Source organism: Paraburkholderia sp. XV, assembly GCF_020177535.1.
GTDB lineage: Bacteria > Pseudomonadota > Gammaproteobacteria > Burkholderiales > Burkholderiaceae > Paraburkholderia > Paraburkholderia caribensis.
In genome coordinates this window covers 115343-216871 of sequence record NZ_JAGUUD010000002.1, presented here as the reverse complement: position 1 = coordinate 216871, position 101529 = coordinate 115343, and the positions used below count along the sequence as shown (strand labels likewise).

92 protein-coding genes, 2 tRNA genes and 2 pseudogenes (1 of these 96 running past the window's edge) are annotated in these 101529 nt (G+C 62.7%); 38 read left to right on the top strand and 58 right to left on the bottom strand.

Features of this window, described 5'->3' with window-relative positions:
* From KFO72_RS02210 to gatC, 4 genes and pseudogenes are all read right to left on the bottom strand, one after another.
* Positions 1-360 (bottom strand): annotated as a pseudogene (locus tag KFO72_RS02210) (polyphosphate kinase 2 family protein); the annotation flags it as partial.
* A gap of 138 nt (positions 361-498) precedes the next feature.
* A complete protein-coding gene (gatB, locus tag KFO72_RS02205; protein ID WP_054929408.1) occupies positions 499-1974 on the bottom strand; it encodes an Asp-tRNA(Asn)/Glu-tRNA(Gln) amidotransferase subunit GatB in 1476 nt (491 codons plus the stop codon).
* A gap of 2 nt (positions 1975-1976) precedes the next feature.
* Entirely contained in the window at positions 1977-3470 is a 1494-nt protein-coding gene (gene gatA / locus KFO72_RS02200) for an Asp-tRNA(Asn)/Glu-tRNA(Gln) amidotransferase subunit GatA (protein ID WP_060599447.1), read from the bottom strand.
* A 153-nt stretch (positions 3471-3623) separates the two neighbouring features.
* Positions 3624-3923 (bottom strand): Asp-tRNA(Asn)/Glu-tRNA(Gln) amidotransferase subunit GatC, encoded by a 300-nt coding sequence (gatC, locus tag KFO72_RS02195; RefSeq protein ID WP_060599448.1) that lies wholly within the window; start codon positions 3921-3923, stop codon positions 3624-3626.
* A gap of 378 nt (positions 3924-4301) precedes the next feature.
* Between gatC and KFO72_RS02190 the strand changes: the two genes are divergently transcribed.
* The 5 genes from KFO72_RS02190 to rodA all read left to right on the top strand — a co-directional run bounded on the left by KFO72_RS02190 (position 4302) and on the right by rodA (position 10819).
* The gene (locus KFO72_RS02190; RefSeq protein ID WP_004189550.1) at positions 4302-5345 is read left to right on the top strand and encodes a rod shape-determining protein; all 1044 of its coding nucleotides are present in this window, start codon (positions 4302-4304) and stop codon (positions 5343-5345) included.
* Between the two features lie 127 nt (positions 5346-5472).
* Entirely contained in the window at positions 5473-6594 is a 1122-nt protein-coding gene (mreC, locus tag KFO72_RS02185) for a rod shape-determining protein MreC (RefSeq protein WP_054929405.1), read from the top strand.
* A complete protein-coding gene (gene mreD, locus KFO72_RS02180; RefSeq protein WP_007581986.1) occupies positions 6591-7103 on the top strand; it encodes a rod shape-determining protein MreD in 513 nt (170 codons plus the stop codon). The genes mreC and mreD overlap by 4 nt, the downstream gene beginning before the upstream one ends.
* 154 nt (positions 7104-7257) lie before the next feature.
* Complete coding sequence (gene mrdA, locus KFO72_RS02175) at positions 7258-9660, top strand: penicillin-binding protein 2 (protein WP_054929404.1); 2403 nt, start codon at positions 7258-7260, stop codon at positions 9658-9660.
* A gap of 10 nt (positions 9661-9670) precedes the next feature.
* Entirely contained in the window at positions 9671-10819 is a 1149-nt protein-coding gene (rodA, locus tag KFO72_RS02170) for a rod shape-determining protein RodA (protein ID WP_007581982.1), read from the top strand.
* Between the two features lie 65 nt (positions 10820-10884).
* On the opposite strand, the gene KFO72_RS02165 is transcribed toward rodA, so the two are convergent.
* The 14 genes from KFO72_RS02165 to def form a co-directional block, all read right to left on the bottom strand.
* A complete protein-coding gene (locus KFO72_RS02165; protein ID WP_224101700.1) occupies positions 10885-11532 on the bottom strand; it encodes a tetratricopeptide repeat protein in 648 nt (215 codons plus the stop codon).
* Positions 11533-11591: 59 nt separating this feature from the next.
* Positions 11592-12374 (bottom strand): HpcH/HpaI aldolase family protein, encoded by a 783-nt coding sequence (locus KFO72_RS02160; protein ID WP_054929402.1) that lies wholly within the window; start codon positions 12372-12374, stop codon positions 11592-11594.
* Between the two features lie 184 nt (positions 12375-12558).
* On the bottom strand, positions 12559-13002 hold the full coding sequence (gene queD / locus KFO72_RS02155) for a 6-carboxytetrahydropterin synthase QueD (protein WP_085954608.1): 444 nt from the start codon (positions 13000-13002) through the stop codon (positions 12559-12561).
* A 9-nt stretch (positions 13003-13011) separates the two neighbouring features.
* Entirely contained in the window at positions 13012-13644 is a 633-nt protein-coding gene (gene queE, locus KFO72_RS02150) for a 7-carboxy-7-deazaguanine synthase (protein WP_042305021.1), read from the bottom strand.
* 76 nt (positions 13645-13720) lie between these two features.
* Complete coding sequence (gene queC, locus KFO72_RS02145) at positions 13721-14452, bottom strand: 7-cyano-7-deazaguanine synthase QueC (protein ID WP_225031282.1); 732 nt, start codon at positions 14450-14452, stop codon at positions 13721-13723.
* 387 nt (positions 14453-14839) lie between these two features.
* Positions 14840-14915 (bottom strand) — tRNA-Phe (locus KFO72_RS02140).
* Positions 14916-14987: 72 nt separating this feature from the next.
* Positions 14988-15677: a response regulator transcription factor EsaR gene (gene esaR, locus KFO72_RS02135; protein ID WP_054929400.1), complete on the bottom strand. Its 690-nt coding sequence runs from the start codon at positions 15675-15677 to the stop codon at positions 14988-14990.
* Positions 15678-18101: a sensor histidine kinase gene (locus tag KFO72_RS02130; RefSeq protein ID WP_224101685.1), complete on the bottom strand. Its 2424-nt coding sequence runs from the start codon at positions 18099-18101 to the stop codon at positions 15678-15680.
* Entirely contained in the window at positions 18091-18681 is a 591-nt protein-coding gene (locus KFO72_RS02125) for a DUF4390 domain-containing protein (RefSeq protein ID WP_054929436.1), read from the bottom strand. Before KFO72_RS02125 ends, KFO72_RS02130 begins: the two co-directional genes overlap by 11 nt.
* Positions 18678-20099: a 16S rRNA (cytosine(967)-C(5))-methyltransferase RsmB gene (gene rsmB / locus KFO72_RS02120; RefSeq protein WP_225031281.1), complete on the bottom strand. Its 1422-nt coding sequence runs from the start codon at positions 20097-20099 to the stop codon at positions 18678-18680. The genes KFO72_RS02125 and rsmB overlap by 4 nt, the downstream gene beginning before the upstream one ends.
* Positions 20100-20280: 181 nt before the next feature.
* Positions 20281-21138 (bottom strand): zinc metalloprotease HtpX, encoded by an 858-nt coding sequence (htpX, locus tag KFO72_RS02115; protein WP_060599452.1) that lies wholly within the window; start codon positions 21136-21138, stop codon positions 20281-20283.
* Between the two features lie 104 nt (positions 21139-21242).
* Positions 21243-21893: a LysE family translocator gene (locus KFO72_RS02110; protein ID WP_225031280.1), complete on the bottom strand. Its 651-nt coding sequence runs from the start codon at positions 21891-21893 to the stop codon at positions 21243-21245.
* A gap of 100 nt (positions 21894-21993) precedes the next feature.
* On the bottom strand, positions 21994-22977 hold the full coding sequence (gene fmt / locus KFO72_RS02105) for a methionyl-tRNA formyltransferase (RefSeq protein WP_225031279.1): 984 nt from the start codon (positions 22975-22977) through the stop codon (positions 21994-21996).
* A gap of 31 nt (positions 22978-23008) precedes the next feature.
* Positions 23009-23512: a peptide deformylase gene (gene def / locus KFO72_RS02100; RefSeq protein ID WP_054929395.1), complete on the bottom strand. Its 504-nt coding sequence runs from the start codon at positions 23510-23512 to the stop codon at positions 23009-23011.
* Positions 23513-23767: 255 nt separating this feature from the next.
* On the opposite strand from def, the gene dprA reads away from it, so the two are divergent.
* The 3 genes from dprA (at position 23768) to KFO72_RS02085 (ending at position 28342) form a co-directional block, all read left to right on the top strand.
* Complete coding sequence (gene dprA, locus KFO72_RS02095; RefSeq protein ID WP_224101680.1) at positions 23768-24946, top strand: DNA-processing protein DprA; 1179 nt, start codon at positions 23768-23770, stop codon at positions 24944-24946.
* Positions 24947-25000: 54 nt separating this feature from the next.
* Positions 25001-25378, top strand: a complete 378-nt coding sequence (locus KFO72_RS02090) for a thioredoxin family protein (RefSeq protein WP_054929394.1) — start codon at positions 25001-25003, stop codon at positions 25376-25378.
* Between the two features lie 306 nt (positions 25379-25684).
* On the top strand, positions 25685-28342 hold the full coding sequence (locus tag KFO72_RS02085; protein WP_225031278.1) for a DNA topoisomerase III: 2658 nt from the start codon (positions 25685-25687) through the stop codon (positions 28340-28342).
* 114 nt (positions 28343-28456) lie between these two features.
* Here KFO72_RS02085 and KFO72_RS02080 read toward each other — a convergent pair whose 3' ends face one another.
* On the bottom strand, positions 28457-29551 hold the full coding sequence (locus KFO72_RS02080) for a LysR family transcriptional regulator (RefSeq protein WP_054929392.1): 1095 nt from the start codon (positions 29549-29551) through the stop codon (positions 28457-28459).
* A gap of 332 nt (positions 29552-29883) precedes the next feature.
* Complete coding sequence (locus KFO72_RS02075) at positions 29884-31740, bottom strand: phosphoenolpyruvate carboxykinase (GTP) (protein WP_225031277.1); 1857 nt, start codon at positions 31738-31740, stop codon at positions 29884-29886.
* A gap of 349 nt (positions 31741-32089) precedes the next feature.
* Here KFO72_RS02075 and KFO72_RS02070 point away from each other — a divergent pair, with 349 nt between their 5' ends.
* Positions 32090-33103, top strand: coding sequence for a D-2-hydroxyacid dehydrogenase family protein (locus tag KFO72_RS02070; protein ID WP_225031276.1), 1014 nt, complete (start codon positions 32090-32092; stop codon positions 33101-33103).
* Between the two features lie 49 nt (positions 33104-33152).
* Here the strand turns inward: KFO72_RS02070 and KFO72_RS02065 are convergent, their stop codons facing one another.
* Together KFO72_RS02065 and KFO72_RS02060 are read right to left on the bottom strand one after the other, a co-directional pair.
* The gene (locus KFO72_RS02065) at positions 33153-34019 is read right to left on the bottom strand and encodes a patatin-like phospholipase family protein (protein ID WP_225031275.1); all 867 of its coding nucleotides are present in this window, start codon (positions 34017-34019) and stop codon (positions 33153-33155) included.
* A gap of 54 nt (positions 34020-34073) precedes the next feature.
* Positions 34074-34478 (bottom strand): PaaI family thioesterase, encoded by a 405-nt coding sequence (locus KFO72_RS02060; protein WP_035987232.1) that lies wholly within the window; start codon positions 34476-34478, stop codon positions 34074-34076.
* A gap of 212 nt (positions 34479-34690) precedes the next feature.
* Here KFO72_RS02060 and KFO72_RS02055 point away from each other — a divergent pair.
* A tRNA-Lys gene (locus KFO72_RS02055) sits at positions 34691-34766 on the top strand.
* Between the two features lie 75 nt (positions 34767-34841).
* Here KFO72_RS02055 and KFO72_RS02050 read toward each other — a convergent pair.
* The 10 genes from KFO72_RS02050 to KFO72_RS02005 form a co-directional block, all read right to left on the bottom strand.
* Positions 34842-35111: a DUF4148 domain-containing protein gene (locus KFO72_RS02050; RefSeq protein WP_225031274.1), complete on the bottom strand. Its 270-nt coding sequence runs from the start codon at positions 35109-35111 to the stop codon at positions 34842-34844.
* Positions 35112-35280: 169 nt separating this feature from the next.
* Positions 35281-36114, bottom strand: coding sequence for an anti-sigma factor family protein (locus tag KFO72_RS02045; RefSeq protein WP_060599457.1), 834 nt, complete (start codon positions 36112-36114; stop codon positions 35281-35283).
* Complete coding sequence (locus KFO72_RS02040) at positions 36111-36629, bottom strand: RNA polymerase sigma factor (protein WP_054929387.1); 519 nt, start codon at positions 36627-36629, stop codon at positions 36111-36113. The genes KFO72_RS02045 and KFO72_RS02040 overlap by 4 nt, the downstream gene beginning before the upstream one ends.
* Positions 36630-36773: 144 nt before the next feature.
* Positions 36774-37511, bottom strand: a complete 738-nt coding sequence (locus KFO72_RS02035) for an anti-sigma factor family protein (protein WP_063803349.1) — start codon at positions 37509-37511, stop codon at positions 36774-36776.
* 161 nt (positions 37512-37672) lie between these two features.
* Complete coding sequence (locus KFO72_RS02030) at positions 37673-38464, bottom strand: ABC transporter substrate-binding protein (protein ID WP_224101678.1); 792 nt, start codon at positions 38462-38464, stop codon at positions 37673-37675.
* A 32-nt stretch (positions 38465-38496) separates the two neighbouring features.
* Positions 38497-39339, bottom strand: coding sequence for a carbon-nitrogen hydrolase family protein (locus KFO72_RS02025; RefSeq protein WP_225031273.1), 843 nt, complete (start codon positions 39337-39339; stop codon positions 38497-38499).
* Between the two features lie 10 nt (positions 39340-39349).
* Positions 39350-40504 (bottom strand): pyridoxal phosphate-dependent aminotransferase, encoded by a 1155-nt coding sequence (locus tag KFO72_RS02020; protein ID WP_225031272.1) that lies wholly within the window; start codon positions 40502-40504, stop codon positions 39350-39352.
* Positions 40505-40816: 312 nt separating this feature from the next.
* Complete coding sequence (dbpA, locus tag KFO72_RS02015) at positions 40817-42208, bottom strand: ATP-dependent RNA helicase DbpA (RefSeq protein ID WP_225031271.1); 1392 nt, start codon at positions 42206-42208, stop codon at positions 40817-40819.
* 18 nt (positions 42209-42226) lie between these two features.
* The gene (locus KFO72_RS02010) at positions 42227-42412 is read right to left on the bottom strand and encodes a hypothetical protein (RefSeq protein WP_007581925.1); all 186 of its coding nucleotides are present in this window, start codon (positions 42410-42412) and stop codon (positions 42227-42229) included.
* 437 nt (positions 42413-42849) lie between these two features.
* Entirely contained in the window at positions 42850-43887 is a 1038-nt protein-coding gene (locus tag KFO72_RS02005) for a helix-turn-helix domain-containing protein (protein WP_054929381.1), read from the bottom strand.
* A gap of 356 nt (positions 43888-44243) precedes the next feature.
* Here KFO72_RS02005 and adh point away from each other — a divergent pair, with 356 nt between their 5' ends.
* Complete coding sequence (adh, locus tag KFO72_RS02000) at positions 44244-45764, top strand: aldehyde dehydrogenase (protein WP_060599462.1); 1521 nt, start codon at positions 44244-44246, stop codon at positions 45762-45764.
* Positions 45765-45844: 80 nt separating this feature from the next.
* Positions 45845-46240: a DUF779 domain-containing protein gene (locus tag KFO72_RS01995; protein ID WP_107201237.1), complete on the top strand. Its 396-nt coding sequence runs from the start codon at positions 45845-45847 to the stop codon at positions 46238-46240.
* Between the two features lie 47 nt (positions 46241-46287).
* On the opposite strand, the gene eutC is transcribed toward KFO72_RS01995, so the two are convergent.
* The 3 genes and pseudogenes from eutC to eat form a co-directional block, all read right to left on the bottom strand.
* The gene (gene eutC / locus KFO72_RS01990) at positions 46288-47079 is read right to left on the bottom strand and encodes an ethanolamine ammonia-lyase subunit EutC (RefSeq protein ID WP_225031270.1); all 792 of its coding nucleotides are present in this window, start codon (positions 47077-47079) and stop codon (positions 46288-46290) included.
* Entirely contained in the window at positions 47076-48470 is a 1395-nt protein-coding gene (locus tag KFO72_RS01985) for an ethanolamine ammonia-lyase subunit EutB (RefSeq protein WP_225031269.1), read from the bottom strand. The genes eutC and KFO72_RS01985 overlap by 4 nt, the downstream gene beginning before the upstream one ends.
* A 68-nt stretch (positions 48471-48538) precedes the next feature.
* Positions 48539-49941: pseudogene (eat, locus tag KFO72_RS01980) on the bottom strand (ethanolamine permease).
* A 285-nt stretch (positions 49942-50226) separates the two neighbouring features.
* Between eat and KFO72_RS01975 the strand changes: the two are divergent.
* Both KFO72_RS01975 and KFO72_RS01970 read left to right on the top strand, forming a co-directional pair.
* Positions 50227-51093: an AraC family transcriptional regulator gene (locus KFO72_RS01975; RefSeq protein ID WP_225031268.1), complete on the top strand. Its 867-nt coding sequence runs from the start codon at positions 50227-50229 to the stop codon at positions 51091-51093.
* Positions 51094-51105: 12 nt separating this feature from the next.
* Positions 51106-51378, top strand: a complete 273-nt coding sequence (locus tag KFO72_RS01970) for a hypothetical protein (RefSeq protein ID WP_107201280.1) — start codon at positions 51106-51108, stop codon at positions 51376-51378.
* An 80-nt stretch (positions 51379-51458) separates the two neighbouring features.
* Here the strand turns inward: KFO72_RS01970 and gyrB are convergent, their stop codons facing one another.
* From gyrB to dnaA, 3 genes are all read right to left on the bottom strand, one after another.
* On the bottom strand, positions 51459-53930 hold the full coding sequence (gene gyrB, locus KFO72_RS01965; protein WP_054929375.1) for a DNA topoisomerase (ATP-hydrolyzing) subunit B: 2472 nt from the start codon (positions 53928-53930) through the stop codon (positions 51459-51461).
* Positions 53931-54043: 113 nt separating this feature from the next.
* Complete coding sequence (dnaN, locus tag KFO72_RS01960) at positions 54044-55147, bottom strand: DNA polymerase III subunit beta (protein ID WP_007581912.1); 1104 nt, start codon at positions 55145-55147, stop codon at positions 54044-54046.
* A gap of 257 nt (positions 55148-55404) precedes the next feature.
* Complete coding sequence (gene dnaA / locus KFO72_RS01955) at positions 55405-56979, bottom strand: chromosomal replication initiator protein DnaA (protein ID WP_054929430.1); 1575 nt, start codon at positions 56977-56979, stop codon at positions 55405-55407.
* A 384-nt stretch (positions 56980-57363) separates the two neighbouring features.
* Between dnaA and rpmH the strand changes: the two genes are divergently transcribed.
* From rpmH to yidC, 4 genes are all read left to right on the top strand, one after another.
* Positions 57364-57498, top strand: coding sequence for a 50S ribosomal protein L34 (rpmH, locus tag KFO72_RS01950; RefSeq protein ID WP_004198824.1), 135 nt, complete (start codon positions 57364-57366; stop codon positions 57496-57498).
* A gap of 35 nt (positions 57499-57533) precedes the next feature.
* On the top strand, positions 57534-58034 hold the full coding sequence (gene rnpA / locus KFO72_RS01945) for a ribonuclease P protein component (protein ID WP_035987699.1): 501 nt from the start codon (positions 57534-57536) through the stop codon (positions 58032-58034).
* A 73-nt stretch (positions 58035-58107) separates the two neighbouring features.
* Positions 58108-58338 carry a membrane protein insertion efficiency factor YidD gene (gene yidD, locus KFO72_RS01940; RefSeq protein WP_007581797.1) on the top strand — a complete coding sequence of 77 codons (231 nt, stop codon included), beginning with the start codon at positions 58108-58110 and terminating at the stop codon, positions 58336-58338.
* Positions 58339-58368: 30 nt separating this feature from the next.
* Positions 58369-60021, top strand: a complete 1653-nt coding sequence (gene yidC, locus KFO72_RS01935; RefSeq protein ID WP_225031267.1) for a membrane protein insertase YidC — start codon at positions 58369-58371, stop codon at positions 60019-60021.
* 99 nt (positions 60022-60120) lie between these two features.
* On the opposite strand, the gene KFO72_RS01930 is transcribed toward yidC, so the two are convergent.
* Positions 60121-60543: a transcriptional regulator gene (locus KFO72_RS01930; RefSeq protein WP_035987266.1), complete on the bottom strand. Its 423-nt coding sequence runs from the start codon at positions 60541-60543 to the stop codon at positions 60121-60123.
* Positions 60544-60890: 347 nt separating this feature from the next.
* Here KFO72_RS01930 and mnmE point away from each other — a divergent pair, with 347 nt between their 5' ends.
* A complete protein-coding gene (mnmE, locus tag KFO72_RS01925) occupies positions 60891-62291 on the top strand; it encodes a tRNA uridine-5-carboxymethylaminomethyl(34) synthesis GTPase MnmE (RefSeq protein WP_225031266.1) in 1401 nt (466 codons plus the stop codon).
* 114 nt (positions 62292-62405) lie between these two features.
* Positions 62406-63587, top strand: a complete 1182-nt coding sequence (locus KFO72_RS01920; RefSeq protein WP_225031265.1) for a tyrosine-type recombinase/integrase — start codon at positions 62406-62408, stop codon at positions 63585-63587.
* A 230-nt stretch (positions 63588-63817) separates the two neighbouring features.
* On the opposite strand, the gene KFO72_RS01915 is transcribed toward KFO72_RS01920, so the two are convergent.
* The 4 genes from KFO72_RS01915 to KFO72_RS01905 all read right to left on the bottom strand — a co-directional run bounded on the left by KFO72_RS01915 (position 63818) and on the right by KFO72_RS01905 (position 65492).
* Complete coding sequence (locus KFO72_RS01915) at positions 63818-64099, bottom strand: hypothetical protein (protein ID WP_054929371.1); 282 nt, start codon at positions 64097-64099, stop codon at positions 63818-63820.
* A 281-nt stretch (positions 64100-64380) separates the two neighbouring features.
* Positions 64381-64512 carry a hypothetical protein gene (locus KFO72_RS41940; RefSeq protein WP_263626935.1) on the bottom strand — a complete coding sequence of 44 codons (132 nt, stop codon included), beginning with the start codon at positions 64510-64512 and terminating at the stop codon, positions 64381-64383.
* A 36-nt stretch (positions 64513-64548) separates the two neighbouring features.
* Positions 64549-64716 (bottom strand): hypothetical protein, encoded by a 168-nt coding sequence (locus KFO72_RS01910; RefSeq protein WP_167352339.1) that lies wholly within the window; start codon positions 64714-64716, stop codon positions 64549-64551.
* A gap of 149 nt (positions 64717-64865) precedes the next feature.
* Positions 64866-65492 carry a LysE family translocator gene (locus KFO72_RS01905; protein ID WP_054929370.1) on the bottom strand — a complete coding sequence of 209 codons (627 nt, stop codon included), beginning with the start codon at positions 65490-65492 and terminating at the stop codon, positions 64866-64868.
* 533 nt (positions 65493-66025) lie between these two features.
* On the opposite strand from KFO72_RS01905, the gene sap1 reads away from it, so the two are divergent.
* On the top strand, positions 66026-66367 hold the full coding sequence (gene sap1 / locus KFO72_RS01900; RefSeq protein ID WP_225031264.1) for a surface attachment protein Sap1: 342 nt from the start codon (positions 66026-66028) through the stop codon (positions 66365-66367).
* A gap of 508 nt (positions 66368-66875) precedes the next feature.
* Entirely contained in the window at positions 66876-67454 is a 579-nt protein-coding gene (locus tag KFO72_RS01895) for a YaeQ family protein (RefSeq protein ID WP_060599467.1), read from the top strand.
* 49 nt (positions 67455-67503) lie between these two features.
* Here KFO72_RS01895 and KFO72_RS01890 read toward each other — a convergent pair whose 3' ends face one another.
* Positions 67504-67917 carry a VOC family protein gene (locus KFO72_RS01890; protein WP_225031263.1) on the bottom strand — a complete coding sequence of 138 codons (414 nt, stop codon included), beginning with the start codon at positions 67915-67917 and terminating at the stop codon, positions 67504-67506.
* 365 nt (positions 67918-68282) lie between these two features.
* Between KFO72_RS01890 and ada the strand changes: the two genes are divergently transcribed.
* The 5 genes from ada to KFO72_RS01865 all read left to right on the top strand — a co-directional run bounded on the left by ada (position 68283) and on the right by KFO72_RS01865 (position 73751).
* Complete coding sequence (gene ada, locus KFO72_RS01885; RefSeq protein ID WP_225031285.1) at positions 68283-69413, top strand: bifunctional DNA-binding transcriptional regulator/O6-methylguanine-DNA methyltransferase Ada; 1131 nt, start codon at positions 68283-68285, stop codon at positions 69411-69413.
* Positions 69410-70333, top strand: coding sequence for a DNA-3-methyladenine glycosylase family protein (locus tag KFO72_RS01880; protein ID WP_225031262.1), 924 nt, complete (start codon positions 69410-69412; stop codon positions 70331-70333). Before ada ends, KFO72_RS01880 begins: the two co-directional genes overlap by 4 nt.
* Positions 70334-70581: 248 nt before the next feature.
* On the top strand, positions 70582-72195 hold the full coding sequence (gene gshA, locus KFO72_RS01875; protein WP_054929366.1) for a glutamate--cysteine ligase: 1614 nt from the start codon (positions 70582-70584) through the stop codon (positions 72193-72195).
* A gap of 230 nt (positions 72196-72425) precedes the next feature.
* Positions 72426-72914 (top strand): hypothetical protein, encoded by a 489-nt coding sequence (locus tag KFO72_RS01870; RefSeq protein ID WP_054929365.1) that lies wholly within the window; start codon positions 72426-72428, stop codon positions 72912-72914.
* A gap of 267 nt (positions 72915-73181) precedes the next feature.
* Positions 73182-73751, top strand: coding sequence for an OmpA family protein (locus KFO72_RS01865; protein WP_225031261.1), 570 nt, complete (start codon positions 73182-73184; stop codon positions 73749-73751).
* 52 nt (positions 73752-73803) lie between these two features.
* Here KFO72_RS01865 and KFO72_RS01860 read toward each other — a convergent pair whose 3' ends face one another.
* Entirely contained in the window at positions 73804-75414 is a 1611-nt protein-coding gene (locus KFO72_RS01860) for a DHA2 family efflux MFS transporter permease subunit (RefSeq protein ID WP_224101630.1), read from the bottom strand.
* Positions 75415-75553: 139 nt separating this feature from the next.
* Positions 75554-76090: a MarR family winged helix-turn-helix transcriptional regulator gene (locus KFO72_RS01855; RefSeq protein ID WP_225031260.1), complete on the bottom strand. Its 537-nt coding sequence runs from the start codon at positions 76088-76090 to the stop codon at positions 75554-75556.
* 273 nt (positions 76091-76363) lie between these two features.
* On the opposite strand from KFO72_RS01855, the gene KFO72_RS01850 reads away from it, so the two are divergent.
* Complete coding sequence (locus KFO72_RS01850) at positions 76364-76729, top strand: hypothetical protein (protein ID WP_225031259.1); 366 nt, start codon at positions 76364-76366, stop codon at positions 76727-76729.
* A gap of 289 nt (positions 76730-77018) precedes the next feature.
* Positions 77019-78611, top strand: coding sequence for an efflux transporter outer membrane subunit (locus KFO72_RS01845; RefSeq protein ID WP_054929360.1), 1593 nt, complete (start codon positions 77019-77021; stop codon positions 78609-78611).
* 88 nt (positions 78612-78699) lie between these two features.
* Here KFO72_RS01845 and KFO72_RS01840 read toward each other — a convergent pair whose 3' ends face one another.
* The 8 genes from KFO72_RS01840 to gspG all read right to left on the bottom strand — a co-directional run bounded on the left by KFO72_RS01840 (position 78700) and on the right by gspG (position 84683).
* A complete protein-coding gene (locus KFO72_RS01840) occupies positions 78700-79479 on the bottom strand; it encodes a type II secretion system protein N (RefSeq protein WP_225031258.1) in 780 nt (259 codons plus the stop codon).
* A 22-nt stretch (positions 79480-79501) separates the two neighbouring features.
* Positions 79502-80005, bottom strand: coding sequence for a type II secretion system protein GspM (gene gspM, locus KFO72_RS01835; RefSeq protein ID WP_035987703.1), 504 nt, complete (start codon positions 80003-80005; stop codon positions 79502-79504).
* On the bottom strand, positions 80002-81372 hold the full coding sequence (gspL, locus tag KFO72_RS01830) for a type II secretion system protein GspL (RefSeq protein WP_225031257.1): 1371 nt from the start codon (positions 81370-81372) through the stop codon (positions 80002-80004). The genes gspM and gspL overlap by 4 nt, the downstream gene beginning before the upstream one ends.
* 28 nt (positions 81373-81400) lie before the next feature.
* Complete coding sequence (gene gspK, locus KFO72_RS01825) at positions 81401-82498, bottom strand: type II secretion system minor pseudopilin GspK (RefSeq protein ID WP_224101626.1); 1098 nt, start codon at positions 82496-82498, stop codon at positions 81401-81403.
* A gap of 3 nt (positions 82499-82501) precedes the next feature.
* Positions 82502-83206: a type II secretion system protein J gene (locus tag KFO72_RS01820; RefSeq protein ID WP_054929346.1), complete on the bottom strand. Its 705-nt coding sequence runs from the start codon at positions 83204-83206 to the stop codon at positions 82502-82504.
* Positions 83184-83615: a type II secretion system minor pseudopilin GspI gene (gene gspI / locus KFO72_RS01815; protein ID WP_225031256.1), complete on the bottom strand. Its 432-nt coding sequence runs from the start codon at positions 83613-83615 to the stop codon at positions 83184-83186. Before gspI ends, KFO72_RS01820 begins: the two co-directional genes overlap by 23 nt.
* Positions 83615-84100, bottom strand: coding sequence for a GspH/FimT family pseudopilin (locus KFO72_RS01810; protein WP_224101697.1), 486 nt, complete (start codon positions 84098-84100; stop codon positions 83615-83617). The genes gspI and KFO72_RS01810 overlap by 1 nt, the downstream gene beginning before the upstream one ends.
* Positions 84101-84206: 106 nt before the next feature.
* Complete coding sequence (gene gspG, locus KFO72_RS01805) at positions 84207-84683, bottom strand: type II secretion system major pseudopilin GspG (RefSeq protein ID WP_054929345.1); 477 nt, start codon at positions 84681-84683, stop codon at positions 84207-84209.
* Between the two features lie 170 nt (positions 84684-84853).
* Here gspG and KFO72_RS01800 point away from each other — a divergent pair, with 170 nt between their 5' ends.
* The gene (locus KFO72_RS01800; RefSeq protein WP_035987328.1) at positions 84854-85267 is read left to right on the top strand and encodes a type II secretion system protein N; all 414 of its coding nucleotides are present in this window, start codon (positions 84854-84856) and stop codon (positions 85265-85267) included.
* A 75-nt stretch (positions 85268-85342) separates the two neighbouring features.
* Here the strand turns inward: KFO72_RS01800 and gspF are convergent, their stop codons facing one another.
* From gspF to gspD, 3 genes are read right to left on the bottom strand one after another with little or no spacing between them, the layout of a single operon-like run.
* On the bottom strand, positions 85343-86560 hold the full coding sequence (gene gspF, locus KFO72_RS01795) for a type II secretion system inner membrane protein GspF (RefSeq protein ID WP_225031255.1): 1218 nt from the start codon (positions 86558-86560) through the stop codon (positions 85343-85345).
* Positions 86561-86565: 5 nt separating this feature from the next.
* Complete coding sequence (gene gspE, locus KFO72_RS01790) at positions 86566-88083, bottom strand: type II secretion system ATPase GspE (protein ID WP_054929343.1); 1518 nt, start codon at positions 88081-88083, stop codon at positions 86566-86568.
* Complete coding sequence (gene gspD / locus KFO72_RS01785) at positions 88080-90455, bottom strand: type II secretion system secretin GspD (protein WP_225031254.1); 2376 nt, start codon at positions 90453-90455, stop codon at positions 88080-88082. Before gspD ends, gspE begins: the two co-directional genes overlap by 4 nt.
* A gap of 514 nt (positions 90456-90969) precedes the next feature.
* On the opposite strand from gspD, the gene KFO72_RS01780 reads away from it, so the two are divergent.
* Positions 90970-91413 (top strand): lytic transglycosylase domain-containing protein, encoded by a 444-nt coding sequence (locus KFO72_RS01780; RefSeq protein ID WP_054929341.1) that lies wholly within the window; start codon positions 90970-90972, stop codon positions 91411-91413.
* Positions 91414-91576: 163 nt separating this feature from the next.
* On the top strand, positions 91577-92857 hold the full coding sequence (locus tag KFO72_RS01775) for a GTP-binding protein (RefSeq protein WP_225031253.1): 1281 nt from the start codon (positions 91577-91579) through the stop codon (positions 92855-92857).
* A gap of 89 nt (positions 92858-92946) precedes the next feature.
* Here KFO72_RS01775 and KFO72_RS01770 read toward each other — a convergent pair whose 3' ends face one another.
* On the bottom strand, positions 92947-93225 hold the full coding sequence (locus tag KFO72_RS01770) for an HU family DNA-binding protein (RefSeq protein ID WP_007581741.1): 279 nt from the start codon (positions 93223-93225) through the stop codon (positions 92947-92949).
* A gap of 468 nt (positions 93226-93693) precedes the next feature.
* Here KFO72_RS01770 and mnmC point away from each other — a divergent pair, with 468 nt between their 5' ends.
* The 6 genes from mnmC to KFO72_RS01740 all read left to right on the top strand — a co-directional run.
* A complete protein-coding gene (mnmC, locus tag KFO72_RS01765; protein WP_225031252.1) occupies positions 93694-95658 on the top strand; it encodes a bifunctional tRNA (5-methylaminomethyl-2-thiouridine)(34)-methyltransferase MnmD/FAD-dependent 5-carboxymethylaminomethyl-2-thiouridine(34) oxidoreductase MnmC in 1965 nt (654 codons plus the stop codon).
* A gap of 905 nt (positions 95659-96563) precedes the next feature.
* Complete coding sequence (locus tag KFO72_RS01760; protein WP_060599482.1) at positions 96564-97766, top strand: cation:proton antiporter; 1203 nt, start codon at positions 96564-96566, stop codon at positions 97764-97766.
* Positions 97767-97887: 121 nt separating this feature from the next.
* A complete protein-coding gene (locus tag KFO72_RS01755; RefSeq protein WP_060599483.1) occupies positions 97888-99003 on the top strand; it encodes a YbdK family carboxylate-amine ligase in 1116 nt (371 codons plus the stop codon).
* A 671-nt stretch (positions 99004-99674) separates the two neighbouring features.
* The gene (locus KFO72_RS01750; protein ID WP_035987348.1) at positions 99675-100319 is read left to right on the top strand and encodes a MarR family winged helix-turn-helix transcriptional regulator; all 645 of its coding nucleotides are present in this window, start codon (positions 99675-99677) and stop codon (positions 100317-100319) included.
* Positions 100320-100464: 145 nt separating this feature from the next.
* The gene (locus KFO72_RS01745) at positions 100465-101178 is read left to right on the top strand and encodes a glutamine amidotransferase (RefSeq protein ID WP_060599484.1); all 714 of its coding nucleotides are present in this window, start codon (positions 100465-100467) and stop codon (positions 101176-101178) included.
* Positions 101179-101187: 9 nt separating this feature from the next.
* Positions 101188-101529, top strand: the beginning of a protein-coding gene (locus KFO72_RS01740; protein ID WP_225031251.1) for an MOSC domain-containing protein. 390 nt of this gene lie beyond the right edge of the window; only the first 342 of its 732 coding nucleotides appear in the window; its start codon is at positions 101188-101190; its stop codon lies off the right edge, out of view.

Sequence of the window (101529 nt, the reverse complement as noted above, 5' to 3'; positions counted from 1 at the left end):
CGAATGGACCCGCCACAGAAAGTCGTGCGCCAGCTCGGTGAGTGTCGGCGCCTTGAACGGCACGATGCGCAGGCCAAGCGGATCGACTTCATGAAACACCGCGCGGATCGTGCCGTCCTTGCCGCTCGTGTCCATGCCTTGCAGCACGAGCAGAACACGCTGCACGCGCTGCGCGTGCAGGCGTTCCTGCTGCGCATCCAACGCCGCGCCGACCTCGGCAAGCCGTTCGCGGTCGGTATCTTTCGATCCCGTCGAAAACGGCTTCGAGGACGGATCGATGCTGGCGAGTGAAAACTTCGCCTTGTCGTTCCCGTCGAAAAAAGGCACGCGGTAATCGTCGAGATTGTTCTTCTTAGCCATCGTGGTTCCTCCTGTGCGGCGGGCCGTCACGTCGAATGAAAAAGCAAACGGGCCGTTGCGCGACTTTCGATGCGACAACAGCCCGTCATGGCTTCGCATGCGACGTGCCGCACGCGAAGGCTCGTACCGCTACGACACTCAGCCCAGCTTCTTCTTCAACAGCTCGTTCACCTGCTGCGGATTCGCCTTGCCCTTGGTCGCCTTCATCGCCTGGCCGATCAGCGCGTTGAACGCCTTTTCCTTGCCGGCGCGGAATTCTTCGACCGACTTCTGGTTCGCGGCGAGCACTTCGTCGATGATCGCTTCGAGCGCGCCCGTATCCGAAATCTGCTTGAGACCCTTGGCTTCGATGATGCGGTCGGCAGCGGTGTCATCCGTGGCTTTCTCTTCCCAGATCGCGAGGAAAATTTCCTTCGCGATCTTGTTCGAGATCGTGCCGTCGGCGATACGTTGCAGAACGAGCGCGAGTTGCGCGGCCGATACCGGGCTGTTCGCGATGTCGAGGTCTTCACGGTTGAGTTGCGACGACACTTCGCCCATCAGCCAGTTTGCCGCGACCTTCGCCTGCGCTGCGCCGACCTTCGCGACGACGGCTTCGTAGTACGCGGCCATCGCCTTGCTCGACGTGACGACGCCTGCATCGTACGGCGTGAGGCCATATTGCTCGACGAAACGCTGCTGCATCGCCGCCGGCAGTTCGGGCAGTTCGCCCTTCACGCGCTCGACCCACGACGACTCGATCACGAGCGGCATCAGATCGGGATCGGGGAAATAGCGGTAATCGTGCGCGTCTTCCTTGCTGCGCATCGAACGCGTTTCGCGCTTGTCGGGGTCGTACAGACGCGTTTCCTGCACCACCGTGCCGCCGTCTTCGATCAGTTCGATCTGACGGCGCACTTCATACTGGATCGCTTCCTCGAGGAAGCGGAACGAGTTCAGGTTCTTGATCTCGGCGCGCGTGCCGAATTCCTTCTGGCCGACGGGGCGCACCGACACGTTCGCGTCGCAGCGGAACGAGCCTTCCTGCATGTTGCCGTCGCAAATGCCGAGCCACACGACGAGACCATGCAAAGCCTTCGCATACGCGACCGCTTCGGCGGCGCTGCGCATTTCAGGCTCGGTGACGATTTCGAGCAGCGGCGTGCCAGCGCGGTTCAGATCGATACCCGTCATGCCCGCGAAGTCTTCATGCAGCGACTTGCCCGCGTCTTCTTCGAGGTGGGCGCGCGTCAGGTTCACGGTCTTTTCGTACGCTTCTTTACCGGCCTTTTCGTTGGCGGGAACCTGAATCGTGATCTGGCCGCCTTGCACGACGGGGATTTCGTACTGGCTGATCTGATAGCCCTTCGGCAGATCAGGGTAGAAGTAGTTCTTGCGCGCGAAGATGCTGCGCGGCGCGATCGTCGCGTCGATGGCGAGACCGAACTGGATCGCGCGCTCGACGGCGCCCCGGTTCATCACGGGCAACACGCCCGGCAATGCCAGATCGACGGGGCACGCCTGCGTGTTCGGCGCGGCGCCGAACTGCGTGGCCGCGCCCGAGAAAATCTTCGAGACCGTCGACAGCTGCGCGTGGGTCTCGAGACCGATAACGACTTCCCATTGTGTTGCCATGCTTAAACTCCCGCCGGCGCCTTGCGATGCCAGTCCGTGACGCGCTGGAACGCGTCCGCTACCTGCAGCATGCGTGCTTCGTTGAAATAGTTGCCGATGATCTGCAAGCCGACCGGGCGCTGCGCATTCGCGCCCGCGCCGAAGCCGCACGGCACGCTCATGCCCGGCAAACCGGCGAGGCTCACCGACAGCGTGTAGATATCCGCGAGATACATCTGCACGGGATCGTCGCCCTTCGCGCCGATATCCCACGCAACCGACGGCGCCACCGGGCCCATGATCACGTCGCACTGCTTGAACGCTTCCTGGAAATCCTGCGCGATGATGCGGCGGATCTTCTGTGCCTGCAGGTAGTACGCGTCGTAGTAGCCGTGCGACAGCACATACGTGCCGACCAGAATGCGGCGTTTTACCTCGGGGCCGAAGCCTTCGGCGCGCGACTTCTTGTACATGTCGAGCAGATCGCGATACTCGGCCGCGCGATGGCCGTAACGCACGCCGTCGAAACGCGACAGGTTCGACGACGCTTCCGCCGGCGCGATCACGTAGTACACGGGAATCGACAGTTCCGTCTTCGGCAGCGACACTTTGACGAGCGTCGCGCCGAGCGCTTCGTATTGCTTCAGCGCGGCATCGATGGACGCGCGCACGTCTTCGGCGAGGCCCGCGCCGAAGTATTCCTTCGGCAAGCCGATGCGCAGGCCCGCAAGCGGCTTGTCGGCCGCGTTGCCCGCGCCGGACCACGTCTGGCCGAGATAGCGCGTGTAGTTTTCGTGATCGTGCGTGAGGCTGGTGGAGTCGCGCTCGTCGAAGCCGCCCATAGCGTTCAGCAGCAACGCGCAGTCGGCAGCCGACTGCGCCAGCGGGCCGCCCTGATCGAGCGACGATGCAAACGCGATCATCCCGTAACGCGACACGCGGCCATACGTCGGCTTGATGCCCGTGATGCCCGAGAACGACGCCGGCTGGCGGATCGAGCCGCCCGTGTCGGTGCCTGTCGCGGCGGGCGCGAGGCGCGCGGCGACCGCCGCCGCAGAGCCGCCCGACGAGCCGCCCGGCACGGCCTTTCGGTCCCACGGGTTCTGCACCGGGCCGAAGTACGAGTTCTCGTTCGACGAGCCCATTGCGAACTCGTCCATATTGGTCTTGCCGACGCACACCATGCCCGCGCGCGCGATACGCTCGACCACCGTTGCATCGAACGGGCTCGTATAGTTTTCGAGCATCTTCGAGCCGGCCGTGGAGCGCCAGTTGCGCGTGACGAACACGTCCTTGTGCGCGATGGGCAGGCCCGTCAGCGGACCAGCGTTGCCGGCGGCGATCTGCGCGTCGGCGGCTTGCGCCTGCGCGAGCGTCTGTTGCGCGTCGACGTGAACGAAGGCGTTCAGCGCCTTGTGATCGTCAATGCGCTTCAGATACAACTGCGCCAGTTCGACCGCGGAGCATTGCTTCGCGTCGAGCGCGGCGCGCAGTTCGGTCAAGCTTTTCTCATGCATTGCGTTTTTCCTGGAAAGCGCGACGGCGCGATGCGCCGCCGTAAAGGCATCCGGCCGCCCGCCGGCTGGCCGGGCCGAACAAAGCGGGTTGTGTTGCGCGCAGACGTTGGCACGCGTGACACACAACCCTTTGCTTGATCATTGACTCGGCGCTTACTCGATGACCTTGGGCACCAGATACAGGCCGTCCTGCACAGCGGGCGCCGGACGCTGGTTGTCCTCGCGATTCACGTTTTCGGTCACGGCGTCGTCGCGCAGACGCAGCGCCACATCTTCGATTTGCTCGATGGGATGCGCGAGCGGCGCGATGCCCGTCGTATCGACTGCCTGCATCTGTTCGACGAGGCCGAAGAAATCGTTGAGCTGGGTCAGCGTATGCTCGGCGTCGGCATCGGGCAATTCGAGCCGAGCGAGGTGGGCGATGCGTTTCACATCGGTCAGAGTCAGGGCCATGCAGTCACCGAAAAAGTGGCAGTCTGCCGCAACGATGAAAAAACGATGCTGCGACAGCGGGTTAGGTCATTGGAGCAGGCCCTCGAAATTGGGGCCAACGACGGCAAAAACTGCCATTCGTTTCCTTCAAATCAAGCAAAATTATAAGGTATCATTACGCGTTCGACCCAAACCCGGACCGTCTTACCAAGGGCTTTCTGACATTTTCGGATATGACTGAGCGACAGCTCGGCTACCTTGCTATAGCCTCCGGTACGTTCCCTCGCAGTTTCATGCTTCTTACGGCGCAATTGGCCGGACATGAGGCTGCTAATTTTTTTCCGCTGCCGCCCTACGCTTACGATGCGAGGCCCGGCCCCCAGCGAGACAGGATTTTGCATGTTCGGTTTTTTGCGCAGCTATTTCTCCAACGATCTGGCCATTGACCTCGGCACGGCCAACACGCTCATCTATATGCGTGGCAAAGGTATCGTTCTCGACGAGCCGTCCGTCGTTTCGATTCGCCAGGAAGGCGGCCCGAATGGCAAGAAGACCATTCAGGCAGTCGGCAAGGAAGCAAAGCAGATGCTCGGCAAGGTGCCGGGCAACATCGAGGCGATCCGCCCGATGAAGGACGGCGTGATCGCCGACTTCACCGTGACCGAACAGATGATCAAGCAGTTCATCAAGACGGCTCACGAATCGCGCATGTTCTCGCCGTCGCCGCGCATCATCATCTGCGTGCCGTGCGGTTCGACGCAGGTCGAGCGCCGCGCCATCAAGGAAGCGGCACACGGCGCGGGCGCGTCGCAGGTCTATCTGATCGAAGAGCCGATGGCAGCAGCAATCGGCGCGGGCCTGCCGGTTTCGGAAGCAACGGGCTCGATGGTCGTCGACATCGGCGGCGGCACGACGGAAGTCGGCGTGATCTCGCTGGGCGGCATCGTGTACAAGGGTTCGGTGCGGGTCGGCGGCGACAAGTTCGACGAAGCGATCGTCAATTACATCCGCCGCAACTACGGCATGCTGATCGGCGAACAGACGGCGGAAGCCATCAAGAAGGAAATCGGCTCCGCGTTCCCGGGCTCGGAAGTCAAGGAAATGGAAGTGAAGGGCCGTAACCTGTCGGAAGGCATTCCGCGCAGCTTCACTATTTCGAGCAACGAAATTCTCGAAGCATTGACCGACCCGCTGAACCAGATCGTGTCGTCGGTGAAGATCGCGCTGGAACAGACGCCGCCGGAACTCGGCGCCGACATCGCCGAGCGCGGCATGATGCTGACGGGCGGTGGCGCACTGCTGCGCGACCTCGACCGCCTGCTGGCGGAAGAAACGGGCCTGCCCGTGCTGGTCGCAGAAGATCCGCTGACTTGCGTCGTGCGTGGCTCGGGCATGGCGCTCGAACGCATGGACAAGCTCGGAAGCATCTTCTCGTACGAGTAAGGTTGCCAGTCTCCATGTCTGCAGCGCGCACTGAAAGGCTGGCTCCGCCAGCCTTTGTGCGCTTCGTGCATTGCGCGCGCGTCTAGCGCGCCGCCGTTTCACCCAACCGCTCACGCTCCCGGCGACCATGGAATACAGTCCGCCGCCCCTGTTCAAGCAAGGCCCCTCGGCACTCGCACGACTGATTTTCTTCGTGCTGGTCGCGCTCGCCCTGCTCATTTCCGACGCGCGCTTCCGCACCCTCGAGATCGTTCGCGGCGTGCTCGGCGCGGGCTTGTATCCGTTGCAGCGCGCGGCATTGGTGCCGCGCGACTTCTTCATGGGCGCCGCCGATCTCGCCGTGACCAGCGCGACGCTGCGCGGCGAGAACGAGAAGTTGCGCACGCGCAATCTGCAGTTGTCGCAGCAGGCCAATCAGGCGGCCCAGCTCGACGCGGAAAACGCGCATCTGCGTAATCTGCTGCAACTGTCGCAACGAATGACAACGCAGTCGATCCCCGCCGAAATCCAGTACGACACACGCGATCCGTTCACGCAAAAGGTCGTGATCGGGCGCGGTTCGCAACAAGGCATCAGAGACGGTTCGCCCGTCGTCAACGAAGACGGCGTGATCGGCCAGGTGACGCGCGTGTTCCCGATGCAATCCGAAGTGACGCTGCTCACCGACAAAGACCAGGCCGTCCCCGTGCAGATCGTCCGCACGGGTCTGCGCAGCGTGATCTACGGCACGCCGAAGGGCGACGCGCTCGACCTGCGTTTCGTGCCGATCAGTGCCGATGTGCTGGCCGGCGACGAACTCGTCACGAGTGGTCTCGACGGCATCTATCCGCCGGGGCTGCCTGTCGCCAAGGTGGTACGCGTCGACAAGCAGGCGGACACGGCGTTCGCGCGCGTGATCTGCCAGCCCGTCGCGCCGGTGCGCGGCGCGCGCGATCTGCTTGTCCTACACTACGAGAACAACGTGCCGCCGCGCCCCGCCGACGAACCCGATCCCGCCGCAGCCGCGAAAGAAGCGAAAAAGAAGAACGCGAAAACGCAGGACAAGGGCAAGCCAGGCGAAAAGGACGCGAAGTCTGCTCCGACGGCAGCCGCATCGGCGCCTGCGGCGGCTGCGGCAAAACCGGCCGCGCCGGCTGCCGCATCGTCGGCCAGGCCTGCTGGCAAGGTATCGACGGAGAAGAAGCCGGCCGCTGAAAAGAGCGCGAAGCCTCAAGCCGCTCAAGGGGCAAACCAGGGGGCCAAGCAATGAATCGCCCGCAGTACATCCTGCAGCCCGTCAATCCTTATTTCATCGCGTTCAGCCTCGCCGCCGCTTTCCTGCTGAACATGATGCCGTGGGGCCGTCTGGTCGGCGTGCCCGACTTCGTCGCGCTCGTGTTGCTGTTCTGGAACGTGCATCAGCCGCGCAAGGTCGGCATGGGCATCGCGTTCATGCTTGGCCTGTTGATGGATGTGCACAACGCCAGCCTGCTCGGCGAACACGCGCTCGCCTACACGCTGCTGTCGTACGGCGCGATCACGATCCACCGCCGTGTGCTGTGGATGTCGATCGGCGTGCAGGTTTTCGCAGTGATGCCGCTGCTCGTCGTCGCGCAACTCGTGCCGTTCGTGATCCGCCTGCTGACGGGCGCATCGTTTCCGGGCTGGGGTTATCTGATCGACGGGTTCGTCGAAGCGGCGCTCTGGCCCATCGCGAGCATTCTGCTTTTGATGCCGCAGCGCCGTCCGGCCGATCCGGACGATACGCGGCCCATCTGACCGCCCGCGCCGCCCGGCCGCTCATGAACACGCCATGCTGCCGCCCTCACGAGCGTTCGACGACACAAAGCGGCGGCGCAAAACCCGGCATCGCACCGGCGCCTTGCCGCCGAATTGATTCAAACCGCATAACCGGCAGTTCCTGCCCAACCGCATGACCGAATTCAAGGACACCCAGCAGCAGCTCACGAAATTCCGCCTGCGCGTCGCGGCGGCGGGGCTGTTCGTATTCGTCTGCTTCGGGCTGATCGCGTTCCGCTTCCTGTTCCTGCAGGTCTGGCACTACAGCAAATACTCGCTGCAAGCCGACGAAAACCGCATCTCAGTGGCGCCGATCGTGCCGAACCGCGGCATCATCACCGACCGCAACGGCGTCGTGCTGGCCAAGAACTACTCGGCCTATACGCTCGAAATCACGCCGTCGAAGCTGAACGACACGCTCGACAACGTGATCGACAATCTCGCGACCGTCATCAGTATCGACGCGCGTGACCGCCGGCGTTTCCGCAAGCTGCAGGAAGACTCGAAGAACTTCGAAAGCCTGCCGATCCGCACCCGCCTTACCGACGACGAAGTCGCGCGCTTCACCGCACAGCGTTTCCGCTTTCCGGGCGTCGAAGTGCGCGCGCGTCTGTTCCGCCAATATCCGCTCGGGCCGACGGCGGCACACGTGATCGGCTATATCGGGCGCATTTCGCAGCGCGACCAGGACAAGATCGACGACGCCAGCGACCAGAACGACAGCGATCCCGAGCACTACGACGCGCGCCTCGACGCGAACAACTACAAGGGCACCGACTACATCGGCAAGATCGGCGTCGAGCAGAGCTATGAGACGGAGCTGCACGGGCTGACGGGCTTCGAGGAAGTGGAAGTGACGGCGGGCGGCCGTCCGGTGCGCACGCTGTCGCGCACGCAGGCCACGCCGGGCAACAACCTCGTGCTGTCGCTCGATATCGGTTTGCAGCAGGTTGCCGAGCAGGCGTTCGCGGGCCGCCGCGGCGCGCTGGTCGCGATCGAGCCATCGACGGGCGACGTGCTCGCGTTCGTGTCCGCACCGAGCTTCGATCCGAATTCGTTTGTCGACGGCATCGACCAGCAGACCTGGGACGAACTGAACAACTCGCCCGATCACCCGCTGCTGAACCGTCCGCTGCATGGCACGTATCCGCCCGGCTCGACGTACAAGCCGTTCATGGCGCTCGCCGCGCTGACGCTGCACAAGCGCACGCCGCAGTGGGGCTTCCAGGACCCGGGTTCGTACACGTTCGGCGGCCACACGTTCCGCAACGACGTGCCGCAGGGTCAGGGCTGGATCGACATGAACCGCGCGATCATGGTGTCGAACGACACGTACTTCTACATGCTCGCGCACGATCTCGGCGTCAACGCGATCGCCGGCTTTATGAAGCCGTGGGGCTTCGGCCAGATCACGGGCATCGATATCGCCGGTGAAGCGCGCGGCATCCTGCCTTCGACCGACTGGAAGCGCAAGGCGTATCGCAAGCCCGAGCAGCAACGCTGGTACGAAGGCGAGACGATCAGCCTCGGCATTGGCCAGGGCTACAACTCGTACACGATTCTTCAGCTCGCGCATGCAACGGCGACGCTCGCGAACAACGGCACGGTGATGAAGCCGCACCTTGTGAAGGAGATCGAGAATCCGATCACCCGGGCACTGCGCGCTACCGTACCGAAAGACGACGGACGCATCGACGTGAAGCAGTCCGATATCGACGTCGTGAAGCGTGGCATGGAAAACGTGACGATGAACCCGTCGGGCACTGCCTATCAGGTGTTCCGCAATGCCGCCTATGTGTCGGCGGGCAAGACGGGGACGGCGCAGGTGTTCTCGCTGCAAGGCGCGAAGTACCACGGTCACGCACTCGCCGAACATCTGCGCGATCACGCGCTCTTCATTGCATTCGCCCCTGCCGACAACCCGAAAATCGCGATCGCGCTGATCGTCGAGAACGGTGGCTGGGGCGCGCAAGCGGCAGGCCCGATCGCGCGGCGCGTGCTCGACTATTACCTCGTCGACCGCCTGAAACCGGGCGTCGAACAGGCAGCCGTCGTGGCAGCGGCATCGGCGACGGAGGAAACCTCGGCGCCTGTGATCGGCAGCGCGCCGACAGCGCCGACCGGCGAGATCCAGCCTGTCGCCGTCGCGGCTGGCTTCAAGCCGCTGCCGATGCCAGCGGGCGCATCGACGCCGCATGCGGTGCCTGCATCGGATGCGTCTGGCGCCGTCGCGGCGTCGGGCGCGGCCTCGGCTTCGGCGCCTGTCGCTGCGTCAGCCGCAGTGCCGCGCGCCGCTTCCGCATCGAAGGCGGCCAAGGCGCCGCGCGTCGCGTCGGCCACAGTCGCGCCGTCGCCGGCTGCATCTGACGCGGCAGCCACCACGGCTGCGGCACCCGTCAAGGCGTCCGACGCCCGCAAGTCCCCACGCAAACCCCGTCCGGCCAGCGATTCGCGTCCGGTCGCTGCTGCGCCGTCGCGTAACGAGGAATCGCCGGCCGTGCCGCGCGGTCCCGTTTCCGGCGGCATCGACGAGTAAGGAGAAAGGCATGCAAATCGACAAGCGCGCCTGGCTCGAACGCTTCAAGAAGATGTTCGCGGGCTTCGATCGCCCGCTTGCACTGATCGTGTTTCTGCTGCTGTGCGTCGGCATCGTGACGCTGTACAGCGCGAGCCTCGACGTGCCCGGCCGCGTCGAAGACCAGCTGCGCAACATCATCCTGACGTTCGCACTGATGTGGGTGCTGGCCAACATCCCGCCGACCACGCTGATGCGCTTCGCCGTCCCGCTCTACACATTCGGAGTCGCGCTGCTGATTGCCGTGGCGCTATTCGGCCTCACACGCAAGGGCGCGAAACGCTGGATCAACGTCGGCGTGGTGATCCAGCCATCGGAGATTCTCAAGATCGCGACGCCGCTGATGCTCGCGTGGTACTACCAGCGTCGCGAAGGCAACATCCGCTGGTGGGACTACATCGTCGGCGTGCTGATTCTCGCGGTGCCCGTCGGGCTGATCGCGAAGCAGCCCGACCTCGGCACGGCCGTGCTCGTGTTCGCGGCGGGCTTCTTCGTCATCTATTTCGCGGGGCTGAGCTTCAAGCTGATCGTCCCTGTGCTGATCGCGGGGGTGATCGCCGTCGGCGCGATCGCAACGTTCCAGGACAAGATCTGTCAGCCCGAAGTGCAATGGCCGCTGATGCACGACTACCAGAAGCACCGCATCTGCACGCTGCTCGATCCGACATCCGACCCGTTGGGCAAAGGCTTCCACACCATTCAAGCCGTCATCGCGATCGGCTCGGGCGGCCCGCTCGGCAAGGGCTGGTTGAAGGGCACGCAGGCGCACCTCGAGTTCATTCCCGAGAAGCACACCGACTTCATCTTCGCAGTGTTCTCCGAGGAGTTCGGCCTGGCGGGCGGGATCGTGTTGCTGACGCTCTATATGGCGCTGATCGCGCGCGGCCTGTACATCGCGGCGAACGGCGCGACGCTATTCGGCCGATTACTGGCCGGCTCGCTGACGATGGCGTTCTTCACCTATGCGTTTGTGAACATCGGCATGGTGAGCGGCATTCTTCCCGTGGTCGGCGTGCCGTTGCCGTTCATGAGTTACGGCGGCACCGCGCTGACAACGCTCGGTTTCGCGATCGGGCTCATCATGAGCGTCGCGCGACAGAAGCGTCTGATGCAAAGCTGACCTGACAGCACCAGCAACACGGACGTGCAAAACAAAACGGCGCCTGAATTTTCAGGCGCCGTTTTTCATTGTGGCTTCGCTTCGTGCGATTCGCGTAACTGTGTGCTGAGCTGCTGATACTTGAGCCGCGCCGCCGGGTCGCCCTGCGCGGCGGCCGCAGCGTAATAGGCTCGCGCGACGTTCAGGTTCTGCGTGACGCCATCGCCGCCGCGCTCGTAGAACGAACCCGTGACGTACTGCGCGGTCATGTCTCCGCCCTCGGCCGCTTTTTTGTACCAGAAGAACGCCTGCTGGTTGTCGCGCGCGGTGCCGCGCCCGTCGAGAAACTGATTCGCCAGCGCCAGTTCGGCCTGGATATGCCCTTGCTGCGCTGCCTTCAGAAACCATTGATGCGCTTCGGCAGGATCGCGCCCGACGAATTCGCCATCGTCGTACATCTTGCCGTACACGTATTGCGCGTGCGACATGTTCGCGTCAGCGGCTTTGCGCAGCCACTTCTTGCCTTCTTCGACATTCGCAGGACCGCCCTCGCCGTTCAGCAGCATCATCGCGTAGTTGAACTCGGCGAGGCGGCTGCCACGCTGCGCGGCCTTGCGAAACTCGGCGAGCGCGGACGTGAAATTGCCTGCGTTGTAATCGGCGACGGCCGTTTGCGTTTCCATATCCGAGGCGGGCGGCGTCTTGCCCTGCGCATGCGCCGCCGCGCTCGCCATCAGGGCGCTCAGCACGACGGCACGGCTTGCAGTGCGCACCGCGCGTAACGACAACAGCTTCATGACCGTGCCTCCTGCAGTGCCTGTCGCGTGGTGCGCAACAGCCACATGACGTCGGCGGCCAGCGCGATGAAGCGAAAGCCTTCCGACCGGTATTGCCGCGCGCTCGCGACGTCCATCGCGAAGATGCCCGTCGCAACACGCGCACGATGCGCGACGTCCAGAATATGCTTCATCGCGTCCTGGACTTCAGGGTGTTTCGAATCGCCGAGATGACCGAGGCTCGCCGCGAGATCCGCCGGTCCGACGAACAGGCAATCGACGCCTTGCGTCGCCGCGATCTGCTCCAGATTTGCGAGCGCGTGTTGCGATTCGATCTGCACGATATTCGCGATCTGCGCATTCGCATTCTGCAGATAGTCGCGCCGCATGCCGTAAGCGGCAGCACGCACGGCGCCTGCGACGCCACGCAGACCGTCCGGCGCGTCGGCTGTGGCGTATTGCGTCAGGCGAACGGCGTGGGCGGCTTCGTCAGCCGTCTCGATGTTCGGAAACATCAGCGTGCGCGCGCCCGCGTCGAGCACGCGCTTGACAAGCCACGGCTCGACGGCGGGCAGACGCACGACGGGCTCGGTCGGCAGATGCGCCGCAGCAATCGCGCGCAACTGTCCGGTCACGTCGACGCTGTCGTTGGGCGCATGCTCCATGTCGATCAGCAGCCAGTCGAAGCCGGCGTGCGCGAGCGCTTCCGCCGCGCTATCGCTGCCCAGCGACAGCCACAGGCCGAACAGCGGGTCCGGGTCCTTGAGACGCAGCTTGAGGGGATTCGTGAAGGTGCTCATCGCGCGCCTCCGTCGATGTGAGGCACAGCCGCAATCAGGCTCGAGCAACAGACGACGCGGCCCGAAGGGCCGACGTCAACAACTAGTTGATGGTGGCGGGCATCGAGCCCGCAGCGCAGCGCGGTGACCGGCATGTCTCGCTCCGTGTGGTTATCGAAACGATCATACCGTGACAATAACCCGTTTAGTCGCGAACGACGTCGGCCCAGCAATTCGGCGTCTCATACAGACGCACTTTGTGCAGACGCAGATTGACGCCATAGTGCGCGTCGTAGACGTTCGCGAGAATGTCGAACGCAACGGCGGCGAGGTTTTCGACGGTCGGAATGCGGTCGAGCACGATCGTCTTGTGGCCGGCCATCGATTCGAGAAAGCCGCGCACCTGCGTATCGCCTTCATAGACGAGAAACGCGTGATCCCACTTGTCGACGAGGTGCTCGTTCGCGAGCGCCTTCACGTCGGCGAAATCCATCACCATGCCGCGATCCGGCGCGCCTTCCGTTTCGACGAGGTCGCCTTGCAGCGTAATTTCGAGCACGTAGCGATGACCGTGCAGATTGCGGCACTGGCTGCGGTGATCGGGAATGCGGTGGCCCGCGTCGAATTCGAGTTTTCGTGTAATCGTCAGCACGGCAAATCAGGGAATGTTCAGGTACTTGTGAGTCTGCATCGACAGCCGCCATTGCGGATGACGCTTGCACCAGTCGATGGCGAGCTTCGTGTTGATATCGCGCGACGGACCGTCCATCGGCTGGACGAGGAAATAGTCGAAGTCGAGCTTCGCATAGTCGGCGAGACGCTGGTTTTCTTGCGGCACGACCACTTTCAGTTCGTTGCCTTTAGTCTGCACGAGCGGCGCATCGGCCTTCGGGCTCACGCAGATCCAGTCGATCGTGTCGAGCACGGGCAACGAACCGTTCGTTTCGATCGCGATTTCAAAGCCTTGTGCGTGCAATGCATCGACGAGCGGCTGGTCGATCTGCAGCATCGGCTCGCCGCCCGTGCACACGACAAAGCGCTGGCCTTCGCCTTCGGGCCACAACGAAGCAATCTTCGCCGCGAGTTCTTCGGGCGTGCGGAATTTGCCGCCGTTCTCGCCGTCGGTGCCGACGAAGTCGGTATCGCAGAACTGGCAAACCGCGTCGGCACGATCTTCTTCGCGGCCCGACCACAGGTTGCATCCGGCGAACCGGCAAAACACGGCCGGACGTCCGGCGTTCGCGCCCTCGCCCTGCAACGTGTAGAAGATTTCCTTGACCGCGTACGTCATGCTGCTTTCTGCCCGATGCTCCGTGAAGCTCTGTTGATGTGCGCTTGTGCCGCGTGCTGTTGCTTGCCTGTGCCGTTCAAGCGGGTTCCGTGACCTGTTCGCCGTTCAGATACGCCTCGTAACCGCGCTTGCGCAAACGGCACGCAGGGCACTCGCCACAACCGAAGCCCCATGCATGCAGTTCCGCCCGCTCGCCGAGATAACACGTGTGCGTCTCGACGCGAATCAGCTCGACCAGTTCGTCGCCGCCCAGCTCATGCGCAAGGCGCCACGTGTCGGCCTTGTCGATCCACATCAGCGGCGTCTCCAGCACGAAGCGGCTGTCCATGCCGAGGTTCAGCGCGACTTGCAGCGCTTTCATCGTGTCGTCGCGGCAATCCGGGTAGCCGGAAAAATCCGTCTCGCACATGCCGCCGACCAGCACACGCAGTCCGCGCCGATACGCAATGGCCGCCGCGATCGTCATGAACATCAGATTGCGGCCGGGCACGAATGTATTCGGCAGACCGTTCGATGCTGCGTGGATCTCGATCTCGCGCGTCATCGCGGTATCGCTGATCGAGCCGAGCACTGACAGATCGATCATGTGATCGTCGCCGAGCCGCCCGCCCCACTCGGGGAACGTGCGCGCCACGGCGCTGCGAAATCCTTCGCGGCATTCGAGTTCGACGCGATGCCGCTGGCCATAGTCGAAACCCAGGGTTTCGACCGTTTCATATCGATCCAGCGCCCAGGCGAGACACGTGGCCGAATCCTGGCCACCGGAAAACAGCACGAGCGCGCTACTCTTGGCGTCTTTGCGGGTCACCGTGAAACTCCGTGTAGGTTGATTGCGTGCGCCAGCGGCCGCGCGCGGCGACTTGCGGCCGGCCTCGCGACCTGTTCGAGACCCTTCGGCGCTGGCCGGCGCGGACGTTGGCTCAAGCAGTATAGGCGGCGGCTTTCGCGCGCCAATCTGCCATGGCTTATACCGTTGATCGTCCGCCAGAGCGTTTCACGCTACACGATGCCTTGGACCTGAAACGAAAAAGGACTTGCGAAGAACATGCGGCAAGTCCTTGATACAGCGGGATTTTATCATGCGCAGCCGAGGCCTGCTCGCGGCCGCTGCGCCGCTCATCCCACGCCGCGAACGACATCTCGCCCGCAAATAGGAAAAGCCCCAGGAATCTTGCGATTTCCTGGGGCTGAATCCTGGTGGCCTGGGGCGGAATCGAACCACCGACACGCGGATTTTCAATCCGCTGCTCTACCAACTGAGCTACCGGGCCAACGAAGAAGCGAGAGTATAGCAAGCACTTTTGCCTTTCTCAAGCCCCTCCCGAAAAAAACTTGAAGCGCGCTTATTCGCCCTTGTTCTTGCCGAGATCGACGCCGAGCTGCTTGAGCTTGCGATACAAATGCGTCCGCTCCAGCCCCGTCTTTTCGGCGACGCGCGTCATGCTGCCGTTCTCGCGCGCGAGGTGATACTCGAAGTACGCGCGCTCGAATGCATCGCGGGCATCGCGCAGCGGAATGTCGAATGAAATCGATGCCGTCTGCGCGGACAGCACGCCGCCGCTCAGGCTGTCCGCCGACATGATGGGCAGCGCAGCCGCCGATGCCACCGCCGACGCATTCGTCGCCATCGCCGGCTTCGCTGCCATGCCGCCCGCCGCAGGCGCCGCGCTGCCGCGCGCGAGTCCCTGCTCGACGGCCTTCAGCAGCTTCTGCAGCGCGATCGGCTTTTCAAGAAAGTTGAGCGCGCCGATCTTGGTTGCTTCGACCGCCGTATCGATGGTCGCGTGACCCGACATCATGATGACGGGCATCGTGAGTAGCGCTTGCGCGGCCCACTCCTTGAGCAACGTCACGCCATCGGTATCGGGCATCCAGATGTCGAGCAGCACCAGATCGGGTGCCAGGCGTTGCCGGTAGTCGCGCGCCTCCTGCGCGTTCTCCGCGACCTCCACGACATGCCCTTCGTCGCTCAGGATCTCCGAGAGCAATTCCCGGATGCCCATTTCATCATCTACCACCAGGATGGTTGCCATTTAAGCTGCCCTTGTCTGCACTGTTGCTTTTGTCTTTCCCTGCGATGCACCGCCACTGCCGTGCACCGCCTGCGGCCCGCTTCCGGGCGCCGCAGCCTTGTTGTCTGCGAGTTGTAGGAAGAGGATCGAAATTTGCGCGCCTTCGATCACATCGCCCGCTTTCAGGCGATTGCGAATGTCGATTCGTGCGCCGTGTTCATCGACGATCTTCTTGACCATGGCAAGTCCAAGACCTGTTCCTTTGGCCTTGGTCGTCACGTAAGGTTCGAACGCACGCGTGAGGATGCGCGCGGGGAAGCCCGGACCGTTGTCCGACACGGTCAATCGCACCGCGACGCTCACTTTGCCCTCTGCGTCGGGATCGCCATATTCTACTGTCCTCGTCTCGAGCAACACACGCGGTTGCCCGATATCGGCGACAGCGTCCTGCGCGTTCTGCAGCAGGTTATGGATCACCTGACGCAATTGCGTCGCGTCACCGCGTATAACGGGCAAGTCCGCCAATTCGACGACAATCGGGCTCTTGCCTTCTTCGATTCCGTACAACGTCAGCACTTCGCTGACCAGTTCGTTCAGTTGCAGATTCGAAAGCACGGCAGGCGGCGTGCGCGCATAGTCGCGGAAATCGTCGACCATCTGCTTCATCGCGGCGACCTGATTCACGATTGTAGTGGCACCGCGTTTCAATACGTCTGCATCCGATGGCGAGAGCTTGTCAGTAAGCTTCATCTGCAAGCGTTCTGCCGAAAGTTGGATCGGCGTCAGCGGATTCTTGATCTCGTGCGCAAGACGCCGCGCGACTTCGCCCCATGCGATCGAACGTTGCGCGGAGATCACGTCGGAAATATCGTCGAACACGACGACGTACCCGGACGTCTCTTCATCGTCGCTCTCGTTGCCCGCCGCCGACACGAGCCGCGCGCCGCGCACCAGCAGCGTCAGCGGATCGGTTTCGCCCGGAATCTGCAGCGCCATCTGCTGCTGCCAGTGCCCTGTGTCACCCTGAGCGCCGCCGCCAGCCGCTTCGAGATCCGCGAACGCCTTGCGCACCATCGCGCCGAATTCGCTCAGCACGCTGATGCGATCCAGCGACGAACCGAACAGCGACGCGAACGGCTGACGGAAGATACGCTCCGCGCCGCGATTGGCCGTCGTCAAGCGGAACTGGCGGTCGAACACGAACACCCCCGCTGTCAGATTCGCAAGAATGCTTTCGAGGTACGCCTTCGAATGTTCGAGCGCAACGCGGTTCGCCTCGACGGCCGCGCGCGCCTCCGACAACTGCCGCGTCATCGCGTTGAACGACTGCGTGAGGAAGCCGAGTTCGTCGCGCGACTTGATTTCGCGCTTCGGCGTGTAGTCGCCTTCCGTCACTTCCTTCGTGCCTTGCGCGAGCAGGAACAATGGCCGCGCGAGCTGATTGCCGAGCGCGAGCGCAAGCATCATCGCGATGAAGGTCGCGAGAAACAGCGCGAGCGTGAGCGTGCCGATGTACATCTTGCGCAAGCCCGTGCGCCCGAGCGCTTTCTCCTGATACTCGCGATACGCGCGCTGCACGGCATCCGCGTTGCGCGCCAATGATTGCGACACGGGTTGCGTAAGTTGCAGGAAGCGCTCGGTTGGCTGCAACTGGGTGGCGTTGGCGTCCGGGATGCGCTGCACGATGCGCAGACGCAAGGCGCCCTTGGCGCCGCGTGCTTTCGGATCGCCATCCACTTCGCCTTCGATCGATGCAAAGCCGCGGCCACGAGCCTGCTCGATCATGATCGGTGTGGGCAGATCGCTGGGCACCAGCGACGCGTAATTGCCGGTCGCCTGCGCGACCACATGCATTTCCGGCGTCGGGCCCGACATACTGCGCGACGGCTCGACGATCGTCGCATCCTGCACGCCGAACTGATCGCGCAAACGCAGCAGCGTGAGCGTCGTGCCGGCGGAGTCCGCGCTCGCGAGCTGCTCGGCCATCAGGCGGCCTTTGGTTTGCAGATCGGACAGCGACGCGTCGAGCATGCCGCGCCCGAGATTCAGCCCGGAGGTCAACGCCGTTTCGACATTCACGTCGAACCACGACTCGATACTGCGCGACACGAACTGATACGACACGATGTAGATGATGCCGCCCGGCACCACGCCGACGAGCGCGAAGAAGAACGCGAGCTTCGCCAGCAGTCTCGTGCCGAACTTGCCCTTGCGTAATCGCGTGACGATGATGACGACGAGCACGGCGACGATCAACATGAAGATCAGCGCGACGGCGACGTTGGCCGCATAGAGCCAGCCGTAGTAGCGATCGAAGAACTCGGTATTCGCGCTCGCCGCTGCGAGCAGCACGAGCAGCAGGACAGCCGTGACAGCCACCGTCGATACCAGCAGCCGCAGGACGAGGCTGCCGACACTGGTGGCGCGGCGCACTTTATTTAGCACGTTCGGTCACCGTGAAGGTAAAGCGCTTCCAGTCGGAAGCAAGATTCCAGTCGCGGTTGTTGACCGCGTCGATCTGGAACGGCTTGGGCATCAATGCGATATCGAGCTGCATGCGCACCGATGCAGTGTACGTTTCTCCCGCATGGACCTGATTGCGATCGATCACATGCCACGACGTGACATGCTTGATGACGGCCAGCGCCTCGTTCAGCGAAGCGAAGCCGAGCTGCAAACCGCCCGTCGACACGCGGTACTCGCGCGTAAGCGGCTGGAAAGAAAGCCGGATGCTTTGCGAAACGCTCACCGGCTGTTCGTCGAACCAGTACCAGCGGGGCCGGCTCAGTTCGAAGTCCGTCGTGAAGTAAACCGGTATGCCTTTGTTGACGGCGTCTTCGAGATTGCTGTTCAGCTCGAACTCGAAACGCGCATCGAGGCTCCAGCCGCTGCCGTCGGATTGCAGGGACGCGCGCTGCACGGCGATCGTTTCGGCTCGCGCCGGCCCGGCTGCCGTCAGGCAAAGGGCCAGCGCAATCCAGAGCGCGGCCACGAGCCGTAGCGGAAGAAAGCGTTTGATGATCACCGTTTCTGAAAGCGCGCGTAGAAGAATCCGTCGTGGTCTAAGCTCGAACCAGTGCTTTGTCCGGCGCGGGAACCAGCCGATACGTCGGCGGGCGCGCGGGCGACTGCAGGGAGCAGTTGCCCCGGCGCGTCCAATCGTACCGCATCCACGTGCCGGTTTCCAAACCACTGAGCCTGCAACTCGCCTTCTTCGGGAAAGATCGAGCAGGTAACGTACAGCAACTCGCCACCCGTTTTGACGAGCGGCCACAGCGCTTCGAGAATGCGGCGCTGTTCTTCGACGAGCGCGGGAATGTCCGACGCGCGGCGCAGCCAGCGAATATCCGGATGCCGGCGCACGATGCCCGAAGCCGAGCAGGGCACGTCGGCGAGAATGCGATCGAAGGGCCGATCGGCGGGGTCGTGCCATTGCGCAGGATTGCCTGCATCGCCGACCCGCACATGCGCGTGCAGACCCAAACGCTGCAGGTTTTCGCCGATGCGTCGCGCGCGCGTCGCATCGCTTTCGAGCGCGATCAGATCGAGGTCGGCGAGTTCGAGCAGATGTCCCGTCTTGCCGCCGGGCGCCGCGCAGGCATCCAGCACGCGCATGCCGTCGCGCACGCCGAGCCACTGCGCGGCGAGTTGCGCGCCTGCGTCCTGCACCGAGACGACGCCTTCGCTGAAACCGGGAATGCGGTCGACGGGCATTGGCGTGTCGAGACGCACGGCATGGTCGCCCGCCTGCGTCGCGGCAATCTGATGCTCGCGCAACGTTTGCAGGTAGGCTTCGACCGTGGACTGGCGCGCGTTCACACGCAGCGTCAGCGGACCCTGGCTGTTGCCCGCGGCGAGCATCTCCTGCCATGTATCGGGCCATGCGGTGCGTACGGCGTCGATCCACCAGACAGGGTAATTCCAGCGAGCGACGGGATCGTTTTGCGCATCGGCTAGCAATGCTTCGCGCTCGCGCAAGAAGTTGCGCAGCACGGCGTTGACCAGACCCTTCGCAAACGCGACCTCGCGCCGCGCGCCAATCGCGTCCACGGCCTGATCGACGACCGTGAACGGCGCATAGGCTGCGTTGCTCTCTTCATCGGCCAGCAATGCGAGCGCGCACGCGAGCACATGCGCGATATGCGGGGGCGGTGCCTTGCGCACGAGTTTCGCGACCAGCCACTCGGCCGTGCCGAGCCGGCGCATCGTCCGGTACGCGATGTCCTGCACGGCCCCACGCGATGCCGTCGCGACGCTCTCTGGCAACGACACGAAGATCGCCTGCAACGCGGCCGGCAAGGCCGCGCCCTGGCGAACCGCGCCCACGGCTTGCGCCGCGCAGTCGAGCGCGAAGCCGAGGGATTCGGGCGCGAGATGCAGCGCCGGCGGACGGGAGTCGCGCGAACGCTGTGGCGCTGCAGACTTGAAAGGCTTTCGGGTCATGAAGAAGCGGAAAACGGGCGCGCACGGAAAGTGTCGCGCAAACGCCACATTGTAGCGTGACGCGCGTCGCGGCCCGGTGGCACAAGACCGTGCGATGCGAATCTGAAAGGAAAAAGGGGCGAGTCGAACTCGCCCCTTTGCGATGCTGCCGCGAAAGTCCGGCCGCTACCGGCCGGCGCGCTTAGTCGAAGCGTCCCGTACGCGCCATTTCCATCAGACGCGCAATGCGCTCCTCGGTGGCCGGGTGCGTCGAGAACAGGTTCGCGATGCCGCCGCCGGACAACGGATTCATGATCATCATCTGCGCTGTGGCCGGGTGCGCCTCGGCCGTCGGAAACGGGATGCCGTTCGCATAGCGGTGGATCTTGTCCAACGCCGACGCAAGTGCTTGCGGATCGCCCGAAATCTGCGCGCCGCCGCGGTCCGCTTCGAACTCACGCGCGCGGGAAATCGCCATCTGGATCAGCGCGCCCGCGATAGGCGCAAGCAACGCGACGGCGATACTCGCGATGGGATTCGACGGGCGGCCGTTCTCGTCGCGTCCGCCGAAGAACATCGCGAAATTGGCGAGCGCCGAGATCGCGCCAGCCATCGTGGCCGAAATGGTCGAGATCAGAATGTCGCGGTGCTTCACATGCGCCAGTTCGTGCGCCATCACGCCGCGCATTTCACGCTCGGACAGCACCCGCAGAATGCCCGTCGTCGCGGCGACGGCTGCGTGCTCCGGATTGCGGCCCGTCGCGAAGGCATTCGGCTGGTCTTCGTCGATCAGGTAGACGCGCGGCATCGGCAGGCCGGCGCGCGTCGAGAGTTCGCGCACCATCCGGTAGAACTGCGGCGCACTCGTTTCGTCGACTTCCTGCGCGTTGTACATACGCAGAACCATCTTGTCCGAAAACCAGTACGAGAAGAAATTCATCCCGAGCGCGATCAGCAACGCGAGCATCATGCCGCGCTGGCCGCCGATCATGCCGCCGATCACGATGAAGAGTGCCGTGATCGCGGCCATCAGCATCGCGGTTTTCACCCAGTTGAACATTTCAAAGACTCCTTGCCCGCCACGCGGTTCTATATCCGTGCCGCCTTTTCGCGGCGAATGATTGTAAGCAATCTGTTAGATAGGGGCGAGCGTGAAAAATTCAATCACCGCGTTGCTGTGGCAAGCCTGATTCCAAGCCCGACGAACGCACTGCCCACCGTGCGGTCCAGCCATTTCTTGACGCCGGGCTTGCCGGAGAAGCGGCGCGTGACGCTGCCCGCAACCCACGCAACAAAGCTGTTCCACGCCATGCTCATGACGACGAACACGACGCCGAGCGTGAGAAACGAAAGGATCTTGTGGTTGCTGTCGGCGCTCACGAATTGTGGAAAGAACGACACGAAGAACAGCACAACCTTCGGATTCAACACATTGGTCCAGAAACCTTGCATGAAAAGTTGGCGCAACGACTTCGGCGCGCCGGGCGCGCGCCTCATTCTGGTCAAGCCCGTGGCCTGGCTGGCTTCGGGCTTGACCAGGATGAGACGCACGCCCAGATACACGAGATAAATCGCGCCGACGAACTTGATCACCGTGAAGGCCGTGGCCGATGCAGCCAGCAGCGCGGTCAGCCCGAACGCGCACGCGAGCGAGTGCACGCAGCACCCGGCCGAAATGCCGAGCGCCGACATCAGCCCCGCGCCGCGCCCCTGCGCAACGCTTCGGCCGACGATGTAAGCCGTGTCGGGACCGGGCGTGACGTTGAGCAGAAAGACAGCAACGACGAAAAACTCGAAATGGGTGATGCCGAACATGAAATCCTCTTCAGGCGGAGTTGCACCGAAGATTCTAACGCGCCGCGCGAACGCGGCGCGCCCTGGCCGAACGGCAGATAGTGCGACGAGGCGAACGCCGTTATTGTGATTGTGCGAGGTCGAACCGCTGGCCCGTGGCCAGCGTCGAGCCGGCCAGGAAATCGCGTACCGGCAGGCGTTTGCCGCCCGGTTTCTGCAGTTGCGTGATGCGCAACGCGCCGTCGCCGCATGCCACGACAACGCCGTCGGGCGATACACCGACAACCGTGCCGGGTTCGGCCCGGCTCGGGGCGTCGATCGCCTCGGCGGACCAGATTTTGATCACCGTGCCGTCGAGCGTCGCCGCGCCGCCGGGGAACGGGTCGAACGCGCGAACCTGGCGCGCCAGTTCGGCCGCCGGGCGTCGCCAGTCGAGCGCCGCTTCCTGCTTGCCGATCTTCTCCGCGTAGGTTGCACCGTCGGCAGGCTGAGGCGTCGCGGCGAGCTTGCCGCTGCGCTCCAGTTCGATCAGCGCGTCGACGATCAGCTTTGCGCCCGCTTCGGCGAGGCGGTCGTGCAACGTAGCCGTCGTGTCGGTGTCGTGGATCGGCGTGCGAACCTCGGAAATCATCGCGCCCGTGTCGAGGCCCGCGTCCATCTGCATCAGCGTGATGCCCGTTTCGGTGTCGCCCGCTTCGATTGCGCGGTGAATCGGCGCCGCGCCGCGCCAGCGCGGCAGCAATGAAGCGTGAATGTTGATGCACCCATGCGGCGCAATGTCGAGCACTTCCTGCGGCAGCAGCAGGCCGTAGGCGGCCACCACCATCACGTCGTGCGGCGTGGCGCGTAGCTGGTCGATAGCGGCCGTGGCTTCGGCCGGGAAATTGCCGTTACGGCGCAGCGAAGGCGGCTGCGCGACCTCGATGCCGTGCTCCTGCGCGTAACGCTTGACCGGGCTTGCCTGCAATTTCATGCCGCGGCCTGCCGGACGGTCGGGCTGGGTCAGGACGAGCGGCACGGGAAAACCGGCCTCGTGGATCGCGGCGAGCGCCGCGGCGGCGAATTCCGGCGTGCCGGCGAAGATGACGCGCAACGAATGACTCATGTGCTGATGGCGGAAGCGGTCGGAAAGCGCGTCACATCGCGTGCGCGAGCTTTTTCATCTTGCTCTTGATGCGCGTTTGCTTGAGCGGCGACAGATACTCGACGAACACCTTGCCCATCAGGTGATCCATTTCGTGCTGGATGCAGACGGCGAGCAGCCCTTCGCAATCCAGCTCGAAGCTTTCGCCCTTCTCGTTCAGCGCACGCACGCGCACTTTCTCGGCCCGTTCGACGTTGTCGTAGATACCCGGCACCGAGAGACAACCCTCTTCGTGAATCTCTCGCTCGTCGCTCGACCAGATGATCTCCGGGTTGATGAACGCGCGCAGTTCGTCGTGCGCATCGGATACGTCGATCACGATCACGCGTTCGTGCACGTCCACCTGCGTCGCGGCGAGCCCTACGCCGGGCGCGGCGTACATCGTCTCGGCCATGTCGGCGACGAGCTTGCGGATACGGTCATCGACCTTGTCGACCGGCTTCGCGATCTTGTGCAGACGCTTGTCCGGGTAGTTGAGGATGTTGAGTAAAGCCATGGTCCTGAAATTGATTGGGCGCCGACGCAGTTGTACAAGTCGCGCGATTGGCCATTCGGCCAGGTTGTTCGCCAGGCGCGACACGCACAGGATAGATAGTGGCCGAACCGTGTTGATTCAACGCCAGTTCGATGTTCGAGCGCATGTCCGCAGGCTCGCGCGGGCGCGGCACAGCAGTGGTTTCGGAATATTTCGGATGATGAAAATTTTAGCATGGCGACTGAAAGGCTGGTTGCCGTGCGCGAGGACACAGCCATGCAGACGCTTCCCCTGACTGACCAGGAACTCGCCGCCTGGTTGCGGCTTTCGACGGCGCCGGGTCTGAACCCGGCCGCCCTGCGCCGCTTGCTCGCCGCCTTCGGGCTACCCGAAGCCGTGCTGTCCCAGACGTTCGCGGCGCTCGCCGAAGTCACCAATGAAGCCACCGCCCGGGCCGCGCTCGCGCCGCCGCCAGCGGACTTTCCCGCGCAGCTCGACGCGGTGCGGGCGTGGCGCGAGCCGCCCGGCAATGTGCTCGTCACGCTCGACGATCCCGCCTATCCGCCCCTGTTGCTGACCATGCCCGATCCACCGCCGCTGCTATATGTAAAGGGCCGGGTCGAACTGCTGCACGCGCGCAGCATCGCGGTAGTCGGCAGCCGCAGCGCGACGCCGCAAGGTATCGAAGACGCGACCCGTTTCGCTCGCGCCTTTTCGGACGCCGGGGTGACCGTGGTGTCGGGGCTTGCGTCCGGCGTCGATGGCGCGGCGCATCGCGGCGCGCTTCAAGGGCGCGGCAGCACGGTTGCCGTCATCGGCACGGGCGCGGATCTCGTCTATCCCGGCTCGCATCACGCTCTCGCGCACCAGATTGCCGGACACGGCGCGCTCGTGTCGGAATGGCCGCTTGGCACACCCGCCCGGTCCGCCAATTTCCCGCAGCGTAACCGGCTGATCGCGGGGCTCGTCGGCGGCGTACTGGTCGTCGAGGCGGCGATGCGCTCTGGCTCGCTGATTACGGCACGGTTCGCGAACGAGATGGGGCGCGACGTGTTCGCGATTCCGGGTTCCATCCATGCGCCGCTCGCGCGCGGCTGCCATCGGATGATCAAACAGGGCGCGAAACTCGTCGAAACGCCGGAAGATGTGCTGGAAGAACTCGGCTTTGCCACTCCGCCGCCGCCCGCACCCACGCAGGCACCCCGGCTGCGGGCAGTCGCGAAGCCGTCTCAGGCCGGGGACGGCACCCCGCCAGAAAGCGGCACGCCGGTGCCGCCGGAGGCCCGCCGCCTGCTCGATGCGCTCGGCCACGCGCCCGCCACGCTTGAAATCCTGGCCGAACGCACCGACATGGACGACACCTTGCTGCAAAGCACGCTGCTGCGGCTCGAACTGGCGGGAGAACTCTGTGCGCTACCCGGCGGCCGGTACGTCCGCGCGGCGCGCAACGGGTGACGCCTCGTGCTACATTCGCGCCAAATAACCCATGCAATACCGAAGGAAACCGCCATGCCCGCGCTGAACCTGGACACCGACGCGAAACGGATCGCCGAGCTCGTGACTGACAGCGAGACGCTTTTCGTTGCATGTTTGTGTGCGGAATGGTGCGGGACCTGTCGCGAGTACCGCACCGCGTTCGACACGCTTGCGGACAGGCATCCTGACATCTGCTTCGCATGGATCGATATCGAGACTCACGCCGACCGTTTCGACGACCTTGACGTTGAGAATTTCCCCACAATTCTTATAGAAGACGGCGTGACTACCCGTTTTTTCGGAACGGTCTTGCCTCAGGCGTCGATTGTCGAGCGGATGCTGGTCGATCTGACCGCGCTGCCCGGCGTCAAGGGCGCGCCGAAAATGCGCCCCGCTCTGCTCGAAGCCTGAGCTGGCCGTGAAACGCCGGGATTGTCCCGGCCCCGTTTTGCAGACTTGTCACGGGCGCGGAACGGCGCCTGCAAGGAATCGTTGCGCAAAACGGGAAAAGCGGCACGGGACGGACGCGAAACCGCCGTCAGGAGCGGCCGTCACACGCTTGCCCAATTGATCTGGGCGCAATTAAGTTCACCCGCTTTTTTGGGCCCACCGGTTGCCGTTGCGGCGGCGTGTGCTATAAAGCGGTCGTTAATGGGTGCCAAACCCGGGTTGGAAAACCCGAGGTCCCAACCCGAATCCACCAATTTATTTTCAGTCATGTCCAAAGCACTGATCATCGCCGAAAAGCCATCCGTCGCGAACGACATCGCGCGGGCTTTGGGCGGTTTTACCAAGCATGACGAGTACTTCGAAAGCGACGATTTCGTCCTTTCGTCGGCGGTCGGCCATCTCGTCGAGATCGCTGCGCCGGAAGAATATGAAGTCAAACGGGGCAAATGGAGTTTCGCCAATCTCCCCGTTATTCCGCCGCATTTCGATCTGCATCCAATCGCGAAAAGCGAGTCGCGGCTGAAAGTCCTGAACAGGCTGATCAAGCGCAAAGACGTCGATCGCCTGATCAACGCATGTGACGCGGGGCGCGAGGGCGAGCTTATTTTTCGCCTGATCGCGCAGCACGCAAAAGCGAAGCAGCCGGTACAGCGCCTGTGGCTGCAGTCGATGACGCCCGCCGCGATCCGCGACGGCTTCGCGCAACTGCGCAGCGACCACGACATGCAGCCGCTCGCGGATGCCGCACGCTGCCGCTCGGAAGCGGACTGGCTGGTGGGCATCAACGGCACGCGTGCGATGACCGCGTTCAACAGCAAGGGCGGCGGCTTCTTCCTGACCACCGTCGGCCGCGTCCAGACGCCGACGCTGTCGATCGTCGTCGAGCGCGAAGAGAAGATTCGCCGCTTCGTGCCGCGCGACTATTGGGAAGTGAAGGCGGAATTCGTCTGTGCGGCGGGCTTCTACGAAGGCCGCTGGTTCGACCCGAAGTTCAAGAAAGACGAGTTCGATCCGGAGAAGCGCGATTCGCGCCTCTGGAGCCTGCCGGCTGCCGAAACGATCGTCGCCGCCTGTCGCGGCCAGACGGGCATCGTGACGGAAGAATCGAAGCCGTCGACGCAACTGTCGCCCGCGCTCTTCGACCTCACCAGTCTGCAGCGCGAAGCCAACGGACGTTTCGGCTTTTCGGCCAAGAACACGCTCGGGCTCGCCCAGGCGCTGTACGAAAAGCACAAGGTGCTGACCTATCCCCGTACCGACGCGCGCGCGTTGCCGGAAGACTACCAGGAGACGGTCAAGCACACGCTGGAAATGCTCAAGGAGAGCAACAACTATCTTCCTTACGCGAAGCAGGTGCTCGACAAGGGCTGGGTGAAGCCGAACAAGCGCATCTTCGACAATTCGAAGATCAGTGATCACTTCGCTATCATCCCGACGCTGCAAGCGCCCAAGGCGCTCTCCGAACCCGAGCAGAAGCTGTACGACCTCGTCGTCAAGCGCTTCCTCGCGGTGTTCTTCCCGGCTGCCGAGTTCCGCGTGACCACGCGTATCACGGAAGTCGTCGGCCATCATTTCAAGACCGAAGGCAAGGTGCTCGTCGAGCCGGGCTGGCTGCAGATCTATGGCCGCGAGACGGCCGGCGAGGACGCGAATCTCGTCCCCGTTCAGAAGGGCGAGAAGGTCAAGACGGACAAGATCGCCGCGCAGCAACTCGTGACGAAACCGCCCGCACGCTACAACGAAGCAACGCTGCTGTCGGCGATGGAAGGCGCGGGCAAACTCGTCGAAGACGACGAACTGCGCGAGGCCATGGCGGCAAAGGGTCTCGGCACGCCGGCTACGCGCGCGGCCATCATCGAAGGTCTGCTCGGCGAAAAGTATCTGGTCCGCGAAGGGCGCGAACTGATTCCGACCGCAAAGGCTTTCCAGTTGATGACGCTGCTGCGCGGCCTCGACGTGAAGGAACTGACCGCGCCGGAACTGACGGGCGAATGGGAATACAAGCTGTCGCAAATGGAGCGCGGCAAGCTGCCGCGCGACGCGTTCATGCAGGAAATCGCCCGCATGACGCAGACCATCGTGAAGCGCGCGAAGGAGTACGACTCCGATACGATTCCCGGCGACTACGCGACGCTGCAAACGCCTTGCCCCAATTGCGGCGGCCAGGTGAAGGAAAACTACCGGCGCTTCGCCTGCACGAAGTGCGAGTTCTCGATCTCCAAGATTCCGGGCGGCCGGCAGTTCGAGATCGAGGAAGTCGAAGAGCTCTTGCAGAAGAAGCAAATCGGTCCGCTTTCCGGTTTTCGCAGCAAGATGGGCCGTCCGTTTTCGGCGATCCTCAAGCTCTCGTTCGACGACGAAACGAAGAACTACAAGCTCGAGTTCGACTTCGGCCAGGATCAGGGCGGCGAAGACGGCGAGGCGCCGGACTTCTCCGAGCAAACGCCCGTCGGCGCGTGTCCGAAGTGCGGCGGCAAGGTGTTCGAGCACGGCATGAGCTATGTCTGCGAGAACTCGGTTGCGAATCCCAAGACCTGCGACTTCCGTTCTGGCAAGGTGATCCTGCAGCAGGAAATCGCGCGCGAGCAGATGGCGAAACTGCTGGAGGACGGCCGAACCGACCTGCTGACGAACTTCAAGTCCTCGCGCACGGGCCGCAACTTCAAGGCATTCCTGGTGAAGCAGAGCGACGGCAAGATCGGCTTCGAGTTCGAAAAGAAGGAACCGAAGGAAGGCGCAGCGAAGAAGACGGCTGCGAAGTCCGCAGCCAAGGCGGCGCCCGAGTCCGAGAACGACGAAGCGGCGAACGAAGCACCGGCCAGAAAGGTCGCGGCGAAGACGGCTGCAGCCAAGAAAGCGCCTGCAAAGAAGGCCGCCACCAAGACGACGGCGGCGAAGACCGCCGCTCGCAAGACGGGTTCGTAAAGCTGCCTGCGCGCGTAGCTACAGACGCACGCAAGCAAGCGCATAGCAAAAAGCGCAGTCACCTAATGGTGACTGCGCTTTTTTATCGTCTATCCGGAACGCCGCCGGGTCGCGTCAATGCGTCGGCGAAACGATGCCGCGGGAACGGTTCAGCGTGCGCGTGGCCGGCTTGGCCGGAGGAATTTCGCCGTCCAGCAGGCTCGACAGCGGCTCGGCGCCGTCGAACGCCTCGGGTGGCATCGACATGGCCGTCGATTCGAGCATCGACGGCGCGCGCTCCACGCCGTCCTTCACCCATTGTTCGCCAAGCTTGCTGTTCGGCGTCTGGTTGAAATGCTCGACGAGGTGGTCGATGAACGTGCGGACCTTTGCGGGCAAATGCCGCCGGCTCGGATACGCGATGTTGATCTCGACCTGCGGCAGACGGTAGTCGCTCAGGAGCCGCACCAGCTTGCCGCGCGTCGTGTCGCGTCCGATCAGATAGCTCGGCAGGATGGCGATGCCCATGCCGAGCAACGCGAACTGACGCAGCATTTCCGTATTGTTGGCGACGATCACGTTCGTCGGCCGCACACGCACTTCACCGTCCGGGCCGGTAAACACCCGCTCGTCGCCCCAGTATTCGGACGGCAGCGACAGGCAAGGATGCTCCAGAAGCTGTTCAGGCCGCGTCGGCGTGCCGTGCTTCTCCAGATACGCCGGAGTCGCGCAGACGGTCATGCAGCCCGTCGTGAGCCGCCGCGTGACGATACTTGCGCTGCGCATATGCCGCGCGATCACGACGCCGACATCGAAGCCTTCTTCGACGAGATCGACCTGCCGGTCCACCAGCGTCACATCGGGAATCACCTTCGGATAGCGCTCAGCGTACGTCTGAAGCACGGGCGCAAGGTTATGCAAACCGAACACGACTGGCGCGACGATGCGTAGCGTGCCGACAGGCTCGTGATTCCGCGCGACGACCATTTGCTCGACGTCTTCGAGTTCGTCGAGAATCTGCCGGGCGCGTTCCAGATAAACCTGACCGGATTCGGTCAGCGAGAGACTACGTGTGGTGCGATTCAGCAGTCGGGTACCGAGGCGACCTTCCAGATCAGCAACGTGACGGGTGGCGACTGCGTTTGAAATATCCATCGCGCTAGCCGCGCGGGCGAAACTTCCGAGATCCGCCACTTTGACGAAAACTCGCATCGACTGCAAATGATCCATGGACAACTCCTGCCGTATTACCGCTCCCCCGCGAACAGGAAGCACATTTGGGATTTTCCTACGACTAGGGAAATCCTGCAGAAGTTGCCTAAGAAAGCAGAAATTTTATGAAAATTTGAGTCAATATCTTAAGGGACGGAATAGCACAAGGTCTATTGTTCCCATTGTCGAAACAGTTTGCTGCATCGCGTCGGAATCGCACCGGTAGCTCGAACAGCGAAAGCGACGCGTCGGTAGCAGAATGGGGGTCGAAAGGTGGCGCCAAAATGGCCGAAATGACGAAAAAGCCGCCCGGAGGCGGCTTCGTCGTTGGTTAGTGAATGCTCACGACATCATGCGGCCAGCTTCTTCTCCAGCGCATTCCGCGTATCTTGCAGTGCCACAGGCAAGCCGTGCTTCAGCGTGTCGAACAATTCGCTATGCAATGCGAGTTCCTTGCGCCACGCGGCATCATCGACGGAAATGACCTGTTCGAACTGCTGCCGGGTGAAGTCGAGCCCGCTCCAGTCGATGTCTTCGTAGCGCGGCGAGACGCCAAATGCATGCTCCTCGCCCTGCGCCTTGCCTTCGATCCGGCCGATCATCCAGCGCAGCACGCGCATGTTTTCACCGAAACCCGGCCACACGAACTTGCCGTCGTCGCCCTTGCGGAACCAGTTGACGCAGAAAATCTTCGGCGTGCGCGCGCTCATCTGCTCCAGTTTTGCGCCCGTCTCGAGCCAGTGGCCGAAGTAGTCGCTCATGTTGTAGCCGCAGAACGGCAGCATCGCGAATGGATCGCGCCGCACGACGCCTTGCTGGCCGGCTGCGGCTGCCGTCGTTTCCGAGCCCATCGTCGCGGCCATGTAGACGCCTTCGACCCAGTCGCGCGCTTGCGTCACGAGCGGCACGGTCGTCGAGCGGCGACCGCCGAAGACGAACGCGTCGATCGGCACGCCAGCCGGATTCTCCCAATCGGCGTCGATCGACGGGCATTGCGAGGCGGGCGCCGTGAAGCGCGCGTTCGGGTGCGCGGCCTTGCGCCCCGTTTCCTTCGCGATTGCGGGCGTCCAGTCCTTGCCCTGCCAGTCGATCAGATGCGCGGGCGGCTCGTCCGTCATGCCTTCCCACCAGACGTCGCCGTCGTCGGTCAACGCGACGTTCGTGAAGATCACGTTTTCCTTCAGCGTCGCCATTGCATTGAAGTTGGTCTTTTCGCTCGTGCCGGGGGCCACGCCGAAATAGCCCGCCTCCGGGTTGATCGCGTAGAGCCGGCCGTCCTTGCCGGGCTTGATCCACGCGATGTCGTCGCCGATCGTGGTGATCTTCCAGCCGTCCATGCCCTGCGGCGGGATCAGCATCGCGAAATTGGTCTTGCCGCACGCCGACGGGAACGCCGCCGCGACGTGGTGCTTCTTGCCTTCCGGCGACGTCACGCCGAGCACCAGCATGTGTTCGGCGAGCCAGCCTTCGTCGCGGCCCATCGTCGACGCGATGCGCAGCGCGAAACACTTCTTGCCGAGCAGCGCGTTGCCCCCGTAGCCCGAGCCGTAGCTCCAGATTTCACGCGATTCGGGGAAATGAACGATGTACTTCGTCTCGTTGCAAGGCCACGCGACGTCTTTCTGGCCCGCCGCGAGCGGCGCGCCGACGGAATGCACGCACGGTACGAATTCGCCGTCCTCGCCGAGCACGTCGTACACCTTGCGGCCCATGCGCGTCATGATCCGCATGTTCGTGACGACGTATGGGCTATCGCTCAACTCGACGCCGATATGCGCGATCGGCGAACCGAGCGGGCCCATCGAGAACGGCACGACGTACATCGTGCGGCCGCGCATTGCGCCGTCGAACAGGCCGTCGAGCGTCGCGCGCATCTCGGCGGGCGCGATCCAGTTGTTGGTGGGGCCTGCATCGTCGCGATGCTCGGAACAGATGAACGTGCGATCCTCGACACGCGCGACGTCGGAAGGATCGGAACACGCGAGATAGGAATTGGGCCGTTTGGCCGGGTTGAGTTTCTTGAGGGTGCCCGCCGCGACCATCTGCGCGCTCAGACGGTCATATTCCTCCTGCGACCCGTCGCACCAGACGATCCGCTCCGGTTTTGCCAGGGCGGCCACACGCTGCACCCACTCGATCAGTTTTTGATGTTTGACCCAGGCAGGCGCTTCGAGGGTCGAATGGCCTGCAAATGCGGGATGATTCATCGAGCTGTCTCCGTTTTGGTAGAAAAAGAAAAACGGTGCTAGCCCAGCGACGCTGCAAGCGAGAGGCGATAATCGGCGCGAAGTGTTCGAAGACGCGCGATCCAGCAGTCGTAAGGGCCTTCCAGCCTGTCGCCGGCACGTTGAAACCGTCTGTAAAGCGGCTTGCGTGGACATGCAACAAACTGTTAAAAACGAGGGAACTTGCCTAGCCGTCGTGGCTCCGTCATAGCGGCTCCTTGTACGGTAAGGCATTCACAATAAGCATCATGTGGTCCAGGTCACATGATGGGACACCCGAACAAGCTCTCCGTTCCGCACCCGCATGGTGCGTCGCAAAACCATATACGCCATGAAGATTGCCATCCTTGACGATTATCAAGACGCCGTCCGCAAGCTCGACTGTTTCCAAATGCTCGCCGACCACGAGGTCAAGGTTTTCAACAACACCGTTCGCGGTCTGGGCCAACTCGCCAGCCGTCTGTCGGAAGTCGACGCGCTGGTCCTGATTCGCGAACGCACCCGCATCAGCTCGCAACTGCTCGACAAGCTTCCGCATCTGCGCATGATCAGCCAGACAGGCCGAGCAGGAAACCATATCGACATCGCCGCCTGTACCGAGCGCGGCATTGCCGTGCTCGAAGGCGTTGGCTCGCCGATCGCGCCCGCCGAGCTGACGTGGGCCCTAATCATGGCCGCGCAGCGCCGCATTCCGCAATACGTGGCAAACCTTAAGCAAGGCGCCTGGCAGCAGTCCGGCCTGAAGACTTCGGCGCTGCCGCCGAACTTCGGTCTCGGCCAGGTGCTGCGTGGACAGATGCTCGGCATCTGGGGCTACGGCAAGATCGGCCGGCTGGTGGCGGGTTATGGCAAGGCGTTCGGGATGAACGTGTTGATCTGGGGCCGCGAGCACACCCGCGAAGCGGCGCTCGCCGACGGCTATCAGGTCGCGGAAAGCCGCGAGGCGCTGTTCGAGCAGAGCGACGTGCTGTCGCTGCATTTGCGCATGCACGACGACACGCGCGGTATCGTCAAACAGGACGATCTGATGCGCATGAAGCCGACCGCGCTGTTCGTCAACACGAGCCGCGCCGAGCTGCTCGAAGAGAACGCGTTGATCGGCGCGCTGTCGCACAACCGGCCGGGCATGGTGGCGATCGACGTCTACGAAAGCGAGCCGATCCTGCAAGGCTACAGCCTGCTGCGCATGGAAAACGTGATCTGCTCGCCGCATATCGGCTACGTCGAGAAGGAAAGCTACGAGCTTTATTTCAGCGCGGCGTTCAAGAACATTCTCACGTTCGATCAGGGCGATACGTCGAGCGTCGCGAATCCGGAAGCGCTGCAAGGCGGACGCCGCCGGTAAGTGAGCGCGCGCGGCCCTGCGCGGGCCGCAGCGCCGTTAAGTACGCGTTTCAGTCGTGCGCGGCGGCGTCGAGTAGTTCAGGCACGCGTTGTAGAAACTGCTCGCCGTCCACACGGCCGAGGTTGTAAGCGTGCTGCATCTGCGACGGGCTCGTGTAGTCCCAGCTCGAAATCGGTACTTTGCGCGACGGCTGCACGTACAGCCGCTGTTGCGTGCCGTGCGGCACCACGAACATCTGCGGACGCGGATAGATACGCGTCACCATCACCAGCACATTGCCGGGCGCCGGATCGAGCGCGCCGACGGGCACATTGTCGACCATCCCGCCATCCAGCACGGGATGCCCGTTGCGCCGCAGGACAGGCGTGAACGGCGGCGTACACGATGACTGGAGGATCAGGTCGGCGAGTTCTTCGACGCTCGCGCAATCCTGCGCGCGGACGAATTCCGGATGAAAGCCTAAGGACTGGCCGAGCGTGGGATGCAGCGTCTTGCGGATGTATTTTTCGATGTTGTAGGCAATCAGCCCGGCCGCGACGGCGCTGCGCGCGCCCAGCCAGCGCGGCACGTGCGACACGCCGATGCGGATTTCCGGCGCCTTCGCCAGTTGCGCAAACTTTTCGCCGTAGATATCGAGCAGCGCCTGCCGGTAGATCCGGTAGTGTGGAAACACCGATTCGCCGCGCAGCAGATTGCCCCAGTACGCGTTCTTCGTGTTGTTGCGCAGGGCGGTCTCGTAATAGCGCATCACCCAATCGGCGTCGCGCGTGTACAGCATGCAGGCCGTGGCCGCGCCCGCGGAAATGCCCGTGATCACGCGCGGCTTGATAGCCAGTTCCGGCTGGACTACATCCCAGAATCCTGCTTGCCACCAGCAGCGATTGCCGCCGCCTGCGAATACGACCTGATCGAACATCCGTTGCTTCCTTCGATTGCTACGGCGCCGTTCGCGCCGTCGACGAACACGCGCTTAGTTGAGCAGCGCGTAAGTGGTGGTGGCGTGAACGGCCATCTTGCCGTCGTCGTCGGTCAGTTCGACTTCGCCGAACACGAGATTGCGGCCCATGCGCAGCACGCGCGCGGTGATCACCACGTCGCCTTTGCGAACGGCCCGCATGAAGCTGATATTCAGCGACACGGTGGTCATTGGTTTGAACCCGCCGAGCGCCGCTGAGATGGCGACGACCATCGCCGTATCGGCGGCTGCCATGAAGACCTGACCGCAGATCACGCCGCCGCTGTGGCGAAGCTCGCCGGAAAAGGGCAAGCGCAGCGTCGCGCTTTCATCGTCGACTTTGACGGGCGTGAGCGACAACGCGCGTACCCATGGCGCGAGCACACGATCCAGCAGTTCACGGACTTCGGTTTCGTCCATCATGATTTCCCGTTGAGGCCGCGCGGAAGACCGCGAGGCAAGGTGTCGCGACATGATACCGGGACGAACGCCCGTGCGCTTCGATGGTGCTTTCGGTGGATTCTGGCGGTTCGGTTCTGTCTGGGGGAGCCTGGTGCCGAATCTTTTTTTAAGAAAATGGCGAGATGCACTTGCCAAGCAAGAAAAACTCCTGCATAATTTCGCTTCTGTTGGGGGCGTTAGCTCAGTTGGTAGAGCAGCGGACTCTTAATCCGTAGGTCGAGTGTTCGAGTCACTCACGCCCCACCAAAGAATTCGAAGGCCGGTCAAGCGAAAGCTGACCGGCCTTTTTGTTTTCCCCGCGCCGCCGCGCGCCCAACATCTTCAATTCCCAGGCACGGCCGCATCCGAAGCCGCCTTGGCCATCTTGTTCGCGCGTTCCGCTTTGGCGAGCGCCTGCTTCTTCAAATAGTCGACCGTGCCTTGAAACGCCGGGCTGACATCGGGATACGAAGCGTCCGTGACGAAGTTCAAGCCATTCTGTTGCGCCTCGATCAACTCCTGATACACCTCTGCGCGGGTCTTGCCTTGCGCGAAGACATTCGTCGAACCGAGTGCAGCGACGGAGACGGCCAGCAATGCGAGCATCTTCATTTCCAACTCCTTTGAAAACGTGCGGTACGCACAATGACGAACCACGCGACGCCGCAATCTATTCCCGCCTGCAAGCCAAAAAAATAAATATGGATGTCTAACCATTGAACGAAAATAAAAACGGCCGCATCCAGAGATGCGGCCGTCCACGCCCGAGCACAAAAAAGCATTAACCCGGCGTCGCGCCTGTCAACTGCGCATACACATCGTGCGCAATCTGCAGCATCACCTTGCGATCGATACCGCCCGACACCGCATAGCCAAAATCACCGTCAACCCAGTAAAACACATTCACTGGCCCTTCCTGATAGAGCTTGAACGCCGTCGTATTCGCATTCACCTTGCGATGAGAAATACAAAGCGTCACGCGCTCGCCGTTCGCGTTGTGATACATGAACTGCGCAACAGGCCCGTCGTCACCGGGCAAGATGCGGCCGCCCGCGAGCTCGAATCCACTTTTCGTAAGCATCGGCGGATGCACATCGGTGCCGAGCTTGTTCGCGAGGTACTGCACGAAGTCCTGCTCGTGATCCTGGCCGATCTGCTCGGGACGATTGACGCTAGGCATGTACACGACGTGCGCCAACGCCGCCTTCCGCGCGAACACTTCAGAAGCATCCGCACTGACGGGCCGCGTGTTCGACATTCCCGATGACGTCACAGCCGACGGCGCAGCCACATCCTTGCCGATGTTCGTACCGACGCCAATGCCGATGCCCAGCACCAGCGCCGCCGCCATACCCGCAAATTGCGGCCAGTTCGCCGCGCTGAGCCAGCGACGCTTCTGCGGCATACGCAAACGCGCAGGCACGGGCTCGTTCAGCACGCGGTCATAGCGCTCATGGAACATATTGTTCAGCGAAAAGTAATCGCTGACGCGCGCCGCCAGCGCGGGATTCAGTTCGATCGCGCGCTCCACCTCTTCTCGGCGCTCGTCGGACAGCGTGCCGTCCACGTACGCATGAATGTCTTCTTCGCTGATGGGAGTCTGTTGATCGCTCATCGCACCACCTTCAGTTTCGCGCCGGGCTGTGCGCCCGCCATCAATGCGCGCAAGCGCTCGCGTCCACGCGAGAGCCGCGACATCACCGTACCGACGGGGATGTCGAGCGCAATCGCAACTTCGGCGTAACTCATTTCCTCTAACCCGACCAGCAAGACAACTTCGCGCTGATCAGCAGGCAACCGCTGCAACGCGAAATCGAGATCGCGCACTTCGAGCGAGCGCGCCTGCTCGCCCGACACCGCAAATTCGCTTTCGACAATGCTCTCGTCATCCACCGAAACGTGAACGGCGCGCGCCGACGACTTGCGCACCTGATTGACGAACACGTTGTGCATGATCGTGAACAGCCATGCACGCAGATCGGTTCCCGCCTCGAACATCTTCGTTCGCGTGAGCGCGCGTTCGAGCGTGTCCTGCACGAGATCGTCCGCGAGATCGCGATTGCTGATCAGCGCGCGCGCATAGCGGCGCAATCGCGGCACGTGGTCCATCAACTCGTTACGGATGTCCATTTACTCTACCCATCGAATATCGCGTGGCGCGCATTTCGCCGCGCGCGTCGCCTCTTGAAGCAGAGAACACAACCTGCTGCATTTTATTCCGCTTGTTTCGCCGAAACCGCAAAATCACGTGCGAATCGACAAGCCGTGCATTGGCTAACGGATCGTCAGCGCGTCAGCGGCGCGCATCAGACCGTGAGTCTTGGCCTTTCCGGCAAGCACATAGCGCCGGCCCTTCACCGTCCACGACAATAACCGCACCTCGCCGATGCGCTGCGCCGCCCAGTGCGGCTGGTCCGTTGCGAATGGAGCCGGTGCCGACAGCAGCACGACAGCTTCGCCATCGGCATTGCGGTAATCCAGTACGTCGATGCTCGCCAACGCGTTCGGATGACGCGTTTTCGTCGCAACCAGCTTTAGCCCTAAAGGCGCCAGATCGACCGAGTGCGGATCGTAAAGTGCAGCCTCGGGCGCAGCACCGGCTCGCTGCCCGGAATCGCGCATCAACGCCATGACAGCCGCGGCGTCGAGCATTTCCGGCGACACGCGCGCCGCAAAAAACCAGCCGGTCGCGGACAAAACCATCAGCACGATGCCCAGCAACGCGACGCCGATGCGCCGCACGAAGAACCTGCGCATCGCTGACGGGATTTCGATGGTCCGCTTACGTTCGCCATCATGTGCCTGAAAACCTTGCGGAAGCGCGCCTTCAAACGCGCTGCGCATCTGCATGTTCAACTGCCGATAGAACGCGATCCGGTCAGCCTCCCCGGGGCGCGCGCCGAGATACTTCCTTACGCGCGCGGCCCGATCCGGCGGCAGATTGCCGTCGGCAAATGCCTGCATGTCCGCTTCGGTAAGCGGTGTATCGGAAGGTGGATGGGGGCGGGACATGATCGTCGGTCGTGCAAATATCGGGCTCTTGCTGCGCTAACAGGAGCTTTGCAGGCTTTATTCCATCCGCTGTCGACGATTCATTCATCAGACGTTACGCAAAGAGAAACGCGCCGCATGACGTGAGCCATGCGGCGCGTTGCGCGATGCAGCAAGGTGCTTTACTTGGCCGAAACGTCGATATTGCCGAAGTATTTTTCCGCGAGCGTCTTGACCGTGCCATCCGCCTGCACTTTGGAGATGGCCGCGTTCAACTGATTGCGCAGCGCCGTGTCACCCTTGCGAATGCCGAACGCCACGCCGCTGCCGAGAATCTTGTCGTCGCGCACCGCCTGACCGACGAACGCGAAGTCCTTGCCGTCAGGACGCGACAGGAAGCCCGCCTGACCCGCCGGCGCGAGCACCAGCGTCGCGTCGAGCCGGCCGGCGACGAGATCCGCGTACACCTGGTTCTGGTCCTGATACGGCACGACGGTGACGCCAGCGTTTTCCCAATGCGCCTTCGCATACGTTTCCTGGATCGACGCCTGCAACACGCCGACGCGCTTGCCTTTCAGGGACTCGGGCGTCGGTTGCAGCCCGCTATCCTTGCGCGCGATCAGTTGCGTCGGCACGCGGTAGATCACGTTGGTGAAGTCGATTGCCTGACGGCGCTTTTCCGTTGCGTTCATCGCCGAGTTGATCGCGTCGAACTTGCGGCCCTGCAACGCGGGGATCAAGCCGTCGAACGACGTTTCGACCCAGCTGCATTTGAGGTTCGCCGTCTTGCAGACCGCATTGCCGATATCGATATCGAAGCCCTGCAGCTCGCCATTCGAGCCCTTCGATTCGAACGGCGGATATTGGGCCTCGAGGCCGTAGCGCAGCGACGTCGCATCGGCGGCCATCGCCGATACCGTCGCCACCGATGCGAACGCGCACGCCAGCATCAGCAGATTCTTCACAAGCTTCATATCGATCTCCTTCCCCTTATGTTCAATGCGGTTCAACGCACGTTCGACGGCGTGGCGATGCGCCGATGCGTGAGCACCGGCAAGCGGTTGCGCGCTTCGTCGAGCGCGCTTTGTGTCAGCGTCGCGAGTGCGATGCCGGGTTCGTCGTCATGCCGCGCGAGCACTTCGCCCCACGACCCGACGATCATACTGTGGCCAAAAGTCCGCCAGCCATTCGAATGCGTGCCGCACTGGCCGGACGCGAGCACGAACGCCTGGTTCTCGACGGCTCGCGCGCGCAGCAGCAGTTCCCAATGCGCGAGACCTGTGGTGTACGTGAAAGCGGCGGGCACGGCGATCACATCGGCAGCGGGTTCCGCGCGATACAGCTCGGGAAAGCGCAAGTCGTAGCACACCGACAGACGCAACGTGCCGAACGGACCTTGCGCCGTGCCGATGCTGTCGCCGCCCACCATCGTGTCGCCTTCCGCGTGCTGCTCGGCGCCCTGGTTGAAGCTGAACAGATGGATCTTGTCGTAGCGCGCCGAGCATCGTCCCGATGGATCGAACACGAGCGACGTGTTGTACGCATGCGTGCCGGCCTGCGGGCCATGCGACGGCCGGATCGGCACCGTGCCGCCGATCAGCCACGCACCCGACTCGCGCGCGAGTTCGGAAAGCGCCTGTTGGATCGGACCATCGCCAAATGCTTCGGCAAGGGCCACACGCTGCATTTCGTCATCGCCGATCCAGCAAAAGTATTCGGGCAAGCAGATGAGCGTGGCGCCATCGCGCGCGGCCTGATGCACCCAGCGACGCGCTTCACCGAGATTCTGCTCGACGTCCGCGCTGCTGCTCATCTGCACCACGGCTGCCTTGATCGATTCCTGCATCATCGCGTGTCCCTCAGATTGAACGCAAACGGCGCGCGCCTTCGATCAGCGTCTCGTCGTCCTTCGAAAAGCTCAGCCGGATCAGGCCTGAATCCGTGCCGTCCGTATAGAACGCGGACAGCGGAATGGTCGCGACCTTCGCATCGCGGATCAGGCGCAGGACGAAGTCGCTGTCGCTTTCATCCGAGAAGCCGCGAAAACGCGCAAGCATGAAGAAGCTGCCCTCGCTCGGCAACAGTTCGAAGCGCGACTCGCTCAGCTCGCGCGCCAGCAGGTCGCGCTTGTGCTGATAGAACGCGGACAGGCCCAGATAGCTTTGGGGATTCGACAGCGCTTCGACGAACGCGTACTGCATGGGCGTGTCGGCGGAAAACACCATGAATTGATGGACCTTGCGGATCTCGTCCATCAGCGCAGCGGGCGCGAGGCAATAACCGACGCGCCAGCCCGTCACGTGATACGACTTGCCGAACGACGACACGATCACGCTGCGTTCCGCCAGCTCGCGGTGACACGCCATGCTGTGATGCTTCGCGCCGTCGAACACGACATGCTCATACACTTCGTCGGACAGAATCACGATATCCGTGTTGCGCGTGACGGCCTTCAGGCGCTCGATATCGGCGTCGCAGAAAATCGTCGCGGTCGGATTGTGCGGCGTGTTGACGATGATCATCCGCGTCTTCGGCGTAATCGCCGCGGACACTTCATCCCAGTTCACGCGGAAGTCGGTGGAAGACAGCTTGATCGGGATAGGCTTCGCGCCTTGCAGACGCACGATGGGCGCATAGCTGTCGAACGACGGCTCGAAGTAGATCACCTCGTCGCCGGGATGCACGAGCGCGCTGATCGTCGAATACAGGCCTTCGCTAGCACTGGCGATCACGGTCACTTCCGTCGACGGATCGTAGTGCACGCCGTACAGCGTTTCGACCTTCGCGGCCAGCGCTGCGCGCAAGGCGCCGATGCCCGCCATTGGCGCGTACTGGTTGTGACCGGCGCGCATGGCTTTGGTCACACCATCGACGAGCGCTTCGTCGGGCGAAAAATTCGGCGCGCCCTGTGACAGGTTCAGCGCATTGTGTTCGGCGGCCAGTTGACCGATCACCGTGAAAATCGTCGTGCCGACGTCCGGCAACTTCGAGCGGGCTTGCAAAGCGCTCTGCATGAGATTCCTCCTTCTCGCTGCAAATCGGCGGGCCACGCGTCACGCGTCGGTCCCGTTCAGTTTGAACGATTAGGCAACAACGGGCGCATGAGAACAATCGAAACTTTGTCATGCGCCGTATGCATTTCGCTCATGCGCGCCGTGACGGCAGACGAGGCGGACGATTGACACAAGCGTGCGCGCCCTTCTGCCGCAATGCGATATGCAGATGGCGGCGGGGCATTCCCGCCGCCATGAAAAGGAGTGATGCCTTCGCCTTCTGCTTAATCATCTGACGTTTGCCTTGCAAAACACAAAAGGCGAAAACAGGGCTCACTCGTCCATCAAACGCACTTTCACCTTCTTGCCCTTGACCTTGCCCGCGTTGAGTTTGCGCAGCGCGTCGCGAGCGATGCCGCGCTCGACGGCGACATAAGTCGAAAACTCCGTCACGTTGATCTTGCCGATTTGCGTACCGTTGAAACCGGCGTCGCCCGTCAGCGCGCCCAGCACATCGCCGGGACGGATCTTTTCCTTGCGGCCGCCGAGAATCTGCAGCGTCTCCATCGGCGGCAGCAGCGGCTCGTTGCTCGCCGCCTTCAGCTCGGCCAGCGGATGCCATTCGACATCACGCCCTTGCGCCTCTTCGATGCCGCCCACGCGTCCCATCTCGTTCATGCTCGCGAGACTCAGCGCCCAGCCCTCCTGATCCGCGCGACCCGTCCGGCCGATGCGGTGCACGTGCACTTCCGGATCAGGCGTCACGTCGACGTTGATCACAGCTTCGAGCTGCGCGATGTCGAGGCCTCGCGCGGCGACGTCGGTTGCGACGAGCACCGAGCAGCTGCGGTTCGCGAACTGGATCAGCACCTGGTCACGCTCACGCTGATCGAGCTCGCCATGCAGTGCAAGCGCGTGAAAACCTTGTGCGCGCAAGACGTCGAGCAGATCGCGACACTGGTTCTTCGTGTTGCAGAACGCGATCGTGCTCACGGGGCGGTAGTGATTCAGCAACTGGCCGACGGCATGCAGACGCTCGTCTTCCGTGACTTCGTAGAAGCGTTGGCGGATCTTGCTGTCGTCGTGCCGTTCTTCGAGCTTGACGTCCTTCGGGTTGCGCAGGAACTGCTGGCTCAGTTTCGCGATCCCCTCGGGATACGTCGCCGAGAACAGCAGCGTCTGCCGCTCTTTCGGACATTGACGCGCGACCTTCGCGATATCGTCGAAGAAGCCCATGTCGAGCATGCGGTCCGCTTCGTCGAGCACGAGCGTGTTGAGCGCGTCGAGCGACAGGCTGCCGCGCTCCAGATGGTCCATGATCCGCCCCGGCGTGCCGACGACGATATGCGCGCCATGCTCGAGACTCGCCGTCTGCGGACGCATGGGCGTGCCGCCGCACAGCGTCAACACCTTGATATTTTCTTCGGCGCGCGCGAGGCGCCGGATTTCCTGTGTCACCTGATCGGCGAGTTCGCGCGTCGGGCACAGCACCATCGCTTGCACCGCGTAGCTGCGCGCGTCGAGCCGCGCCAGCAATGCGAGCGAAAACGCCGCGGTCTTGCCGCTGCCCGTTTTCGCCTGCGCGATCAGATCCTGGCCGGCCAGCGCGATCGGCAAACTCGCGGCCTGAATGGGCGTCATTTCGACGTAGCCGAGTTGCGTGAGATTCGCGAGTGCCGCTTCGGAAAGGGGCAGTTCGTTGAAGGGACGAGCCTTTGTTGTCATGTCGATGTCGATGTTGGCTTAGTTGTACGGGCGACCTTCGATCTGCTCGTAGACGATCGTGCCGTCATCGGCATCGAATCGTTCGACATAGTTGCGCGCGCCGCACATCGGGCAGCGAAACAGCAAACCTTGCCCTTCGTTCTTGATGACGACGTCGGACAGTTCCCACTGCGCGCCGCAGCTTTGGTTGATGCAAGTAAACACGGTGATCTCCAGCTTGGGTCCTCCGCGCGACGTCTTCGTACGCGCAGAGGCCTTTTGATAATAGGTTTACCTGTATGTATACGTAGTAACAGTTAACAAGCGAACTGCTTTTCTGTGGATAACACAGGTTTACCGAAACGAATCAGCGTTTTGCCGGACGCATAACCGCATGTGCTTGGTGTGCGTACCGGATGAAGTTCGACGAACAACTTTTTCCGCTCGTGCGCGAGCGTCGAGTTACCCCGTTTACGTCCACATCGATTCCACACGCGTTTCGCCCCGCTGTCCTTGCGGTTATCCACAGGTCGCTGTGGACACCTTCAGACCGGCCGCTATGCGTGTTGTTTCGTCGATGAGGATGGTGGGTCGGGCGGCGAGACAGGGCCGCGCATGCCGCAATTCTAGCGGATGCGCAAAAGCGGCCGGCCGATGAGGCGCTAGTGAGCCAGCGGCGCGCTGGCGGTAGCGTGGATCGTTTTCAGCGTTTCAGAGGGACGCACGCCGAAAAGCTTGCGATAGTCGGTGGCGAACTGGCTCAGATGCCAGAAGCCCCATGCAGCCGCGACGTCCTGCACGGTCCGCTCGCCGGGCGCCGCGTCGCACAGGTCACGGCGTGCGCCGTTCAGACGGATTGCGCGCAGATAGCTCGCCGGTGCGAGGCCCAGCACGTCCTGAAAGCAGTATTGCAGCGTGCGGCGGCTGACGTGCAGACGCTCGCAGAGTTCCGGCACGCCGATGGGACGGTCGCGATTCGCGAGCACGTAATCGCGCGCCTCGGAAACGATCCACTGCCTGCGCGGGCGGGCAGGAATGGCGACGGGCTCTAGCGACGCCGTCGTGCACAGCTCGAACAGCGAAGACAGCACCGAGGCTTGCAAATTGCGCCGGGCTCGCTCTGACAGCGCGGCGTTAGCCGCGTCGTCGAGCATGCCGGCGAGGAGTGCGCAGAAGCGCGACTTGTTTTGCGTATCGATGGGAATGATGCCGGTGTGCGCAGCCTGGCCAATCGCAGCCCGACCGATCGCGGCCCGACCGATCTGATCGGCGTGCTCGACGAATTCCGCATGCCGGTGCAGCACCTCGCCGCGCACCACTACGCCGAAGATCGCGTAGCCCCCGGGTGTCAGCAGCTCGAACTCGACGCCGCCGCGCTGAAAGGCAAGCGAATCGCCGCCGATCGGTTGCGGGCCAATGCGGCCGACACGTTGGTCGTCGGCGGGAATGCCGAACCAATAGGCGTCGGACGGCACTTCGCAGGTCTGCCGCAGCGTCTGGCTGGTCGTCTCGCAGAACACGTGCATGTCGTCGAGGTGCAGGCCCGTCAGCCTACCGACGAAGCGGCCCGCCGTGAGCTGGTCGTAGGTCTGCGTCCAGCCGTGAAGATTGCGCGCCTGTTCGTCGGCATCGTGCGCGACGCTCGTTTCGAACCGGCAGGCAGCCATTCGCGGCAACGGAGAAGAAAGGTCGGTCGTCATATGGGGCGTCGATGATGAACATGCACCTGCATGTGACATTGAACTAACGAGCGCAAAAAGACGCAAGTCCCATGCCGATCGAATCATGACATTCTGCGCGGAGGCCGCGCGCCGCCCTGTTCATTCGGTGAACACTCGCGTTTCGAACTGCTCATGGATGCAACGTCATCCAGATGCTCACCCGCGCTCAAAAAAGGACGTGCATCGCGACAGTGCCGCGTGCACCGGCATTGTCCAGGCTCGCACGCATGTTGGCACGCTTCTGGCGATAAGCACACGCGGCAGCGGAATAGCGCCAAGCCGGGTGATATATCCAATCGAATACATCGACGTCCGATCATGTGAGGAGCACACAGATGAATCACGCAGAGATGAAGTTTCTGACAACCGAGTTCCCGTTCAAGAAGCAGTACGCGAATTTCATCGGCGGTGAATGGGTGAAGCCGGTTGGCGGCGAGTACTTCGACAACGTCTCGCCGATTACGGGCGAACCCTTCACGTCGATTCCGCGTTCGCGCGAAGCCGACATCGAACTTGCGCTGGACGCCGCGCATCGCGCGAAGGCGGCCTGGGGCAAGACGTCGACCACCGAGCGCGCCAATATTCTCAACAAGATCGCCGACCGAATGGAGGCAAACCTGCAGCGCCTCGCCGTCGCCGAGACGATCGACAACGGCAAGCCGCTGCGTGAAACGATGGCGGCCGACATTCCCCTCGCAATCGATCACTTCCGCTATTTCGCGGGCACCGTGCGCGCACAGGAAGGCGGCATCTCGGAGATCGATCACGACACGGTCGCGTATCACTTTCATGAGCCGCTCGGCGTGGTCGGTCAGATCATTCCGTGGAACTTCCCGATCCTGATGGCCACATGGAAGCTCGCGCCCGCGCTCGCGGCAGGCAATTGCGTCGTGCTGAAGCCCGCGGAACAGACGCCCGCTTCGATTCTCGTGCTGCTCGAACTGATTCAGGATCTGCTGCCGGCGGGTGTGCTGAACGTGGTCAATGGTTTCGGTCTCGAAGCGGGCAAGCCGCTCGCGTCGAACAAACGCATTGCGAAGATCGCCTTCACGGGCGAAACGACGACGGGCCGCCTGATCATGCAGTACGCGAGCCAGAACATCATTCCCGTGACGCTGGAACTTGGCGGCAAGAGCCCGAACATCTTCTTCGCCGACGTGCTCGACAAGGACGACAGCTTCTTCGATAAGGCACTCGAAGGCTTCGCGATGTTCGCGCTGAATCAGGGCGAAGTCTGCACCTGCCCGTCGCGAGTGTTGATCGAAGAGTCGATTTACGACCGCTTCATGGAGCGCGCGGTGAAGCGCGTCGCCGCCATCCAGCAGGGACATCCGCTCGACTCGAAGACGATGATCGGCGCACAGGCTTCGCGAGAGCAACTGGAAAAGATCCTGTCGTACATCGATCTCGGCAAGCAGGAAGGCGCGCAATGCCTGATAGGCGGTGAGCAGAACAAGTTCGACGGCGAACTCGCGAAGGGCTATTACGTGAAGCCGACCGTGTTCCGCGGTCACAACAAGATGCGCATCTTCCAGGAAGAAATCTTCGGGCCTGTCGTTTCCGTCACGACGTTCAAGAACGAAGAAGAAGCGCTGGAGATCGCCAATGACACGCTGTATGGCCTCGGCGCCGGCGTCTGGACGCGCGACGGCACGCGTGCCTATCGCTTCGGTCGCGAGATCCAGGCAGGCCGTGTGTGGACGAATTGCTACCACGCGTACCCGGCGCATGCGGCATTCGGCGGCTACAAGCAGTCGGGCATCGGACGCGAGAATCACAAGATGATGCTCGATCACTACCAGCAAACCAAGAATCTGCTGGTCAGCTATAGCGACAAACCGTTGGGCTTCTTCTGAGCGTAGAGCTCCTGTTGGGCGGATCGCGCGATGCGGTTCGCCCTTTTTTCCCAGCGGATCAAGCCAAAAGAGGAAGCGCGATGAGCGAAGAAGGCGTTGCGCGTGTCGTGGCAACGGATGCGGCGGTCAAGCTGATCCGGCAGTTGAGCGCCGAGCACGGGCCGATTATTTTCCATCAGTCGGGCGGATGTTGCGACGGCAGCGCGCCGATGTGCTTTCCGTCGAATGAATTCATGGTCGGCGGATCGGATGTGAGGCTCGGCGAGATTGCAGGCGTGCCGTTCTATATGAGCGAATCGCAATTCGAGTACTGGCAGCACACGCAGTTGATCATCGATGCCGTGCCTGGCAACGGCGGCATGTTTTCACTGGAGCGGCCCACGGGTCTGCGGTTCCTGACGCGCTCGCGCCTGTACAGCGATGAAGAGAATGTGTGGCTCGAAAAGCACCCGGTGAGCAAAGCCGACGCTGTTTGATGTCGATGTGTCGAGTGCCCACACGCTGCGTGCGTCTGGGCACTTTTCTATTTCTTCGAGGCGTCGGGAATAACGGGCGCAGCTTCTTCAGCGTGAAGCAGCGCGTCGCTGTCGTCCTTCAAGCCGACGCCTGTCAACCCCAGACGACGCGCATGCGTCAACAGATAGTGCAGCTTATGCGCCGCGGCTTCGTAATCGAGTCCTTCAGGCCGCACGTTTGAAATGCAGTTGCGCTGCGCGTCGCTGCATCCCACTTTCGGCGCATACGTCAGATAGACACCGAGACTATCCGGCGAACTCAGCCCCGGCCTTTCGCCGATCAGCATCACAACGAGCTTCGTTTTCAGCAACTCACCGATCTCATCGCCCAGCGCGACACGCGATTGACGTGCAACGATCACAGGTCCGATCTTCCAGTCGGCGAGACGCTTCGTGATCGCTTGCAGGAGTGGAATCGATTGTTTCGACGCGGCGAATGCAGACAGTCCATCAGCGATCACGAAGACGACGTCGGGTGCATCATTGGTCGCCGCCGTGCGTAGCGCGTCGCGGCTCTCATCGGACAGGCGCCGTCCCATATCCGGACGCCGCAAGTAATGCGCGCGATCCGGCGCGGCGCTATGCACGTCGAGCGACACGAAGCCGTGCGCGCGCAGCTGTTCGTGCAGGATGTCGGCGTCGAGAGGATGGTGCACGGCATCGCGCGCCTGCGCATGCGACAGATTGAACGCGAGCAGCGGCGCAGTCGGCAGACTGTTGCCCGCGCGGCCCAATGCGATGCGCGCATTCGTGAAGGCACGCAACGCCTGCCACGCATTCTTTTCGATCGAATCGCTCATGCGATGCCCATCCATTCGCTCGCGCCTTCGAGCAACGGCTGTCTGGTCGGCGCATTAAGCAGGGCACCGCGTGGATCGGTGATCTGCATCGACTCCAGCCATTCTTCGAACTCGGGCGCGCGGCGCAAGCCGAGTACCTCACGCACATAGAGCGCGTCATGGAACGACGTGCTCTGGTAATTCAGCATCACGTCGTCCGCGCCGGGAATGCCCATGATGAAGTTGATGCCCGCGACGCCAAGCAGCGTCAGCAGATTGTCCATGTCATCCTGATCGGCTTCCGCGTGATTCGTGTAGCAGATGTCGCAACCCATCGGCACGCCGAGCAGCTTGCCGCAGAAGTGATCTTCAAGGCCCGCGCGCGTGATCTGCTTGCCGTCGTACAGATACTCCGGGCCGATAAAGCCGACCACGGTATTCACCAGAAACGGATTGAACTGGCGCGCGACGGCATACGCGCGGACCTCGCAGGTCTGCTGATCGACGCCGTGATGCGCATCCGCCGACAGCGCACTGCCCTGCCCCGTCTCGAAGTACATCACGTTGTTGCCGACCGTGCCGCGCTTGAGCGACAACGCCGCTTCATACGCTTCCTGCAGCAGCGCAAGCGAGATGCCGAAACCCGCGTTCGCCTTCTCGGTGCCCGCGATCGACTGGAACACGAGGTCGACGGGCGCGCCCTTCTCGATTGCCGCAATCGTGTTGGTGACGTGGGTGAGCACGCAGGATTGCGTCGGCACCTGATACCGCGTGCGGAAGTCGTCGATCGTCATCAGCAGCTTCGTGATCGCGGAAAGACTGTCGGACGCGGGATTGATGCCGACCATCGCGTCGCCGCAACCGTACATCAGGCCGTCGATCATCGAAGCGGCGATGCCCTTCACGTCATCCGTCGGATGATTCGGCTGCAGACGCACCGACATGTGACCCGGGAGCCCGACCGTGTTGCGAAAGCGCGTGATGACAGGCCGCTTGCGCGCCGCGAGGATCAGATCCTGATTGCGCATCAGCTTCGACACGGCCGCGACCATCTCGGGCGTGAGCCCTTTCGTGATGCGCGTGAGCGCCGCCGTATCCGTCGAACTGGACAGCAGCCAGTTGCGAAACTCGCCTACCGTCAGATGCGAAATCTCAGCGAAGGCTTCAGGCGAATGCGTATCGACGACGAGGCGCGTGACTTCGTCGCTTTCGTAAGGAACCAGCGCTTCGTTGAGGAAGGTGCGCAGCGGCACGTCGGCGAGCGCCATCTTCGCGGCGACGCGCTCTTCCTCGCTCGCCGCCGCGATGCCGGCGAGCTGGTCGCCGGAACGCAGCGGGCTCGCCTTCGCCATCAGCATCTTCAGATCGGCAAAACGATAGGTGCGGCTGCCGATTGTCTCCGTGTAGCTCATGTCGTGTACTCCATCGCCGCTGCTGCTGCGCGGCTTGTTGCAGGTACGCCGGTGCTTCTACAGCGTGGTCATTCTTCGAGCAATGCATCGGCGGGCGCGACTTCGCGTTGATGACGGGTCATCAGGAAGTAGCCGTAGCCGAGCGCGATGAACGCGGCGAACACCAGCGCGACGAGCAGATTGAAGTAGATCATCGTCGCCAGCGAAATCACTGCGGCCACCAGCGCGAACGCCGGAAAGTACGGAAACAGCGGCGCGCGGAACGGACGCTCCATGTTCGGGTCGGTACGGCGCAGCTTGAAGAGCGACAGCATGCTGATGATGTACATCACGATAGCGCCAAATACCGACATCGTCACGATGTTCGCTGTCAGCGTCTGGCCGCCGAACTGGATCAGTTCGTCGCTATAGATCGCGGCGATGCCGACCACGCCGCCCGCGAGAATCGCGCGATGCGGGGTCTTGAAGCGCGGATGCACTTTCGACAGCCACTCGGGCAGGTAACCCGCGCGCGCCAGCGCGAAGATTTGCCGCGAGTAACCGAGGATGATGCCGTGGAACGACGCGACGAGGCCAAACAGGCCCAGCCAGACCAGCATGTGCATCCAGCCGCTGTTTTCGCCGACGATGAATTTCATCGCTTGCGGCAGCGGGTCGTTGATGTTGGAGAGCTTCGTCCAGTCGCCCGCCGCGCCCGCGAACACCATCACGCCGATAGCCAGCACGACGAGCGTCAGGATGCCCGTCACGTAGGCGATCGGGATGGAGCGCTTCGGGTTCTTCGCTTCTTCGGCGGCCATTGCAACGCCTTCGATCGCGAGGAAAAACCAGATCGCAAACGGAATCGCCGCGAACATGCCGTGGAACGAGCCCATGCTGAACGTGTCGGAACCGGCCCAGCCACCCTTCGCGAAGTTCGACCACTGGAAGCCCGGCGACACGACGCCCATGAACACGAGCAACTCGAAGATCGCGAGCAGCGTCACGCACAACTCGAACGCCGCCGCGATCTGCACGCCGACGATATTCACGCCATGAATACCAGATACGCGCCCATTGCCGCATGTTTGGGTTCGAGGCCGGGAAACTGCACATGCAGATACGCGCCGATCGCGAGTGCGATCGCGGGTGGCGCGAACACGAACTCGACGAGCGTCGCGGCGCCCGCGATATAGCCGCCCGTCGGACCGAACGCGTGGCGCGCGTAAGCGAACGGGCCGCCCGCGTGCGGAATCGACGTGGTGAGTTCGGTGAAACTGAAAATGAAGGTCGTGTACATCGCGGCGATGAACAGCGCGGTGATCACGAAACCGAGCGTGCCGGCGCTCGCCCACCCGTAGCTCCAGCCGAAATACTCGCCGGAGATCACGAGCCCGACGGCGATGCCCCAAAGCTGCCAGGTGCCGAGCGTCTGTTTCAGTTCGTGATGCGTAACGGCGCCTTTGTGCTGGGTTGTCGACTCTGATTTCATCTGAGGCTCCCTTGTAGAAGTTGCCGGCGAACCGGCCCGCATGCGCGCTCCCCGGAGCGGTCCTTTCAGCAGCGGCATCTGGCGATGGTAGGAAGCCATTAATCGAGGTGTTATCGAAAATCGGCAAAGATTCGCGCTGGATTGTTTCTTCGGCTTCGTCGAGTCGCGGTTAAGGAGATGCTGAATATGCCCGGCGATTGACGGGCAGTAACCGCGAAAATCCGCAGGATTTGGTAAATCGCCGCGTGCTATCGTGTTTTCATCGATCCTCTTCCGATGCTTGCCATGAACGATATCGGCCATCGCGCGCACTATGCCGCGCGGCTCGCGCGGGTGCTCGACCATATCTACGATCACCTCGACGAGCCGCTCGATATCGACCGGCTTGCCGGGATTGCGTGTCTGTCGCCGTATCACTGGCACCGGATCTATCAGGCGATGTACGGCGAAACGGTCGCGACGACCGTGCGCCGGCTGCGGTTGCATCGCGCGGCGGGCTTTCTTGCGAATGGGTCGGTGCCGATTGCCGAGATCGCCGGCAGGTCTGGCTATAGCAGTTTGCAGTCGTTCACGCGGACGTTCAGCGCCGTTTACGGCATGCCGCCCGCGCTGTATCGGAAGGCCGGGACGCACAGCCGGTTCCGGCCGTCACTTGCGGATTCAGGAGGATGCCAAATGACAATGAGAGATGTGGTGATACGCGATATCGACGGCTTCGACGTGCTGAGCGTCGATCACGTCGGGCCGTATATACAGATCGGCAAGGCGTTCGATACGCTGATGGGATGGCTGGCTTCCCGCGGACTGCTGTCGAACGAGATGCGGATGATCGGCATTTACTACGATGATCCGACGGCGGTCGCCGAGGGTGAACTGCGGTCAAAGGCAGGTGTGTGGCTGCCGCGTGCCGTCGATGTCTCGGGAGATGGGCTGGTGAGCGTCACGTCGATCGCGGGCGGCCGGTACGCGGTGTTGCGGCATAAGGGGCCTTACGCGGATATGGCGTCGGCGTATCAATGGCTCTATGGCGAGTGGCTGGTGAACTCGGAACACGAAGCGGCCGACGCGCCGGTATTCGAGGAGTATTTGAATAATCCTAAGGAGACCGCGCCGGCGAACTTGCTGACGGATATCTGCTTGCCGGTGGTTTAGGAATGGATCGTGCTGGAGGATTCTGACGTTCTGGTGCGGTCCGATGTGAGGGCGTGCATGAAGCGGTATCGGGATTTGAGCGGGCAGTCGGGCGTCGTGGCTTACGAGGTATCCGATGATGCCGTCACCGTGAAGTTTCGTGACGGGGACGTGTATCGGTACGACTATGCGACGACGGGACGGCGGGAAGTCGAGGAGATGAAGCGGCTCGCCGTGGCGGGGCAAGGTTTGTCGACTTATATCTCGCGGGTCGTGAAGGATCGGTACGCGCGCAAGTGGTCTTGAGATTGTTCCGGCGATAAAAAAACTCCAACCGGAGACGGTTGGAGTTTTTGCTGGTGCCTAGCTGATTTGGCTCGGGACGCTCAAACGTCGATATTCCCCGCCCGCAACGCATTGCTCTCGATAAACGCGCGACGCGGCTCGACTTCATCACCCATCAGCGTCGTAAAGATGCCATCCGCTGCAATCGCATCTTCGATCTGCACGCGCAGCAAGCGACGCACGTTCGGGTCCATCGTCGTTTCCCAGAGCTGTTCGGGATTCATCTCACCAAGTCCCTTATAGCGCTGCTTCGAAACGTTCCGCTCGGCATCGGCGATCAGCCATTTCATCGCGCTCTTGAAGTCGCCGACAGCCATGCTCCGCTCGCCACGCTTGATCACAGCGCCCTCGCCGATCAACCCCTTGAACGTGTTCGCCGTGTTCACGAGTTGCTGATAATCGGCCGTGAGCTGGAACTCTTCGTCGATGACACTGACCTTCACATTGCCGTGATGACGACGCTCGACGCGCAGCGAACGCAGTTCGCGCACGGGATCGTACATCGGGATCACGTTGACCTCGGGCTTGAGCGGATCGTCGCGCAGCTTGTCCTGCAGCGCGACGGCCGATGCCTGCGTCGACTGTTCACTCGACAGATCGATCGTCACACCGTCCATGACCGCCCCGAGGGCCGCTTCGTCGTACAACCTGCTCAGACGATCCACGACTCCCTGCGCCAGCAGATAGGAACGAGCAAGCTCGCCCAGCGCATCGCCTGAGATCGGCGTCGTGCCTTCTGACGGAATCAGTTCAGACCCGTTGAGAGCCAGACGCAGCATATGCGCGTTCAACTCCGCCGTGTCCTTCAGATAACGCTCGTCCTTGCCCGCCTTCACCTTGTACAGCGGCGGCTGCGCGATATAGATATAGCCGCGCTCGATCATCTCCGGCATCTGACGATAGAAGAACGTCAGCAGCAGCGTACGGATGTGCGCGCCGTCGACGTCCGCGTCGGTCATGATGATGATGCGGTGGTAACGCAGCTTCTCGAGGTTGTAGTCTTCCTTGCCGATGCCGCAGCCCAACGCCGTAATCAGCGTGACGATCTGTTCCGAGGACAGCAGCTTGTCGTAACGCGCCTTCTCGACGTTCAGCACCTTGCCGCGCAGCGGCAGAATGGCCTGGAATTTTCTGTCGCGGCCCTGCTTTGCCGAACCGCCTGCCGAATCACCCTCGACGATGTAAATCTCAGACTTGGCAGGATCTTTCTCCTGGCAGTCCGCAAGCTTGCCCGGCAACCCAACGCCGTCCAGCACGCCCTTGCGTCGCGTCATTTCACGCGCCTTGCGTGCCGCGTCGCGAGCACGCGCGGCATCGACGATCTTGCCGCAAATGATCTTCGCGTCGTTCGGCGTTTCCAGCAGGAATTCTTCGAGCGCCTTCGCGACCACGTCTTCCACGGGCGCGCGCACTTCCGACGAAACCAGCTTGTCCTTCGTCTGCGAGCTGAACTTCGGCTCGGGCACCTTCACCGACAGCACACACGACAGCCCTTCACGCATGTCGTCGCCGGAGGTTTCGACCTTCGCCTTCTTCGCGATTTCGTGGTCGACGATGTACTTGTTGATCACACGCGTCATGGCCGCGCGCAGACCTGTCATGTGCGTGCCGCCGTCGCGCTGCGGAATGTTGTTCGTGAAGCACAGCACGTTTTCGTTGTAGCTGTCGTTCCACTGCATCGCCACTTCGACGCCCACGCCGTCCTTCTCGCCGACGATATGGAAAATGGTCGGATGCAGCACAGTCTTCGTCTTGTTGATGTACTCGACGAAGCCCTTCACGCCACCCACGAATGCGAAATCGTCTTCCTTGCCCGAACGCTGATCGGTGAGACGAATCCGCACGCCGTTGTTCAAGAACGAGAGTTCGCGGATGCGCTTCGCAAGAATGTCGTAGTGGTATTCAACGTTGCCGAAGATCGTCTCATCGGCCATGAAGTGCACTTCAGTGCCACGGTTTTCCGTATCGCCGACTACGGGAATCGGCGACAGGCGTTCGCCGTCCACTTCTTCGATCACGCGGTTCTGCGGCACGCCACGGTGGAACTCCATGAAGTGCTTCTTGCCGTCACGGCGCACGGTGAGGCGCAGCCACGACGACAGCGCGTTCACGCACGACACGCCCACGCCGTGCAGACCGCCCGACACCTTGTAGCTGTTCTGGTCGAACTTGCCGCCCGCGTGCAGTTCGGTCATGACGATTTCAGCGGCGCTGCGCTTCGGATCGTGCTTGTCGTCGCGCTTGACGCCTGTGGGAATGCCGCGGCCGTTGTCGGTCACGGAAATCGAGTTGTCGGCGTGGATGATGACCTGAATGTCGTCGCAATGACCGGCGAGCGCCTCGTCGATCGAATTGTCGAGCACCTCGAACACGAGGTGATGCAGACCGGTCCCGTCCGATGTATCGCCGATGTACATACCCGGCCGCTTGCGCACGGCCTCCAGACCTTCGAGGATCTGAATGGACGAGGCGCCGTAGCTGTTATCGGGTTGCGAATTGTTCGTATCAGTCATGGATTTCTTCCGGATCTGCGTTACTGCTTCGTTACTGCTCGGAGCTTTTCAAAACACCATAAAAACACCAAAGGGGCGCTGCGCCCCTTGGTGTGTTCTTCGTGTCGGATGCGTCAGATGCGCATCGGCATCACCACGTATTTGAACTCGTCGTTCTCGGGAATCGTGATCAGCGCGCTCGAACTCGCGTCGCCGAGGCTGATTTCAAGCAGGTCGACCTTCAGGTTCGCGAGCACGTCGAGCAGGTACGTGACGTTGAAACCGATGTCGATGCTGTCGCCCTGGTAGGGGATTTCGAGTTCTTCCTGCGCCTCTTCCTGGTCGGCGTTGGTGGACATGATCTTCAGCTGGCCCGGCTCGACGATGCAGCGCACGCCCTTGAACTTGTCCGACGTGAGAATGGCCGCACGTTGCAGCGAACGTTGCAGCTCTTCGCGGCCGATCACGAACGTGTTCTTGTGCGACTTCGGAATCACGCGCTGGAAGTCGGGGAACTTGCCTTCGACCAGCTTCGACACCAGCTCCACGCCGCCGAACGTGAACTTGACCTGCGTGGGCGCGATGTCGATCTTGAGGACGTCGTCGATGTCCTCGAGCAGACGCTGCAGTTCGAGAATCGTCTTACGCGGGATGATGACTTCCTGGCGGGCGAACGAACCCTCGATCTTCATCGACGAAAATGCGAGGCGGTGACCGTCCGTCGCGACAGCCATCAATTGATCGCCATCGACCACCAGCAGCATGCCGTTCAGGTAGTAACGGATGTCCTGCTGCGCCATCGCGAAGTGGACCATGCCGAGCAGCTGGCGGAATGTCTTTTGGGGAACCGCGAGGTTCGCGCCGAAGTCTTTAGCTTGAGCGACGGTCGGGAACTCGTCGGCCGCCAGCGTCTGCAAGGCGAAACGGCTTTTGCCGGACTGGACGGTCAGGCGTTTGTCGTTCAGGGTCAGCGTGACCTGCCCGTCGGGCATCGCGCGCAGAATGTCGAGCAGCTTGCGTGCCGCCACCGTCGTGGCCACCGAATCACCGCCGACACCGAAGTCGGCGCGCGTGGTGATTTGCAGTTCGAGGTCGGTGGACAGGAACGAGACGTCCGGGCCGTTCTTGGTAATCAGCAAATTGGCGAGGATCGGCAACGTATGACGGCGTTCGACAATGCCGCTCACGGTTTGCAGCGGCCTGAGGAGGTTATCGCGTTCGGTCTTGACCAGTTGCATAGAGTTCCTTCGTTGATGTGACGGCCTGCGCGCCTTGCCCAGCAGTATTGAAGCGCGCGGCCCCGGCCCCCCGCCGGCGCGGTGCTGCGCCAGTCACGGCATTTGAATCCCGCCCGCTTTTGCCGGACGGTTAAACCTGTATTGTGCCTGAAAATGGAAGCACTTCCCTAAATTGGGGGTGGCTTGCGCAATAAACAGATCGAATTTTCCGACCAGTTCGAGGAAACCTTCGACCCGATCCGCCCCCCTTACCGCGCTCAACCCTTCAGCGTCTGCTCCAGCACGTGGAGTTCGTGATTGAGCTGCGCGTCCTTGCTGCGTTCGTCGGCGATCTTGCGCACCGCGTGCAGCACCGTCGTGTGGTCGCGCCCGCCGAACAGCTCGCCGATTTCCGGCAGGCTTTTCTGCGTCAGTTCCTTCGCCAGATACATCGCAATCTGGCGCGGACGCGCGATATTGGCCGGGCGCTTCTTCGAATACATGTCGGCGACCTTGATGCTGTAGAAGTCGGCGACCGTTTTCTGGATGTTTTCCACCGAAATCTGCCGGTTCTGCACCGTCAGCAGGTCTTTCAGCGCTTCCTTGGTCAGTTCGATCGTTATTTCGCGGCCGTGGAACTTCGAGTACGCGAGAATCTTGCGCAGCGCGCCTTCCAGTTCGCGAACGTTCGAGCGCAGATGCTTCGCGACGAAAAACGCGACATCCTCGTTCAGATTCACGCCTTCCGATTGCGCCTTGCGCATCAGAATCGCGACGCGCATCTCAAGCTCGGGTGGTTCGATTGCGACGGTGAGGCCGGAGTCGAAGCGCGAAATCAGACGGTCGTCGATGCCTGAGATTTCTTTCGGATAAGTGTCGCTGGTGATGATCACCTGCGCCTTGTTCGCAACCAGCGCTTCGAACGCGTAGAAAAATTCTTCCTGCGTACGCGACTTGCCGGAGAAGAACTGAATATCGTCGATCAGCAGCAGGTCGAGCGAATGGTAATAGCGCTTGAAGTCGTCGAATGCCTTGCGTTGATACGCCTTCACCACGTCCGACACGTACTGCTCCGCGTGGATGTAGCGGATGCGGGCGCCGGCTTTGTCCATCAGCAGCTGGTTGCCGATCGCGTGAATCAGGTGGGTCTTGCCAAGGCCCACGCCGCCGTACAGGAACAGCGGGTTGTACGAGATGCCGGGATTGTCGGCGACCTGGATCGCCGCCGCGCGCGCCAGCTGGTTCGCCTTGCCGGTCACGAAATTGTCGAAGGTGAGCACCGGGTTGAGCTTAGAACGCTCGTACATCGAGTCGTTTTCGCCGCTCGCGGCTTGCGCGGCCGCGCCCGGACGCCACGTGCGGCGTGCAGCCGCGGCTTCGTTCGCGTCGAGGCTCGGGAGATCGAGGTCGGCGGCATCGTCGGTCAGTTGCGCGGCGTGCGTGTGCGCGCCGAGGCTCGCCATTGCACCGCCTGCGCCCATACCGCCCGCCCGTGCCGCGTGGGCAGCCTGCACGGCGCCGACTGCCGCATCCACGGCTGCGGCGGCGCTGCTCGCGCCCACGGACGATGGCCGCGCCGGCGCAGCAGGCGCCGGACGCACGCCGGCTTTGGGGTCGAGGACGAACTGGACGTCGACGGGGGAATGCCAGAAATCACGCGCGAGATCGGTGATGCGGCCGGAAAACTGGCTCTTGACCCAATCCAGCTTGAAACGGTTCGGCGCCGCGATGCTCAGGGTATTTGCATCGGCGTCGAAGGCGACCGGGGCCAACGGTTTGATCCACGTCACGTACTGCTGGGGCGTCAATTCACGCTCCAGCAATGCGGAACAGTGTTGCCAGAATTCGTTCATCAAGTTGCTATCGTTATGGTTGCGACGCGATTCCACCGGCGCTCTGGTCGCGGGATACGCGACGAGGCCCGAAGCAGCCAGGCGGAAAAGCCCCAGACGCTTGTGCCACAAGGGTTTGCGGGGTCAAGCGGGCCGGGGCGGCGTGCGGGATTCTTGGGAAGTAAGGCGAGATTCTACCGCCAAAACGGCAGGCAAAGTGAGTTATCCACAGGGTCCGATCAAACAACGCCAGCAATCGCCGCCTGTGGATCATCACCCTAAACTATTGACGACTCAGAGAAAACCGGTTTAAATAGCGGGTTCCGCGAAAACCAATTTTCGAACCTCCGGCATTTGCACTTTCAGCGATGCTCGCGCGGTTATTTCTCAACAAGTGAGAGCAACATGAAACGTACCTACCAACCTTCCGTGACGCGCCGTAAGCGCACCCATGGCTTCCGCGTTCGCATGAAGACCGCTGGTGGCCGCAAAGTCATCAACGCACGCCGCGCGAAGGGCCGCAAACGCCTCGCCATCTAAGGCAGGCAGATACGCGGTCAAGCCCAGTGCGCGCTGTGTCCGACACCCGTGACGCTGCGGGAACGGCAGACGCGCCGCATCAGAACGTCGTTCCGTTGCAGGCGTCCGCAGCCTTTCCCAAAGCCGCAAGGCTGCTAAAAACGGATGAATTTTCATCCGTTTTTCGTTTGCGCCCGTGGCGCCGGACGGCTCACTTTGTCGTGTATGCGCGGCCCACGGGCAATGAAGCGCGGCTCGGCCTGGTGATCGGCAAGAAGTACGCGCCGCGCGCGGTCACTCGCAATCTCGTGAAACGCCTCGCTCGTGAAGCGTTTCGCTTGCGTCGCGCGGAGTTTGGCGGTTGGGACGTGCTACTGCGCCTGCACGCCAAATTCGACAGGAAGGCGATGCCCAGCGGATCGTCGCCGCCGTTGAAAGCGCTGTGCCGTGGTGAAATCGATGTGCTGCTCGACAAGGCGGCGCGCGAAATCGCCCGTCGCGAAGCGCCGGCAGCATCGGCAGGACAGGCGGCCGACACGCCGCCAGCCGCGCCATGAGACCCGCGCAGTCCACGCGCGCGGCTGTCCTGTGGCGCTTCTCTCCGGGCGGCGCGGTTGGGCCGCACTAGTCATGCAAACGGTACTATTCGCCTTGCTGCGTTTCTACAAGATTGCCGTGAGTCCCATGCTCGGCAACCGGTGCCGTTTTTATCCCTCCTGTTCGGATTACGCGCGCGAAGCAATCCAGTATCATGGCGCCGCGCGTGGTACTTACCTCGCCGCCAGGCGCCTGTGCCGCTGTCACCCGTTTTCGGCGGGCGGCATCGATCTTGTCCCGCCTCCAACTCCTAAGAAGCGCTGACGCGCTGTGCCATCGACACTGAGACAACGCATGGATATCAAACGCACCGTCCTATGGGTCATCTTCTTCATGTCAGCTGTCATGCTGTTCGACAACTGGCAGCGCGACCATGGACGCCCGTCGATGTTCTTCCCGAGCGCGACGCAGACCAAGACGGCAGCTCCCGCTGCGCCGGGTTCCTCGGCGGCGGGAAGCCAACCGGCCGATTTGCCGCAGACGAGCGCCGCGGCGCCCGGCTCGACGGCACCCGCTACGCAACAGGCCCAGCTGGTTTCGTTCAGCACTGACGTCTACCGCGGCCAGATCGACACGCGTGGCGGCACGCTGTCCAAGCTCACGCTGGTCAAGCCGGGCGAGGGTAAGCAGCCCGATCAGGTGATCACGCTGTTCGACCACACGGCCGATCACACGTATCTCGCGCGCACGGGCCTGCTCGGCGGCGACTTCCCGAACCACACTGACGTGTTCACGCCCGTGCCCGGTCAGGCGACCGACATGACGGGCAACACGCTGAAGCTGTCGTTCGAGTCGCCGGAAAAGGGCGGCCTGAAAGTCGTGAAGACCTACACCTTCACGCGCGGCAGCTACGTGATCAACGTCGACACGAAGATCCAGAACGTCGGCACGACGCCCGTCAAACCGACCGCATACATGGAACTCGTGCGCGACAGCCAGCCTGTCGAGACGCCGCGCTTCTCGCACACGTTCATCGGGCCGGCCGTGTACACGCAGCAGCATCACTTCCAGAAGCTGACGTTCAGCGACATCGACAAGAACAAGGAAGACTACGCAACCTCCGCCGACAATGGCTGGGTCGCGATGGTGCAGCACTATTTCGCGTCGGCGTGGATTCCGCAGCAGGGCGTCAAGCGCGATATCTATGTCGAGAAGATCGATCCGTCGCTGTATCGCGTCGGCGTCAAGCAGCCGCTGCAGACGATCGAGCCGGGCAAGACGGTCGACGTTTCCGCGCGTCTGTTCGCCGGTCCGGAAGAAGAGCGCATGCTCGAAGGCATCGCGCCGGGTCTGGAACTGGTGAAGGACTACGGCTGGGTGACGATCATCGCGAAGCCGCTGTTCTGGCTGCTCGAGAAGATCCACGGCTACGTCGGCAACTGGGGCTGGGCGATCGTGCTGCTGACGCTGCTGATCAAGGCGGTGTTCTTCCCGCTGTCGGCCGCGAGCTACAAGTCGATGGCGCGCATGAAGGAAATCACGCCGCGTATGCAGGCGCTGCGCGAGCGCTTCAAGGGCGATCCGCAAAAGATGAACGCGGCTCTGATGGAGTTGTACAAGACTGAGAAGGTGAATCCGTTCGGTGGCTGTTTGCCGGTCGTGATTCAGATTCCGGTGTTTATCTCGCTGTACTGGGTGCTGCTGTCGTCGGTGGAAATGCGCGGCGCGCCGTGGATTCTCTGGATTCACGATCTGTCGCAACAAGATCCGTATTTCATCTTGCCGGTTCTGATGGCCGTCTCGATGTTCGTTCAGACGAAACTCAACCCGACGCCCCCGGACCCCGTCCAGGCCAAGATGATGATGTTCATGCCGATCGCGTTCTCGGTCATGTTCTTCTTCTTCCCGGCGGGTCTCGTGCTGTACTACGTCGTGAACAACGTGCTGTCGATCGCGCAGCAGTACTACATCACGCGCATGATGGGGCAGAAGAAAAAGGCCGCCTGATCGAGCGCTCGGATCGGACAGGTAACCTGCCGATCCGATTCGAAGCGATAAAAAAACCGCCCGGTTTCAGCCGGGCGGTTTTTTTTGTCTGCGATTTTTTTAAGTGTTGTCAGCGTCGCCGTAAAACTGCGAGATCAGTTCCTGAACCAGATAGCGATGATGCGGCGTCAAGGACTCGATTTTCGACGCCAGTTCGAGCGTCTCAGGCGAAAGCGGATATTTCTCGCCACGCGCCAACGGCTTCGGAACGTTCCGCGTCGATCCCCCAGGCGAAGGCCCGTAATGCAGCCAATGCACATCGACTTCGAGCCACGCCGCGAGCGTGCGCAACTTGTCGTCAGTGGGGATCGTGCGGCCGCTCAGCCACTTGTGCACGGTTTGCGCTGACACAGGCTGATCGCCGTGATGGCGTAGATTGAAATGTAATGCGAGATCGGTCCCGCCCTTGAGTTTTTCCGGGGCGCGTCTCATCGCGAACTTGAGTCGCTCGGCAAAAGCCGCTTTTTCTTCGACGGTTGGCATCGGAAGATTGTGCAGTCCGTCGCATCGCAGGTAGACAACTGTACGCGCTACATTTCGCGTATCTGAGATTTGCCTATCTCGTCACAGCACCCCATAAGAGGCGTTCTCCAGAAGATTCCAGTATCTGCTCTGGGTTGATCTGTAGGGCCTAGACTACACGAAGAGTCCGAATTCCCCTATTTGTGGATGCAAGAATCTCTTATCTCATTCGAGATAAATCTGAAACATCTCGTTAGCCCGCAGCGGCCAGATCTGCGCGCTAACACCCGAAAGGCCCGCGTTACAATGCCAGGCGTTCAGCGCACGGCAAGTGCGCTACTTTCCGACTCCTCACTGCCCCTTCCGACATGCTCGCAACCGATTCCGATCCGATCGTCGCCATTGCCACTGCGCCCGGCCGCGGCGGGATAGGTGTGGTGCGGATTTCGTTCGGCCGCGTCGGCGAAGCGGCAGCGCGCCCAATGATGCAGGCGCTCACCGGCCAACCGCTGACGCCGCGCCACGCGAGCTACGTCCCGTTTCTTGACGAAGGCGGTAATGCGCTCGATCGCGGCATCGCGCTGTATTTTCCGGCTCCGCATTCCTACACCGGCGAGCACGTGCTCGAGTTGCAGGGGCATGGCGGCCCGATTGTGCTCCAGCTGGTGCTGCAGCGCTGCATCGATGCCGGACGCGCGTTCGGTCTGCGGCTTGCGGAGCCGGGCGAGTTCACGCGTCGCGCGTTTCTCAACGACAAGCTCGATCTGGCGCAGGCCGAGGCCGTCGCCGATCTGATCGAAGCCAGCACGGAAGCGGCCGCGCGCTCGGCTGGCCGCTCGCTGGAAGGCGCGTTTTCACGCGATATCCATGCTTTGGTCGAAGAGGTGATCACGTTGCGGATGCTCGTCGAGGCGACGCTCGATTTCCCCGAAGAGGAAATCGACTTTCTCGAAGCCGCCGACGCACGCGGCAAGCTCACGCGCATCCGCGAACGCCTCGCGCTCGTGCTGAGCGAAGCCAGGCAGGGCGCGCTGCTGCGCGAGGGCTTGTCCGTCGTGCTGGCCGGGCAGCCGAACGTCGGCAAGTCGTCGCTGTTGAACGCGCTCGCGGGCGCGGAACTCGCAATCGTGACGCCAATTGCCGGCACGACCCGCGACAAGGTCGCACAGACGATACAGATCGAAGGCATCCCTCTGCATGTGATCGACACGGCGGGTCTGCGCGAAACGGAAGACGAGGTCGAGAGGATCGGTATCGAGCGGACCTGGGGTGAAATCCAGCGCGCCGATGTCGTGCTGCATCTGCTCGACGCCCGCTCGGGCATGACCGCCGACGACCATTCGATCGCCGCGCGTTTTCCGACCGGCGTGCCCGTTGTTCGCGTGCTGAATAAGACGGATCTGACGGGAATCGCATCGGGCGTGAGCGGCCTGAACGGGCCGGACGAGGGCGATTCGTGCGAGGTTCGTCTGTCCGCAAAGCGGGGCGACGGGATCGACTTGCTGCGCGGCGAACTACTGCGCATCGCGGGTTGGCAAGCCGGCGCGGAAACCGTTTATCTGGCGCGCGAGCGGCATCTGATTGCGCTTCGAGCGGCGCAAGAGCATCTGGGACTCGCCGCAGAACACGCTGATCAGAATGCGCAAGCTCTCGATCTCTTCGCAGAGGAATTGCGACTGGCTCAAGATCAGCTCAATTCGATCACTGGCGAATTCACTTCCGATGACCTGCTCGGTGTAATTTTCAGCAGGTTTTGTATCGGCAAGTAGATGTTGTTCCGATGGCCCATATGGAGGGCTTCGGATCACTTCCAAAACCTGTTTTTCGGTACACAAACCTGTACACTCCGTATTTGATGCACCCTGTGTACCGAACCCGCCAGCATGCCAAAACTTGCAACGCCGCTCAGCGAATCGCATATCCGCGCCTTGCAACCGCGCGCCACGCGCTACAGCGTCGCCGACGGCCACGGCCTCATCCTTGAAATCATGCCGACCGGAAAGAAGGTCTGGCGCTTCCGCTATACGCTCGACGGGCGTCGACAGCCGATGGTCACGATCGGCGACTATCAACTGATGTCATTGCGCGTCGCTCGAGCCAGGGCGCAGAAGTATGCGGAAATCGTGGCGCAGGGCTTGTCGCCCGTGTCCATAGCCAGACAGGACCGGGGCGCCGAGAAACGCGTCGATGTACTGCGCGACGCCGCCGAGCTTTACCTGGCGTCGGCAATGGCCCGCAAATCCGACGAATACCGACGCACGACGCAACGCGCGCTCGACAAGGACATCCTCCCCGCGATTGGGCACAAACCAATCGCGCAGGTCACGACGGAAGATATCCAGTCGATCTGCGACGCAATCAAGAGTCGGGGCGCACCACAGATGGCACTCCACACGCGTAACGTCGCAAGGCGGCTGTTCGCGTTTCTGATCGCGCGGCAGCTCACGAGCGTCAATCCCGCCGATGCCATCGTCGCCCGCACGATCGCGACGCAAGACAGCCGCTCGCGCGTGCTGACGGGAAGCGAGATTGGTACGTTGGTGCGTACGATCCATACGTCGAGTATTCGACGGCCTCTGAAGCTTGCGCTTCATTTGCTCGTGCTTACGATGGTCAATAAATCCGAGTTGATCGAAGCGGCGTGGCGCGAATTCGATCTCGACGCAGGTGTCTGGACGATTCCCGCCGCGCGCGCGAGCAACGGCCGCGAGCGGCGTGTCTATCTGTCGGGTCAGGCGCTGGCTATGTTGCGCGAGTTACGCGACAGCAAAAGCAGTCGCAACTTTGTCTTCCCATCCACGCGAGGCAGCGAAGATCGACCGATTGCAAAGGGCACGCTGAATCAGGCGGTCAAAACGCTCGGGTTGCAGGGCGAACATTTCGTACTCCACGATTTCCGCCGCACAGGGTCGAGTCATCTGCGCGATTTGTTGCAATCGGCAGACGACAAGGATGCGCTTGCCGTAGCCAATGACACGGACGCTGTGCGCGAAATGCAGCTCTGGGCAGATTACGTGGACGCGCAGACTGAAGAGCAAGCAAGTTCGCCGATGCTAACGCCCTGAACTTAGACTACCATTTATTGGTACACAGCATCGGACCCTTCTGGCGCACAGGCAGGCTTGACAAGCGAAGAGTCCTATCAGGCGAGGTTTTGTTCCGCTCGTTACATCAGGATGAAGAGCGTACTTTTAAGGTACACAAGACTCGCTAAAGCCGCGCAAAATCCCTATTTTGGAAGCGTTTATCGGCACGAGCGGTGGTTATAACCCCCAAAATTCGGCCGGCCGAAGAATCACCCGTGCAAAACGACCGGCTCAGCGCCGTGCTCGCCAGTTGCCTCAGCGAAAGGCGCCGAGTGGACATCTGGGCCGTACCGGTCATAGTGATCGAGCCGAAGCAGCAGGCTGTCCAGAGCGCACAGCTGGATTTTGGTGAGGGAAGGTGCGTCGAGTAGCGCGTGCAGTCGCATGCGCCAGTACTCCGAAGTAAGAATCGTGCCGCCCATGCCCCCAAGCAGCGATGGCCACATGACGCGCGAAATGTGCGCAATTTCCTGATCGATCAATCGGTTCATGCCGTCCCCCGTGACGTCTCGACAAGGCCAAAGTTTTCACATCTGATGATTAACTCTAGCCGGATTTTCGCCAATCACTACCTATGCAAATAAATAGGTACCTGCGAATCGAGTCAGAAATTGACGACATCGCATGGCTTTTAGCGTACGCATGCGCGTCGCATGACAATCGGGGGAATAGAACGATCTTTGGGCGTCAATTTGACGACACAACGCTTGCGCAATAACGAAGCGCTGCGCCAACGAGAAATTCGATCGACAGATATGGAGCGCGCAAAAAGCTAGGCGTCATCCTCCGGAGGCTCGGGCGCGCGCGGCACCGAACCGCAAAACGAGGTCAACGCGACGCTGATCACGACCAGTGCGGCCATGAATAGCCAGTACTCGGTCCACGAGAAAGAGAAGGCCAGCACATTAGCCTCCATCCGCTCCGGATAGTGTCCACCCGCCTAGTGATGCAGCAGGCTGCGAATCGGATGCCGCCAGTCCAACCGTCTGTGATGGTCGTCATCGTGCAGGGCCTGGCGATGCTCCTGCCAAAGTTCGTCGGAAAACAGAAACGCGACGATGAGTAGCGGCACGACCAGAAACGCGCCCAGAATCAGATGCTCGATCACAATAACCTCCCGATCGACGGAGCAGCGACAACTTCATTGTAGGCATACTGCCCGTCACTGCGTGTGATCCACCGCGCACACCATGTGCGCGATTCGAGTGATGCAAGTAGCGCGCCCGGCGCGGCGCATCGCGTCGATCGGAAATGCGCTCACGCTGTCGATTTCTTCCACGCGGCGGCGAGGAGTCCCGCGCCGATCAGCAGTGTGCCGCCTGTGCAGTTGACCCCGCGCTGCACGCGCGGACTGCGGATCGCGCGCCGCGCCGCCGAAGCAAGCACGGCATATCCGAGCGCATTCAAGGTTCCGAGTGCGACGAAGGTCGCTTCGAAAATCGCAATCTGCGACCACGTGGCGACTTGCGTGTCGATGAACTGCGGCACGAACGCCACGAAGAACACGATGCTTTTCGGATTCAGTGCTGTCACCGCATACGCGTGCGCGAAGATCCGGCTCGCGCGGGTCTCGCCTGTAGCCGGCGCGTCGGCCGTCGACACGGGTGCCCGCCACAGCTTGATGCCGAGATAGATCAGATACGCTGCGCCGAGCCACTTGAGCGCCGTGAAGAGCGTCGCGGACGCGGCGAGGATCACGCCGAGTCCGAGCATCGACGCCGTCATCGATGTGAGGTCGCCGAGCGCGACGCCAGCGGTCGTCACCATTGCAAAGCGACGGCCGTGGCCGAGCGCATAAGAAATTACAAGCAGCACGGTAGGTCCGGGAATCGCGACGAGGATCGCCGAGGCGATGGCAAAGGGAAGCCAGTGTGCAAGTGTCATGAGAGTCTCCTGGGAAGAAGGGCCCGCGTTTCGGTGCGCCGCTCCGGTTCATGCGTTTTTGGGCCGGTCGATTTATCCACGAACACGGCGTTCGTGCAAGCGCCCTTTCGAGTTCGTTCAGGAACTCAGAGCGCGGTCCTCAGGCATCTTTTTTATTCTGCGTCCGCTTCAGATCGCATCGGGCTTTCATGAGTCGCGCGAATGACTTTGTGTGCGATGCATCAATGGCTTAATCGTTTATCGCAAACGGTTTAAAAACCTTTAAGCGTAAACGCTGATTACGCCCGCAAAAGATTATCCAGTAAGCCTAAACGCTTTCAGCTGCAATTCGCAATCCGCCTCTAGCTGCGTTTATTACGTCATTAGGGCGGTATCAAGTGGCGTTTTGCCGCCGTGCGACATTTCGCCGCTGTTGCGAGCGCACACAAGATGTGCTTGCCGTTCAACGGGTTTCTTCTACATTGAAAGACGTGCTTGTTTTACGGCAGTTAAACACATAGCTAACCTGAGACGTACCCCGCAAGGAGGTAACCATGAACAAGCGAGTCGCCATTCTTTTCGCACTGGCAGGTTTATTCGCAGCTGCAGGCGCGCCGGCGCAGGACGCTGTGATTAAGCCCCAGCAGACCGTGCAATTCAAGGCGAATTCCTATGGCTGCCTGTCAAAGGACAAGCTCGACGCCGTCACGCAACACGCGCAGGCGGGCGAGCAACAGCAAATGCAGGAATTCTTCTCCGGTTTTCAATGCATTTCCACGCCGGAGCATTCAGATTTTCGTGTAGTCCGCGTGGTTGGCCATGACGTTGAATTCGTCAATGCCGGCAATAGCGATACGCAAGGTCTTTGGACCAACGACCGATTCATCAAGCAATAAGCATCTAAAGTTGGATTTCACCCGACAGCAAATGTCGGGTGAATACAAACACCCCGACGAAAGCACTGCTTTCGTGTCTCGACATGGCCAGTTTTTAAGCTGGCCATCTTCGTTTTTCAGCTGACCTTTAGCCTGCCATCAGCGCAGTCGAAATCGGTTCACTGATTCGATCCGCTCATCACCCGCGCCGGACGGCCTCATCGGGCTGTCATGCCGCGCCCGCATATTCGGTATCATCACGGTCCCACCTTGCAGCCAGGCGCGAGCAGTGCGCGATGGCTCGAACGCGCGGACTCGGCACATATGTTGCTGCTTTCAAGGCATGCGAAAGCAGGAAGGTTGGTGCGACAGGGCTTGACGCCCCGACGTCGCGGCAATCCGGCAAATGTGTTTCATCGGCGAGACGCGCGACCGAGGCGCCACCGCTGCAAGGCAGGGGATGACCATGGCAAGGTACGCCGACTCACTATTCACTCTCCGGTCCGCATTCACGGGACCAGGTTGTAGCATGGCTCTGAAATCGACAATCTATAAGGCTGACCTCCAGATCGCGGACATGGACCGGCACTACTACGCGGACCACTCGCTGACGATCGCGCTGCACCCATCGGAAACGAACGAGCGGATGATGGTCCGCGTTGCCGCGTTCGCGCTGTTCGCGCAAGAGCGCCTCGAATTCTGCAAAGGCCTGTCGGACATCGACGAACCCGATCTGTGGGCCAAGGATCTGACAGGCGCCATCGACACATGGATCGACGTCGGCCAACCGGACGAACGCCGCATCGCAAAGGCGAGCGGGCGCGCGAATGAAGTGATCGTCATCGCATATGGCGGCCGGACTTCCGACATCTGGTGGCAAGGCGTGCGCAACAAGGTCGAACGGTTACGCAACGTGACCGTCTGGACGCTCGGCGAAAATGTCGCGCCGGCGCTGGCTGCGCTGGCCGAACGCACGATGCGCCTGCAATGCACGGTTCAGGATCACGCAGCCTGGCTGGGCAGCGAAACCGCCGACGCCGTTCCCGTCGAATGGACGGTGCTCAAGGCTCCGATGAACGCGCGTCCGGCAACGCACGGTGGCCGCTGACGGGTCGTGATCGCACGTCCTGTGTACCAAAAAAAGCGAGCGCTGGCGCTCAAGGGTTATCAACCGGCGGGCCTTTGAGTTCGACCATATTGCCCTCGGGATCGAACAGATACAGCGACGGTCCATAACCATCCGCGCCGTAACGTTGCGCCTCTTCGCCGATGCGCACGTCTTGCGCGGCGAACCATGTCTTCAGCGCGTCGGCGTCGAAAGGCTCGACGCGTAGGCAAACGTGATCCATGTTTCGCCCCGCGCCGGGCGCGCCGCTCTCCGGACGGTCGATCTTTCCGCCAGCCTGCAACAGGTCGATCAACGAGCGTCCTGCCCGCAGCTGAATCAGCCCGATATCGCGTTGTTCCCTGTCCACCGTGCAGCCAAGCACCTCGCGATAAAACCGCGTCATCGCGTCGAGATCGGCAGCGCGGATGACGACGTGATCGATATCGAGAATCTGGAATTTCATGGCGCGGCGTCCCGTCTCTGTCGTTCGGTGAAGAACCCAGTGTAGAAGGAATTGCGCGTGCAGATGGCGGCTCGTCGGCCAGGAGGGCAAAACGTTGAGACGAAAAAAAGCCCGCTCGATTGGAGCGGGCTGAATCCATATCAGGAGGAGACATGGAGGAGACAAGAACCACTATACACGCCGACTTGATGCGACGCAATAACTTTTTAAGGGAAAACCCCAACTTTTTTCGGGGGCAGATTATCCCAATAGCTGGGAAAAATCAGCCCGCCGCGCAGCCCAAATGACACAGCAAGAAGCGGAGCGTACTGTGTGAACCTGCCCGCTAAAGTGGCAGGCATCAAAACCGTCCCCCGGGGCAAATGATGAACACATCCATTTCTCAAGCGACGCCCGTCGCGTTCGCCAACGACGACGACCGCTGGACAGCCGTCCTGAAACGCGACATGTCCGCTGACGGCGCCTTTTTCTACGGCGTTCGGACGACGGGTGTGTTCTGCCGTCCGTCGTGCGCCTCACGCCTGCCGCGCCGCGAGAACGTCGACTTCTTCGCTTCGACCGACGGAGCGCGCGCCGCCGGCTATCGCGAATGCAAGCGTTGCCAGCCGGGCGGCCTGCCGCGCGAACTCGAGATCGTGAATCGCGCCTGCGCCGCGCTCGACGCCGACCCGCAGCAACGTCTCACGCTCGCGCAACTGAGCGAAGCCGTGCACGTCAGCCCGTTTCACCTGCAGCGGCTCTTCAAGCGCGTAGTCGGCGTGTCGCCGCGGCAATATCAGGCGGCCCAGCGCGGCGCGGCATTGCGCGACGCGCTGCAACGCGGCGCCGACGTGACCCGAGCAACCGTCGACGCGGGTTTCGGCTCACCGTCCCGGATGTACGGCATGGCGGCCGCAGAGCTGGGCATGGCGCCGTCCGAATATCGGCGCAAAGGCGCGGGGCTGCGCGTTCGCTACGCGAGCGCGCAGACTTCGCTCGGCCTCGTGCTGGTCGCGACAACCGACAAGGGCATCTGCAAGATCGCCTTCGGCGACGATGAAGCATCGCTCGTCGACGACCTGCGCAGCGAATTCGCGAGCGCGGAACTGATCGATGATCCGAAACGGCTCGCGCCGTTCGTCGAGCAGATCGACGGTTATCTGCGGGGCACGCGTCAGCGTTTCGATCTGCCGCTCGATATCGCCGCCACGGCGTTCCAGCAGCGCGTGTGGGAAGCGCTACGCCGCATCCCGTACGGCGAGACGCGCAGCTACTCGCAGATCGCCGAAGCCGTCGGCGCGCCGCGCGCGGTGCGGGCCGTCGCCAATGCGTGCGCCTCGAACCCCGTCGCGCTCGCGATACCTTGCCACCGCGTCGTGCAAAAGGACGGCGCGCTGGCGGGCTATCGCTGGGGTGTCGCGCGCAAGGCAGCGCTGCTCGATACCGAGACACACCGCGAATCGCGCGACACCGGCGCGGCCATTCACTCCACCGCCGACATGGATCACGCCGCTTGAGCCGCGCATCGACCGCCACACTCGAACTCCCGTTCAAAGCTCCCTATGACTGGCCGCGCGTCCTCCGCTTCTTCGGGGGACGCGCGACGCCGGGCGTCGAAGCCGTCGAGGACGGCGTCTGGCGTCGCGCGATCGGCTGGAACGGCGACAGCGGCACGCTCAACGTCCGCAAGCATCCGCGCCGGCATTGCATCGTCGCGACCATCGACGGCGCGGTGGCCCGTCACGCGGACACGCTCGCCGCGCCCATCGCGCGCATGTTCGATCTGCACGCGGAACCCAAGGTGATCGGTGCAAGCCTCGCCAGCGATCCGTGGCTCGCGCCGCTGGTCGCCGCAGCGCCTGGCCTGCGCGTGCCCGGCGCGTGGTCGGGGTTCGAACTGGTCGTGCGGGCCATCGTTGGCCAGCAGGTCAGCGTGAAGGCAGCGACGACCATCATCGGAAGGATCGTGCAGCGCGCCGGCGAGCGCATCGACGGTCATCCGCACGAGAGCACCGCGTGGCGCTTCCCGACGCCCGCCGCGCTCGCCGCCGTCGACCTTGCGCAGATCGGCATGCCCGGTAAGCGCATCGAAGCCTTGCAAGGCTTCGCGCGCGCCGTGGCGGACGGCGACGTGCCGATCGACAGCATCGGCAGCGCGGCGTTCGATCTTCCGCAGTTGCGCGCGTCGTTGCTCGCGCTGCCCGGAATCGGGCCGTGGACGGTCGAATACGTCGCGATGCGCGCGTGGCGGGACCCCGACGCGTGGCCCGCGTGGGACCTCGTGCTGATGCAGGCAATCGCAGCGCGCGAGCCGGCGCTCGTGCGTCCCAACCAGCAGCGCGCGCGCACCGACGCGTGGCGGCCGTGGCGTGCCTATGCGGCGATGCATCTGTGGAACGAAGTCGCCGATCGGGCAGGCGCCGCACGCGGCGGCTAGCGGCCTTCCGCACATATTCGTGAACGTCGTCGGTCGACTTCGCGGTCCGGTGCGGCGTACAGTGAGAGGGCGCGCAGCGGGCACTGAAGCCGGTCGCAAGCGGCGCGGGAGCGGCCTGAGGCAACGCCAAGCAGCCGTTCTGGCGAGATGTTAAAGTGCCCGCTACTGAAAATTCCGCCGAACGCTGTCGGCCGCGCGCGAGCAGCACCGCGCGGCGCATGGCGGCCGACCCTGTTCGACCCGCATCAATGCCAAACACGACACCCTCCCGCACGACCGACGCGCTACTGCACCGCCTGTCCGTGCTGACATCCGGTCCGCAGCGCGACGCGCTGACGACCGGTTTGCGCGGCATCGAGAAGGAGAGCCTGCGCGTCACTCCCGACGGCCATCTCGCGATGACGCCGCATCCGCGCGCGCTCGGCTCGGCGCTCACGCATCCTTCGCTGACCACGGACTATTCGGAAGCACTGCTCGAACTGATCACACCTGCCGAGCAGGACGCGGCAACCACGCTCGAGCGTCTCGACACGCTGCATCGCTTCGTTTATTCGGCCATCGGCGACGAGGTGCTGTGGAACAACTCGATGCCGGGCGTTCTACCCGAAGACGACGAGATTCCGATCGCGGACTATGGCACGTCCAACATCGGCAAGCTGAAGTATGTGTACCGCGTCGGGCTCGCGCTGCGCTACGGACGCACGATGCAATGTATCGCAGGCATCCACTACAACTATTCGTTGAACGAAGAAGTGTGGCGGCTGCTGCATGCCGACCAGCAATCCACGGCCAATGCCGTCGATTTCCAGTCGGACCGCTATCTCGCGCTGATCCGCAACTTCCGCCGCACGAGCTGGCTGCTGATGTATCTGTTCGGCGCGTCGCCGGCGCTCGACAGGCGCTTTCTGCGCGGCCGCGCGAATACGCTCGAAACGTTCGACGCCGACACGCTGTACCGCCCGTACGCAACGAGCCTGCGCATGAGCGATCTCGGCTATTCGAACACGACGGCGCAAGCCGCGCTGCACGCCGATTACGACACGCTGCCCGGCTACCTCGATGCGCTCGCGAAGGCCGTCAGCCAGCCGTATCCGCCGTACGAGGCGATCGGCACGCAGCGCGACGGCGAATGGGTGCAGATCAATACCAACGTACTGCAGATCGAAAACGAGTTCTACTCGACGATCCGTCCGAAACGCGTCACGTACCCGGGCGAGCGTCCGCTGCATGCGCTTGCGGCGCGAGGCGTGCAGTATGTCGAGGTGCGCTGCATGGACATCGATCCGTTCGAACCGACGGGTATTTCGCTCGAAGCCGCGCGCTTTCTCGACGCCTATCTGCTGGTATGCGCGCTCGACGAAAGCGCGGCGCTGCCGCCGCCGGCCTACACGGAAGCGAACCAGAACTTCGGCCGCGTGACGATGGAAGGGCGCAAGCCCGGCCTCGAGCTGGTGCGCGATGGACAACCCGTCAAGATGCTCGACTGGGCCAATGAACTGCTCGCGAAAATCGATCACGCAGCCGCCGTGCTCGATGCAATTCGCGGCGACGACAGCCATGCACGCTCGGTCGCGACGCAGCGTACAAAGCTCGCAGACGCGTCGTTGACGCCGTCGGCTCGCGTGCTGCAGGTCATGCGCGACAAGCAGCAGAGTTTCCTCGACTTCGGTCTCGCGCAGAGCATCGCGCACGCGGAGCATTTCCGCGCGCGTCCGCTGGACGAAGCGCAAACGCAGGCGTTCGCTGCGCTCGCTACGCAATCGCTCGCCGAACAGGCCAAGCTCGAGCGCGAGGAGGTCGGTTCATTCGACGCGTTCGTTGCCGCGTATCGCGCGTATACGTTGAACCGCTTCAGCGTTTAGTCTGGTACGCCATCGCATGCGCGAGTCCGCGTCTGATGAGGGCAGCTTCGTGCTGCCCTTTTTCATTGCGAGCGAGTCGGGGCCGGAAATTGCTGCGACACATCTTGCAATGCCCGAACGTCGCTCCCGCTTCATGCACGCTGTATGAAACGCGTCGGCAACGTCGCGGTCCAACCCTGTATCACGCAACGCTTCGCCGCTTCGACATGTGCGAGGGAGGAATCCGGGTTATGAACAAAGGTCTGATAGCCGCGCTGTGGGTCGCGGTTTGCGTGTCGGCCGCCGGCTGCTCGACGCGCGGGCAGGTCGATCCCGATGTCATGCAGATCGCGACCGCGCCGCTGACCTGCGACAGCAAGAGTCAGTGCGACGCGTGGTGGCAGCGCGCGCGCACGTGGGTCACTACGCATTCCCGTTACGAGGTCGCCACGGCAACCGATACGCTGATCCAGACAGCGGGGCCAGACGGCGGCAAGCGCGATCTCTCATTCGAAATCACGAAGACACCGAATAACGACGGCACGTCGACGATCGGTTTTGCCGCGCATTGCGACAGCTCGCTCGGATGCAAGCCGAACCCGTGGGAAGCGGGCGCCGACTTCAAGCAGTTCGTGCGTGGCGCCGCAGCGAATGTGGCGGCGCCATTGCCGTCCGGACAATCGGGCGGATCGAGCGGTCAATCGGTCTTATCACCAACCGGCGAGCCCGTTTCACAGTAGGACGAATCAAATCGAAGCCATTTTTTGATTAAGACTTCTCCGATTGGAGTGACGATCCGCTGCCTCTATCGTCTCGTAACTCTAATTTCCTCTGCGAGAAGTCTCATGTTCTTTCGTATCTTGACGGCGATCGCTTGCGTCGCCGGTATCGCTGGATGCACTTCCTATTCCGGACCCGCACATAACACCGACGTCGTCACTTTGGCCAACGGTGCGCAAGCGTATCGTGTCCAATGTCTCGGTTTGCTTGAGAGCTCGAAGAGCTGCATGGCCGAAGTCAAACGCATCTGCGGCGACAAACCGGCTGTGCGTATTTCGTCGGTCGATCACATCACGTCGGATCTCAAGTCCGAAAATGACCCGCGCGAAATCACCTTCCAATGCGCGACGCCCGTTGTCGAGCAACCCGTCAAGCCGGCACCCGCCGTCGTAGCGCCCGTCCCGGTTGCCGTCGTCGCGCCCGCACCGGCCCCTGTCCGGCGCGCTCCGCAGCGCAAGATCACGCTGCAAGGCGACGCGACGTTCGCCGTCGGCAGCGCGACGCTGACGCCCGTCGCAACGGCGAAGCTCGATGATTTCGTCGCGGCCAACCAGGGTGTCGATATCGAGGGTATGACGATTGCCGGCTATACCGATTCGACGGGTTCGGCCGAACTGAACAACCGTCTGTCGGCAGCACGCGCGCGTTCGGTGCAGAACTATCTGGCAACGGCCGGACTGCGTGCTTCGAAGTGGGACGTGCAAGGCTACGGCAGCGCATCGCCCGTCGCGCCCAACACGACGGCTATCGGCCGCGCGAAGAACCGCCGCGTCGAAATCCAGGTCGACGGCAAGTAATCTCTCTCCTCGTAGCATCGGGAGCCGCAGCGCTCCCCATCCCGCGGCGGCGTCAATGTCCCATTGACGCCGCCGCGCCCTTTTTGGGCTTCGTCACCCACACCAGACACGCCAGCACCACGAAGCCCGCACACGAGATGCGGAAGAAATCGTTGGTCGCCATCATGTAGCCCTGTTGCGTGACGATCTCGTTCAGTTGCGCCGTCACCGCTTGTCCTTTGAAGCCCAGCGTCGTCAGCAGATCGCTATAGGACGTCGTATTCGCCGAGTAGGCGCTCACCGATTCCGACAACACGGCGTGGTGATAGATCGCGTCGTTTTCCCAATACGTCGTGCTGATCGCCGTGCCGATTGCGCCAGACAGCGTGCGCAGAAAGTTCGATAACCCCGATGCGCTAGCCAGCCGTTCATCCGAAATGCTGGACAGCGTGATCGTCGTCATCGGCACGAAGAAGCAGGCCACGCCGATGCCCTGTACGAGACGCGGCAGAATCACCTGATTGAACGGCGCATCGAGCGTGAAAGTCGAGTTCCACAACGACACGAATGCGAACACGACGAACGCGAAGCTCGCGACGATCCGCAAATTGAGCCGGTGCATGTTGCGCCCGATCATCGGCGACAGCACGAGCGCGAGCAGACCGACGGGCGCGGTCGCGAGTCCCGCTTTGCCTGCCGTGTAGCCCATCACCGTCTGCAGCCAGAGCGGAAAAATCACGACGGAGCCGAAGAACGCCATAAAGCCGAACGAGATGATCAACGCGCCCAGTGCGAAGTTGCGGTCCTTGAAGAGCGACAGGTCGACGACGGGCTCTTTCTCCGTCATCTCCCACACGATCATGAACGCCAGCGACGTCACGGCGATGATCGCCAGCGCGACGATGAAGGTCGAGCTGAACCAGTCGCGGTCCTTGCCGAGGTCGAGCATCATCTGCAGGCACGACACGCCGATCACCAGCAGTCCGAGGCCGATGCCGTCGATGCGCTGTTTCGTCGTCTGCGTTTCGCGTCCGCGCAGCAGGAAGTACGCGCACGCCGCCGAGAACAGGCCGATAGGCAGATTGATGTAGAAGATCCACGGCCAGGTGTAGTTGTCGGTGATCCAGCCGCCCATCACGGGACCGAAGATCGGCGCGACGATCACCGTCATTGCCCATAGGCCGAGCGCGAGACCGCGTTTCTCGAGCGGGTAGGAGCGCATCAGAATGGTCTGCGACAGCGGCACCATCGGGCCGGATACCAGCCCCTGAAGCAGACGGAACGCGATCAGCGACTCGAAGTTGTGCGCGAAACCGCAAGCCGCGGACGCGATCGTAAATAGCAGCACCGACAGCGTGAACAGCCGGACTTCGCCGACCCGCCGCGCGAGCCAGCCCGTCAAAGGCACCGCGATCGCCGATGCCACCGAATACGACGAGATCACCCACGTGCCTTCGCTGGTCGCCACGCCCAGGCTGCCCGAGATGGTCGGCACAGCCACATTCGCGATCGACGTATCGAGCACTTCCATGAACGTCCCGAGCGCGAGTCCGACCGTTAGCAGCGCGAGCCTTCCGCCCGTGAGCGGAGCAGGGGCGGCGGGCTGGGCGGAGGCCGCGCCGCCGTGCGGCGGCCGGTCATCCGTTGAGCCGGTAGAAGTGGAAGCCGCTGGCAATGCGCTCATTTGGCGTGTTCTCCTTGTTGCATGAGAAAACTTGCCGCGACATGAAAAAGCCCGTTGCTCAATGGCTGGCATTCATGTCCCGACACTCTCTGCCCAGACAGGTAAATTAGTAAAACAAACCGCGCCGAAGCGCGGCTGCCTAAAGGTCGTCGGTTGGAACGGACGACCCGATTTCTTCTTCACCAGACTTGTCGGCCATCTGACATCCGACAGCGCCGTTTCCGCCATCGATACCGTTAGCAATGAAACGGCTCAACAGATCGATCAGTGTCGCGAGATCCGCGCCTGAAAAGCCCCGCAGCTGTTCATTGAGCACGTACGCGCCAATCTCCGGCAATTGCGACGCCGCGTGCTGACCTTGCGGCGTCAGGCCGAGCTTCACGATGCGCCGGTCCTTGTCGCTACGCGAGCGCGCGATCAGCCCCTTCTTTTCAAGGCGATCGAGCATCCGCGTCATCGATCCGCTGTCGTAAGACATGGCCCGCGACAGTTCGAACGGTGTCGTTGCGCGGCCGCATGAAAGCAGCAGGATCACGCCGATCTGCTGAGTCGTCAGCCCGAGATGCGCGACCGCGCGATCGGTGCGTTCGACCAGCACGTTCCTCGCTTTGGTCAGGTAATAGCCAAGGCTCGATTCGAGATGAATCGACTCCGGCTGGTAGGGACCGTCGGTCATGAATGCTCTTCTGGAAGCCGCCCGCTGGCGAGACAAACGTGAATGTTCCGGATTGTATCTGCCCAGGCAGTGACGTCAATCGTCTGGACTGATCGCGCAAGCACCGAGCCAAAAAACAACGAAAGACCTTGTTGCAATGCACAGTATCTTGAAAATTGATTGCATGGTCAATATTATTACAGGCAACGAGTTACGCGACCCGCGTCATCGGAGACCATGTTCTGACCGCACTTGCGTGCGCCTTCTTTTACCGGCGCACAGAGGATTCCCGCGATGCTGTACCTGAAAAACACCCTCGGCGGCTTGAGCCGCTCGCTGACCGATTCTGCGCTGCAAACATTTCAAGGAGCCAACCGTTGGTGGAAAGTGGCTCTGTATGCGGTGATCTTCGTCCTTCCGGGCGGGTCGATCGGGGTGCTGCTCTTCGCGTGGTTCGAACACCGGCGCACTCGAAGCGTCAAAGCGCAGGCCGTGCGGCCGACCGCATTGCTCGCTTCTCCGCTTAAGTCCCGCTCGACGGGCAGCCATCAGCCGATCGCTCCCGCAGCCACGGTTTGTCAGGCGCGCCCCGATGCGCCGCCGTGCCGCGCCGCCGCAGGCAAGCAGGCGCGGCAGACCACCGCCGATCCGCGCCTCTAGGCGTCTGTCGCGCGTCGCTTCGGAATAAAGGCCGCCGCAAGGCGGCCTTTGCTTTTTCCGACCCGCAACATCCACTCGCACAAATAGCGCCGTAACAGCGCGTAACCGTCGCCTCACCGTCGGTAACACACACGGGGCGCGCGCGGCATTACTCTTTCGATTTCATTGCCGGGCAATGCGTGCGCTACCATTCGAGCCATCGCGAGTACGCGCCGCCAATCGCGCGAGCACCCGCTCCGCAATTCGCCCCGGTACATGGCGCTCTCCGCATCGACAGGAATTCACTTGCATGCAGTTTGATCGAACTTCGCGCGCACGCGCCTCGGTCGCGAACGTCGCGGGGCAACGCGTCCTGAACATCGCCGTTTGCGCCACGCTGGCCTTCGCGCTTGCCGGCTGCGCGGTCGGTCCCGATTACAAGCGGCCGTCCGTCGACATTCCGGCCTCGTACAAGGAAGCCGCAGACGGCTGGAAAGTCGCGCAACCCGCCGACCAGCAGGATCGCGGCGCGTGGTGGACCATCTACAACGATCCGCAGCTGAGCGCGCTCGAAGACAAGCTCAACGCGTCGAACCAGACCGTCGCGCAGTTCGCCGCCGCCTACCGGCAGGCGCGCGCGCTGGTCGGCGAGGCGCGCGCGGCGTACTTCCCGGTGATCAGCGCAGGGGCGAGCGCGTCGCGCTCGCGTACGCCGAGCCGCAGCTTCAGCGGCTCGGTGACGGGCGGAGGCGGCGGCACGACGTCGTCGCTCAGCAGTTCGGGCACGATCAGCAACAGCTACAGCCTGTCGCTCGACGCGACGTGGGAACCGGATCTCTGGGGCAAGGTGAGCCGCACCGTCGCAAGCCAGCAGGCCGGGCAGCAGGCGGCCGCCGCCGATCTGGCGAACGCGCGCCTGTCCGCGCAGGCAACGCTCGCGCAAACCTACTTCAACATCCGCTCGCTCGACGCGCAGCAAAAGCTGCTCGACGATACCGTCGCCGCCTACCAGCGTTCGCTCACGCTCACGCAGAACCGCTACGCGCAGGGCGTCGCCGCCCGCTCGGACGTGATTCAGGCGCAAACGCAGCTGCAATCGGCGCAAGCTGCCGCCATCGACAACGGCGTCGCGCGCGCTCAAAACGAGCACGCGATCGCCGTGCTGGTCGGCGAACCGGCGTCCGCGTTCTCGCTGCCCCCCGCGCCGCTCGATGCCGTGCCGCCCGCCACCCCCGCGCAACTGCCGTCGGCACTGCTCGAACGGCGCCCGGATATCGCGTCGGCCGAACGCAAGGCCGCGGCGGCGAACGAGCAGATCGGCGTCGCGATTTCGGCTTTCTTCCCGACGCTGACTCTGTCGGCCAGCGGCGGCTTCGAAAGCTCAGTGTTCTCGCAGCTGCTGCAAATGCCGTCGCGCTTCTGGACGCTCGGGCCCTCGCTCGCCCAGACTATCTTCGACGCCGGCCTGCGCAAGGCGCAGACGGACGCCGCGCGCGCCGCCTACGACCAGGACGTCGCCACCTACCGGCAGACAGTGCTGACGGCGTTCCAGGACGTCGAAGACAACCTCGCGTCGCTGCGCATTCTCGAGCAGGAAGTCACCGTGCAGCAGCAGGCGGTGCAGTCGGCCCAGCAGGCGCTGGATATCGTCACGAACCAGTACAAATCGGGCACTGTCGACTATCTCAACGTGCTGACGGCGCAGACCACCGCGTTCACCGCCGAGCAGAAGCTGGCGAGCATCGCGGGACAGCGGATGGTGTCGTCGGTCGGTCTCGTCAAGGCGCTCGGCGGCGGCTGGGAAGCCGAGCAGATGAATCGCGAGACGGGTGAAGTTGCAGCGCCTGCGCCCGCATCGTCGCCTGCCGCGCCCGTTGCGAAAATTTCCACCTCAGCGGGCTAGGCAACAAAAGGCACACGCACCAACGCAAACGGCCGCCACGTGCAAACATGGCGGCCGTTGTGTTTTCCACCGGCAAGCTGCGAAACGATCAGTGGACGAAGGTCAGCGCGACCTGTCCAGGCCCAGTGGGGCGCCCGAGCAGATTCAGCAGCCCGGCGAGATTGTCGACGGAGTCGGGCGTGGTGCTCGCGGTACCCATGAATGACGTCGAGGACTCGCTGAGCGTGCCGTGACCGTTCAGCAGCAGCGGCCCCTTCGTCGTCGACAGATCGAGCGTGCCGGACCCGCCCTGGGCCTGAAACACCACGCGATACGACCCGAGCGGCTTCACGCGCGAGACGCGCGAACTCATGTCGTTCAGCGTCACGATCAACTGACCGAATGCCTGGCGATTGAAGCTGCGCCAGTCGGTCCACGTCAGCCGCACGTCGCCTTGCAGATCGAGCGTGTTGAACGGCGCACCCAGGCCCGCGAGCAACGACGCTGGCACGGCGATGCTGCCGCCCGACAGCGTCGCGCTGCGCAGGGTGGCATCGACCGTGACGGGATCGGGCATCGCCTGGCTTTGCAACATCTGCATCCGCACACGGCCCGTGAACAACGGCCAGAACGACGTGCGCCATTCGATGCGCCCCGGCAACAGCGTCGCGCTTTCCGCGCCGGGCCCGGCGGCGAGCATCAGCGAAGCCGAGCCATGCCACAGCGAACCCGATGGCTCGACGAGATTGACATGCCCTTGCGTGGCCTTCGAGAACTGCGGCGTGACCCAAGCTGCGGGCGCCATCACCAGCAACACCGCGACGTTCGCGATCAGCGCGACGGCGATCCAGGGCAGCGCGGCGCGTAGTCGCCGCATCCAGAAACTCATGCGTAATCCCGTGGCTGCGCCGTCATTTGATCGTTGCCGGTTGCAGCGATGCCGTCAGATCGACCTGGCCGTCCTGCTTCAACCCCGTGACGTGCGCCTCGGACACCTGCACCTTGAACTGCTTGCGCGCATCGTCGAGCCATTCGGTCCAAGCGGGAAACGATGCGTTCTTCAACTGGATCTGCACCGCGTTGCCGAGCACCTGCACCTGCGTCGGCGCGAGCCCGTGGTCGTTCAGCGACGCCGTCAGCGCGTCCTTCAGCGCGCCGCCCGTCGGCGCCACGCCCTGTGCCGCCGCCGACAGCGCGCGCGCCTCGTTCGCCTGCGCGGTCATTTGCGAAAGCTGGCGCTGCAGGCCCGGGATCGATTCGCGCAGCCGCGCGCGTCCTTCCTGGGCGGGCGCCCACAACACCGACCAGACGATGACGACAGCCAGCACCGCGCCGCCCCACGTCAAAAGCGCTTTCTCGCGCGGCGTGCGGGCATCCCAGAAGCCGGCCCACGTGTTCAACAGTTCTGCTTTCATTGTCCGTTCCTGATCGTCCACTTGCCGGTGTTGCTGTCGATCGCGCCCGTCAGGCCATTGCGCGTCAGGCGCTGCTGGAAATCGGGATCGACCTTGATCTCGGGTTTGAACGTCACATCGACACGACGGTCGTGATAGTCGAGCGCGGCAAGACCGTTGACGGGAATCGGCCCCAGCGAGCGCGCCAGCCCGTCCGCGAGAGAAAGGAAATCGTCCGGCGACAGCTCGCCCGCCGCGACGCGCAATTGCTGCAACTGACGCGCCATCTGATCGGGCGCGTCGAGCACGACCGTGGTCTTCGGAAAGGTGTTGAGCAGCAGCTCGGTCATCTGCGCGCTGATCGCATCGCGCTGACGCGACAACATCAGCCACTGAACATTCGCGCCGATGATTGCGACGAGCACCGTGCCCACCAGCAGCCACAACGGCAAGCGCAGGCGGCGCAGCGACGCGCGATCGAGGCGCCACGGCTGCACGGCAAACTCGAACTGCGCGAGATCGAAGCGGCACTGGATCGCGTTACGCGCGAGCGTTTCGAACGAGACGGGCAGCGAACCAGCGATAGAAGGGCGCCCGGGCTGCGCCACCGACGCCAGGCGCGGCTCGCTACCCGGCAAATCGACGAGCGTGTAAAGCGTGACGGGCGCATGGCCCGCGAGCGCCGCCACCGTCGCGCCGACCGCCGATTCCGGCACGGCCAGCCCTTCACCGAGCGGACCGCGCGCGAGCGCAAGCTCGACGCGCGGCGGTGCGGCGTCGACGGCGCCTTCGCCGAGCACGGCGGCCGTCGACGGCACGACATGCCCCAGCACGGCCGCAACGACGGGCGTGAGGCCTGCAACGACGGGCTCGGCGCGCGGCGGTGGGGCATCGGCGCCAGCGGCAACGGCTTCCTCCACAGGCACGTCGGCCGCCATCGCGGCGACGGGCTGCGGCAGACAACGGGTGACGGGCACCACCTTCACATTGCGATGACCCGCCGCCGCAAACGTCTCGACGATATAGCGGAACCAGCCGCGATCGACGATCGCGAGCACATGGCGGTTGCCGTCGAGCGGCTGCGGATCGAGCGCGATGTGCGTGGTCTGCGGGTCCTGGATCAGTTGATCTTCGACGACGTTCGGCAGCGCCTGACGCAAGCGCGGGCCTTTCAGCGGCGGCACGGCCGTGGCCAGCATCAGGCAGTCGCGCGCGGCGAGCATCAGCACGGTCGCGCTCGCACGCGGCAGCAGGCCGGGCGCCGAGCGGCCGGCGCGCTGGACGCGCCCCGATTTGTCGAGCAGCAGAAACGGCAACTCCGGCAGTTGCCATTCCTGCGACGGCACCGCCGGATCACGCGGCGGCAGAAGAACGATCAGCGTGCTCAAAGGCCACTCTCTCGGGAAATTGCGTTGTTCATAGTTGATCTCGTCCCCATACGATACGCGTCGTATGCGTCAGCGCGTCGCGATAGACGAGGGTGGTGCGATCGACTTCGGCGCGCTCATGCTCGACGCGTCCGTGGATCAGGAAGTAGCTGGTGTTCACGTCGAGCTGATTCGGATCGAACACCAGCTGCTGGACGCCCGCGCCGCGCAACGCGAGCTGCACATCGCCGACGTTGTGGAAGAACACCGTCTCGCGCCGTGCGACGAACGCCTGCGCATTCGACAGATTCATGCCCGGCACGACGGCCGCAACGACCTCGGCGGGCGCGGTGTTCATGTTGACGGGCGTCGTGGTGGGCAACACGGTCACGAACGGGCGCAGCCGCGCGATCATCTCCGGCGTGAAGCCGGGCACGTCGAGCAGCGAATCGACGCCCGTCATCTGAAGCGGTGCGACGGGCGCGTTCTCGTCGGCGTCTTCGAGACCGGGCTGATCGGTGTAATTGCCGCCGCCAGTCGCGCCGCCTTGCGGCTGCGTTGGATCGACGGTGGCGGGATTGGCCGCCGTCTGGAAGCGCGTCGCCGATTGCCGCAGTCCCGCGCGCAATTGCAGCGCGGTGTTCTTCGCCAGTTGCCCGTTGATGCCAAGAAGCTGCAACAAACGCTGGAACGACTGGATCTGCTGAACGTTCAGCGTCAGCGCGCCAGGCACCGCCGTTGAAACGAGGTTGCGCAGATTGAATTTGGCCTGCGCATCCTCGATGGAACCGGAGATATACGTGGCGCCGCCTTCCTGCGCGCGCACCTCGCCGATCTGCCCGAGGAAATCGGACAGGCGCGTGCGCGCGATCGGCACGCCCCAGACGCCGCCAAGATACGTGATGCCCGCCGACGTATCGCCTTCGGACCGAAGAATGAGCCGCGTCCAGTCGAGCGCGCCGCGCGACACCCACTGCGCCTGCGCCAGCAGCCGTTGATTCTCGATGCGCCGGATCTGCACCTGCTCCCGCCACAGCATGCCGGAGACGAGAATCGCGGACAGCGCGACGACCAGCAGCGCGCTGATGATGGCTGCGCCGCGTTGAGCGGCAGGTTTCGAACGGGCAGGGCGAAAGCGCGTGACCAAGACTCACTCCCCAACGAGAAAGACCCGCGTAACGGGCCGCGCGAGCGAACTCGCGCCGATGCTCACTTCGAGCCCCGTCACCGACCTCGGCAACGGCGCGTTGCCGAGCTGAGGCACCTTCAGATTATTGTCGTTCTCGGTGATCGCCGACTGCACGTCTTTCATCTGCGTCGTCCAGCCGACTTTCGGCACATACAGCCGCGCCGTAATCGCGCCAATACCGCCGATCAACGGCACGGCGTTCCAGTTCTCGTTCTCCGAACCGCCCAGCGCGCGGCGCACCTCGCCGATGTTCGCCAGCGGCGGCGACGCATAGCGCAGAATCCGTCCCTCGGTGATCCGATACCGCACGACAACCAGCCGTGGCGCCGCGCCCGGCGCGCGCATGTAGCGCACGATCTGCAGCGCATTGCCGTTCACCGCGACGGCCGGTTCGCCCGCTTCGTCGTCGGATGCGGCGTTGCGCACGTCGATGCGCATCTGATCGAAAAACTGCGCGAATACGCGCTCGTCTTCCATCGCGTTCGTGATTGTCTGGCGTCCACGGATGATCTGGTCCAGTCCGCGCCACGACAGCACCGCGATCACGGCCAGAATCGCAATGGCAACGAGCAGTTCGATTAGCGTGAAACCGCCCGCTGTCTTTCTCAGCAGCGGCGAACGCCGAACGCGCGAGACGTCGTGCTCAGAGCGAGCGATTCGTTTCATTCGCGATTACCGTCACCATCTGCGCGAGGTTGCCCGGCCGGCCGGGCGACGTCACTGAAACCTCGACGCGTCGAAACACAGGGTTCGGCGTCGCGCTCACGTTTTCCGTGCAAATCAGTTGCAGGTTGCCCTGCGAGCAGTCGAAGCTCTGCGAGCCGACTTCCGGCCACGCGTGCGCCAGATGGAGCTGGGCGAGCGCGTTATCCGCGCTCCAGCCCGCCAGCAGCCGCCGATGCAGATCGGCCTCGCCCGTCGCGAGACTGCCGACCGCGCGCAGCGAAGCGGCCAGCGCGACCGCGATGATCGCCAGCGCGACCAGCACTTCGATCATCGTGAAGCCTCCCGCCCGCTTGCGAATTGGGTTATCCAGCGTGCCGCGCGCGCGGCGAACACGAAGCGCACACTGCATCAGCGCACCTCGTACCGGCCGTTGCCCGTGCCGATGATCGTCACGCGCCCCGCGGCGGAAAAGAGCGTCACCTGCACGGGCGTATCGATGCTCTCGGTACCGAACACGATGCGGTCCGAATGCGTATCGGAACCGGGATACTCGATCGTCACGCCCGTCACGCCGCCTTCCCAGCGGCGCGGCCCGAGCAGATCGTCGCGCAACGGACGCCAGCCGTCGCTGGTGTGGACATCGAAACGAAAGCCGCCGTCCAGCGGCAGCCACGAAACAGGGCGCGCGCGCACTTGCGCTTCGTCGCCCGCCGATTCGAACAGCAGCGCGAGACGCTGCGCTTCCTCGTTCAGATCCGTGCGCGGATTGCGCGTCAGCGACAGCGATGCAAGCGACACCAGCAGGCCGGCGATCACCAGCACCACCAGCATTTCGAGCAGCGTGAAACCGCGCTGGCGTTGGCGTGCGGCCGTGCGCAGTGCATCCTGCTTCATGCAGCCGCGCGCGTTGTCGACGCGGGCGGCTTCACGAACGGCGCGCGGCATGCAGTCGTGCAATCGCATGGTGACGATCGATGTCGATTCAATCAGCGTGAAGCGCTTATTGCCACGAGCCGACGTCGGCATCGTTGCCTTCGCCGCCCGCCTTGCCGTCCGCGCCGTAGCTGAACACATCGATCTCGCCGTGCACACCCGGGTTCAGATACTGATAGGAATTACCCCACGGGTCATTGGGCAGACGCTCGAGATAGCCGCCGTCCTTCCAGTTGTTCGGCACCGGGTCCGTCGACGGCTTTTCGATCAGCGCACGCAGGCCTTGCTCCTGCGTCGGATAACGGCCGTTGTCGAGACGATAGAGCTTGAGCGACTGCATGATCGTGCCGATGTCCTGCTTGGCCGCGACGCGGCGGGCTTCGTCCGGACGGCTCATGATCTTCGGCACGATCAGCGCGGCCAGAATGCCCAGGATCGCGATCACGACCATGATTTCGATCAGCGTGAACCCGCGTTGAAGGCGGGCGCGCTGGCCCGCGCGCATGGCCGCGATCTCGTTGCGGCGACTGGTCCACATTTGCATAGCTTGCTACCTCGTTTGAATGAAGGGTCGATCGATCAGACGTCACGCAATGCGTTGAGAATTCAGCACTCTGCACGTCCGGTCGATCATTTTAATGTCACGCAGTTGTAGGCTTCCGATCTGCCGATCCGTATGCCGCAAAATTCACAATAGTCCGTACAATCACACGCATGAACGCTCTCCAGATCCGCCTGATTTCGCTCGCCGTCTTCGCCGTGTTCTGCGCGACACTCACTTACTGGGTCGTCACACTCACGTCGCATTCCGGCGCGCCCGTGCCCGCCGCCGCCGTGCGCGCGCCCGTCTCGACGGATCAGGCTGCGGCCCTGTTCGGCGGCCAGCTCACGCGCACCGCCAATCAGGACATTCATCTGTTCGGCATCCTCGCGCTGAGCCACGGCGCCGCCGCGATCATCAGCACGGGCGGCGAACCGCCGCACGCTGTATCGCTGGGCAGCACCATCATGCAAGGCGTCAAGCTCGGCGAAGTGCGCGCCCGCTCGATCATCATCGACCGCAACGGCTCCCGCTCCGAAGTGTTCCTTCCCGCGAACCCGCCCGGCCCGACCATCTACGTGCGCTGATTTCCTTCTCCGCCGGGCCGGCGCAAACTGAAAGCATCGGTCCGGCTTGCAAGTCTTTCGGACGCTGACGCGCCGTCACTGCACCAGGTTGTTCAACTCGATGATCGGCAGCATCACGGCCAGCACGATCACCAGCACCACGCCGCCCATCGCGAGAATCAGCAGCGGTTCCAGCAGGCTTGTCAGGAACATCGTGCGCCGTTCGAGTTCGCGCGCTTCGCCTTCGGCCGCGCGGTCGAGCATCGTCGTCACGTCGCCTGTCGCTTCGCCGGAACGGATCAGGTGCACGAGCACGGGCGGAAACGTCTTCGTGTTGCCGAGCGCGCGCGACAGCGACGTGCCTTCGCGCACACGCACGATGGCATCGTCGATGTTGTTGCGCATCGCCTTGTTGCTGAGGGTTTCGCTCGCGGCCTGCAACGCGCGCAGAATCGGCACGCCCGCCGCCGTCAGAATGCCGAGCGTGCTCGCGAAGCGCACCGTGTTGTAGCCGCGCACGAGCTTGCCGAAGAGGGGCGCCGTCAGCGTCCAGCGATCGAATGCGAGACGCGGGCCCGGCTGCGCGAGTATGGCGCGCACCACGTACACGACGATCACCAGCGCGATCAGCATTGCCCACCACCAGTTCCGCACGAAGCTGGAGAGCGCCATCATCATCACGGTGAGGATCGGCAACTGCTGCTTCGTGCTGGCGAACACATTGACGACCTGCGGCACGACATAGCTCAGCAGGAACGTGACGATGCCGAATGCAATGATCGTCACGATGGTCGGATACGTGAACGCGAGCACGATCTTCTGCTTGAGCGCGTTGCGCTGCTCGATGTAATCGGCGAGCCGCGACAGCACGAGTCCGAGCTTGCCCGTATGTTCGCCCGCTGCGACGAGCGCGCGGTAGATCTCGGGAAAATCTTTCGGATGCTGCGACAGCGCGTTCGCCAGCGAATGGCCGCCCAGCACTTCCGCACGGATCGCGGCCATCAGTTCGCGGATGTAATCGCGCTCCGATTGTTCGGTGAGTACCGAGAGTGCTTCGTCGAGCGGCAGACCGGCGATCAGCAGACTTGCGAGTTGTCGCGTGAGAATCGCCTGCTCGCGCTGCGACAGCTTGCGCCCCAACGACAGCCGCTGGCTGCGCTCGCCGCGCGTGCGCGTCGCCGCCGGTTCGACGACCAGCGGCGTGAGACCTTGCGTGCGCAATTGCGTGCGCGCGCCGCGCGCGCTGTCGGCATCGAGCACGCCTTTTTGCGCCTTGCCGGCGGCGTCGATCGCTTCGAAACGGAATGCGGGCATGCGCTTTAGACCCCGCCCGTCACGCGTATCACTTCTTCGAGCGACGTCAAGCCCGATGCGAGCCAGCGTTCGCCGTCCTCGCGCAACGTGCGCATGCCGTGCTTGCGGCCGGTTTCGAGAATCTCGGCGTCGGAGGCATTACGGTGAATCAGCGAGCGGATCGATTCGTCGACGTTCAGCAGTTCGTACACGCCGCGCCGTCCCGCATAGCCCGAATGTCCGCACCTTTCGCAGCCGACGGGGTGCCAGAACTTGCGGCCGCCTTCTTCCTCGCGCTCTTCCTTGCACACGGGACACAGACGCCGCACGAGCCGCTGCGCGAGCACGCCGAGCAGCGACGACGCGAGCAGATACGGCTCGACACCCATGTCCGTCAGACGCGTGACGGCGGAGGCGGCGTCGTTGGTGTGCAAGGTGGCGAGCACGAGGTGGCCCGTCAGCGACGCCTGCACGGCGATCTGCGCCGTTTCGAGATCGCGGATTTCACCGATCATGATGACGTCCGGGTCCTGACGCAGAATGGAACGCAGCGCGCGAGCGAAGGTCATGCCGATCCGCTCGTTGACCTGTGTCTGACCAATGCCGGACAGATCGTATTCGATCGGGTCTTCGACGGTCATGATGTTCGTCGTCGCCGTCTCGAGCCGCGACATCGATGCGTACAGCGTCGTCGTCTTGCCCGAGCCCGTCGGGCCCGTCACGAGCACGATGCCGTGCGGACGCGAAATCAGCTTGTCGAACTGGCCGAGCGTATCGGACGCCATGCCGAGCGCTTCTAGATTCAGGCGCTGCGCGTCTTTTTCCAGCAGACGCAGCACGGCGCGTTCGCCGTGGCCCGTCGGTAAAGTCGATACGCGCACGTCGACGGGCCTTCCGCCGACACGCAACGTGATGCGGCCATCCTGCGGCAAACGCTTCTCGGCGATATCGAGCTGCGCCATGATCTTGATCCGCGAAATCAGCGCGCCGTGCAGCGCTTTCTTCGGACGCACCACGTCGCGCAGCGTGCCGTCGACGCGAAAGCGCACCACTGACGCATTCTCGAACGGTTCAATATGAATATCCGACGCCTGTTCGCGCGCGGCCTGCGTGAGCAATGCGTTGATCATGCGGATGATCGGCGCGTCGTCTTCGGATTCCAGCAGGTCTTCCACTTCGGGAATGTCCTGCATCAGACGCGACAGATCGACTTCGCCTTCCACTTCGCCGACCACCTGCGCGGCGCTGCCGTCCTGGCGCGAATAGGCCTGATTGATCGCCTGCGCCAGTTCATCCGCATCGAGCCGCACCACCGACACCGCGCCGAAATTGCGCGCGACTTCCGCGAGCGCGGCCTGCGTCGTGCGCTCGCTGATCCACACTTCCATGGAATCGGCGTGTTGATGCGCGACGAGAATCTGGCCGCTCTTCGCGAAGCCATACGGCACGAGCCGCGCGGCAAGCGCAGAAGGCGGCTCGCGATGCGCTCCGCCCGTCGCCGCTGACTCGAGCGGCGCGCTGCCGGGCGCGTGCGGCGTGCTCACGGCTGCACCTTCTGCGTACCGGTGGCCGGTTGAACCGGGACCGTTTGTGCGGGCGGCTGCATCTGCGGCTGCGTTTGCATCTGCGGCTGCGTTTGCATCTGCGGCTGCGTCTGAGGTTGCTGCGGAACGTACGCCGGAGCCGGGACGGGCACGCCAAGCGCCTGTTGACGACGCATCGCGTCGAGATCGAACAGGTTCAGCGTCGATCCCCCCTGGCTCGGGCCAACCGGCATCGGCGGCACCACGGGATCGTCCTTGTCCTTGATCAGGTTGTTATCGGACTTGTACGCGCCCGTCACACCCTGGATGTAGTCATAGCGGTTCGCCGTCACCGCTTGCGCCGTGTCGCGGTCGTTGATGATCACCGGACGCAGGAATACCAGCAGGTTGGTCTTCGCGCGAATCTTGTTTTCCGAGCGGAACAACTGGCCGATCCACGGGATGTCGCCGAGCAGCGGCACCTTGCTGTTGCTGACCTGGTAGTTGTCCTGCATCAGGCCGCCCAGCACGATGATCTCGCCGTTGTCGGCAAGCACCGTCGACTGGATCGAGCGCTTCGTGAACTCGGGGCCAGCCGGATTGGTCGCCACATTGGTCGTGCCCGCCACGATCGCTGAATCTTCCGTATACAACTGCAGTTTGAGGATGCCGCCTTCGGTGATCTGCGGCTTGATGTGCAGCGTCAGGCCCACGTCGATGCGATCGAAGGTGTTGAAAGCCGTGCTCGCCGTGCTGCTAGTCAGGTTCGAGTATGAGCCTGTCTGGATCGGCACGTTCGTACCGACGACGATCTTCGCTTCCTGATTGTCGAGCGTGATGAGGTTAGGTGTGGACAGCACGTTGGCATCGGCCGTCTGCGACAACGCCTGCAGCAACGCGCCGAGCCCCTGCACACCGAACAGGTTGTGCAGCCAGCCCACATTCAGGCCCTGCTGGAGATTCTGCGTCGCCAGCGCGGTGGCGAGGCCGCCCGTCGTGGCGTTGGCCGCCGCTGCCGCCGTCAGGTTGACGATACTGTTGCCGCCGCCCGTGGCAAGGTTGGTGCCGGCAAGCAGGTTGCCGCTGCCGATCTGCCACTGGATACCAAGGTTGGCGTTCGTGTTCGAGTTCAGCTCGACGATCAGCGCTTCGATGTAGACCTGCGGGCGGCGCACGTCGAGCTGGTCGATGACGGTGCGCAGATTGCGGTAGACGGGATCGGACGCGGTGATGATCAGCGAGTTCGTCGACGCGTCGGCCTGGATCATGCCGCCTGGCTGATTGTCGTCACCGCCGCTGCCTTCCTTTTCGCCGAGAAAATCCGAGTTGCTGTTGCCCTGACCGCCATAGCCGCCACCGCCGGCGCCGCCGCCCAGCGGATTGGTGCCCAGCGACGACCCTGACGAACCGCCCATCGATCCCGACGGCAGCGGCGGCGTGCCCGCGCCACCCGTCGACGATGGCGAGTTGTTCTGGTTGAACGAGTTCGCGTTATTGCCGCCGCCCGACGACGACTCGTTGCCGCCGCCGCCGCCCTTGCCGAGCATGCCGCGCAAGGTCTTCGCAAGACGCACGGCGTCCGCATTGCGCAACGATACGACGTGCATGTTGCCGGGCTGGCCGGTTGCGGCGTCGAGCTGCCTGGCGAGCGACTTTGCCGCCGCGAGACGTCCCGCGTTCGAGGCGCGCAGCAGCAGCGAATTGGTGCGCGGATCGGCCTGCACGGACACCTTGAGCGTCGCATCGGTATTACCGATCGTGCCCGGGTCGAGCATCTTCGCCATCTGTTGCGCGACGTCGATCGCATTCGCGTTCTTCAGCGGCACGACCTGCACCTGCTGGCCCGCCGCCGTGTCGACGCCCTGGATGATCTGGGCGATACGGCGCACGTTATCCGCGTAGTCCGTCACGACGATCGTGTTGTTGCCCGGATAGGCCGCGACCGTGTTGTTCGGCGAGATCAGCGGACGCAATACGGGCAACAGGTTATTCGCCGATTCATTCCTCAGCTGGAACACCTGGGTGACCACCTGATCGCCGCGCGCGGCAGGCGTATTGCCGACATAGGTCGGCACGCCTTGCAGCTTCGCATCGGCTTCGGGTACGACCTTCAGGACGCCATGGTCCTGCACCAGCGAAAAGCCCTGCATTCTCAACGCGGATTGCAAGGTCTTCAGCGCCTGGTCCTCCGGAACGGGATTCTCGGAAACCAGGTTCAGTTGCCCCTTCACACGCGGGTCGACGATGATGGTTTTACCCGTCGCCGCGCCAATCGCCCTCGCCACCTGATCGATGTCGGCGTTGACGAAGTTGAGCGTCACCTGAGCGTGGGCGATCTGCGCGGTGATCATGCCAGCGACCAGCAACGCTGTCGCGACGCGACGCAATGCCATACGATTTCTTCTCATGGATATGGTTTCGAAGCCGACGTTGTGATCCGCCGACAGTCATGCACAGTGGACGACCGGCCGACACCTGGTCGTCGCCGGTCCGGCAAAACGCTTCCGTGGCAGCCAGTGCCAAGGATGCCTTGCCTCCCTGTAATCAAAAACAACGAACAGTAACAGCTTTTCATGTCGGAAATGTCACAGAACGCGGGAGTTCCGTGCGATTCCTCTAACGTTTCCGATCCGGCGCTTCTCGGATTGCGTAATCTGTTAAGTTCTTGAAAGTTTTGTCTTGCGGACGGGTGCGCGTTTGCGGCCGCCTTTGGCCGCAAGTTACTCGCTTATGTCGGCTGGCCAACTTTAACGCGTCATGTCCAGCCGGTATGATACGGGCGGAATGACGGTTCGAGTATCCCGACGGTAACGGGTTTTCCCGAGTGCAAGCCCGCCAGATATAGGTTTCGAGTCGTCTTTACCGTCGCATTGCTTAGGAATCGAACATAGTTTGCCATCTTGACCGATGAAGCCAATCGCCCTGACTGCCGCCGTTGCTTTCGCCGCGCTAATTAGCGCCGGGTCCGCACGCGCCGACTGTTTCGACGAGGCAGCCGGTTATCAGAAGGTCAACCCGTTGATTCTTCGGGCCATTGCGTGGCAGGAATCGCATAACCGTCCCACGGCGGTGCACAAGAACGCCAACGGTTCGACCGACTATGGCGTCATGCAGATCAACTCCGTGCATCTGCCCGTGCTCGCGCAATACGGCATCTCGCAGGGCACGCTGATGGAGCCGTGCAAGAACGTGTACATCGCCGCCTGGCATCTGCGCCAGAAGATGAACAAGTACGGCAACACATGGGCGGCCGTCGGCGCCTACCACTCGGAGACGCCCTCGCTGCGCGACGAATATGCGCGGCAAATCGTGGCCATTCTTCGTAAGTGGAATCTGATGCCTGCCAAATAGTCGGGCCGCGCCGTTCGGCCAGTTTCATATTCGCCGCACTTCAGTGAAGGCGTCGCCTCGCTCCAGTTGATGCACAATGCGGCTTCGTGCTGCTGCCTGTCCAGGTCCGTTTGAACGTCCGGACGGCGCATGCGTCATTCACCTTCAAGTTTTCCGTACCGCGATGAACAAGCCGCTTTTGCCCGTCACCGTGATCTCCGGTTTCGTGGGCGCGGGCAAGACCGCGCTCGTCGAGCAGATTCTGTCGAACCGCGCTGGTCCACGCGTGGCCGCGATCGTCACCGACCTCGCCGCCGTGCGCCTCGATATCGACAACGCGGCGCCCGCATCGTCGCCCGCTTCGCAGGTTGAATTGCCGAACGGATGTCTGTGCGCGCAGGCCGGGGAAGATTTGCTCGAACAGATCGGCGAACTGGCGTCGGCGGATCGCTTCGATGCGATCGTCATCGAGGCGGCTGCTACCGACGAGCCAATGAACCTCGTCGAGTCGATCATCGAAGACGAAGCGCTCGCCGCGCGCGTGCGTGTCGATACTGCCGTGACCGTGATCGATGCAGCGGGCTTTCTACGCGATTACGCGTCGGCCGATGCGCTGTCCGAACGAGGCATCGCCGCTTATGAAGAGGACGATCGGACGATCGTCGAAGTGCTGATCGAGCAGGTCGAGTTCTGCGATGTGTTCGTGATCAACAAGGCGGACCTCGTTTCCGCCGACGATCTCGCGCATCTGCAGGCCGTACTCGCCGCGCTCAACCCGCGCGCCGCGCAGATCGTGAGCAGTTATGGCAATGCGCCTGTCGAGGAAGTGATCGGCACGGGGCGCTTCGATTACGACGCGACGTCGAACGCGGCCGGCTGGCTCGCGTTGTTGCACGATCCTTCGAGCCATGAAAACGAAAGCGGCGGCCACGGCGTCGGGCATGTCGTCTATCGCGCGCGGCGGCCGTTTCATCCCGAACGGTTGTGGGCGCTGCTGCATGAAGAGTGGAAGGGCGTGTTGCGCGGCAAGGGCTTCTTCTGGCTCGCGACGCGCAACGAGATTGGCGGTTCGCTGTCGCAAGCGGGCGGCGCTTGCCGACCTGCGCCGGCAGGAACATGGTGGGCCGCGCAAGATCGCAGCGAATGGCCCGAAGGCGATGACGAGCTGCTGGAAGAAATCGCCGCGGACTGGTACGGCGATGCCGATGACTTCACCATCGGCGACCGTCGCCAGGAACTGGTGCTGATCGGCATCGACATCGATCCGGCGCAATGGCGCGCGAAGTTCGATGCGTGTCTGCTGACCGACAAGGAGTACGCGTCAGGCGCTGAAGGCTGGCGCGAACTGACCGATCCATTCCCCGCGTGGGATCTCGAAGACGACGATCACGACCACGATCATGGCCACGACCATCATCATCACCACGATCACGATGACGACGGCCATCATCATCACCGTCATTGAAGGTGATGGACCGACGTAACGCCGTCATCGAACATGCAGACGAAAAAAAACCCGCCAATGGCGGGTGTCAACAACTCAGGCGCTGATGCTTAGCGCTTGTTGACTGCGTCCTTGAACGCCTTGCCAGCCGTGAACTTAACGGTCTTCGCGGCCGGAATCTTGATGGTTTCGCCCGTCTTCGGGTTGCGGCCCGTACGTGCTGCGCGCTTGCCCGAACCGAAGCTGCCGAAGCCGATCAACTGGACTGCATCACCCTTCGCCACTGCCTTCTTGATGACTTCAAGCAGCGTGTCCAGCGTCTCGCCGGTTTGAGCCTTGCTGGCGCCCGTCTGACCTGCGACGGCGTCGATCAGTTCCTGTTTGTTCATTAAGGTTCCTTTCTGGTTTAGGTTGACACGAACAGCGCGAACGCGCCGATTATACGTGCGCGCGCCGCGCCGTCGAGCAGCGACGGCTCGGGAATACCCCCGACTCCCGCAGCGCGCCTGGCGCCGCACGGAGCACCGTGCTGCCGCTTCCCTCGCGGCGCTTGCTATGATAGCGCAGCGCAAACCCAATCTGGATAAGGGTTTCGAAGAATTACACCCTGCAACGCCTGATACAGCATGGAAAGCAGCATTTTTGGCCTGCAGAGCATCGAATAGGCGCTATCCGAGTCGTCCAAAGCCCCGTCAGCGTTGGTTTTTGCCAACGTTCGACACCTCTGCGACAGGCTGCGGACGCCGTCTGGACGGGCTGTGACGGGTGTCGGCATGGCGTGACGGCTGCCAATTCCTGCTTCCAGTCAGTGCTTTGCCGTTCCCCGTTTCTCTTCCTTGCACCGCATTTCATCGCGCATGACCGACCCGCTCGTTCCCGCCATCCTCGCGTTTCGCGACAACGGCACCCCCTATTCGCCACGCCATGACGACATCTATCACAGCGCCGTCGGTGCACTTGCGCAGGCCGAATACGTCTTCCTGAGAGGCAATGAGTTGCCGTCGCGCTGGCAAAAACGGCGCGTATTCACGGTGCTGGAAACAGGCTTCGGCATGGGCATCAATTTTCTCGTGACGTGGGCCGCATGGCGCGCGGACCCGGATCGTTGCGAGCGCCTGCACTTCGTATCGACGGAAAAGCATCCGTTCTCGCGCGGCGATCTGATTGCCGCGAGCGCGGCGGCCGTTGCGGACGCATCGATCGCGCCGCTTGCGCAACAGCTCGCCGACGCATGGCCGACGCTCGTGCCGGGCACGCATCGGCTCGAGTTCGACGAAGGGCGCGTCACGCTCACGCTCGTGTTCGGCGACGCGGCGCAAACGCTGCCTTCGCTCTGGCTGCGCGCCGACGCCTTCTATCTGGATGGCTTCTCGCCCGCGAAGAACCCGGAACTATGGACGCCCGCGATCTTCAAGGCGTTCGCGCGCCTCGCCGGCGACGGCGCCACTTTCGCCACTTATACGAGCGCTGGCGACGTGAAACGGGGATTGCAGCAAGCGGGCTTCGAATACCGGAAAGTCGATGGCTTCGGATGGAAACGCGCAATGCTGGTCGGGCGCTTTGCGCCGCGCTATCGCGTGAGACGCCATGAGCCCCCGTTGCCGCTCGTCGTCGACGACCGACATGCCATCGTGATCGGAACCGGGCTCGCAGGGTGCGCGGCGATCGAGCGTCTCACGGCGCGCGGCTGGCGCGTCACGTCGCTCGAACGGCATGCGGGCGTCGCGCGCGATGCGTCGGGCAATCCCGCCGGCGTGTTTCATCCGATGATGTCGCGCGACGACAGCGTTGGCTCGCGAATCACGCGCGCGGGCTTCCTTTATGCGTTGCGGCAATGGGCCGCGCTCGAACAGCGCGGATATCGTCCGTTGCGCGGCCCGGAAGGTCTGCTGCAAATCGCGGCGGATGAAGACGAAGCGCGGGCGATGACGCAGGCGTTCGCGTCGTTCGCTTATCCACGGGATTACGTGACCGCCGTTTCCCACGAAGAAGCGCAAGGTATCGCCGGCATGCGCGTCGCGCGGGGCGGCTGGTTCTTTCCGCACGGCGGCTGGATCGATCCAGCGTCGCTCTGCGCAGCGCAATGCGAGGCGGCGGGCGGGTTGCTGGAGCGCCGCTTCAACGTGCTGGCATCGCGCGTCGAACGCGTTGCGAACCAATGGATGGTGTTCGATGCGAACGATGCGGCGATTGCCAGCGCACCCGTCGTCATCTTTGCGAATGCGCATGAAGCCGCGCGCATCGCCGGCCTGCATCACGCGCCAACGCGCAGCGTGCGCGGTCAATTGACGCTGCTGCCCATCGATACGGCGCAGGCGTTGCGTGTTCCCGTGATCGGCGAAGGATACGCGGTGCCGCTAAGCGATGGCTCGACGCTGACGGGCGCAACCTACGACATCGACGATCCCGACACGCAAATACGCGATGACGCTCACGTCGAGAACATCGAGCGTGTCGCCCAGATGCTGCCCGACATGCGCGATGCGATCACGCGTGAGCCTGCTTCGCTGGCGGGGCGCGTCGCGTTCCGCTGCGTGACGAGCGACCGTCTGCCGTTGATCGGCGCATTCGCCGACGAAGCAGCCGCGACGCACGACGCCAGCAAGCTGCGCGGCGCATGGCCGCTGGATCTACCGCGCGCGCAAGGGCTGTATGGCGCATTCGCGTTCGGCTCGCGCGGACTCGTATGGGCGTCGCTGGGCGCGGAACTGATCGCTTCGCAGATCGAAGGCGAGCCGTGGCCGATCGAGCGGGACCTCGCCGAAGCCCTCGATCCCGCGCGTTTTCTCTTGCGCGCGCTACGGCTCGGCACCACGAACTGACATTCTTCCTGTGGAAAAGTTATCCACGGCGCGTTGTGGATAACCGGGAAAATTGCGGGCGAAACTCGTGTGGAATCGATGTGGACGTAAACGGGGTAACTCGACAGACGTAAACATCGGCCAAAAGTTATTCATCGAACCCAGTCGGGCGCGCACATCAAGTGCATCCGGTTATGCGTTCTGCAAGACGCTGATTCGCTTCGGTAAACCCCAGTTATCCACAGAAATGCAGCGGGCTTGTTAACTTCTACTACGTATACATACGGTAAACATATTGATGAAAAGCCCACGGTGGATCGACGCCCGACGGCATCAGCTTTCCTGTTAAGAATTTCGCAAGGCTCGCTTCGTTTTGGCGCTCGTCTTCCTTGCTGTTCGTCGCTCGGAAACTGGAACGCCTGAGCGCAAGAACACTCAAACGCAAGCACGCCGAACATGCCCTTGCTCGAGACCCTCTGGACCTGCAAAAGCATCGTTGACAAGGCCATTCTTCCCCGAAGCAGGCGTGTTTTCCGGTCGCTTTTTCCTGTTGTCACGAAGTTAGCGTACGTTTTACCGCTTTGAGCGCTTGTTCGACGCTTTTCCGTCAAGTGTAAAAAAGCTATGGCACAATCGCCGTTCTTCCGCGTCGCGTTTTGCCCCCGCAACCGACGCGCCAAATGGAACGGTTGCCGGACCCACAGAATCTGATTCAAAAGTCGACGGCGCTCTTTTCACTCACGTCGGGCTGCCCGTAGTCACGCGGCATCGGCGTGGTCGTTTCAGTTTTTCACCCGATCGTTGACAACCCGCAACGCCGGCAGACGCGAACCGATCGCGGCAACGGACGCGGCGCGCGCTTTGCGTGCCGACGTCGTCCGCCCGTTCGCGTTGCCAGGCGTTGCCGCAAAGGAGAAGCCACCACGATGAAGTCGGCGTTTTCATTTTTTCCAGGCTGGCCGCTCACGCCCGATGCGATTTTTTGGGCAGGCCTCGCCTTGCTCGCCGCTGGTCTCGTCGGCGAGCTCTGCTATCGCGCGTGGCATCTGCCGCGCATTTCCGGCTATGCCGTGATCGGGCTGATCGCGGGATCGGCGGGTTTCGGCGTGATCGACGCGGACTCGGCGAGCACCGCGCGTCCGTTGCTCGATGTCGCGCTCGGCCTGCTGCTGTTCGAACTCGGCAGCCGCCTGGATCTGCGCTGGATTCGCCGCAATACGTGGCTCATCGTGTCGAGCATCGCCGAATCGACGCTCACCTTCGTGCTCGTGCTGCTGGTGCTGCTGTTTTTGAACGTGTCGTCGGTGACGGCGCTGGTGCTCGCGTCGATCGCGATGGCGACGTCGCCCGCGATGGTGATCCAGCTGAAAACCGAAGTGCGCGCCGAAGGCCAGGTCACGCAGCGGCTCTTGACGCTGACGGCGCTCAACAGCGTGTATGCGGTGGTCATCGAGAAGCTCGCGTCCGGCTGGCTGCATCAGGAAGCCTATGGCAACGTGCTCGCGACGATCCTCCAGCCGCTGTATCTGCTGATCGGCTCGCTGATCCTCGCGTATCTGCTCGCGCGCACCATCACGTTCTTTTACAAGCGTGTGAATCTGCAGGACGAGCACTCGTTCGTCGCGCTGTTCGGCCTCGTGCTGCTTGCGATTGCCGTCGCGCATATCTTCAAGCTGTCGACGATTCTCAGCCTGCTTGCCGCGGGCATCATCGTGAAGAATCTGGAAGCACGCCCGCAACTCTGGCCGGAGCACTTCGGCACCGCGGGCTGGCTGCTGACGGTGATTCTGTTCGTGCTGACGCTCACCACGTTCGAATGGCATGACGTCGCGACGGGCGGGCTCGCCGCCGTCGGACTGATCGTCGCCCGACTGGTGGCCAAGCTGGTCGGCGTGCTCGCGTTCGCCAAGCCGAGCGGACTCGACATGAAGCAGGGCATGGCGCTGGGACTGTCGCTGTCGCCGATGTCGGCGCTCGCGTATCTGCTCGTCGACGATACCTACCAGCTCTATCCGAATTTCGATCCGACGCTGCGCGCGGTCACGATGTGCTCGATCGTCGTGTTGCAGCTGGTCGGGCCGTGGCTCGTCTATCGCTCGCTCGCGCTCGTGGGCGAACGCCGCGAGTGAGGCGGCGAGCCGCACACCTTATTTTTCTTGCAGCTCGAGCGTTCGGCTGCAGCATTCGACAGTCAATCCGGCCGGCGCCGCCCGTATCGGGCGCCGATGCCGATATGAATCAGGAAACGCCATGTCACTCGAAGCCTTCATCGATTCGAAACCGTTCACCTTCGGTGTCGAACTCGAGATGCAGATCGTCAATACCCATGACTATGATCTGACCAAAGCAGGAACCGACCTGCTCCGGCTCATCAAGGACGAAAAGATCCCGGGCAACATCACGCCGGAAATCACCGAAAGCATGATCGAGCTGTCGACGGGCATCTGCACGACGCACGAGCAGGCGGTCGCCGATCTACGCACCATTCGCGACACGCTGGTCGCCGCGGCGGACCGGCTGAACGTCGGCCTGTGCGGCGGCGGCACGCACGCTTTCCAGCAATGGAGCGAGCGCAAAATTGTCGACACGCCGCGCTTTCAGTACCTTTCGGAGCTCTACGGCTACCTGGCGAAGCAGTTCACCGTGTTCGGCCAGCACGTGCACATCGGCTGCCCGGATGCCGACAGCGCGCTGTTCCTGCTGCATTCGATGTCGCGCTACATCCCGCACTTCATCGCCCTGTCGGCGTCGTCGCCGTTCGTGCAGGGCGTCGATACGGGCTTTCACTCGGCACGCCTGAACTCTGTGTTCGCGTTTCCGCTGTCGGGCCGCGCGCCGTTCGTCCTCACATGGGACAGCTTCGAAGAGTACTTTTCGAAGATGGTGCACACGGGCGTCGTGAACAGCATGAAGGACTTCTACTGGGATATCCGGCCCAAGCCCGGCTTCGGCACCATCGAAGTGCGCGTGATGGACACGCCGCTTTCCGTCGACCGCGCGGCCGCGATTGCCTGCTACATCCAGACGCTCGCGCGCCATCTGCTGCTCGACAAGCCCTTGATGCCCAAGGAAGACGACTATCTCGTCTACACGTTCAACCGTTTCGAGGCGTGCCGCTTCGGGCTGGCGGGCACGTGTATCGATCCGCAGACGGGTGAGCGCCGTACGATTTCCGAAGACATCATTCACACGCTCGAGCGCATCGCGCCGCATGCGGATGCGCTGGGCTCGGGCAAAGCGCTGGAGGAAATTGGCACGATCGCGCGCGGGCAGGTGAACGACGCGACCTGGCTGCGCAATGTGGCCGACCAGGAGCAATCACTGCATGAAGTGGTTCGGCAACAGTGCCTGCAGTGGCGCGCATAAGCGGCGCGTAAAAGCCGTAGCGTCGAATGCTGCTGCCTCGCCATCAGGCAGACCTCAACAAAACCCGCGCTTTGCGGGTTTTTTTTATTTTTGTCGAATGCCGATAAGGCATCCTCCAGTTTTCTCAAAGTTTACGTATACATACGTAGTAGTAGTTAACAAGCATTGCGTTTGCCTGTGGACAACCGAATAATTCCCTGCAAACTCAAGCAGCTGCGTAAACCATAACCGCGCGGATCGGGCGTGCATCCCGAACGTAAACCTGGGAGAACGATTCTCATGCGCGCTGGGGTCGGGCGGGTTATCAAGAATCGATGCACATGTCGTCCCCCGTCTTATCCCGTGGTTATCCACAGATTGCATTGGATAACTTAGCTGTACGATTTGCCGCTCTCGCATAGAATGTCGTTTTTCGTCGTTGCGGCCTGCGGGGTCCCGAATGCGTGGGCCAACGCGCGGCGATCGCAACACGGCATGAAGCGCATTAAGCATGTGCAAAGCCTGAGAAAGCGGCCGGGACAAGGCCCGCATCGCAGGAAGTTTTTGAGATAGTAGGAATCGGCGAGCCGGCTTGACCGGCGAAGCTTCCCCCCACAGACTGTCGGCGCGCCGGCATCGGAAGAATGGATGTCGACGGGCAACGGCACGCTGTCAACAACGAACGAAAGACTATGAGCGAAGGCGTATACGGAGAGCAGGCAACCGGGCGGGTGACCCACAGCCTGTTGCGACTCAGCACGGCCATGCGGAGCCAGGCATGGGAATGGGCGGAAGGCGCTGGTCTGACGCCTACCCAGGGCGAAATCCTCGTGCTGCTGATGCAGCGCAAGGGACCGATGCGGCTCGGCGAAATCGCACGCGAAACGGCGCTGACGGCCGCGACCACGAGCGATGCCGTGAGCACGCTGGAAAGCAAGGGTCTCGTCGAAAAGCGTCGCGCGCTCGACGACGGACGCGCGCTTGCCGTGCGTCTGACGGCTCGCGGCCGCACCGCGGCCAAGCGCGCGGCGCAATGGCCTGACTTCCTCGCGAAGGCGGTCGGCACGCTGCGCGACGAAGAACAATCGCTCTTTTATCGCACGTTGCTGAAGACCGTGCGCCAGCTCGAAGTGCAAGGCCACATTCCGCCGCACCGGATGTGCGTGACCTGCACGCATTTCGAGCCGAGCAAGAACCCGAAGAAGACGCCGCATCGCTGCATGCTGCTCGATCTGTCGATGTCGGACACCGATCTGCGTCTGGACTGCTCGGTGCACGAAACGGCCGACGCGGCCACGCAGAAAAAGACCTGGAAGATTTTCGCGCAGCAAGCCTGAGTCGGCTAAACTGCGGAGCCGGCCGCCGCTCGCGGGTTTGCGCGAGCGGGGCGGGCTAGTTTGCGCCGTTTTGCGCATCGGCAGACGGTGTGTCTTCCGGCACGCCTTTGCGCGCGTCCAGTCAACCTGACGGTGGGATTTGCCGATGCATCACGAAGTTCTCGCCATCCGCCATGTGCACTTCGAGGATCTGGGCAGTCTCGAACGGGTGCTCGGCGAGCGGGGGCGTCCTGTGCGCTATCTGGATGTCGGCTTTGCGCGCATCGAGGCGCCCGACCCCATGAGGCCGTCGCTGATGGTGATTCTCGGCGGGCCGATCAGCGCCTACGACGACGAGCGCTATCCGACCATCGCGCCGCTCGTCTCCATGATCGAAAAGCGCATTGCAGCGGGCTTGCCGACACTCGGCATCTGCCTCGGCGCGCAACTGATCGCGCGGGTGCTCGGCGCGCGGGTCTATCCGTCCGGGCAGTCGGAAATCGGCTGGACGCCGTTGACGCTCACTGATGCCGGCAAGCAGTCGCCGCTACGGCATCTCGACGGGGCGCATACGTCGATGCTTCATTGGCACGGCGATACATTCGATCTTCCGCAAGGCGCGGTGCATCTCGCATCCACGCCCGCCTGTACGAATCAGGCGTTCTCGTGGGGCAAGCATGTGCTTGGCCTGCAATGTCACCCCGAAATCCGCACCGACCGCTTCGAGCCCTGGCTGATCGGTAACGCCGGCGAAATCGCGGGCCACGGTATCGACGTACGCGCGCTGCGCGCCGATACCGCGAAGCATGGCCCGAAGCTGGAAGCCGCGGCGACCAGCATGTTCGGCGAATGGCTCGACCAACTGGCCGCGCGACCCTGAACGACTCCAATGACCGCTGTGGATCACCGCGTTGTTACCGTCGATGCCGTCCTCACCGGCAAGATTGCGCCGTTGGGCGGTGATCTGTCGGGCAAGAAGAGCGCGATCGGCAAGACGCCTGTCGTTGGCCGTGTTTGGCTCGGCGAAACAGGACTCGAAGGTGATCAGCAGGCCGAACTCAAACACCACGGCGGCCCGGAAAAAGCGCTGCATCACTATCCGTTCGACCACTATGCCACCTGGCGCAGCGAATGGCGGGCGGACGAATCCAACCTGTCAACGCTCGACCGACGCGGCGCATTCGGCGAAAACCTGAGTACGCGCGGCCTGACGGAAGCGGATGTTTGCGTC

What these genes read in the sequence shown, in the direction of transcription:
- gatB (WP_054929408.1), bottom strand. Translation starts at nt 1,974, where the DNA reads ATGGCAACACAATGGGAAGTCGTTATCGGTCTCGAGACCCACGCGCAG.
- gatA (WP_060599447.1), bottom strand. Translation starts at nt 3,470, where the DNA reads ATGCATGAGAAAAGCTTGACCGAACTGCGCGCCGCGCTCGACGCGAAG.
- gatC (WP_060599448.1), bottom strand. Translation starts at nt 3,923, where the DNA reads ATGGCCCTGACTCTGACCGATGTGAAACGCATCGCCCACCTCGCTCGG.
- KFO72_RS02190 (WP_004189550.1), top strand. Translation starts at nt 4,302, where the DNA reads ATGTTCGGTTTTTTGCGCAGCTATTTCTCCAACGATCTGGCCATTGAC.
- mreC (WP_054929405.1), top strand. Translation starts at nt 5,473, where the DNA reads ATGGAATACAGTCCGCCGCCCCTGTTCAAGCAAGGCCCCTCGGCACTC.
- mreD (WP_007581986.1), top strand. Translation starts at nt 6,591, where the DNA reads ATGAATCGCCCGCAGTACATCCTGCAGCCCGTCAATCCTTATTTCATC.
- mrdA (WP_054929404.1), top strand. Translation starts at nt 7,258, where the DNA reads ATGACCGAATTCAAGGACACCCAGCAGCAGCTCACGAAATTCCGCCTG.
- rodA (WP_007581982.1), top strand. Translation starts at nt 9,671, where the DNA reads ATGCAAATCGACAAGCGCGCCTGGCTCGAACGCTTCAAGAAGATGTTC.
- KFO72_RS02165 (WP_224101700.1), bottom strand. Translation starts at nt 11,532, where the DNA reads ATGGCGAGCGCGGCGGCGCATGCGCAGGGCAAGACGCCGCCCGCCTCG.
- KFO72_RS02160 (WP_054929402.1), bottom strand. Translation starts at nt 12,374, where the DNA reads ATGAGCACCTTCACGAATCCCCTCAAGCTGCGTCTCAAGGACCCGGAC.
- queE (WP_042305021.1), bottom strand. Translation starts at nt 13,644, where the DNA reads ATGACGTACGCGGTCAAGGAAATCTTCTACACGTTGCAGGGCGAGGGC.
- esaR (WP_054929400.1), bottom strand. Translation starts at nt 15,677, where the DNA reads ATGGCAACCATCCTGGTGGTAGATGATGAAATGGGCATCCGGGAATTG.
- rsmB (WP_225031281.1), bottom strand. Translation starts at nt 20,099, where the DNA reads ATGACCCGAAAGCCTTTCAAGTCTGCAGCGCCACAGCGTTCGCGCGAC.
- htpX (WP_060599452.1), bottom strand. Translation starts at nt 21,138, where the DNA reads ATGTTCAACTGGGTGAAAACCGCGATGCTGATGGCCGCGATCACGGCA.
- KFO72_RS02110 (WP_225031280.1), bottom strand. Translation starts at nt 21,893, where the DNA reads ATGTTCGGCATCACCCATTTCGAGTTTTTCGTCGTTGCTGTCTTTCTG.
- fmt (WP_225031279.1), bottom strand. Translation starts at nt 22,977, where the DNA reads ATGAGTCATTCGTTGCGCGTCATCTTCGCCGGCACGCCGGAATTCGCC.
- def (WP_054929395.1), bottom strand. Translation starts at nt 23,512, where the DNA reads ATGGCTTTACTCAACATCCTCAACTACCCGGACAAGCGTCTGCACAAG.
- dprA (WP_224101680.1), top strand. Translation starts at nt 23,768, where the DNA reads ATGCAGACGCTTCCCCTGACTGACCAGGAACTCGCCGCCTGGTTGCGG.
- KFO72_RS02090 (WP_054929394.1), top strand. Translation starts at nt 25,001, where the DNA reads ATGCCCGCGCTGAACCTGGACACCGACGCGAAACGGATCGCCGAGCTC.
- KFO72_RS02085 (WP_225031278.1), top strand. Translation starts at nt 25,685, where the DNA reads ATGTCCAAAGCACTGATCATCGCCGAAAAGCCATCCGTCGCGAACGAC.
- KFO72_RS02080 (WP_054929392.1), bottom strand. Translation starts at nt 29,551, where the DNA reads ATGGATCATTTGCAGTCGATGCGAGTTTTCGTCAAAGTGGCGGATCTC.
- KFO72_RS02075 (WP_225031277.1), bottom strand. Translation starts at nt 31,740, where the DNA reads ATGAATCATCCCGCATTTGCAGGCCATTCGACCCTCGAAGCGCCTGCC.
- KFO72_RS02070 (WP_225031276.1), top strand. Translation starts at nt 32,090, where the DNA reads ATGAAGATTGCCATCCTTGACGATTATCAAGACGCCGTCCGCAAGCTC.
- KFO72_RS02065 (WP_225031275.1), bottom strand. Translation starts at nt 34,019, where the DNA reads ATGTTCGATCAGGTCGTATTCGCAGGCGGCGGCAATCGCTGCTGGTGG.
- KFO72_RS02060 (WP_035987232.1), bottom strand. Translation starts at nt 34,478, where the DNA reads ATGGACGAAACCGAAGTCCGTGAACTGCTGGATCGTGTGCTCGCGCCA.
- KFO72_RS02050 (WP_225031274.1), bottom strand. Translation starts at nt 35,111, where the DNA reads ATGAAGATGCTCGCATTGCTGGCCGTCTCCGTCGCTGCACTCGGTTCG.
- KFO72_RS02045 (WP_060599457.1), bottom strand. Translation starts at nt 36,114, where the DNA reads ATGAGCGATCAACAGACTCCCATCAGCGAAGAAGACATTCATGCGTAC.
- KFO72_RS02040 (WP_054929387.1), bottom strand. Translation starts at nt 36,629, where the DNA reads ATGGACATCCGTAACGAGTTGATGGACCACGTGCCGCGATTGCGCCGC.
- KFO72_RS02035 (WP_063803349.1), bottom strand. Translation starts at nt 37,511, where the DNA reads ATGTCCCGCCCCCATCCACCTTCCGATACACCGCTTACCGAAGCGGAC.
- KFO72_RS02030 (WP_224101678.1), bottom strand. Translation starts at nt 38,464, where the DNA reads ATGAAGCTTGTGAAGAATCTGCTGATGCTGGCGTGCGCGTTCGCATCG.
- KFO72_RS02025 (WP_225031273.1), bottom strand. Translation starts at nt 39,339, where the DNA reads ATGATGCAGGAATCGATCAAGGCAGCCGTGGTGCAGATGAGCAGCAGC.
- KFO72_RS02020 (WP_225031272.1), bottom strand. Translation starts at nt 40,504, where the DNA reads ATGCAGAGCGCTTTGCAAGCCCGCTCGAAGTTGCCGGACGTCGGCACG.
- dbpA (WP_225031271.1), bottom strand. Translation starts at nt 42,208, where the DNA reads ATGACAACAAAGGCTCGTCCCTTCAACGAACTGCCCCTTTCCGAAGCG.
- KFO72_RS02005 (WP_054929381.1), bottom strand. Translation starts at nt 43,887, where the DNA reads ATGACGACCGACCTTTCTTCTCCGTTGCCGCGAATGGCTGCCTGCCGG.
- adh (WP_060599462.1), top strand. Translation starts at nt 44,244, where the DNA reads ATGAATCACGCAGAGATGAAGTTTCTGACAACCGAGTTCCCGTTCAAG.
- KFO72_RS01995 (WP_107201237.1), top strand. Translation starts at nt 45,845, where the DNA reads ATGAGCGAAGAAGGCGTTGCGCGTGTCGTGGCAACGGATGCGGCGGTC.
- eutC (WP_225031270.1), bottom strand. Translation starts at nt 47,079, where the DNA reads ATGAGCGATTCGATCGAAAAGAATGCGTGGCAGGCGTTGCGTGCCTTC.
- KFO72_RS01985 (WP_225031269.1), bottom strand. Translation starts at nt 48,470, where the DNA reads ATGAGCTACACGGAGACAATCGGCAGCCGCACCTATCGTTTTGCCGAT.
- KFO72_RS01975 (WP_225031268.1), top strand. Translation starts at nt 50,227, where the DNA reads ATGAACGATATCGGCCATCGCGCGCACTATGCCGCGCGGCTCGCGCGG.
- gyrB (WP_054929375.1), bottom strand. Translation starts at nt 53,930, where the DNA reads ATGACTGATACGAACAATTCGCAACCCGATAACAGCTACGGCGCCTCG.
- dnaN (WP_007581912.1), bottom strand. Translation starts at nt 55,147, where the DNA reads ATGCAACTGGTCAAGACCGAACGCGATAACCTCCTCAGGCCGCTGCAA.
- dnaA (WP_054929430.1), bottom strand. Translation starts at nt 56,979, where the DNA reads ATGAACGAATTCTGGCAACACTGTTCCGCATTGCTGGAGCGTGAATTG.
- rpmH (WP_004198824.1), top strand. Translation starts at nt 57,364, where the DNA reads ATGAAACGTACCTACCAACCTTCCGTGACGCGCCGTAAGCGCACCCAT.
- yidD (WP_007581797.1), top strand. Translation starts at nt 58,108, where the DNA reads ATGCAAACGGTACTATTCGCCTTGCTGCGTTTCTACAAGATTGCCGTG.
- yidC (WP_225031267.1), top strand. Translation starts at nt 58,369, where the DNA reads ATGGATATCAAACGCACCGTCCTATGGGTCATCTTCTTCATGTCAGCT.
- KFO72_RS01930 (WP_035987266.1), bottom strand. Translation starts at nt 60,543, where the DNA reads ATGCCAACCGTCGAAGAAAAAGCGGCTTTTGCCGAGCGACTCAAGTTC.
- mnmE (WP_225031266.1), top strand. Translation starts at nt 60,891, where the DNA reads ATGCTCGCAACCGATTCCGATCCGATCGTCGCCATTGCCACTGCGCCC.
- KFO72_RS01920 (WP_225031265.1), top strand. Translation starts at nt 62,406, where the DNA reads ATGCCAAAACTTGCAACGCCGCTCAGCGAATCGCATATCCGCGCCTTG.
- KFO72_RS01915 (WP_054929371.1), bottom strand. Translation starts at nt 64,099, where the DNA reads ATGAACCGATTGATCGATCAGGAAATTGCGCACATTTCGCGCGTCATG.
- KFO72_RS01905 (WP_054929370.1), bottom strand. Translation starts at nt 65,492, where the DNA reads ATGACACTTGCACACTGGCTTCCCTTTGCCATCGCCTCGGCGATCCTC.
- sap1 (WP_225031264.1), top strand. Translation starts at nt 66,026, where the DNA reads ATGAACAAGCGAGTCGCCATTCTTTTCGCACTGGCAGGTTTATTCGCA.
- KFO72_RS01895 (WP_060599467.1), top strand. Translation starts at nt 66,876, where the DNA reads ATGGCTCTGAAATCGACAATCTATAAGGCTGACCTCCAGATCGCGGAC.
- KFO72_RS01890 (WP_225031263.1), bottom strand. Translation starts at nt 67,917, where the DNA reads ATGAAATTCCAGATTCTCGATATCGATCACGTCGTCATCCGCGCTGCC.
- ada (WP_225031285.1), top strand. Translation starts at nt 68,283, where the DNA reads ATGAACACATCCATTTCTCAAGCGACGCCCGTCGCGTTCGCCAACGAC.
- gshA (WP_054929366.1), top strand. Translation starts at nt 70,582, where the DNA reads ATGCCAAACACGACACCCTCCCGCACGACCGACGCGCTACTGCACCGC.
- KFO72_RS01870 (WP_054929365.1), top strand. Translation starts at nt 72,426, where the DNA reads ATGAACAAAGGTCTGATAGCCGCGCTGTGGGTCGCGGTTTGCGTGTCG.
- KFO72_RS01865 (WP_225031261.1), top strand. Translation starts at nt 73,182, where the DNA reads ATGGCCGAAGTCAAACGCATCTGCGGCGACAAACCGGCTGTGCGTATT.
- KFO72_RS01860 (WP_224101630.1), bottom strand. Translation starts at nt 75,414, where the DNA reads ATGAGCGCATTGCCAGCGGCTTCCACTTCTACCGGCTCAACGGATGAC.
- KFO72_RS01855 (WP_225031260.1), bottom strand. Translation starts at nt 76,090, where the DNA reads ATGACCGACGGTCCCTACCAGCCGGAGTCGATTCATCTCGAATCGAGC.
- KFO72_RS01850 (WP_225031259.1), top strand. Translation starts at nt 76,364, where the DNA reads ATGCTGTACCTGAAAAACACCCTCGGCGGCTTGAGCCGCTCGCTGACC.
- KFO72_RS01845 (WP_054929360.1), top strand. Translation starts at nt 77,019, where the DNA reads ATGCAGTTTGATCGAACTTCGCGCGCACGCGCCTCGGTCGCGAACGTC.
- KFO72_RS01840 (WP_225031258.1), bottom strand. Translation starts at nt 79,479, where the DNA reads ATGAGTTTCTGGATGCGGCGACTACGCGCCGCGCTGCCCTGGATCGCC.
- gspM (WP_035987703.1), bottom strand. Translation starts at nt 80,005, where the DNA reads ATGAAAGCAGAACTGTTGAACACGTGGGCCGGCTTCTGGGATGCCCGC.
- KFO72_RS01820 (WP_054929346.1), bottom strand. Translation starts at nt 83,206, where the DNA reads ATGAAACGAATCGCTCGCTCTGAGCACGACGTCTCGCGCGTTCGGCGT.
- gspI (WP_225031256.1), bottom strand. Translation starts at nt 83,615, where the DNA reads ATGCAGTGTGCGCTTCGTGTTCGCCGCGCGCGCGGCACGCTGGATAAC.
- KFO72_RS01810 (WP_224101697.1), bottom strand. Translation starts at nt 84,100, where the DNA reads ATGAAGCAGGATGCACTGCGCACGGCCGCACGCCAACGCCAGCGCGGT.
- gspG (WP_054929345.1), bottom strand. Translation starts at nt 84,683, where the DNA reads ATGCAAATGTGGACCAGTCGCCGCAACGAGATCGCGGCCATGCGCGCG.
- KFO72_RS01800 (WP_035987328.1), top strand. Translation starts at nt 84,854, where the DNA reads ATGAACGCTCTCCAGATCCGCCTGATTTCGCTCGCCGTCTTCGCCGTG.
- gspF (WP_225031255.1), bottom strand. Translation starts at nt 86,560, where the DNA reads ATGCCCGCATTCCGTTTCGAAGCGATCGACGCCGCCGGCAAGGCGCAA.
- gspD (WP_225031254.1), bottom strand. Translation starts at nt 90,455, where the DNA reads ATGGCATTGCGTCGCGTCGCGACAGCGTTGCTGGTCGCTGGCATGATC.
- KFO72_RS01780 (WP_054929341.1), top strand. Translation starts at nt 90,970, where the DNA reads ATGAAGCCAATCGCCCTGACTGCCGCCGTTGCTTTCGCCGCGCTAATT.
- KFO72_RS01775 (WP_225031253.1), top strand. Translation starts at nt 91,577, where the DNA reads ATGAACAAGCCGCTTTTGCCCGTCACCGTGATCTCCGGTTTCGTGGGC.
- KFO72_RS01770 (WP_007581741.1), bottom strand. Translation starts at nt 93,225, where the DNA reads ATGAACAAACAGGAACTGATCGACGCCGTCGCAGGTCAGACGGGCGCC.
- mnmC (WP_225031252.1), top strand. Translation starts at nt 93,694, where the DNA reads ATGACCGACCCGCTCGTTCCCGCCATCCTCGCGTTTCGCGACAACGGC.
- KFO72_RS01760 (WP_060599482.1), top strand. Translation starts at nt 96,564, where the DNA reads ATGAAGTCGGCGTTTTCATTTTTTCCAGGCTGGCCGCTCACGCCCGAT.
- KFO72_RS01755 (WP_060599483.1), top strand. Translation starts at nt 97,888, where the DNA reads ATGTCACTCGAAGCCTTCATCGATTCGAAACCGTTCACCTTCGGTGTC.
- KFO72_RS01750 (WP_035987348.1), top strand. Translation starts at nt 99,675, where the DNA reads ATGAGCGAAGGCGTATACGGAGAGCAGGCAACCGGGCGGGTGACCCAC.
- KFO72_RS01745 (WP_060599484.1), top strand. Translation starts at nt 100,465, where the DNA reads ATGCATCACGAAGTTCTCGCCATCCGCCATGTGCACTTCGAGGATCTG.